General features: G+C 69.4%; 113 protein-coding genes and 1 pseudogene (2 of these 114 cut by a window edge). 74 read left to right on the forward strand and 40 right to left on the reverse strand.

Features of this window, described 5'->3' with window-relative positions; genetic code table 11:
• The 4 genes from ACH46_RS05860 to ACH46_RS05875 form a co-directional block, all read left to right on the forward strand.
• Positions 1-1217: the 3' portion of an ABC transporter family substrate-binding protein gene (locus ACH46_RS05860; RefSeq protein ID WP_120298808.1), read on the forward strand. It extends 673 nt beyond the left edge of the window; the window shows 1217 of its 1890 coding nt (coding positions 674-1890); its start codon lies beyond the left edge, outside the window; its stop codon occupies positions 1215-1217.
• A 26-nt stretch (positions 1218-1243) separates the two neighbouring features.
• A complete protein-coding gene (mshB, locus tag ACH46_RS05865) occupies positions 1244-2116 on the forward strand; it encodes an N-acetyl-1-D-myo-inositol-2-amino-2-deoxy-alpha-D-glucopyranoside deacetylase (RefSeq protein ID WP_062392093.1) in 873 nt (290 codons plus the stop codon).
• Positions 2113-2487 carry a hypothetical protein gene (locus tag ACH46_RS05870; protein WP_062392094.1) on the forward strand — a complete coding sequence of 125 codons (375 nt, stop codon included), beginning with the start codon at positions 2113-2115 and terminating at the stop codon, positions 2485-2487. Before mshB ends, ACH46_RS05870 begins: the two co-directional genes overlap by 4 nt.
• Positions 2488-2556: 69 nt before the next feature.
• Positions 2557-5115, forward strand: a complete 2559-nt coding sequence (locus ACH46_RS05875) for a bifunctional FO biosynthesis protein CofGH (protein WP_062392095.1) — start codon at positions 2557-2559, stop codon at positions 5113-5115.
• Between the two features lie 28 nt (positions 5116-5143).
• On the opposite strand, the gene ACH46_RS21465 is transcribed toward ACH46_RS05875, so the two are convergent.
• Both ACH46_RS21465 and ACH46_RS05880 read right to left on the reverse strand, forming a co-directional pair.
• Positions 5144-5299 carry a hypothetical protein gene (locus ACH46_RS21465; RefSeq protein ID WP_120298700.1) on the reverse strand — a complete coding sequence of 52 codons (156 nt, stop codon included), beginning with the start codon at positions 5297-5299 and terminating at the stop codon, positions 5144-5146.
• Between the two features lie 28 nt (positions 5300-5327).
• Positions 5328-6986 (reverse strand): FAD-dependent oxidoreductase, encoded by a 1659-nt coding sequence (locus tag ACH46_RS05880; protein WP_062392096.1) that lies wholly within the window; start codon positions 6984-6986, stop codon positions 5328-5330.
• A 289-nt stretch (positions 6987-7275) separates the two neighbouring features.
• Here ACH46_RS05880 and fdxA point away from each other — a divergent pair, with 289 nt between their 5' ends.
• From fdxA to ACH46_RS05910, 6 genes are all read left to right on the forward strand, one after another.
• Complete coding sequence (fdxA, locus tag ACH46_RS05885) at positions 7276-7602, forward strand: ferredoxin (RefSeq protein ID WP_062392097.1); 327 nt, start codon at positions 7276-7278, stop codon at positions 7600-7602.
• 46 nt (positions 7603-7648) lie between these two features.
• Positions 7649-8737: a succinyldiaminopimelate transaminase gene (dapC, locus tag ACH46_RS05890; protein ID WP_193392946.1), complete on the forward strand. Its 1089-nt coding sequence runs from the start codon at positions 7649-7651 to the stop codon at positions 8735-8737.
• 122 nt (positions 8738-8859) lie between these two features.
• Positions 8860-9882, forward strand: coding sequence for a J domain-containing protein (locus tag ACH46_RS05895; RefSeq protein WP_082399424.1), 1023 nt, complete (start codon positions 8860-8862; stop codon positions 9880-9882).
• Positions 9883-9919: 37 nt separating this feature from the next.
• Positions 9920-10903, forward strand: a complete 984-nt coding sequence (locus tag ACH46_RS05900; RefSeq protein WP_062395033.1) for a hypothetical protein — start codon at positions 9920-9922, stop codon at positions 10901-10903.
• Positions 10904-10940: 37 nt separating this feature from the next.
• Positions 10941-12299, forward strand: coding sequence for an adenylosuccinate synthetase (locus tag ACH46_RS05905; protein WP_062392099.1), 1359 nt, complete (start codon positions 10941-10943; stop codon positions 12297-12299).
• Positions 12296-12916 (forward strand): NUDIX domain-containing protein, encoded by a 621-nt coding sequence (locus ACH46_RS05910; protein WP_226995779.1) that lies wholly within the window; start codon positions 12296-12298, stop codon positions 12914-12916. The genes ACH46_RS05905 and ACH46_RS05910 overlap by 4 nt, the downstream gene beginning before the upstream one ends.
• A 170-nt stretch (positions 12917-13086) precedes the next feature.
• On the opposite strand, the gene dapD is transcribed toward ACH46_RS05910, so the two are convergent.
• Positions 13087-14052 (reverse strand): 2,3,4,5-tetrahydropyridine-2,6-dicarboxylate N-succinyltransferase, encoded by a 966-nt coding sequence (dapD, locus tag ACH46_RS05915; protein ID WP_062392100.1) that lies wholly within the window; start codon positions 14050-14052, stop codon positions 13087-13089.
• 47 nt (positions 14053-14099) lie between these two features.
• Here dapD and dapE point away from each other — a divergent pair, with 47 nt between their 5' ends.
• Positions 14100-15206, forward strand: coding sequence for a succinyl-diaminopimelate desuccinylase (gene dapE, locus ACH46_RS05920; RefSeq protein WP_062392101.1), 1107 nt, complete (start codon positions 14100-14102; stop codon positions 15204-15206).
• On the opposite strand, the gene ACH46_RS05925 is transcribed toward dapE, so the two are convergent.
• On the reverse strand, positions 15203-15910 hold the full coding sequence (locus ACH46_RS05925; RefSeq protein ID WP_062392102.1) for a TetR/AcrR family transcriptional regulator: 708 nt from the start codon (positions 15908-15910) through the stop codon (positions 15203-15205). The genes dapE and ACH46_RS05925 overlap by 4 nt on opposite strands.
• Before the next feature lie 127 nt (positions 15911-16037).
• On the opposite strand from ACH46_RS05925, the gene ACH46_RS05930 reads away from it, so the two are divergent.
• The 14 genes from ACH46_RS05930 to ACH46_RS05990 all read left to right on the forward strand — a co-directional run bounded on the left by ACH46_RS05930 (position 16038) and on the right by ACH46_RS05990 (position 29293).
• A complete protein-coding gene (locus tag ACH46_RS05930; RefSeq protein ID WP_062392103.1) occupies positions 16038-16409 on the forward strand; it encodes a DUF2568 domain-containing protein in 372 nt (123 codons plus the stop codon).
• Positions 16396-16839 carry a nitroreductase/quinone reductase family protein gene (locus tag ACH46_RS05935; protein ID WP_120298701.1) on the forward strand — a complete coding sequence of 148 codons (444 nt, stop codon included), beginning with the start codon at positions 16396-16398 and terminating at the stop codon, positions 16837-16839. The genes ACH46_RS05930 and ACH46_RS05935 overlap by 14 nt, the downstream gene beginning before the upstream one ends.
• Positions 16840-16896: 57 nt before the next feature.
• Positions 16897-17724 carry an LOG family protein gene (locus ACH46_RS05940; RefSeq protein ID WP_062392105.1) on the forward strand — a complete coding sequence of 276 codons (828 nt, stop codon included), beginning with the start codon at positions 16897-16899 and terminating at the stop codon, positions 17722-17724.
• Positions 17721-18257: an LOG family protein gene (locus ACH46_RS05945; protein ID WP_062392106.1), complete on the forward strand. Its 537-nt coding sequence runs from the start codon at positions 17721-17723 to the stop codon at positions 18255-18257. Before ACH46_RS05940 ends, ACH46_RS05945 begins: the two co-directional genes overlap by 4 nt.
• A 42-nt stretch (positions 18258-18299) precedes the next feature.
• Entirely contained in the window at positions 18300-20072 is a 1773-nt protein-coding gene (locus ACH46_RS05950; protein ID WP_062392107.1) for a long-chain-acyl-CoA synthetase, read from the forward strand.
• Between the two features lie 96 nt (positions 20073-20168).
• Complete coding sequence (gene folP, locus ACH46_RS05955; protein ID WP_226995854.1) at positions 20169-20981, forward strand: dihydropteroate synthase; 813 nt, start codon at positions 20169-20171, stop codon at positions 20979-20981.
• The gene (locus ACH46_RS05960; RefSeq protein ID WP_082399426.1) at positions 20978-21925 is read left to right on the forward strand and encodes a glucosyl-3-phosphoglycerate synthase; all 948 of its coding nucleotides are present in this window, start codon (positions 20978-20980) and stop codon (positions 21923-21925) included. The genes folP and ACH46_RS05960 overlap by 4 nt, the downstream gene beginning before the upstream one ends.
• A 4-nt stretch (positions 21926-21929) precedes the next feature.
• Positions 21930-22289, forward strand: coding sequence for a DivIVA domain-containing protein (locus ACH46_RS05965; protein ID WP_062392109.1), 360 nt, complete (start codon positions 21930-21932; stop codon positions 22287-22289).
• 123 nt (positions 22290-22412) lie between these two features.
• Complete coding sequence (locus ACH46_RS20755) at positions 22413-22580, forward strand: DUF3117 domain-containing protein (RefSeq protein WP_006895853.1); 168 nt, start codon at positions 22413-22415, stop codon at positions 22578-22580.
• A gap of 89 nt (positions 22581-22669) precedes the next feature.
• Positions 22670-23431, forward strand: coding sequence for a methyltransferase domain-containing protein (locus ACH46_RS05970; RefSeq protein WP_062392110.1), 762 nt, complete (start codon positions 22670-22672; stop codon positions 23429-23431).
• 67 nt (positions 23432-23498) lie between these two features.
• Positions 23499-24716, forward strand: coding sequence for a glucose-1-phosphate adenylyltransferase (glgC, locus tag ACH46_RS05975; protein ID WP_062395038.1), 1218 nt, complete (start codon positions 23499-23501; stop codon positions 24714-24716).
• Positions 24717-24873: 157 nt separating this feature from the next.
• Positions 24874-25548: a helix-turn-helix transcriptional regulator gene (locus tag ACH46_RS05980; protein ID WP_062392111.1), complete on the forward strand. Its 675-nt coding sequence runs from the start codon at positions 24874-24876 to the stop codon at positions 25546-25548.
• Positions 25545-26672, forward strand: coding sequence for a hypothetical protein (locus ACH46_RS05985; protein WP_062395040.1), 1128 nt, complete (start codon positions 25545-25547; stop codon positions 26670-26672). Before ACH46_RS05980 ends, ACH46_RS05985 begins: the two co-directional genes overlap by 4 nt.
• Positions 26669-29293: a multicopper oxidase domain-containing protein gene (locus ACH46_RS05990; protein WP_062392112.1), complete on the forward strand. Its 2625-nt coding sequence runs from the start codon at positions 26669-26671 to the stop codon at positions 29291-29293. The genes ACH46_RS05985 and ACH46_RS05990 overlap by 4 nt, the downstream gene beginning before the upstream one ends.
• A gap of 57 nt (positions 29294-29350) precedes the next feature.
• Here ACH46_RS05990 and ACH46_RS05995 read toward each other — a convergent pair whose 3' ends face one another.
• The 3 genes from ACH46_RS05995 to cofD are packed head-to-tail and all read right to left on the reverse strand — an operon-like array spanning position 29351 to position 32288.
• Positions 29351-29935: an NUDIX hydrolase gene (locus ACH46_RS05995; RefSeq protein ID WP_062392113.1), complete on the reverse strand. Its 585-nt coding sequence runs from the start codon at positions 29933-29935 to the stop codon at positions 29351-29353.
• Positions 29932-31287, reverse strand: a complete 1356-nt coding sequence (locus ACH46_RS06000; RefSeq protein WP_062392114.1) for a coenzyme F420-0:L-glutamate ligase — start codon at positions 31285-31287, stop codon at positions 29932-29934. Before ACH46_RS06000 ends, ACH46_RS05995 begins: the two co-directional genes overlap by 4 nt.
• Positions 31284-32288: a 2-phospho-L-lactate transferase gene (cofD, locus tag ACH46_RS06005; RefSeq protein ID WP_062395042.1), complete on the reverse strand. Its 1005-nt coding sequence runs from the start codon at positions 32286-32288 to the stop codon at positions 31284-31286. The genes ACH46_RS06000 and cofD overlap by 4 nt, the downstream gene beginning before the upstream one ends.
• 293 nt (positions 32289-32581) lie before the next feature.
• Between cofD and ACH46_RS06010 the strand changes: the two genes are divergently transcribed.
• Positions 32582-32905 (forward strand): WhiB family transcriptional regulator, encoded by a 324-nt coding sequence (locus tag ACH46_RS06010; protein ID WP_062392115.1) that lies wholly within the window; start codon positions 32582-32584, stop codon positions 32903-32905.
• A gap of 108 nt (positions 32906-33013) precedes the next feature.
• Here the strand turns inward: ACH46_RS06010 and ACH46_RS06015 are convergent, their stop codons facing one another.
• A complete protein-coding gene (locus ACH46_RS06015; protein ID WP_062392116.1) occupies positions 33014-33526 on the reverse strand; it encodes a metallopeptidase family protein in 513 nt (170 codons plus the stop codon).
• 91 nt (positions 33527-33617) lie between these two features.
• Here ACH46_RS06015 and ACH46_RS06020 point away from each other — a divergent pair, with 91 nt between their 5' ends.
• The 3 genes from ACH46_RS06020 to manA all read left to right on the forward strand — a co-directional run bounded on the left by ACH46_RS06020 (position 33618) and on the right by manA (position 36461).
• A complete protein-coding gene (locus tag ACH46_RS06020; protein WP_082399430.1) occupies positions 33618-34046 on the forward strand; it encodes a DUF3499 domain-containing protein in 429 nt (142 codons plus the stop codon).
• A gap of 61 nt (positions 34047-34107) precedes the next feature.
• Positions 34108-35223, forward strand: a complete 1116-nt coding sequence (locus ACH46_RS06025; protein ID WP_062392118.1) for a hypothetical protein — start codon at positions 34108-34110, stop codon at positions 35221-35223.
• The gene (gene manA / locus ACH46_RS06030) at positions 35223-36461 is read left to right on the forward strand and encodes a mannose-6-phosphate isomerase, class I (protein ID WP_062392119.1); all 1239 of its coding nucleotides are present in this window, start codon (positions 35223-35225) and stop codon (positions 36459-36461) included. Before ACH46_RS06025 ends, manA begins: the two co-directional genes overlap by 1 nt.
• 83 nt (positions 36462-36544) lie before the next feature.
• On the opposite strand, the gene glpX is transcribed toward manA, so the two are convergent.
• Positions 36545-37531, reverse strand: coding sequence for a class II fructose-bisphosphatase (glpX, locus tag ACH46_RS06035; RefSeq protein ID WP_062392120.1), 987 nt, complete (start codon positions 37529-37531; stop codon positions 36545-36547).
• A 109-nt stretch (positions 37532-37640) separates the two neighbouring features.
• Here glpX and ACH46_RS06040 point away from each other — a divergent pair, with 109 nt between their 5' ends.
• Positions 37641-38210, forward strand: coding sequence for a DUF4245 domain-containing protein (locus ACH46_RS06040; protein ID WP_062392121.1), 570 nt, complete (start codon positions 37641-37643; stop codon positions 38208-38210).
• Positions 38211-38225: 15 nt separating this feature from the next.
• Here ACH46_RS06040 and ACH46_RS06045 read toward each other — a convergent pair whose 3' ends face one another.
• Genes ACH46_RS06045 through ACH46_RS06055 form a run of 3 tightly spaced genes read right to left on the reverse strand, consistent with a single transcriptional unit; the run spans position 38226 to position 40440 of the window.
• Positions 38226-38459, reverse strand: a complete 234-nt coding sequence (locus ACH46_RS06045; protein ID WP_062392122.1) for an exodeoxyribonuclease VII small subunit — start codon at positions 38457-38459, stop codon at positions 38226-38228.
• A complete protein-coding gene (gene xseA / locus ACH46_RS06050; protein WP_062392123.1) occupies positions 38456-39715 on the reverse strand; it encodes an exodeoxyribonuclease VII large subunit in 1260 nt (419 codons plus the stop codon). Before xseA ends, ACH46_RS06045 begins: the two co-directional genes overlap by 4 nt.
• Positions 39712-40440 (reverse strand): lipid droplet-associated protein, encoded by a 729-nt coding sequence (locus ACH46_RS06055; RefSeq protein WP_062392124.1) that lies wholly within the window; start codon positions 40438-40440, stop codon positions 39712-39714. Before ACH46_RS06055 ends, xseA begins: the two co-directional genes overlap by 4 nt.
• 34 nt (positions 40441-40474) lie before the next feature.
• Here ACH46_RS06055 and ACH46_RS06060 point away from each other — a divergent pair, with 34 nt between their 5' ends.
• Positions 40475-41428, forward strand: a complete 954-nt coding sequence (locus ACH46_RS06060; RefSeq protein WP_082399432.1) for a 4-hydroxy-3-methylbut-2-enyl diphosphate reductase — start codon at positions 40475-40477, stop codon at positions 41426-41428.
• Between the two features lie 76 nt (positions 41429-41504).
• On the opposite strand, the gene mycP is transcribed toward ACH46_RS06060, so the two are convergent.
• Entirely contained in the window at positions 41505-42782 is a 1278-nt protein-coding gene (gene mycP, locus ACH46_RS06065; protein ID WP_062392126.1) for a type VII secretion-associated serine protease mycosin, read from the reverse strand.
• On the reverse strand, positions 42782-44227 hold the full coding sequence (gene eccD, locus ACH46_RS06070; protein ID WP_082399434.1) for a type VII secretion integral membrane protein EccD: 1446 nt from the start codon (positions 44225-44227) through the stop codon (positions 42782-42784). The genes mycP and eccD overlap by 1 nt, the downstream gene beginning before the upstream one ends.
• Before the next feature lie 205 nt (positions 44228-44432).
• On the opposite strand from eccD, the gene eccCa reads away from it, so the two are divergent.
• The 4 genes from eccCa to ACH46_RS06090 all read left to right on the forward strand — a co-directional run bounded on the left by eccCa (position 44433) and on the right by ACH46_RS06090 (position 51449).
• Positions 44433-48365, forward strand: coding sequence for a type VII secretion protein EccCa (gene eccCa / locus ACH46_RS06075; RefSeq protein WP_062392128.1), 3933 nt, complete (start codon positions 44433-44435; stop codon positions 48363-48365).
• Entirely contained in the window at positions 48362-49546 is a 1185-nt protein-coding gene (locus tag ACH46_RS06080) for a type VII secretion-associated protein (protein WP_062392129.1), read from the forward strand. The genes eccCa and ACH46_RS06080 overlap by 4 nt, the downstream gene beginning before the upstream one ends.
• A 120-nt stretch (positions 49547-49666) precedes the next feature.
• Positions 49667-50086 (forward strand): hypothetical protein, encoded by a 420-nt coding sequence (locus ACH46_RS06085; RefSeq protein WP_062392130.1) that lies wholly within the window; start codon positions 49667-49669, stop codon positions 50084-50086.
• Between the two features lie 121 nt (positions 50087-50207).
• The gene (locus ACH46_RS06090; protein WP_062392131.1) at positions 50208-51449 is read left to right on the forward strand and encodes a chloride channel protein; all 1242 of its coding nucleotides are present in this window, start codon (positions 50208-50210) and stop codon (positions 51447-51449) included.
• Here the strand turns inward: ACH46_RS06090 and ACH46_RS06095 are convergent.
• A complete protein-coding gene (locus ACH46_RS06095; RefSeq protein ID WP_226995781.1) occupies positions 51444-52259 on the reverse strand; it encodes an SDR family NAD(P)-dependent oxidoreductase in 816 nt (271 codons plus the stop codon). The two genes, ACH46_RS06090 and ACH46_RS06095, sit on opposite strands and share 6 nt — an antisense overlap.
• On the reverse strand, positions 52256-52786 hold the full coding sequence (locus ACH46_RS06100; RefSeq protein ID WP_062395043.1) for a YceI family protein: 531 nt from the start codon (positions 52784-52786) through the stop codon (positions 52256-52258). The genes ACH46_RS06095 and ACH46_RS06100 overlap by 4 nt, the downstream gene beginning before the upstream one ends.
• Positions 52787-52972: 186 nt before the next feature.
• On the opposite strand from ACH46_RS06100, the gene rplM reads away from it, so the two are divergent.
• The 18 genes from rplM to groES all read left to right on the forward strand — a co-directional run bounded on the left by rplM (position 52973) and on the right by groES (position 67119).
• Complete coding sequence (gene rplM / locus ACH46_RS06105; protein ID WP_062392132.1) at positions 52973-53416, forward strand: 50S ribosomal protein L13; 444 nt, start codon at positions 52973-52975, stop codon at positions 53414-53416.
• Positions 53413-53934 carry a 30S ribosomal protein S9 gene (gene rpsI / locus ACH46_RS06110; RefSeq protein ID WP_082399437.1) on the forward strand — a complete coding sequence of 174 codons (522 nt, stop codon included), beginning with the start codon at positions 53413-53415 and terminating at the stop codon, positions 53932-53934. Before rplM ends, rpsI begins: the two co-directional genes overlap by 4 nt.
• Before the next feature lie 14 nt (positions 53935-53948).
• A complete protein-coding gene (gene glmM / locus ACH46_RS06115; protein WP_062392133.1) occupies positions 53949-55277 on the forward strand; it encodes a phosphoglucosamine mutase in 1329 nt (442 codons plus the stop codon).
• A 121-nt stretch (positions 55278-55398) separates the two neighbouring features.
• On the forward strand, positions 55399-55719 hold the full coding sequence (locus tag ACH46_RS06120) for a hypothetical protein (RefSeq protein ID WP_062392134.1): 321 nt from the start codon (positions 55399-55401) through the stop codon (positions 55717-55719).
• Positions 55707-56339, forward strand: a complete 633-nt coding sequence (locus ACH46_RS06125) for a hypothetical protein (RefSeq protein WP_062392135.1) — start codon at positions 55707-55709, stop codon at positions 56337-56339. The genes ACH46_RS06120 and ACH46_RS06125 overlap by 13 nt, the downstream gene beginning before the upstream one ends.
• Positions 56336-56581 carry a hypothetical protein gene (locus ACH46_RS06130; protein ID WP_062392136.1) on the forward strand — a complete coding sequence of 82 codons (246 nt, stop codon included), beginning with the start codon at positions 56336-56338 and terminating at the stop codon, positions 56579-56581. The genes ACH46_RS06125 and ACH46_RS06130 overlap by 4 nt, the downstream gene beginning before the upstream one ends.
• A complete protein-coding gene (locus ACH46_RS06135) occupies positions 56578-57036 on the forward strand; it encodes a hypothetical protein (protein WP_062392137.1) in 459 nt (152 codons plus the stop codon). The genes ACH46_RS06130 and ACH46_RS06135 overlap by 4 nt, the downstream gene beginning before the upstream one ends.
• Positions 57037-57054: 18 nt before the next feature.
• Complete coding sequence (locus ACH46_RS06140) at positions 57055-57315, forward strand: hypothetical protein (RefSeq protein ID WP_157851015.1); 261 nt, start codon at positions 57055-57057, stop codon at positions 57313-57315.
• A gap of 26 nt (positions 57316-57341) precedes the next feature.
• Entirely contained in the window at positions 57342-58244 is a 903-nt protein-coding gene (locus ACH46_RS06145) for an alpha/beta hydrolase family protein (RefSeq protein WP_062392139.1), read from the forward strand.
• Between the two features lie 17 nt (positions 58245-58261).
• Positions 58262-60124, forward strand: a complete 1863-nt coding sequence (gene glmS / locus ACH46_RS06150; RefSeq protein ID WP_062392140.1) for a glutamine--fructose-6-phosphate transaminase (isomerizing) — start codon at positions 58262-58264, stop codon at positions 60122-60124.
• A 16-nt stretch (positions 60125-60140) separates the two neighbouring features.
• Entirely contained in the window at positions 60141-61568 is a 1428-nt protein-coding gene (locus tag ACH46_RS06155; RefSeq protein ID WP_062392141.1) for a bifunctional ADP-dependent NAD(P)H-hydrate dehydratase/NAD(P)H-hydrate epimerase, read from the forward strand.
• Between the two features lie 5 nt (positions 61569-61573).
• On the forward strand, positions 61574-62734 hold the full coding sequence (alr, locus tag ACH46_RS06160) for an alanine racemase (protein WP_062392142.1): 1161 nt from the start codon (positions 61574-61576) through the stop codon (positions 62732-62734).
• The gene (locus ACH46_RS06165) at positions 62727-63971 is read left to right on the forward strand and encodes an alpha/beta fold hydrolase (RefSeq protein WP_082399439.1); all 1245 of its coding nucleotides are present in this window, start codon (positions 62727-62729) and stop codon (positions 63969-63971) included. Before alr ends, ACH46_RS06165 begins: the two co-directional genes overlap by 8 nt.
• Complete coding sequence (gene tsaE / locus ACH46_RS06170) at positions 63964-64413, forward strand: tRNA (adenosine(37)-N6)-threonylcarbamoyltransferase complex ATPase subunit type 1 TsaE (protein WP_062392144.1); 450 nt, start codon at positions 63964-63966, stop codon at positions 64411-64413. The genes ACH46_RS06165 and tsaE overlap by 8 nt, the downstream gene beginning before the upstream one ends.
• Positions 64410-65132, forward strand: a complete 723-nt coding sequence (gene tsaB / locus ACH46_RS06175; RefSeq protein ID WP_226995782.1) for a tRNA (adenosine(37)-N6)-threonylcarbamoyltransferase complex dimerization subunit type 1 TsaB — start codon at positions 64410-64412, stop codon at positions 65130-65132. Before tsaE ends, tsaB begins: the two co-directional genes overlap by 4 nt.
• Positions 65125-65631, forward strand: a complete 507-nt coding sequence (gene rimI, locus ACH46_RS06180; RefSeq protein ID WP_062392146.1) for a ribosomal protein S18-alanine N-acetyltransferase — start codon at positions 65125-65127, stop codon at positions 65629-65631. Before tsaB ends, rimI begins: the two co-directional genes overlap by 8 nt.
• Positions 65628-66656, forward strand: a complete 1029-nt coding sequence (gene tsaD, locus ACH46_RS06185; RefSeq protein ID WP_062392147.1) for a tRNA (adenosine(37)-N6)-threonylcarbamoyltransferase complex transferase subunit TsaD — start codon at positions 65628-65630, stop codon at positions 66654-66656. The genes rimI and tsaD overlap by 4 nt, the downstream gene beginning before the upstream one ends.
• Before the next feature lie 166 nt (positions 66657-66822).
• The gene (gene groES, locus ACH46_RS06190) at positions 66823-67119 is read left to right on the forward strand and encodes a co-chaperone GroES (RefSeq protein ID WP_062392148.1); all 297 of its coding nucleotides are present in this window, start codon (positions 66823-66825) and stop codon (positions 67117-67119) included.
• Between the two features lie 93 nt (positions 67120-67212).
• On the opposite strand, the gene ACH46_RS06195 is transcribed toward groES, so the two are convergent.
• The gene (locus ACH46_RS06195; RefSeq protein WP_082399441.1) at positions 67213-67509 is read right to left on the reverse strand and encodes a WhiB family transcriptional regulator; all 297 of its coding nucleotides are present in this window, start codon (positions 67507-67509) and stop codon (positions 67213-67215) included.
• A gap of 402 nt (positions 67510-67911) precedes the next feature.
• On the opposite strand from ACH46_RS06195, the gene ACH46_RS06200 reads away from it, so the two are divergent.
• From ACH46_RS06200 to ACH46_RS06210, 3 genes are all read left to right on the forward strand, one after another.
• A complete protein-coding gene (locus ACH46_RS06200) occupies positions 67912-68727 on the forward strand; it encodes a hypothetical protein (RefSeq protein WP_062392149.1) in 816 nt (271 codons plus the stop codon).
• Positions 68728-68810: 83 nt separating this feature from the next.
• Positions 68811-69386 carry a sigma-70 family RNA polymerase sigma factor gene (locus tag ACH46_RS06205; RefSeq protein ID WP_062392150.1) on the forward strand — a complete coding sequence of 192 codons (576 nt, stop codon included), beginning with the start codon at positions 68811-68813 and terminating at the stop codon, positions 69384-69386.
• Positions 69383-70237, forward strand: a complete 855-nt coding sequence (locus tag ACH46_RS06210; protein ID WP_082399444.1) for an anti-sigma-D factor RsdA — start codon at positions 69383-69385, stop codon at positions 70235-70237. The genes ACH46_RS06205 and ACH46_RS06210 overlap by 4 nt, the downstream gene beginning before the upstream one ends.
• Before the next feature lie 116 nt (positions 70238-70353).
• Here ACH46_RS06210 and ACH46_RS06215 read toward each other — a convergent pair whose 3' ends face one another.
• Positions 70354-70740, reverse strand: a complete 387-nt coding sequence (locus tag ACH46_RS06215; protein ID WP_062392152.1) for a DUF5319 domain-containing protein — start codon at positions 70738-70740, stop codon at positions 70354-70356.
• Between the two features lie 66 nt (positions 70741-70806).
• Here ACH46_RS06215 and guaB point away from each other — a divergent pair, with 66 nt between their 5' ends.
• From guaB to ACH46_RS06235, 4 genes are all read left to right on the forward strand, one after another.
• The gene (gene guaB, locus ACH46_RS06220; RefSeq protein ID WP_062392153.1) at positions 70807-72318 is read left to right on the forward strand and encodes an IMP dehydrogenase; all 1512 of its coding nucleotides are present in this window, start codon (positions 70807-70809) and stop codon (positions 72316-72318) included.
• A gap of 64 nt (positions 72319-72382) precedes the next feature.
• Complete coding sequence (locus tag ACH46_RS06225) at positions 72383-73549, forward strand: GuaB3 family IMP dehydrogenase-related protein (RefSeq protein WP_062395050.1); 1167 nt, start codon at positions 72383-72385, stop codon at positions 73547-73549.
• 90 nt (positions 73550-73639) lie between these two features.
• Positions 73640-74860 carry a cytochrome P450 gene (locus ACH46_RS06230; RefSeq protein ID WP_062392154.1) on the forward strand — a complete coding sequence of 407 codons (1221 nt, stop codon included), beginning with the start codon at positions 73640-73642 and terminating at the stop codon, positions 74858-74860.
• Positions 74861-74922: 62 nt separating this feature from the next.
• Positions 74923-76668 carry a GMC family oxidoreductase gene (locus tag ACH46_RS06235; RefSeq protein ID WP_062392155.1) on the forward strand — a complete coding sequence of 582 codons (1746 nt, stop codon included), beginning with the start codon at positions 74923-74925 and terminating at the stop codon, positions 76666-76668.
• Between the two features lie 73 nt (positions 76669-76741).
• On the opposite strand, the gene epsC is transcribed toward ACH46_RS06235, so the two are convergent.
• The 9 genes from epsC to ACH46_RS06280 form a co-directional block, all read right to left on the reverse strand.
• Complete coding sequence (gene epsC, locus ACH46_RS06240; protein WP_062392156.1) at positions 76742-77326, reverse strand: serine O-acetyltransferase EpsC; 585 nt, start codon at positions 77324-77326, stop codon at positions 76742-76744.
• Positions 77326-78264, reverse strand: coding sequence for a cysteine synthase A (cysK, locus tag ACH46_RS06245; RefSeq protein ID WP_062392157.1), 939 nt, complete (start codon positions 78262-78264; stop codon positions 77326-77328). Before cysK ends, epsC begins: the two co-directional genes overlap by 1 nt.
• Before the next feature lie 274 nt (positions 78265-78538).
• Entirely contained in the window at positions 78539-79135 is a 597-nt protein-coding gene (locus ACH46_RS06250; RefSeq protein WP_062392158.1) for an energy-coupling factor transporter transmembrane component T family protein, read from the reverse strand.
• Positions 79132-79827, reverse strand: a complete 696-nt coding sequence (locus ACH46_RS06255) for an energy-coupling factor ABC transporter ATP-binding protein (RefSeq protein ID WP_062392159.1) — start codon at positions 79825-79827, stop codon at positions 79132-79134. The genes ACH46_RS06250 and ACH46_RS06255 overlap by 4 nt, the downstream gene beginning before the upstream one ends.
• On the reverse strand, positions 79820-80377 hold the full coding sequence (locus tag ACH46_RS06260; protein ID WP_062395052.1) for a biotin transporter BioY: 558 nt from the start codon (positions 80375-80377) through the stop codon (positions 79820-79822). Before ACH46_RS06260 ends, ACH46_RS06255 begins: the two co-directional genes overlap by 8 nt.
• Positions 80378-80507: 130 nt before the next feature.
• Positions 80508-81269: a hypothetical protein gene (locus tag ACH46_RS06265; protein ID WP_157851016.1), complete on the reverse strand. Its 762-nt coding sequence runs from the start codon at positions 81267-81269 to the stop codon at positions 80508-80510.
• 98 nt (positions 81270-81367) lie between these two features.
• The gene (locus ACH46_RS06270; RefSeq protein ID WP_062392161.1) at positions 81368-82123 is read right to left on the reverse strand and encodes a hypothetical protein; all 756 of its coding nucleotides are present in this window, start codon (positions 82121-82123) and stop codon (positions 81368-81370) included.
• A 187-nt stretch (positions 82124-82310) separates the two neighbouring features.
• The gene (locus ACH46_RS06275; RefSeq protein ID WP_062392162.1) at positions 82311-82814 is read right to left on the reverse strand and encodes a GNAT family N-acetyltransferase; all 504 of its coding nucleotides are present in this window, start codon (positions 82812-82814) and stop codon (positions 82311-82313) included.
• A gap of 4 nt (positions 82815-82818) precedes the next feature.
• Positions 82819-83091 carry a type II toxin -antitoxin system TacA 1-like antitoxin gene (locus ACH46_RS06280; protein ID WP_226995783.1) on the reverse strand — a complete coding sequence of 91 codons (273 nt, stop codon included), beginning with the start codon at positions 83089-83091 and terminating at the stop codon, positions 82819-82821.
• A 102-nt stretch (positions 83092-83193) separates the two neighbouring features.
• Here ACH46_RS06280 and guaA point away from each other — a divergent pair, with 102 nt between their 5' ends.
• Complete coding sequence (gene guaA / locus ACH46_RS06285) at positions 83194-84777, forward strand: glutamine-hydrolyzing GMP synthase (protein ID WP_062392164.1); 1584 nt, start codon at positions 83194-83196, stop codon at positions 84775-84777.
• 73 nt (positions 84778-84850) lie between these two features.
• Here guaA and ACH46_RS06290 read toward each other — a convergent pair whose 3' ends face one another.
• Together ACH46_RS06290 and ACH46_RS06295 are read right to left on the reverse strand one after the other, a co-directional pair.
• Positions 84851-85078, reverse strand: coding sequence for a hypothetical protein (locus tag ACH46_RS06290; protein ID WP_062392165.1), 228 nt, complete (start codon positions 85076-85078; stop codon positions 84851-84853).
• Positions 85078-86355 carry a PspC domain-containing protein gene (locus ACH46_RS06295; RefSeq protein WP_062392166.1) on the reverse strand — a complete coding sequence of 426 codons (1278 nt, stop codon included), beginning with the start codon at positions 86353-86355 and terminating at the stop codon, positions 85078-85080. The genes ACH46_RS06290 and ACH46_RS06295 overlap by 1 nt, the downstream gene beginning before the upstream one ends.
• 98 nt (positions 86356-86453) lie before the next feature.
• Between ACH46_RS06295 and ACH46_RS06300 the strand changes: the two genes are divergently transcribed.
• Entirely contained in the window at positions 86454-87701 is a 1248-nt protein-coding gene (locus ACH46_RS06300) for a PspC domain-containing protein (RefSeq protein ID WP_062392167.1), read from the forward strand.
• Positions 87698-88354: a LuxR C-terminal-related transcriptional regulator gene (locus ACH46_RS06305; RefSeq protein WP_062392168.1), complete on the forward strand. Its 657-nt coding sequence runs from the start codon at positions 87698-87700 to the stop codon at positions 88352-88354. Before ACH46_RS06300 ends, ACH46_RS06305 begins: the two co-directional genes overlap by 4 nt.
• On the opposite strand, the gene ACH46_RS06310 is transcribed toward ACH46_RS06305, so the two are convergent.
• Complete coding sequence (locus ACH46_RS06310) at positions 88335-88760, reverse strand: DUF6194 family protein (protein WP_062395054.1); 426 nt, start codon at positions 88758-88760, stop codon at positions 88335-88337. The genes ACH46_RS06305 and ACH46_RS06310 overlap by 20 nt on opposite strands.
• A gap of 58 nt (positions 88761-88818) precedes the next feature.
• Between ACH46_RS06310 and ACH46_RS06315 the strand changes: the two genes are divergently transcribed.
• Entirely contained in the window at positions 88819-89535 is a 717-nt protein-coding gene (locus tag ACH46_RS06315; RefSeq protein WP_062395056.1) for a MerR family transcriptional regulator, read from the forward strand.
• Here the strand turns inward: ACH46_RS06315 and ACH46_RS06320 are convergent.
• Entirely contained in the window at positions 89519-90790 is a 1272-nt protein-coding gene (locus ACH46_RS06320; RefSeq protein ID WP_062392169.1) for a serine/threonine-protein kinase, read from the reverse strand. The two genes, ACH46_RS06315 and ACH46_RS06320, sit on opposite strands and share 17 nt — an antisense overlap.
• Positions 90791-90989: 199 nt before the next feature.
• Here ACH46_RS06320 and ACH46_RS06325 point away from each other — a divergent pair, with 199 nt between their 5' ends.
• On the forward strand, positions 90990-91811 hold the full coding sequence (locus tag ACH46_RS06325) for a radical SAM family protein (protein WP_226995784.1): 822 nt from the start codon (positions 90990-90992) through the stop codon (positions 91809-91811).
• Positions 91812-91829: 18 nt separating this feature from the next.
• A complete protein-coding gene (locus ACH46_RS06330) occupies positions 91830-92591 on the forward strand; it encodes an ABC transporter permease (RefSeq protein ID WP_062392171.1) in 762 nt (253 codons plus the stop codon).
• Between the two features lie 12 nt (positions 92592-92603).
• Here the strand turns inward: ACH46_RS06330 and ACH46_RS06335 are convergent, their stop codons facing one another.
• Positions 92604-93125 carry a hypothetical protein gene (locus tag ACH46_RS06335; protein ID WP_062392172.1) on the reverse strand — a complete coding sequence of 174 codons (522 nt, stop codon included), beginning with the start codon at positions 93123-93125 and terminating at the stop codon, positions 92604-92606.
• Positions 93126-93344: 219 nt separating this feature from the next.
• Between ACH46_RS06335 and ACH46_RS06340 the strand changes: the two genes are divergently transcribed.
• Complete coding sequence (locus ACH46_RS06340; RefSeq protein ID WP_062392173.1) at positions 93345-94124, forward strand: hypothetical protein; 780 nt, start codon at positions 93345-93347, stop codon at positions 94122-94124.
• The gene (locus tag ACH46_RS06345; protein WP_062392174.1) at positions 94121-95770 is read left to right on the forward strand and encodes a DNA polymerase Y family protein; all 1650 of its coding nucleotides are present in this window, start codon (positions 94121-94123) and stop codon (positions 95768-95770) included. Before ACH46_RS06340 ends, ACH46_RS06345 begins: the two co-directional genes overlap by 4 nt.
• Here ACH46_RS06345 and ACH46_RS21770 read toward each other — a convergent pair.
• Positions 95761-96522, reverse strand: a complete 762-nt coding sequence (locus ACH46_RS21770; RefSeq protein ID WP_062392175.1) for an MFS transporter — start codon at positions 96520-96522, stop codon at positions 95761-95763. The two genes, ACH46_RS06345 and ACH46_RS21770, sit on opposite strands and share 10 nt — an antisense overlap.
• Before the next feature lie 55 nt (positions 96523-96577).
• Positions 96578-97105: pseudogene (locus tag ACH46_RS21915) on the reverse strand (MFS transporter); the annotation flags it as partial.
• Positions 97106-97170: 65 nt separating this feature from the next.
• Between ACH46_RS21915 and ACH46_RS06355 the strand changes: the two are divergent.
• Complete coding sequence (locus ACH46_RS06355) at positions 97171-97953, forward strand: ArsR/SmtB family transcription factor (RefSeq protein ID WP_062392176.1); 783 nt, start codon at positions 97171-97173, stop codon at positions 97951-97953.
• Between the two features lie 8 nt (positions 97954-97961).
• Here ACH46_RS06355 and ACH46_RS06360 read toward each other — a convergent pair whose 3' ends face one another.
• Both ACH46_RS06360 and ACH46_RS06365 read right to left on the reverse strand, forming a co-directional pair.
• Positions 97962-99026, reverse strand: a complete 1065-nt coding sequence (locus tag ACH46_RS06360) for an alanine racemase (RefSeq protein ID WP_062392177.1) — start codon at positions 99024-99026, stop codon at positions 97962-97964.
• A gap of 382 nt (positions 99027-99408) precedes the next feature.
• The gene (locus tag ACH46_RS06365) at positions 99409-101328 is read right to left on the reverse strand and encodes an SDR family oxidoreductase (RefSeq protein WP_062392178.1); all 1920 of its coding nucleotides are present in this window, start codon (positions 101326-101328) and stop codon (positions 99409-99411) included.
• Positions 101329-101487: 159 nt separating this feature from the next.
• On the opposite strand from ACH46_RS06365, the gene ACH46_RS06370 reads away from it, so the two are divergent.
• From ACH46_RS06370 to nagB, 3 genes are all read left to right on the forward strand, one after another.
• On the forward strand, positions 101488-102372 hold the full coding sequence (locus tag ACH46_RS06370; RefSeq protein WP_062392179.1) for a hypothetical protein: 885 nt from the start codon (positions 101488-101490) through the stop codon (positions 102370-102372).
• Between the two features lie 27 nt (positions 102373-102399).
• Positions 102400-105705 carry an error-prone DNA polymerase gene (locus tag ACH46_RS06375; protein WP_062392180.1) on the forward strand — a complete coding sequence of 1102 codons (3306 nt, stop codon included), beginning with the start codon at positions 102400-102402 and terminating at the stop codon, positions 105703-105705.
• Between the two features lie 83 nt (positions 105706-105788).
• Positions 105789-106541 (forward strand): glucosamine-6-phosphate deaminase, encoded by a 753-nt coding sequence (nagB, locus tag ACH46_RS06380; RefSeq protein WP_062392181.1) that lies wholly within the window; start codon positions 105789-105791, stop codon positions 106539-106541.
• An 88-nt stretch (positions 106542-106629) separates the two neighbouring features.
• Here nagB and ACH46_RS06385 read toward each other — a convergent pair whose 3' ends face one another.
• Complete coding sequence (locus tag ACH46_RS06385; RefSeq protein ID WP_062392182.1) at positions 106630-107760, reverse strand: citrate/2-methylcitrate synthase; 1131 nt, start codon at positions 107758-107760, stop codon at positions 106630-106632.
• A gap of 309 nt (positions 107761-108069) precedes the next feature.
• Here ACH46_RS06385 and ACH46_RS06390 point away from each other — a divergent pair, with 309 nt between their 5' ends.
• Positions 108070-109380: a reverse transcriptase family protein gene (locus ACH46_RS06390; protein WP_062392183.1), complete on the forward strand. Its 1311-nt coding sequence runs from the start codon at positions 108070-108072 to the stop codon at positions 109378-109380.
• A 72-nt stretch (positions 109381-109452) separates the two neighbouring features.
• On the opposite strand, the gene ACH46_RS06395 is transcribed toward ACH46_RS06390, so the two are convergent.
• Positions 109453-109917: a tRNA (cytidine(34)-2'-O)-methyltransferase gene (locus ACH46_RS06395; RefSeq protein WP_062392184.1), complete on the reverse strand. Its 465-nt coding sequence runs from the start codon at positions 109915-109917 to the stop codon at positions 109453-109455.
• Positions 109918-110180: 263 nt separating this feature from the next.
• On the opposite strand from ACH46_RS06395, the gene ACH46_RS21250 reads away from it, so the two are divergent.
• On the forward strand, positions 110181-110345 hold the full coding sequence (locus ACH46_RS21250) for a hypothetical protein (RefSeq protein ID WP_157851017.1): 165 nt from the start codon (positions 110181-110183) through the stop codon (positions 110343-110345).
• Positions 110346-110373: 28 nt separating this feature from the next.
• Here the strand turns inward: ACH46_RS21250 and ACH46_RS06400 are convergent, their stop codons facing one another.
• Both ACH46_RS06400 and ACH46_RS06405 read right to left on the reverse strand, forming a co-directional pair.
• Positions 110374-110805: a PASTA domain-containing protein gene (locus tag ACH46_RS06400; protein ID WP_062392185.1), complete on the reverse strand. Its 432-nt coding sequence runs from the start codon at positions 110803-110805 to the stop codon at positions 110374-110376.
• A gap of 108 nt (positions 110806-110913) precedes the next feature.
• Positions 110914-112580, reverse strand: the 3' portion of a protein-coding gene (locus ACH46_RS06405; RefSeq protein ID WP_062392186.1) for a DUF3556 domain-containing protein. The gene runs 58 nt beyond the window's last position; 1667 of the gene's 1725 nt are visible here — the last part of the coding sequence; the start codon falls outside the window, past its right edge — the gene reads right to left on this strand; it ends in the stop codon at positions 110914-110916.

Raw genomic sequence — 112580 nt, forward strand, 5'->3', positions numbered from 1 at the left:
CGCGCGACGAGGTCCGCTTGATCCGCAACGACCGCTACTGGCGCAAGCCGCCCGAGGTGGATCAGGTGGTGCTCCGCCGCGCGGGTACGCCGCAGCAGATGGCGCAGACCATCCGCAACGGTGACTCCACGCTGGCCGCACTCCCGTCCGGCGCCGCCTCGGCCGCCGAACTCGGCGCCATTCCCGGCGTCGTCGACGGCCGACTGCCGACCACGCGGGCGCTCGCCGTCAACGCGAACGCGCGGTCGGAGACCATGCGTGAGCGCAACGTCCGGGCCGCAATCCTCGGCATGCTCGACGGCCGACTCATCACCGCCGCGGCGGCGGGCGACACCGTCGTGACCCCGTTCGCGAACACCGTCTTCGCCCCGTCCGACCCCGAGTACACCCCGATCGATCGGGCACGGCCGTCGAACGCGGAGATCCTGGACCTGCTGGCGTCCGCCGGGTACCGGCCCGGCACCCCGGCTCCCCGCGAGGAGAAACCGACCGACCCATCGGAGTCGCCCACGTCGACGCCCACCGCGCCCGCCCCCGCAGACGTGCCGGGCCTGCCGACGGGCATCGCCCCCATCCAGAACGGAGGCAAGGACCTCACGATCCGGATCGGCGCCACCAACACCGACGAGCGGACCATGTCGGCGGCCGAGACCATGGCTGATCAACTGCGGTCGCGCGGCGTCCGCGCCAGCGTCGTCGGCATGTCGAACACCGAGCTGTACGGGCAGGCGCTGACCTCCGGGCGGGTGGACTTGGTGGTCGGATGGACCGGAGTGGGCGGCAGTCCGGCCGTCCAGTTCGCCTCCCAGGTGGCCTGTCAGGCGCCGCCGAAGGGCACCGAGGCCGGTGCGCACACCGTGGAGCCGGAGAGCGAGTCGACGCCCGACGGGACCGCTCTGCCGACCACGGCACCGCCGACCGGCACCGCGACGACCAAACCCGAGCGGACCGTCGCCGCGGACGACAGCTACACCGGGAACATCTCCGGACTGTGCGATCCGCAGCTGATGGCCCTGGCCGCGGAGGCGATGCGCGTCGACGGCGCCGACAACGCCCTGCAGCAGGCCGAGCCGCTGCTCGCGCAGCAGGCGGTGTACCTGCCGATCTTCCAGGACACGATGTTCGCGGCCGTCACCGATCGGATCGCCGGAGTCTCCCTCGACGGTCCGCTGCAGGTCGGCGTGTTCGGCGGAGCCGACCGCTGGACGCTGAAGTGACCGATCCTGAAGGGAGTCGAACCGGAATGATTGTCGGGCCCGCACGGATGCTGCTGCTGCACGCGCATCCCGACGACGAGTCGATCATGACCGGCGGCGTCATCGCCGCCTACCTGGCGCGCGGCGTCGACGTCCGCGTCCTGACCTTCACCCTCGGTGAGGAGGGCGAGGTGATCGGCGACCGCTGGGCGCAGCTCGTGGCCGACGGCGGAGCAGACCAGCTCGGCGGCTTCCGCATCGGCGAACTCGACGCCGCACTGTCGGCACTGACCCCGCCCGGCGTCGTCGGACCCCGACCGCGCTTCCTCGGCGGGGCGGGCCGCTGGCGCGACTCCGGGATGGCGGGAACGCCGTCCGCAGAGCACCCGCGAGCGCTGTTCCAGGCGACGCCCGAGGAATTGACCGCGGCCCTGGCCGACGAACTGACGAGCTTCGCGCCGCAGGTCGTCGTCACCTACGACGAGGCGGGCACCTACGGACACCCCGATCACAAGCGCGTCCACGACATCTCCCGACTGGCGATCCCGGTGGCGGAGGAACGACTGGGACGCGCGTTCAAGGTGTACGAGTCGGTGACCCAGGCGTCCGCCCTCGCGAGCGGACTGGCCGCCGTCCGCGAGGTGCCCGACGGCTGGCGGATGCCCGAGGCGGGGGAGCTGCCCAGCTACCCCGACGACCGGATCACGGCGAGCGTCGACATCAGCGCGGTCCTGCACCGCAAGGTCCGGGCGCTCGCGGCGCACGCGACCCAGGTGACGGTCGCGCCGTCGCACACCGAGTACGCCCTGAGCAACGACATCGTGCAGCCGATCATGTCGACCGAGCACTTCATCCGCACCGACCCGGGCCGCGTCGACGGCGTGGTCGAGACCGATCTGTTCGCGGGCGTGCCGCTGTGACCCGCGTCGATCGCCTCGAATTCGCCGTCCTCGTCGTCGGCAGCGTGCTGCTCGGCATCCTCACCGCGGCGTTCCTGATGGTCCGGGTCGGCAGCTTCCCGTTCCCGATCACCGCGGTGATCGCGTGCGCCGTCAATCTGCTGATCTACCGGATCGCCGCGGCGTACACGGAGTCGGCGTGGCAGTTCGCGCCGCTCGGCGCGTGGACGCTGGTGACCGTGCTGGCGATGCTGCCGGTCTTCGGCAACGGATCGCTGATCACCGGGTGGCGCCTGTTGCTGCTGCTGATCCTGGGGGCGGGCGTGCCGGCCTACTACGCGTCCAATGCTCGACTGAAGCGGGTCGTCGCGGGGGCCTCCGACCGACCCTGACTCCGGGGCCGATGTGACGTGGTTACCATCGGAGAAGTGACCACTTCCTCTGATAGTGCTCGTGAGTCGATGTCGGCGCCGTCGGTGCCGGATCCGATCCCCGCGCCGTCCGCGTCCGCCATGCGTCGAGTGCTGCGACGCGCTCGTGACGGCTCGGTCCTCAACGTCGACGAAGCCGCGGTGCTCCTCACCGCGCGCGGTGACGATCTGACGGCGCTGTGCGAGGCCGCCGCCCGCGTCCGCGACGCCGGGCTCGAGGCGGAGGGGCGCGGCGGGCAGATCAGCTACTCGCGGAAGGTCTTCATCCCGATCACCCACCTGTGCCGCGACCGCTGCCACTACTGCACGTTCGTGACCGTGCCGGGGAAGCTGGCCCGCGAGGGCAAGGGCATGTACATGGAGATGGACGAGATCGTCGACGTGGCACGCCGCGGCGCCGAACTCGGCTGCAAGGAGGCGCTCTTCACCCTCGGCGACCGACCCGAGGACCGATGGCCCGAGGCTGCCGCCTGGCTCGACGAGCGCGGCTACGACTCCACCCTCGACTACGTGCGGGCCGCCGCGATCCGGGTCCTCGAGGAGACCGGTCTGCTGCCGCACCTGAATCCCGGCGTGATGAGCTGGGAGGAGATCAACCGACTCAAGCCGGTGGCGCCGTCGATGGGCATGATGCTCGAGACCACCGCGCGGCGGCTGTTCACCGACAAGGGGGAGTGCCACTACGGCAGCCCCGACAAGGACCCCGAGATCCGCCTGCGCGTCCTCACCGACGCCGGGCGCCTGACGGTCCCGTTCACCACGGGCATCCTCGTCGGCATCGGTGAGAACCTGCACGAGCGCGCCGAGTCGATCTTCGCGATCCGCAAGGTGCACAAGGCGTTCGGTCACATCCAAGAAGTGATCATCCAGAACTTCCGGGCCAAGCCCGATACCGCGATGCGGGAGACGCCCGACGCCGACATCGACGAATACCTCGCCGCGATCGCCGTCGCCCGCCTGGTCCTCGGACCCGCCATGCGCATCCAGGCACCGCCGAACTTGGTGTCGGCGCAGGAGTGCCACGCACTGGTCGCGGCGGGTGTCGACGACTGGGGCGGAGTGTCGCCGCTGACCCCCGACCACGTGAACCCGGAGCGTCCGTGGCCGAACCTCGACTCGCTCGCCGAGATCACCGCGGAGGCCGGCTTCACGCTCGTCGAGCGGATCGCCGCACAACCGAAGTACGTCAAGGCGGGCACCCCGTGGATCGACCCGCGGATCCTGCACCACGTGACCGCGCTCGCCGATCCGACCACCGGTCTGGGCGCCGACGTGAAGCCCGTCGGCCTGCCGTGGCAGGAGCCCGACGAGGACTGGTCGTCGTCCGGTCGCATCGACCTCAACACCGAGATCGACGTCGACGGCCGCAACACCGACACGCGCAGCGACATCGCCAACGCCTTCGGCGACTGGGACACCATCCGCGAACAGGTCCTCGAACTCGGGGCCTCCGCTCCGGTCCACTTGGAGTCCGAGGTCGCGGCGGCACTGCGTCGCGCGGAGAAGAACCCCGCCGGGCTGTCCGACGACGACTACCTCGCCCTCGCCGAAGCGGACGGCGCCGGCCTCGACGCCCTCGCAGCCCTGGCCGACTCGATCCGGGCCGACGTGGTCGGCGACGAGGTCAGCTACGTGGTGAACCGGAACATCAACTTCACCAACATCTGCTACACCGGCTGCCGATTCTGCGCGTTCGCGCAGCGCAAGGGCGACGCCGACGCGTTCACCCTCTCCACGTCCGAGGTCGCGGACCGTGCGTGGGAGGCCCACGTCGACGGCGCCACCGAGATCTGCATGCAGGGCGGCATCGACCCGGAACTCCCGGTCAGCGGCTACGCCGACCTGGTGCGCGCGATCAAGGACCGGATCCCGTCGATGCACGTGCACGCGTTCAGCCCGATGGAGATCGTCAACGGTGCCTCCCGCGGCGGCGAATCGATCCGCGACTGGCTGTTCGAGCTCAAGAAAGCCGGACTCGGCTCCATCCCCGGCACCGCTGCCGAGATCCTGGACGACGAGGTCCGCTGGGTGCTCACCAAGGGCAAGCTGCCGACCAAGTCGTGGATCGAGGTCATCACCACGGCGCACGAGTTGGGCATTCCGTCGAGCTCGACGATGATGTACGGCCACGTCGACGCCCCGCATCACTGGGTGGCGCATCTGAACATCCTGCGCGACATCCAGGACCGCACCGGCGGCTTCACCGAGTTCGTGCCGCTGCCGTTCGTGCACCAGTCGTCGCCGCTCTATCTGGCCGGCGCCTCGCGGCCCGGCCCGACGCGGCGGGAGAACCGCGCGGTGCACGCCCTCGCCCGCCTCATGCTGCACGGCCGGATCGACCACGTGCAGACCAGCTGGGTGAAGCTCGGCGTGGAGGGCACGCGGGTCATGCTGCGCGGCGGCGCCGACGATCTCGGCGGCACCCTCATGGAGGAGACCATCTCTCGCATGGCGGGCAGCCAGTACGGGTCGGCCAAGACCGTCGCCGAACTCCACGACATCGTCACCGGCATCGGCCGCATCCCGCGTCAGCGGACGACGGAGTACGGCCGCGTCGAGGCGCCGGTGGTGGGGCTGGGCCTGGTCTGAACCCAGGGCCTCGCCTCAGCGGTGGATCTCAGCGGCGGAACAGGCGGCTGAGGAAGCCCGGCTCCGCGTCGTGGCCTCGGCATCGCTGGGAGGCGGGGACGCCGCGCATCACCTGGTCCACGTGGCGGCCGCAGCCGCGCCATGTGGTCTTGCCGCACTTCTTACAGGTCGCTCGTTGGCACATGGAACTCTCGTTTCTCTCGGGTAGTCGGTCAGACGGTCTGGAGCGGGCGGATGGATTCGGCGGCCCGCAGGGTCAGCAGTCCGCCGGACAGGTTGGCGGCGGGGATCCCGGCCGCACGGAGGATCCGGTAAGCCAGGTACGACCGCATGCCGCTGGCGCACAGGACGCGGACCTCGCGGCCGGCCGCGGCGTCGCGGATCTCGTCGAGCCGATCCCGGACCTGCACGTGCGGAATGCACAGCGCACCCGGCACCGGATCGGCGTCCTGCTCGGCCGGACCGCGGACGTCGAGGATCAGATGGTCGCCCGTGCCGTACTCGTCGGCGTACCAGAGGTTCAAGGATCCGTTGACGACGTTCTCGGCGATCATGCCCGCCAGGTTCACGGGATCCTTCGCGGAGCCGAAGGGCGGCGCGTAGGCGAGGTCGAGGTCGATCAGGTCCGGCCCGGTCATCCGGTTGCGGATGGCGGTCGCGAGGACGTCGATCCGCTTGTCGACGCCGTCGGCGCCCACCGCCTGGGCACCCAGGATCAGGCCGTCGTCGGCGCGGACGTGCATCAGCAGATGGATCTGCTCGGCGCCCGGGAAGTAGCCCGCGTGGCTGCCCGGATGGAGGTGGACGGTCCGGTAGTCGATGCCGGCCTGGTCGAGAGCGGCGCGGTTGGCGCCGGTCAGCGCGGCGGTGAGGCCGCCGACCCGGACGATCGCGGTGCCGACCGGCTGGGGGATGGGCCGCGCGGTGGTCGGATCGGCGATGTGGTCGGCCACCAGACGGCCGGCCCGGTTGGCGGGCCCCGCCAGGGCGACAGGACGACGCAGGCCGGTCACCGAATCGGTGCTGACGGTGGCGTCGCCGACCGCCCACACGTTCTCGAGGCTGGTGCGACCGTGCTCGTCGACGATCATCGCGCCGCGCTCGCATGCGATTCCTGCTGCTTCGAAGACTGCGGTGTCGGGGCGGACGCCGACCGACAGCACGACGATGTCCGCGTCGATCCGCGTGCCGTCGGCCAGGACCACGGTGTCGTGCTCGGGGCCGGATTCGACGGCGGTCGCGGCGACACCGGTGTGCAGGGTGATGCCCATCGCGCGCAGTTCGTCCTGGATCAGTGACGCCTGCTCGTTCTCCAGGGGAGGCAGGACGTGCGGCGCCGACTCGACGACGTCGACCGTCAGTCCGCGCATCCGCAGGCCCTCGGCGGCCTCCAATCCGATGAACCCGGCGCCGAGGACCACGGCGCGGGTGGCGCCGGCCTCGACCTCGTCGCGCATCCTTGCGGCGTCGCCGACGGTGCGCAGGGTCTGGATGCGCGGGGAGTCGATCCCGGGAATCGGCGGTCGGACGGCAGAGGCTCCCGGTGCCAGAACGAGGGCGTCGTAGGTCCAGGTGGTGACCGTGCCGTCGTGGCGGACGTCGACGGTCTGTGCGGCGGCGTCGACGGCGATCACCTCGTGCCGGATGCGGACGTCGATGTCGAGGGCGTCCTTCAGGGAGTCCGGCGTCTGCACCAGCAGCGACGACTCGTCGTCGATCTCGCCGCTGACGTAGTAGGGGAGTCCGCAGTTGGCGAACGACGGGTGGTCGCCGCGTTCGAAGACGATGATCTCGGCGTTCTCGTCTCGGCGGCGGGCTCGGGCCGCAGCGCTCATTCCGCCGGCGACTCCGCCGACGATCAGGATCCTCACGGTTGCATCTCCTTCGTTTAATACCCCCTGGGGTATGTCAGTCACGATACCCCAGGGGGTATGTAGGAAGGGTGTGTGAATGGTCACGACGGATTGGACGGATGGGGATGTCTCGATTTTCATCAGGGTGAGCAAAATTAACCGCTGGTCGTGCGGATGCGCCGTTCGATGAGCGGGGCGACGATCGGGGATCGCGAGGGTGAATGGATACTCTTAGTGACGACACGATTCCTCTGCGCCCATCAGCCCTGAGTGCGGAGTGAGAATCGTGCAGTGAAGGAGAAGCGAAGTGACCTACATCATCGCTGAGCCCTGCGTGGACGTGATGGACCGGGCCTGTGTCGAAGAGTGCCCGGTGGACTGCATCTACGAGGGCGGACGCAGCCTCTACATCCAGCCCGACGAGTGCGTCGACTGCGGTGCCTGTGAGCCGGTCTGTCCGGTGGAGGCGATCTTCTATGAGGATGATGTGCCGGACGAGTGGGAGCCCTACGTGAGCGCCAACGTCGACTTCTTCGTCGAACTCGGTTCGCCCGGCGGTGCCAGCAAGGTCGGCAAGACCGACTTCGACCCGGCCTTCATCAAGGCGCTGCCCCCGATGGGCGAAGAGGACTGAGACGTCCGTGACCGATGTGTGCCGATCGAGCAACCGCCTGCGCCGGGTGAGTTCCGCCCTTCCCGACTTCCCGTGGGACACCATCGCGGACGCCAAAGCCGCGGCGGCGGCGCATCCGGGCGGAATCGTCGACCTGTCGGTCGGCACGCCGGTCGATCCCGTGGATCCGGTGATCCGGAAGGCGCTCGACGAGTCCTCGGAGTTCCCCGGCTATCCGCAGACCGTCGGCACGCGCGACTTGCGCGACGCCGCGGTCGCAGCGCTATTGCGGCGGTTCGGCGTCACCGGTCTCGACGAGTCGTCGATTCTGCCGGTCATCGGCACCAAGGAGGTCATCGCCGGGCTGCCCGCGCAGATCGGTGTGGCGGCAGGCGACCTGGTCGTCATTCCCGAGGTCGCCTACCCGACGTACGAGGTGGGTGCGCTGCTGGCCGGCGCCGATATCCTGCGCGCCGACACCGTCGATGCGATCGGTGATCGCGATCCCGTCTTGATCTACCTGAACAGTCCGTCGAACCCGACGGGCCGCGTCCAGGGCGCCGACGAACTCCGCGCCATCGTCGACTGGGCGCGCTCCCGCGGTGCCGTCGTCGTCTCAGACGAGTGCTACCTCGGCCTCACCTGGGAGGGGAGTGCGTACTCCGTGCTGCACCCCGATGTCTGCGGCGGCGACCACACCGGGCTCATCGCGGTGCACTCGCTGTCGAAGGTCTCCAATCTCGCGTCGTACCGCGCTGGGTTCCTCGCCGGCGACCGCGAGTTGATCGCGGAACTCCTCGCCGTGCGCAAGCACGCCGGGATGATCGTGCCGTTCCCGATCCAGGGCGCCACCGTCGCCGCACTGAACGACGATGCTCACGTCGACGCCCAGCGGGAGCGCTACCGCGCCCGCCGGGACAAGCTCCGCACCGCACTGCTGGCGGCGGGCTTCACCATCGACCACTCCGAAGCGGGCCTGTACCTCTGGGCCACGCGCGGCGAGGGCGCTCGAGTGACCCAGCGCTGGCTGGCCGACCGCGGCATCCTCGTCGCCCCCGGCGACTTCTACGGTCCGGCCGGTGCTCAGCACATCCGCATGGCGCTGACCGGCACCGATGAGCGCGTCGACGCCGCAGTGGAGCGGCTCCGCCCGTAAGCGAGTCGCCCGGGCGAGGGCGACCGGCTGGTAACGCTCGGTTTTCGGGCGATCGCTGATTTCTTTCCGAGATCTCGGGAAGCACTGTTGTGCGACCAATATTAGTCAGTTAGACTAAAACCATGAACACGGAGACGCGCGCAGCAGTCGAGAGGGTGGGGGCGGCCCTGAACGCCACGGACCTCTTCGGTCCGATCGGCGGCTCGGCGCGCACTGGACGGCGGGAGTTCCGTCGACTGGCTGCGCTCCTGCACCCGGACCGTGCGGCGGGGGATGCGACGGTCACGCAGGCCTTCGAGCGGCTCGTCGTGCTGTACGACCAGTGGCGTTCGCCGTCCGCGGTGGTCACCGGGCGCAGCAGTTCCTACACGTTGACGCCCACCGCAATGCAGGGGAGCGTCAGCGTCGTGTACGCGGCGACCTCCGCGGAAGGCGACGCCGTCGCGGTGAAGATTCCGCGCACCGAGGCTGCGAGCCGATTCCTCCGAGGAGAACGATCGGCACTCCGCCGACTCGAGGCGTTCACGGCCGACCCCGCGAACGCCTGGCTCGCGCCCTACTACCCGCGACTGCTCGACACGGCGCGCGCGGAGGTCGACGCCGATGCCGTCCGACCGGTGAACGTCCTGTCCGCACACGGTGCGGCCGAGGGATTCGTCGATCTGGCGACCGTCGCGGCCGCGCTGCCGGGTGGGATGGACGGCCGGGACTGGGCGTGGATCCATCGGCGCCTGCTGCGGGCCGTCGCAGGCGCCCACGCCGCCGGGGTGGTGCACGGGGCGATCGTCCCGGAGAACATCCTCATCCACCCCGAAGGCCACGGCGTGGTCCTCGCGGGCTGGTCGTTCGCCGCGACGCCGGGCGCACGGCTCCCGGGACGGATCGCGTCGCGCCGGGACCTGTACCCGGCCGACCTCGACGAGCCCGCGAGCGCGGCGCTGGACGTGTTCATGCTGCACGCGACGATGCGCGCGCTGCTCGCGCCGAGCGAACGCAGACAACAGGCGTTCGCCGCCGGCTGCGCCCTGACCGCGCCGCGCATGCGGCCCACCGCCGTCGCACTCCTCGGCGAGTACGACGAGCTGCTCGAAGACCTGTACGGACGACGCCGATTCCGGCCGTTTCCGTACACCGTGAGCGCCTGACCGCGCTCCACCACCCGAGAAAGTGAAGGAGAACATCATGGGAAGCGGATACTGGAGCGACGACGCCTACCGCGCCGCCGCCACCTTCCGGGCACGCACCGGATCGGCGGACTTCGCCTACAGCGCCTCCACCAAGGCGCGGCCTGCGAGCGAATGGCGGGCCCACCCCGACCTCGACCCCAAGGGCGTCGGTCTCCGCGAATCGCGAGACAGCGACGAACACCCGCGGTCGACGCCGATCGCCGTGATGTTCGACGTCACCGGCTCGATGGGTCGGGTCCCGGTCGCCATGCAGAAGCAGCTGGCCAAACTGCACGGACTGCTGCTGCGCAAGGGGTACGCCACCGACCCGCAGATCCTGTTCGGAGCGATCGGCGACGCCGAGACCGACTACGTCCCGCTGCAGGTGGGTCAGTTCGAGTCCGACAACCGGATGGACGATCAGCTCCGCAACATCCTCCTGGAGGGGAACGGCGGCGGACAGAAGACGGAGTCGTACGAGCTCGCCGCCTATTTCCTGGCCCGGCACACCGTCACCGACGCCTGGGAGAAGCGGGGCCGCAAGGGGTACGTCTTCCTGATCGGTGACGAGATGAGCAAGCCGCGGCTGCGCGGGCGGCACATCCGGGAGGTGATCGGCGACGACGTCCACGAGGACCTCGACCCGGCCGAGGTGTACCGCGAGCTGGAGGAGCGGTGGGAGGTCTTCTACATCCTGCCGAGGCAGACCAGCTACTTCGACGACCCGCAGGTCCGCGGACACTGGCGAGCGGTCCTGGGTGAACGCGTCCTGCTCCTGGAGGATCCCGACGCGGTGTGCGATCTGATCGCCGTCACGGTCGGAATGCTGGAGGACGTCGTCGACCTCGGCGGTGGTCTGGCCGACCTGGCGGACGTCGGCGCGGCGACCGCGACCGCCGTCGGGAAGGCGCTGGCGCCGCTCGCCGGCTCGGCGGTCGCGGCGGGGGCCGCGTCGCGGCTGCCCGCGGGCATCGTCGACGGGGCCGACGATCTGATGTGATTCGGCCGGGACGGGCGAACGGAGGAAGGGAGCCGTGATGAACGGCAGGCACATCGCCGTGGTGGGGCTGGGCTTCGGCGACGAGACGAAGGGCGCGACGGTCGACTGGCTCAGTGCCCGGCTCCGCCCGTCGGCGGTGGTCCGCTTCAATGGCGGAGCGCAGGCCGCGCACAACGTGGTCGCCGACGGCGTGCACCACACCTTCCGGCTGTTCGGCAGCGGGACGTTCGCCGGGGTGCCGACGCACCTGAGTCGGCACGTCGCCGTGGACCCGTGGCGGTTGGCCGCCGAGGCCCTCGACCTGGAGGGCCTCGGCGTGCCCGACCCGCTTCGACGGATCTCGGTGAGCCCCGACGCGGCCGTCGTGACCCCGATCCACATCGCGGCGAACCGCACGCGGGAGGACCGTCGCGGCGACGGACGGCACGGGTCGTGCGGGCTCGGAATCGGCGAGAGCCGCTGGTACCGGCTCGCGCACGAGGCAGGCCTGCGCCGCGGCGAGAGCCTGTACGGCATCGAGGCGACCGGCGACGCCGACGTTCCGGCGCTGACCGTCGCCGACTGCCTGGACCCGCAGGCGATCCGGCGCAAGCTCATGGCGCTGTCGGAGTTCTACGCGCCGCTGCTCGAGGACGGCGACCACGAACCGCCGTCGGTCCGCGTCATGGCGGCGACCCTCGCCGAGTTCGGGCGGGTCGCGACCGTCGTCGACGATCGCGCCCGACTCGCCGACGCCGCGGACTCGGGGCGACTCCTGTTCGAGGGCGCGCAGGGAGTCCTGCTCGACGAATGGCGGGGGCTGCACCCGCACACCACCTGGAGCACCACGTTGCCGAGCATTCCGCAGCAACTGCTGGCCGAAGCGGGACAGCCGCCCGCGCTGGTGCTCGGAGTGGTCCGGGCCTACGCCACCCGGCACGGGGCCGGGCCGCTGCCGACCGAGGACGCGGCGCTGACGATCCCTGAGCCGCACAACGGGACCGGCGTCTACCAGGGCGCATGGCGGACCGGACACGTGGACCTGCCGCTGCTGAGGTATGCGGCCGACGTCTGCCGACGGCACGGCGGCCTGGATGCGCTCGCGGTCAGTCACCTCGATGCGATCGAGGGGCAGGACGTCCGGGTGGCCCGGCGATACGACGGCGGGGAGACCTACCGGCTCGGCGCCTATCGAGACCTCGCTCACCAGGCGGCGCTGACGGACGTGGCGCGTTCGGTGAGGCCGGTGCTGGATGCGGTGGAGTCCGGTCGGGTCCCGATCGAGTTGGCCCGTGCGGCCGGCGTTCCGGCGGCCGTGCTGGCGGCCGGGCCGAGGCGAGAGGATCGGACGCCGACGTCGGCGGGTGAGACACTGTTCGGCATGGCAGCGTTCGCCGGCGTCGGAGCCGTTCAGTGATCGATATCGAATCGTCGGCGGTGTCGGTCGACGCCGTCGTCCTGCGGACCGGCGGTGGCGGGACGCAGGTGCTGGTCCATCGGCGCGCAGCCGAGCCCTTCGCGGGCGAGTGGGCGCTGCCCGGCGTGCTGCTCGGCGCGGGGGAGCGGATCTCCGATGCCGCGGTCCGTGCCGCGGGGAAGGCTGGAGTGGCGGTCGATCACGTGTCGGGCGTCGGCCAGCTCGTCGTCTTCGACGAGCCGCACCGCGACCCGCGGGGTCCCACGTTGTCGATCAGCGCGTGGATCACCGTCGCCGGATTCGAACCGGCCGACCCCGACGAGGTCCGGTGGGTCTCGTGGGATGCCGTGCCGCCGCTGGCGTTCGACCACGAGCGGATCCTCGCGGACGTGCGGCCCGTCCTCGCCGACAAGCTGTGGCGCGATCTCACCTTCAGTCGAGCGCTCACCGGCCCGGGATTCAGCGTCCGCACCGCCCTGGAGATCACCCAGTCCCTCGCCGGTGCCGCCGTCGACCGCGGGAACCTCAACCGCACGCTGAAGCGGATCGCGGTGCGGTCCGAGGAACCCGTGGCCGACGGCGTCGGCCGACCGGGCGCCTACTGGCGGTGGGAGTGAAGGACGACTCTTCGCTCCGCAACCCATCGGTCACGTCGAACGGTGGCGAGGTCGGATCCGCGTAACTCGCCGTCAGAAGCGGGGTTCAGAACCCAGCTTCTGACGGCGAACTACGCGTTCTCCGCCGGACTACGCGGATACGCCGGAGTGGCGGGGCGGAGTCTGCGTCGTCAATTGTTCGCATGCAGCGAGTCGTTCAACTCGATGCCGTCGCCCTCCTTGGCGGAGACCTCGACGGCGCCGGTGACGCTGTTGCGGCGGAAGAGCAGGTTCGACTGTCCGGCCAGGTCGCGGGCCTTCACCGTCGAGCCGTCCGGGCGGACGACCTTGGTGCCCGCAGTGACGTAGAGGCCGGCCTCGACGACGCAGTCGTCGCCGAGGGGAATGCCGCAGCCGGCGTTGGCGCCGAGCAGGCAGCGCTGGCCGATGGTGATGATCTCCTTGCCGCCGCCGGACAGAGTGCCCATGGTGGACGCGCCGCCGCCGATGTCGGAGCCGTCGCCGACCACGACGCCGGCGGAGATGCGGCCCTCGACCATCGACGTGCCGAGCGTGCCGGCGTTGAAGTTGACGAAGCCCTCGTGCATCACGGTGGTACCGGGGGCCAGGTGGGCGCCGAGGCGGACGCGATCGGCATCGCCGATGCGCACGCCGGACGGCGACACGTAGTCGACCATGCGCGGGAACTTGTCGATCGAGGTCACGGTCACGTGGCCGCGGGCCCGCAGACGCAGGCGAGTCTGCTCGAAGCCGTCGACGGCGCACGGGCCGAAGTTGGTCCACACCACGTTGGCCAGCAGGCCGAACTGGCCGTCGAGGCTGGCACCGTGCGGCTGGACGAGACGGTGGGAGAGCAGGTGAAGTCGCAGGTAGACGTCGTGCGCGTCGACGGGTGCGACGGACAGGTCGGCGATCACGGTCTTGACGGCGATGGTGCGGACCCGGCGTGCTTCGTCGGCGCCGACCAGGGGGCGCAGGTCGGCGGGGACGTCGTCGCCGGTCAATTCCGTCGATCCGGTGGCGCCCGGTGCGTCGGCGAGCTCGGGGTCGGGGAACCACGTGTCGAGGACGACGGCCTGACCGTCGTCCTGCCAGACGGTCGCGATTCCGATGGCAACAGCACCTTGAGTAGTCACTGGACGATTTTAAACGCGTAGCGAACATCCGCCTACGATGAATTCTTGTGACTCTCCCCGCGTTGAACCTGTCCGCCGATCCGATCGACCTGACGGCCGCCCTCGTCGACATCGCGAGCGTCAGTCGTGACGAGACCCTGATCGCCGACGCCGTCGAGGCGGCGATCCGCGACCAGCTGAACGGCTTCGAGGTGCTGCGGCAGGGGAACTGCGTCCTCGCCCGCACCGACCGGGGGCTGCCGACCCGGGTGATCCTGGCGGGGCACCTCGACACGGTTCCGATCGTCGACAACGTGCCCTCGCGGCGCACCGTGACCGACGACGAGGGCGACGTCCTGCACGGCTGCGGCACCGTCGACATGAAGTCCGGTGACGCCGTCTTCCTGCACCTGGCGGCGACTCTCGACGAGCCCGCGCACGACCTGACCCTGATCTTCTACGACTGTGAGGAGATCGCCGCCGAGTTCAACGGCCTCAACGCGATCGAGCGGGAGCTGCCCGACTGGTTGCGGGGCGACGTCGCGATCCTCGGCGAGCCGACCGCCGGTCAGATCGAAGCCGGTTGCCAAGGGACGCTTCGTGTTCGGTTCACCGCCACCGGCACGCGCGCGCACTCGGCGCGGGCGTGGATGGGTGACAACGCGATCCACAAGATGGGCCGCATGCTGACCACGCTCGGCGACTACGAGCCGCGGCGCGTCGACATCGACGGCTGCGAGTACCGCGAGGGGCTGTCGGCGGTGGCGATCCACGGTGGCGTCGCCGGCAACGTGATCCCCGACGAGGTGTACGTCGACGTCAACTTCCGATTCGCGCCCGACCGCAGCCCGGAGCAGGCCTACGACCACGTGCGGGAGGTCTTCGCCGCCGACCTCGCCGACGGCACCCTGACCGCCGCCGTCACCGACTCCGCCGCCGGGGCCCTCCCCGGCCTGGCGAACCCGGCGGCCGCGAAGCTCGTCGAGGCGGCCGACGGGAAGTTCCGCGCCAAGTACGGGTGGACCGATGTGTCGCGGTTCGCCGCACTCGGCATCCCCGCGGTGAACCTCGGTCCCGGCGACCCGAGCCTCGCGCACCGCGTCGACGAGCGGGTTCCGGTGGAGCAGATCACCGAGGTCACTCGGATCCTCCGATCGTACCTCTCGACTCCCTAACCGACGCCCTCACCGAAGAGCAGCGCCGCCCCCAGATCGACGACCCCCGCGTACACCGCCGCCGGATCGTCGGTGATCGGGCCGAGCTGCTCGAAGAGTTCGCTGGAGATGCTGCCGAGCAACAGGTTCCACACGGCGATCGTGCGCGCGAGCACCGCCGGTGAGGTGTCGGCCGGAACCGCCGGGTCGGACGCGAGGAGTCTGAGGGCGTCGGCCGCAGCCGTCTGAACACGGGGATCGGTGCCGTCCGGCGCCGGGGCAGATGCCGCGGCGGCGATGTCGGCCAGCGCCCGCAGCGGGCGTTCGCCCGCGCGACCGGTCTGCTCGGCGGGCGCCCGGTACCCGGGGACCGGCGAACCGTAGATCAGTGCGTACTCGCTCGGATTCGCGACCGCCCAGAGTCTCAGCGCGTCGGCGAAGGCGACGAAGCGTGTTCGCGGTGTGTGCCGGGAGGCGACCGCGGCGTCTAGCGCGTCGGCGAGGTCGTCGTAGGCGTCGACGATCAGGACGGTCAGCAGATCGTCGCGGCTGCGCACGTACCGGTAGAGGGCCGACGGCGCGATCTCCATGTCTCGCGCGATCGCGCGCAACGACAGCGCGGCCGCCCCGTGCTCGGCCAGGTGGCGGCGGCCGATGGCCCGCAGTCGCTGTTCGACGACCGCCCGGTTGCGGGCCCGCGGTCCGGCGTTCTCCGTCTCACTCATGTCGTGGCCATCCTCGCATGCGGCTCCGACGAAATCCAGAATTCAAGAACACTGTTCTTGATTATCGGCGGCGACGCGACTATCTTCAAAAAGAGAGAGCAGTGTTCTCGAATGTGAGGAGAGTGGTATGACCTCGATCTACGTCTGGACGCTGGCGACCGTCGTGTTCCTGTTGGAGCTCGCCATGGTCGGGGTGCTCGCGACGGCCGCCTGGCTGCTCGCCGACCGCGGCTGGACGGGATGGCTCGCCGCGATCGGGACCGCGACGGTCGTCGTCGCTCTGTGGGCGCTCTTCGCGTCGCCGATGCCGGTGGTCGACGTGGCGGTCCTGAAGCTTGTCGTCAAGGTGGTGCTCTTCGTCGCGGCGTCACTTGCGATCTGGTCGGTGATGCATCGCGCCGATCTCGCGGTGTGGTTCGCCGCGGTCGCGGTCGTCGTCAACCTCGCGGCCATCGTGCCGCCCTACAGCAACTATGGAGGATTCGATGTCCCAGCTTGAGAAGCGCGGCGGCAGGCTGCTCGCCGTCTCGAACCGAGCCGTCGGCGGACTCGTCCGCGTCGGGGTGGCACCCCACGACTGCCACGAACTGCTCGTCCCCGGGCGCGTCTCGGGCGACGTCACCGCCCGGCCGGTCAACGTCCTTGACGTCGACGGGCGGCGCTACCTCGTCTCGCCACGCGGCTCCAGCCAGTGGGTGCGCAACGTGCGCGCCGGGGGAGAAGTGCGCCTGCGGCGGCGCCGGAGCACGGCGTCCGTGATCCTCGTGGAACTCGACGACGAGGCGAAGCCGGACCTTCTGCGCGAGTATCTGCGGCGATGGGGATGGCAGGTGTCGGCGTTCGTCGACGGTCTGACCGCCGATTCCCCGCTCGCCGATTTGCAGGCCGCGGCACCGCGATTCCCGGTCTTCGAGATCCGCGACGCGTGAGCGCATGAGCGGCGGTCTTGCCGGGCGTCGCCCCGTGCGGGTTGCTAGTGTCGCCGCATGACTGAAGGACCGTCGCCCGACCCCACCCGACCTGCAGAGCGTCCGGCCTCCTGGCGCTCGGGGGTGCCGGGGCCCGACGACGCCTCGGTGCGCAACCTCGGCGCGGTCCAGGTCCGCGTGGAGGAGGGGGCCGAAGTCATCCCCTCCGACCGCAGGCTCCTGGAATGGATCGACCCCCGCGATCCGCAGCGTGCCGCGCAGCGAATGATCAAGGACTCTTGGCGGGTGCTGCGCATCCAATCGGAGTTCGTCTCCGGATTCGACGCGCTCGAGAACGTCGCGGAGGCGGTCACGGTCTTCGGTTCGGCCCGTATCAAGGAGCGCACCCCCGAGTACGAGACGGCGCGCGACCTCGGCCGACGCCTGGCTCACGAGGGGTTCGCGGTCATCACCGGTGGCGGCCCGGGTGTCATGGAGGCCACCAACCGCGGCGCCTACGAGGCGGGTGCGGAGTCGATCGGGCTCAACATCGAGCTGCCGTTCGAGCAGCACGCGAACCCGTGGGTCACGCTCAACATGAACTTCCGGTACTTCTTCGTCCGCAAGACGATGTTCGTCAAATACGCCCAGGCCTTCGTCTGTCTGCCCGGCGGCTTCGGGACGCTCGACGAGCTGTTCGAGGCGCTCACCCTGGTGCAGACCAAGAAGGTCCTCCAGTTCCCGATCGTCCTCATCGGCACCGAGTTCTGGGGGCCGCTGGTGGACTGGCTGCGGACGACGCTGGAGGGCGAGGGCATGATCTCGCCCGGCGACATCGACCTGCTGCACGTCGTCGACACCACCGAGGAAGCGGTCGCGATCATCGTGAAGGCGGCCCGCCGGTGAGCGCTATCTGCGTCTACTGCGCGTCGGGTCCGGTGGATCAGGACTACCTGGACCTCGCCGCCGCGACCGGCACCGCGATCGCGGACGCCGGACTCACCCTGGTCACCGGCGGCGGCAATGTCTCGATGATGGGCGCCGTCGTGCGCGCCGCCCGCGAGGCCGGCGGCCGGACCATCGGCATCATTCCCGAGCACCTGATGAAGAAGGAGGTCGCCGACCTCGACTCCACCGAGCTGATCGTCACCGACACCATGCGGGAGCGGAAGCGTCTGATGGAGGAGATGGCCGACGGATTCATCACCCTCCCCGGCGGCATCGGCACCTTCGAGGAGCTCTTCGAGACGTGGACCGGCGGCTACCTCGGTGAGCACCGCAAGCCGATCGTCCTGCTGAATCACGGTGGCTTCTACGATCCGCTGCTCGTCTGGCTCGATGATCTTCGGTCGAGAGGCTTCGTCGCGCAGGCGGCGCTCGATAAGCTCGAAGTATGTGACACCGTGGGTGACAGCATCGCCTATCTGACTAACGGGTAAGGTGGCGGCGTTCACCCGGACGACGATGAAGTGAGGCATTCGATGGGTACGCAGGTTCCGAGCAGGGTCGGCATCAAAGACATCGTCCGGGGCGTTGCCAGGATGGTGCCGGATCTGCCCGCCATGGCCACCCACGTGCCGGGCATGATCGTCCGCCCGCCGGCCGCCAAGCGCACCATCGGCCAGATCTTCGCCAAGCACGCCGCCGATCATCCCGACCGGCCGTTCATCCGCTGGAACGGTGAGTCGATGTCGTACGGTGAGGTGAACCGCCAGGTGAACCGCTACGCCGCAGTCCTCGCCGATCGTGGTGTCGGAACCGGAGACGTGGTCGGCATCCTCGCCAAGAACAGTCCCACCGACCTCATGGTGATCCTCGCGGCGCTGAAGCTCGGCGCGGTCGCGGGCATGCTGAACTACAACCAGCGGAACGAGGTCATCGACCACAGCATGAAGCTGCTCGGTGGCAAGGTCCTCGTCTACGACCCCGAGTGCAGCGAGGCCTACGAGTCCATCAGTCCCGACCGCCTGCCCGCCCACGTCCTCGACTTCCCGGCGCTCGACGAGGCCGCCGCGGGCAAGTCGGAGATGGACCCGGCCGTCACCAAGCACCTGCCCGCGTCGACCACCGCCTTCTACATCTTCACCTCCGGCACCACCGGCCTGCCGAAGGCCAGCGTGATGAGCCACAACCGCTGGCTTGCCAATTACGACGGCATCGGCGGCCTCGCCGTCCGGCTGCGCCCGTCGGACACGATGTACGTCGCGCTGCCGCTGTACCACAACAACGCGCTGTCGGTGTCGCTCGGCGCCGTGCTCTCCGCCGGAGCCTGCATCGCAATCAGCAAGCAGTTCTCCGCCTCGCGCTTCTGGGACGACGTCATCACCAACCGGGCCACGGCCTTCTGCTACATCGGCGAACTGTGCCGCTACCTCCTGGCCCAGCCGGAGAAGCCGACCGACCGCAAGCATTCGGTGCGCATCATGGTCGGCAACGGCCTCCGCCCGGAGATCTGGGACGAGTTCACCGAGCGCTTCGGGATCGACCGCGTCGTCGAGTTCTACGGTGCCAGCGAACTGAACCTGGCCTTCGTCAACGCGTTCGACGTCAAGCGCACCGCGGGCTTCTGCCCGCTGCCGTTCCGCGTCGTCGAGTACAACGACGACGGCACCGCCAAGCGCGACGCGAAGGGACGGCTGCGCAAGGTCCGCAAGGGTGAGCCGGGCCTGCTGATCGCGCAGATCAGCGACCGCGTCCCGGTCGACGGATACACGGACAACAGCGATACCGAGAAGAAGATCATCCGCGACGCCTTCAAGGACGGCGATGCGTACTTCAACTCCGGCGACCTGGTCCGCGAACTCGGCTTCGCGCACATCGCGTTCGTCGACCGCCTCGGCGACACCTTCCGCTGGAAGGGCGAGAACGTCGCGACCACCGAGGTGGAGGGCGCCTTCGACGGGATCGACTCGGTGGAGCAGGCCGTCGCCTACGGCGTCGAGGTGCCGGGCTGCGACGGCCGCGCGGGCATGGTGGCCGTGCAGTTGCGTCCCGAGCAGGACATGGACCCGAAGGAGCTGGCCGACCAGCTGTACCGGACGCTGCCCGCGTACGCGCTGCCGCTGTTCGTGCGATTCGTCCCGGAGATCGAGACCACGTCGACCTTCAAGAACCGCAAGGTGGAACTCCGCAACGAGGCGTACGCCGAGGTCGGCGACGACACGGTGTGGGTGCTGTCCGGGCGGAACGACGGCTACGTGCCCTTCTACGACGGCTACGCGGCCGACGTCGCCGCGGCGAAGGCCCCGCGCTGACGCTGCGGGGGAGCATCGTAGGGTGAGAGGGTGAGCAACGCCCGTCCGGCCGCGACCCTCTGCGGTCGGCCAGTCGCCGTCGACCGTGCCCTGGTCATGGCGATCGTCAACCGAACTCCCGACTCGTTCTACGACCACGGCTCCACCTTCACCGACGACGCCGCGAAGGCGCGCATCGACGAGGTGGTGGCGCAGGGGGCGGACATGATCGACGTGGGCGGGGTGAAGGCCGGCCCGGGCGACGAGGTGGACGCCGTCATGGAGGCCCGGCGCGTGGTGCCGATGATCGCGTGGATCCGCCGCACCCATCCGGACATCCTGATCAGCGTCGACACCTGGCGCGCCGAGGTCGCGGCTCAGGCCTGCGAGGCGGGTGCCGACATGATCAACGACACGTGGGCGGGCGTCGACCCGGGCCTGGTCTCGGTTGCAGTGGACGCGGGCGCCGGACTGGTCTGTTCGCACACCGGTGGCGCGCGCGTCCGCACCCGGCCGCATCGCGTGGCCTACGACGACGTGGTCGCCGATGTCGTCACCGAGGTCACGACCGCCGCCGAACGCGCCCGCGCGGCCGGCGTCCGCGAGGACGGCATCCTGATCGACCCGACGCACGACTTCGGGAAGAACACCCATCACGGTCTGGCACTGCTGCGGCATCTGGACCGCCTCGTCGACACCGGCTGGCCGGTGCTGATGGCGCTGTCCAACAAGGACTTCATCGGGGAGACGCTCAACGCCGAGCTCGGCGATCGCGTCGCAGGCACCCTCGCGGCCACCGCACTCGCCGCATCGCAGGGCGCCCGCATGTTCCGGGTCCACGAGGTCGCCGACACCCGCCGCGTGGTCGACATGGTCGCGTCGATTCTCGGCACCAGGCCGCCGGCCTGCACCGTCCGAGGACTCGCATGAGCCCCGGGCACGAGGGCGTGGCGTGGGCCGACCACGGCGAGGCGCGCTGGTCGCACACGCACACCTGGGACCACCCCGAATGGAACGTGGACGACCTCGTCGCCGCCAAGAACGGCCGCACGGTGTCGGTGGTGCTGCCCGCCCTCGACGAGGAGGCGACGGTCGCGGGAGTCATCGCGACCATCGCACCGCTGCTGGGCACGCTGGTCGACGAACTGATCGTCTTGGACTCCGGGAGCACGGATCGGACCGCGGACCGCGCGCGTGCCGCCGGGGCCCGCGTCATCACCCGCGAGGAGGCCATTCCGGACCTGCCGCCCGCCCCCGGCAAGGGGGAGGCGCTGTGGCGCTCCATCGCCGCGACCACCGGCGACGTGATCGCCTTCGTCGACTCCGACCTCATCGACCCCGACCCGATGTTCGTGCCCAAGATGGTCGGACCGCTGCTGGCCGACCCCGACATCCATTTGGTGAAGGGCTACTACCGGCGTCCCCTGCGGACCGGTGACACCCAGGAGCCGGGTGGCGGCGGCCGCGTCACCGAACTCCTCGCGCGGCCTCTCCTGACCGCGCTGAAGCCCGAGCTCGGCGAGGTCTGCCAACCGCTGGGCGGGGAGTACGCCGGGACCCGAGAACTGCTGGCGTCCGTGCGTTTCGCACCCGGTTACGGCGTCGAGATCGGTCTTCTCATCGACACCTACGACCGATACGGCCTCGCAGGCATCGGGCAGGTGAACCTCGGTGTCCGCAGCCACCGCAACCGGCCGCTGCACGAGCTGTCGGTGATGAGCAGGCAGATCGTCGCGACCCTGCTGGACCGCTGCGGCATCGAGGACTCGGGTGCGGGACTCATCCAGTTCGTCCCCGAACCCGACGGCGGCTTCACCCCGCACACCACCGAACTCCTCCGCGGCGAGCGGCCCCCGATCAACTCGCTACCCTGAACACGTGGTGACGATCGGACTATATGTGATCGGCGTGGCCCTCATGGTCGCGCTCCTCTTCGCGCTCGTGTGGTTCGTCTTCGGGCGGGGCGAGGAGCTGCCCCCGATCGAGAAGGGGACCACCCTCACGCGACTGCCCCGCGCAGGCATCGAGGGCGACGACGTCCGTCGCGTCGTCTTCCAACAGACCTTCCGCGGCTACAAGGCGTCCGAGGTGGACTGGACCCTGGAGAAGCTGGCCCGCGAGATCGACGAGCTGCGCGCCGTCGTGCACGACCTCCGGGCGCGCGACGAACTGGCGTCGGGTGTCGCCATCCGTTCGGCCGACCCCGAATCGACGCCGTCGGACCGCCCGGATTTGTGACCTGATTTCGTTTCGGATCGGCGCTCGCGTGCCGTCGACGGTCGTACTGCCCGCAGTGCACACCTGTGCGCGAAGTATCATTGGTCGGAACATCGTGAAATCCATATGAAGGGAGCACGACAGATGGCGGCGATGAAGCCACGCATGGGGGACGGACCGCTCGAGGCGGTCAAGGAAGGACGTGGGATCGTCGTACGGATCCCGATCGACGGCGGCGGACGCCTGGTCGTCGAGTTGAACGACGAAGAGGCCTCGGCTCTGGGCGAGGCGCTGCGCGAGGTCACCGCCTGAGCGACTCCGCAGGCTCGCGGTGGAACGCCGCGGCAGATCTTCTCGCGTGCCCGATCTGTGCGGGCGCGCTCGGCCCGGTCGGTGCGTCCCTGCGATGCGCCACCGGGCACTCGTTCGATGTGGCCCGGCAGGGCTACGTCTCCCTGCTCACGGGCAAGGGCACCAATCACCGGTCCGACACCGCCGACATGGTCGCGGCGCGCGGACGGATCTTCGACGCCGGGCTCTACCTGCCGATCACCGCTGCGGTCGCCGCCGAATGCCGCGATGCGTCGGTGATCCTCGACGCGGGCGGCGGCCCCGGCCAGTATCTGGCGGCCGCACTGGACGCCGCGGGCGACTCGGCCGTCGGCGTCGGCCTCGACCTCTCCCGCTACTGCGCGCGCAGCGCCGCCAAACGACATCCGCGAGGCTTCTCCGTGGTCGCCGACCTGTGGGCGGGCCTCCCGATCCGCGACGGCGTCGCCGACACCGTCCTGTCGGTCTTCGCGCCCCGGAACCCCGCCGAGACCGCACGCGTCCTGGCGCCGGGCGGCCGGTGGGTCGTCGTGACCCCCGAACCCGGTCATCTCGCGGAGATCGTCGAACCCATGCACATGCTGTCGGTGAGGGAGGGCAAGAGCGCACGCCTGGCCCACGACCTCGCCGCCGACTTCGACGACGTCACCGCCACTCGAGTCACCGCGGAGGCGGTGTTCGACGAGGATCGACTCGTCGATGTCGCCGCCATGGGACCCGCCGGGTTCCACCGCAGCCGCGACGAACTCGCGACCGCCGCGGCGGAACTCAGCGCAGGCGATCCGGTGCCCGCCACGCTCGACGTCACGGTCACCGTCGCACGTCGGCGGTGACATCGGCGGCCACTGGGATTTTTCCGTCGAGTGGTCCAGGCAGGTCACGCCGGATATGTTGGACATCGTGAGATCACAACCGCATGTTCTCGGAATCGTCCTCGCCGGCGGTGAGGGAAAGCGGCTCTATCCGCTGACCATGGACCGGGCGAAACCCGCCGTGCCGTTCGGCGGCTCGTACCGCCTCATCGACTTCGTGCTGTCGAATCTGGTGAACGGCGGGTACGAACAGATCTGCGTGCTGACGCAGTACAAGTCGCATTCGCTCGACAAGCACATCTCGCAGACCTGGTGGTCGTCGGGTTTCCACGGCGAGTTCATCACCCCGGTTCCGGCGCAGCAGCGTCTGGGGCCCCGCTGGTACACCGGCAGCGCCGACGCCATTTACCAGTCGATGAACCTGATTTACGACGAGGAACCCGAGTACATCGTCGTGTTCGGCGCCGACCACGTGTACCGGATGGACCCGTCGCAGATGGTGCAGGCGCACATCGAGTCCGGTGCGTCGGTCACCGTCGCGGGCATCCGGGTGCCGCGCAGCGAGGCGTTCGCCTTCGGCTGCATCGATGCGAACGACGAAGGTCGGATCACCGAGTTCCTGGAGAAGCCGGCCGATCCGCCCGGCACGGTCGACGACCCGGACGTCACCTTCGCATCGATGGGCAATTACGTCTTCACCGCCGACGCCCTCGTCGCGATGTTGAAGGACGACGCCGCCGACGCCGACTCCGATCACGACATGGGCGGCGACATCATCCCCGCCTTCGTCGATCGCGGTGAGGCCTACGTCTACGACTTCGACGACAACATCGTTCCCGGCCAGACCGAACGGGACAAGGGCTACTGGCGCGACGTCGGGACGCTCGACTCGTTCTACGAGGCGCACATGGATCTGGTCTCGGAGAACCCGGTCTTCAACCTCTACAACAAGCGCTGGCCGATCCGCGGCGAGACCAGCCACCTGCCGCCCGCGAAGTTCGTCCGCGGCGGCACCGCCAACGACTCGGTGGTCGGTGCGGGCACGGTGGTGTCCGGCGCGATGGTGCACGGGTCGGTGCTCTCCAACAACGTCTTCGTGGACGAGGGCGCGGTGGTGCAGGGCAGCGTCCTGATGCCGGGTGTGCGGATCGGCAAGAACGCGGTCGTGCGCAACGCGATCCTCGACAAGAACGTCCGGATCGCCGACGGCGGCCAGCTGGGCGTCGACCTGGAGCACGACCGCGAGCGATACGTGGTCTCGCCGGGCGGAATCGTGACGGTCGGAAAGAATCAAGTCATCGAGTAGCGGAGCTCGTCTCTGCAATTGTGACGCGGACGCTACCGTTCCGCGAGCCGGACCGCTGGTTGAGCCGGTCCGGAGCGACAGCGCAGGACCGTGTCGAAACCACGGAATGTGACGCGGGCGCTACCGTTCCGCCGCAAATTTAAATACGGTTGTCATCGTGGAAAAGAATTGGGGTCCGTCGCCGGCCGTCGTCGACGCCCCGGCGACGGTGACAGGCCGCCAGGGCGCCGTTCTCCAGATCCTGCGTCAGCAGGACGCGAGTGGGGGAGGCGGACTGAAGGTCGCCGACGTCGCCGAAGCCCTCGACCTGCACGTGAACACCGCACGCGAGCACCTCGACGCCCTCGTCGAAGCGGGATTCGCGACGCGCCAGCGCGCCGAGAGCACCGGCCGCGGCCGTCCCGCGTGGATCTACCGGCTCGCCGAACCCGACACCGACGAGCGCTTCGGCGCCTACCGCAGCATGGCGATGGTGTTGGCCGGACATCTGTCGCAGACCGCAGTCGACGCGCGCGCCGACGCCCGCGAGTTGGGCCGCAAGTGGGGCCGGGAACTGGCGTCCGACGCCGAACCCCACGCGCGCGGGCGAGTCGTCGCCGACCTCCGTCGCGTCGGCTTCGCACCGGTCGCCGAGTCGGAGGATTCGTTCGCGCTGACTCGCTGCCCCCTGCTCGACGCCGCTCGCGAATATCCCGAGGTGACCTGTCAACTGCACCTCGGCCTGATCCGCGGGATCCTCGGCGACGACGACCAGGTGGGGAACCCGGTCCTCGTACCGTTCGCGCGTCGGGGTTCGTGCACGCTGCGACTGCCGTCGGCGCGGCAGTCATGACGGAGAAGTCCCTCTCCGACTCCACCCGCCTGCGACTGCTCCTCCTGATCCCCGGTGGCTTCGCACTCCTCGCCGGCCTCGACGCCGCCCTGCTCCTGCTGGGACTGAGCGCACCCGTTACTGCGAGTCGGCTCGCCGACGTCCACGGCATCCTCATGGTCTACAGCTTCGTCGGCACCGTCGTCGCTCTGGAGCGCTCGGTGGCGCTCGGCCGCCTCTGGGGCTTCCTCGCTCCGGCAGGTCTCGGGTTCGGCGGCGTGCTGCTCATCCTGGTGCCGAACAACGCGGTCGGCGGTGCCGCGGTGGCCGTCGGCTCGGCGGCCCTCGCCGCCCTGTACGTGCCGCTGTGGCGCCGCAACGCGGCGACCGCGGTCCTCGCGCAGGCGTGGGGCGGCGTCATCGCCCTCGGCGGTGCGGTGATGTACGCGGCCGGCGTCCCGATCCCGTGGATCCTGCCGTGGCTTGCGGGTTTCCTGGTCCTGACCATCGCCGGCGAGCGGCTGGAGCTGGCGCGGGTGGCCTTCCTCGTGCAGAACGTGGAGGGCTGGGCGCTGGCCGCGAGCGCCGCGTACTTCGTCGCGATCCCGGCCTCCCTGCTGTGGCCCGACGTCGGGTACCGGGTCATGGGCGTCACCCTGATCCTCCTGACCGCCTGGCTGCTGCGCTACGACGTCGCGGGCAAGACCATCCGGAGCACCGGTCTGCCGCGGTTCAGTGCCGCGTGCCTGCTGTCCGGTTACGTGTGGCTGCTCGTGGCCGGCGGCGTCTGGATCGTCGCAGGCCCGGTCCGCTCCGGCCCCGCCTACGACGCGTCCGCGCACGCGGTCTTTCTGGGTTTCGTGATCTCGATGATCATGGCGCACGCGCCGATCATCCTGCCCGCCGTCCTGCGGCGCCCGCTGCCGTACCGGCCGATCATGTACGCCCCCGCCATCCTGCTGCACGCCTCGCTGCTGCTGCGCATCGTCGTCGGCGACGGTGCCGACCAACTGTGGGCCGTGCAGGCCGGCGGCGTCCTCAACGTGGTCGCCGTCCTCGGCTTCGTGGTGATCGCCGTCGCCTCGGTCGTCATCAGAACTTCTCCCGCCCGCCCGGCGGCCGACCGTGTGAAGGCGGCGTCGTGACTCTCGGAACCTGGAACCTCCGCGTCGGTGCGGTGGTCCTCGCCTGGCTGTCCGCCCTCGTCGGCGTGGCCGTGGCCGGCGACGCCGTCGCCTCATCGCACTGGCTGATGATCCACCTCCTCGGGCTCGGTGCTGCAAGCAACGCGATCCTCATCTGGAGCTGGTACTTCACCGAGGCCGTCCTCCGCCTCTCGCACGCCGAGAACCGGCGGTCCCAGGCGCTGCGCCTGGCCCTGTTCAACGCCGGCGCCATCACCGTGGTCGTCGGGTACGGCGTCGTCGCGACCGCCGACGGCGGGGCACGCGGCGCCGTCTGGTGGGCGATCCTTGCGGGCGCCACCGTCGCCTTCGCCGCCGTCGCCTGGCACTGCGCCGACCTGGTCCGTCGCATCCGCACGGCGCTGCCGTCCCGGTTCGGCGGCATGGTCCGCTTCTACGTGGCGTCGGCGGCCTTCCTGCTCGTCGGCATCGGCTTCGGCGCGACGATGACGCGCGACGACCTGCCCGGCGACTGGCACGAGCGGCTCGCCGTCGCCCACGCGGGCCTCAACGTTTTCGGGTGGATCGGCATCACCGTCATCGGCACCCTGGTGACGCTATGGCCCACCATCCTGCGCACCCGCATGGCCGACGGTGTGGAGCGCGCCGCGGCGCGGGCCCTGCCCGCCCTGTGCGGTGCGGTGTCGCTGATCGTCCTCGGTGCGCTGCTCGGCATCCTGTCCGTGTCCGTCGTCGGTGTTCTGGTCTACGCGGCGACGCTCGGCTACGTCGCGTGGTCGCACGTCGACGAGGTGCGCCGCAAGAAGCCCACCGGATTCGCGAGCCTGTCGGTCCTGGCCGGCGTCGCCTGGCTGATGGGCGGTCTCGTCGTCCTCGCGGTCGCCTATGCCACCGCGCCGGACTGGGCCACCGCGTACGACCGCCTCGACGTCCTCACCACCGCCCTGCTCGGCGGCTTCCTGGCGCAGGTGCTGCTCGGCGCGCTCAGCTATCTGATCCCGGTCGTCCTGGGCCGCAAGCCGTCGGCGACCCAGCAGGCCATGCGCGCCCTCGACTACTGGGGGCCGGCCCGCGTGGGCGCCGCCAACGCCGGACTGCTGGTGTGGGCGCTCCCGGGCGACGGTTGGCCCCACCGACTGTCCGCGTGGGTGGCGGTGATCGCTCTCGCGAGCTTCATCCCGCTCGCGGTCTGGGCGGCCGTCAAGGGACTGCGGCCCGCCGAGACCGACGGCCCGCGTCCCCGGCCCACCGACCGGCCGGGTCCGAACGTCCTCGGCGCGCTCGCCGCGGGCGTCGCCGCAGTGGTCGTGGCGGGTGCGGTCGGCGTCGCGATCGACCCGGCCGCCGTCGGCCTGCCCGGCGGGGAGCAGTCGTCGGTCGTCGCGACCGGCCACACCACCACGGTGAAACTCGGCATCACCGGGATGCGGTTCACCCCCGGCAGCATCGAGGTGCCGCGGGGCGACCGCCTCGTCATCGAGCTGACCAACACCGGCACCCAGACGCACGACCTGGTGATGCCCAACGGCGTCCGCACGCCGCGCCTGACACCGGGCGGGCAGGCCACCCTCGACGTCGGCGTCGTCGGCTCCTCCATGCAGGGCTGGTGCTCGCTCCCCGGACACCGGCAGATGGGCATGGTGCTCGACGTCGTCGTCAAGGGCGCACCCCGCGAGACCGCGCCGCCCACCACCTCACCCGGCGAGCACTCCATGCCGTCGATGGACATGGCCGCCGACCCCGGCCCGGGCTTCGTCGCCCGCGACCCGCGAATCCCCGCGCTGTCCACCGAGCGCGTCCACACGATGACCCTCGACGTCCGCGACGTGCAGCGTCAGGTGGCGCCCGGCGTCACCGTCACCCAGTGGCCGTACGGCACCGTCGGACCAGACGGGAAGTACACCGGCGGGGCGCCGGGACCCACGCTTCGCGGGCGGGTCGGTGACCGCTTCGACATCACCCTGACGAACTCCGCGTCGATGGGGCACTCGATCGACTTCCACGCCGGCGCCCTGGCACCCGACGGGCCCATGCGGACCATCGAACCCGGCCAGTCGCTGAAGTACTCGTTCACCGCCACGCGCAGCGGCATCTGGCTGTACCACTGCTCGACGATGCCGATGTCCACGCACATCGCCAACGGCATGTTCGGCGCCGTCATCATCGACTCGCCGAACCTGCCGCCCGTCGACCAGGAGTACGTCCTGGTGCAGTCGGAGGTCTTCCTCGGCGGACCCGACGGCACCGCGAACGCGGACAAGATCGTCGCCGAACGGCCCGACCTCGTCGTCTTCAACGGCTACGCCGACCAGTACGACCACCGCCCGCTCACCGCGAAGGTCGGCGACCGGGTGCGGATCTGGGTCCTGTCCGCGGGACCGAACCGCGGCTCGGCTTTCCACGTGATCGGCGGCCAGTTCGACACCGTGTGGAAGGAGGGCGCCTACCTTCTCCGGCCCGACAACCCGCAGTCCGGCGGCAGCCAGGTCCTCGACCTCGCGCCCGCGCAGGGCGGTTTCGTGGAGCTGAGCTTCGGCGAGAAGGGCAACTACCCGTTCGTCACGCACTCGATGATCGACGCCGAGCGCGGTGCCCACGGGATCATCCGGGTCACCGACTGACGGGGCGGGTTCCACTGGTTGAGCTGCGCTCGGGCCTTTCCGCTGGTTGAGACATTCCTAGGTGGGGCGGAGCGCGGCCCGGCCCATCTCGATGAGGCTCGGCACCGACTCGGCGTCGATCTTCTCGGGCAGCGCGTCCACGGGCCACCAGGCGAGGTCCGTGGACTCATCGCTGATGACGATCTCCGGCAGGGACCCGTCGGATGTCGGGTCGGCGACGGCCGCGAACCGGACGTCGAGATGTCGTGTGGGGACGCCGAGCGAGCACGTGATCGGGTGGGTGTGCAGCTGCACCGGCCCGGTCGACATGGTGAGCGACGGCAGGCCGGACTCCTCCAAGCCCTCGCGGAGCGCCGCGGCCTGCAGAGTCGTGTCCTCCGGCTCGCAGTGCCCGCCGAGTTGCAGCCACTTGCCGACGCGGGGATGCAGCGTCAGCAGGACGTGGGTCAGCTCGGCGTTGAAGACGATCACCGACGCGGTGAGATGCCCTGCCTCGCAGGCGCGTTCGCAGCCGCTCTCGGCGGCGGCCAGGAATGCGAGGTAGGCGTGGCGGATCGAGTCCTGGTTCGGATTCGGCGCCGACCAGGCGGTGAGGGCCGCGGTGGCCTCCGCGTGCAGGGCTGCGGATCCGGGCGTGCTCACAGTTCCATCACCAATCCGTCGGTGGAGGCGGGGGAGCGCAGTCCGGCGGGCTCCTCGGGGTGTCCGATCGCGACGGCGCCCAGCGGCTGCCAGTCGCCCGGCAGGTCGAGTTCGGTTCGGACGACGTCGGCGGCGAAGATCGTCGACCCGACCCAGCAGCTGCCGACCTCACGTGCCGAGAGTGCGACCAGCAGACCGGCGACGGCGGCACCGCCCGCCACCAGGAACATGGTGTCCTCGCACCGGTTGCGGCGCTCGTCCGGGTACTCGTGCATGCCCTCGCCGGTCATCACCGGGATCACCAGTTCGGGTGCGTCGTACAGGATCTGGCCGCGCTGCACGCGCTTGGCGATGGACTCCGGCGTCTTCTCGTCCGCCGAGAGGTCCGCGCGCCACGCGTCGGCCATCGCATCGAGGAGGCGTCGCCGGCGGTCGCGGTCGCGGACCCAGATGAAGCGGATCGGATGCGTGTGGTGCGGGGCCGGAGCGGTCAGCGCGTCGGCGAACGCGGCGCGCAGGATCTCGGGGTCGACGGGGACGTCGGCGAACCGTCGCACCGAGCGGCGCGTCAGCAGTGCCTCCCGATGTCCCTGCGCCAGAGCCTCTTCCACGCCGAGTCGGAACATGTCGTCGTCGAGGTCGCGCACCAGGTCGCGGGCCGCGGTGCCGTCGTCGTGGAAGGGCATGCCGCGCACCACGGCGACGGGCACGCCGTCGAGTTTGCCCTTCACCAGATCGGCCGCGGCCGCGAGTTCGTCCGCGATCGCGATGTCGGTGACCATCAGCGTGTTGCCGTAGCTGTCGTCCACACCGTCGTACGGGTGGCTGACGGCGATGCCTGCGGCTCCGATCGCGACGTCGGTCTGCCCGGTCCGCCAGGCCCGTCCCATCGTGTCGGTGACGATCACTGCGACGGACCGGCCGAAGTCGTCGGCGAGCCGGGTACGGAGACCCGCGGCGCTCGCATCGGGGTCCAGTGGCAGCAGTGCGATCTGATCGGTGCGGACGTTGGAACCGTCGACTCCCGCGGCCGCCTGGACCAGGCCGTTGCGGTTCGCGGTGATCAGCGTTCGGTTGCGGCGGGCGACGATCCGGACGGTCTCGTCGTCGATCAGCTTGCGGCGGAAGGCATCACGCTCGTCGGGGCCGGTCGGTGCGGCCACCATGCGGCCCTCGGTCTTGGAGAAGACCTTGCTGGTGACGACAAGGATGTCGCCGTCGGCGATCCACGGCGCCGCGGCGACGATCTCGGCGGCCAGATCGCTGTCGGTGCCGAACTCGCCGAGCCCGGTGACGGGCAGTACGCGCAGCCCGTCGGGGGCGCGGTGGTCGGCCGCGGGGGAGTCGGTCACGGCGTGCTCACTCCGACCAGTCGGCAGGCGGCGCGAATCATGTCCGCGGTGGCGGCGGGATCGGTCATCAGCAGGGGAGCGGAGGCGACGGCGATGCCGTCCACCTTCGCCTCGTCGCCCTCGGCGATCAGCCAGCCGTCCAGGATGCCGTTTCCGCTGCGCGCACCGTAATGCTCGGCGATGCCCTGTGCCGAGGTCTCCACGCCGATCACCGAAAGACACGCGTCGGCCATGCCGCGCAGGGGCTTGTCGTGGATCACCGGGCTGATGCCGACGACGGGTGCCTTCGTCTGGCGCAGTGCCCCGCGGATGCCGGGCACCGCCGTGATCGCGCCGATGCTGACGACCGGGTTGCTGGGGGCCAGCAGGACGATGTCCGCGTCTGAGATCGCTTCCAGGACACCGGGCCCCGGCTTCACCTCGTCGCGCCCCACCTGGGCGAAGCTGTACGTCGGGACCTGCGCCTTGTGGCGGACCCACCACTCCTGGAAGTGGATGGCGACCCGTTCGCCGTTCTCGGCGCCCGGCATGTCGATGACGACGTGCGTCTCGTGCCGTTGATCGCTGGCCGGCAGCAGGCGGACGCCGGGCTGCCAGCGTCGACTCAAGGCCGCGGTGACGTCAGAGAGCGGGTAGCCGGCGTCGAGCATCTGGGTGCGGATCAGGTGCGTGGCCAGATCGCGGTCGCCGAGACCGAACCAGTCCGGGTCGGCACCGTACGCCGCGAGTTCCTCCTTGGCGTTCCAGGTCTCGTTCCTGTGTCCCCACCCGCGTTCGGGATCGATGCCGCCGCCGAGCGTGTACATGCAGGTGTCGAGGTCGGGGCAGATCCGCACGCCGTGCATGTAGGCGTCGTCGCCGACGTTGACGACCGCGGTGACCGTATTCGCCGAATCGGGGTCTCCGTCGAGTTGCGGAAAGGGCGTGCGTCCGAAGAGTTCGCGTGCGCCTTGCAGAAAACGGGCGCCGCCGACGCCGCCCACGAGTACCGTCACCTTCACATCGACCACTCTAATGACCGGCTGATCGGTGCCCGCGGGACGGCATGGAAGAGCCGGTGCTGGCGGGGGTCCGCGACACGCCGATGATCGTGCGATTCGTCCGCGTGGCACGGAATTGTCGGACCTCGATGGTAGGAATGAATCTTCTGCTTCCGCTTGACCGCGATGGTGGCGAGCGTGTCTAATCACAACAGTGTCATTCGAGGTTCGAATCGTTGATGACGCATACCAATCAGATGGCCGGTCTGATTGCGGGGACGAAGTAATCAAGTCTGCGAGCAGGGAGGTGCCGGATGACTTTGGAAGCGGGCGATGGTGCTGACCCGGTCAGCTATTCACCTATGAGTCGCCACCTGTCGGTGGTGCCGAACGACTTCGAGGAGTTGTTCGATGCGGTCGAGGAGCAGTGGCAGGATCGTGCCCTGTGCGCTCAGACTGACCCGGAGGCGTTCTTCCCGGAGAAGGGCGGCTCCACGCGCGAAGCCAAGCGCATCTGCCAGGGCTGCGAGGTCAAGGCGGAGTGCCTGGAGTACGCGCTCCACAACGACGAGCGTTTCGGCATCTGGGGTGGACTCTCCGAGCGAGAGCGACGCCGCCTGAAGCGAGGCATCATCTAGAGTTCACGCTCGGGCGCGATGCCAACCCGCACGACCCCTCTCGTATCGGCTACCTCCTGCCGGCTGCGACGAGGGGTCGGGTCGTCTCTGCTGGCCCTTTCGTCTCCGCTAGTCCTTCTCGGGCCCGTCCTCGACGGTCTCCTCGTCGACGCCCAGATACGTCGCCACCTGCTCGATGAGCACCTCCCGCAGGATCTCCGGCAGGTCCTCCGCATCCTGCGCCCGCAATTCGAGCGGGCGACGGAACAGGATGATCTGCGCGCGCGTCGGTCGGCCCGCCACGTCGACGCCCTCCGGAATGAGTCGGGCCAACGGAACCTGTCCGTCGGCGGTCACGTCGTCGGGCCACTGCACCGGCTCGTCGCCGCGCGGAAGCATTCGCGGAATGTCGTCGACCGCCACGTCCAGCCCGACCAGATGGTCATGCCAGAGCGCGTCGATCTCGGTGAAGGCTTCGACGGCCGCGGCGTCGAAGCGGTCCGATCGGGTCTTGTGCGCGGGCATCGCGGCGGGCATCAACGGGCCGCGCAGCCCGCGGCCGCGACGATCCCCGCGCAGTCGACGCGGCGGCGGGGCGAGGAGTTCGCGTCCCGGCCGCACCGGAACGAGTCGATAGGCCATGCGACAACAGTAATCGAACCGTTGCCTCGGGCGACTGCGCCCGAGCGTGTCGATTGTCCGGTCCGGCGCGCTAAGCGATAGGCTGGGCGGCGTGAGTGTCCCTCGTCAGTGCTGCAGGCCCGGCTGTTCTCGTATCGCCGTGGCGACTCTGACGTTCGTCTACGCCGAATCGACCGCTGTGATCGGTCCGCTGTCGGCGTCGGACGAACCGCATTCGTGGGACCTGTGCTCGCCGCACGCCGATCGGATCACGGTGCCGGTCGGCTGGGAGATGTTGCGGAGCGAGAGTCAGTTCCCGCAGCCCGCCGAGGATCAGGAGCTGACAGCTCTGGCCGAAGCCGTGCGGGAGGTCGCCGTCGGTACCCGCAGCCCCCGCGCGGGCTTCATGAGCAACGCCGACCTCGACGAGATCGCGCGCGGACGTCATCGCGCGCAGCCGCGGCCGACGCCGGCTCCTGCCGTCACGCCGCGTCCCGGACGCCGTGGACACCTTCGGGTACTTCCGGATCCGGTCGACTGACTGAGCGACTGGGATTGCGCTCGCGCCTCTTTCGAGGCAGGCGAATACTAGGCTGTGATGCATGTCTGCGCCCATTACTGACCTCGACGACGTCGACGGTCTGCTCGCCGCGGACCGCGACGGGCTGCTGCGTGCCGCCGCTATGGCGGGTGCCGGCGTCCGCGCGGTGTCGCAGGCGCAGGCCGAGGGGGCGCTTCACCGTCTCGCTGACCTTCGCCCGCGCGCGCTGATCGTCGTCACCGGCGCCGACTCCGTGGCGCGCGGAGCGGCTGATCTCATCGTCGCGACCATCGCATCGCGCATCGACGTCCCGGTCGTCGTGTCGCCGCTCCTACCCGGCTGGATCGGCCCGCTGGACGTGGTCGTGATCGTCGGCGATGACGCGGGTGATCCGGCGCTGGGCGACGCCGCGATGCGGGCTCTGCGTCGTCGCGCCGAACTGGTGGCGGTGGTGCCGATCGAGGGGCCGCTGATGGACGCGATCGGCGATCAACCGATCGGTGACCTGTCGCCGCGACTCGTCGTCGACCCGCGGTTCAGCTTCTGTCGGTTCGTCGCCGCCCTGACTGCGGTGTGCACGGCCCTCACCGCGGTGCGGCTGACGCCCGCGCCGCCGGATCTCTCCGACGTCGCCGACCGGCTGGACGACGAGGCGGCGGCCGACCATCCGGACCACGAGAGTTTCCACAACCAGGCCAAGATGCTCGCCCTGCGGATCGCGGGCCGCACGGTGGCGTGGTCCGGTGACACCGCAGGCGCCGTCGTCCTCGCAGCACACGCAGCCTCCGTGTCGTTCACGGTGGCGGGCACCGTCGCGCAGACGGTGTCTGAGCCGGCGCTGGTGGCTCGTCTGCGGAGCGGAGGGCCTGCGACGGCGCCCGCCGCCGACGATCTGTTCTACGACCCGGACTTCGACCCGCCTCGCGAGAACGCGTTCCGGGGGATACTGTTCACGACCGCGGCCCGAGCCTGGTCCGCGGAGCATCGACTCGGCGGTTTCGGCGACGTGGACGTCGTCGCCGAGCAGGTGATCGGGGCGGGGTCGACGCTCATGCCGGGACCCGCAACGGGGGATCCGCCCGCGGATGCACCCGCCGACCTGACGGCGTACCTGGTGTTGGCACTGCGAGCGGAACTCGCCGCGGTGTTCGTTCGATTGATGGGAGAAGCGGCCTGATGAAGCTGCTGGCTGGAGTGGTGCGGCCGTACGCGTGGGGATCGCGTACCGCACTCGCCGAGTTGCGCGGCACACCGAGTCCTTCTGCGCACCCCGAGGCCGAACTCTGGTTCGGCGCGCACCCGGCATCACCGGCGCAGGTGACCGGTGTGCTCGACGGACCGAGCGACCTGCTGAGCGTGATCGAATCCGATCCCGAGGATCAGCTGGGGCGGGCGACGACCGAACGATTCGGGCCCCGTCTGCCGTACCTGCTCAAGATCCTCGCGGCGCAGGAGCCGCTGTCGCTGCAGGCCCATCCGAGCCTGGAGCAGGCTCAGCTCGGCTTCGACCGGGAGAACGCCGCGGGCCTCGCGATGGACGCCGCCGACCGGAACTACCGCGATCCGTCGCACAAGCCCGAGCTGGTGGTCGCCGTGACCGAGTTCGACGCCCTCGCCGGCTTCCGCGACCCGCGCGAGACCGTGGAGCTGCTGCAGTTGCTCGCGGTCCCGGGCCTGAATCCGTATCTGAACATGCTGGTGGAGCAGCCCGACGAGACCGGCCTGCGCGCGGTCTTCACCACCTGGCTCACGCTGCCGGAGTCGGTGATCGGCGCGTTGGTGCCGGAGGTCCTCGACGGGGCCATCCGCGTCCTGGAGAGCGACCCCGATCGGTTCGTCCTGGAACTGCGCTCGGTGCTGGAGCTCGGCGAGGCCTACCCCAGCGACCCCGGCGTCCTGGCGTCCCTGCTCCTCAATCGGATCCGACTGCAGCCGGGCGAGGGCGCGTACCTGTCTGCGGGCAACCTGCACGCGTACCTGCACGGCATGGCCGTCGAGCTGATGGCGAACTCTGACAACGTGCTCCGCGGCGGTCTGACGCCCAAGCACATCGACGTCCCGGAGCTGCTGCGCGTGCTCGACTTCCATCCGATCAGCCTCGAGCAGCTGATGCCCGACGTCCGCAGCCTCGGCGCCGAGCGCATCTACCTGACACCCGCCGACGAGTTCCGGCTCTCCCGGATCGAGCTCGACGGCACCGGCCTGCACGCCGCGCAGTCGATCGGCTTCGACATGCCCGGTCCGCAGGTCCTCGCCGTCATGTCCGGTCGGATCGCGGTCGACGACGGTCGGGGAGAGGCGCTCGTCGCAGGCCCCGGCGACGCCGTCTGGCTCGCCGACAGCGACCCCGACGTGGTGGTCCGCGGAATCACCAGCAACGCGGTCTTCTTCCGCGCGATCGTGCCGCTCCAGTAGACGTCCCCGCAGACCGAAAGATTTCGGCCCCCGAATCCATCTCTCAGAGGGATTCGGGGGCCGAAATTTCAGAGCCGAGTCGATCAGAGATCGAGGCGGGCGTACTCGCGCAGCTTCGAGGTCTGGTGGACGGCCTCGATGGTGCGGATGGTGCCCGACTTGGAACGCATGACCAGCGAACGGGTGGTGGCGCCGTTGGGGCGGTAGGTGACGCCGCGCAGCATGTCGCCGTTGGTGACGCCGGTGGCGCAGAAGAACGAGTTCTCGCCCTTCACCAGGATGTCGTTGGTGAGGACCTGGTCGGGGTCCAGGCCCGCGGCGATGGCCTTCTGGCGCTCGGCGTCGTCCTTCGGGGCCAGCTTGGCCTGGATCTCGCCGCCCATGCACTTCATGGCGACGGCCGTGATGATGCCCTCGGGGGTGCCGCCGATGCCCATCAGCATGTCGACGGTGCTGTACTCGCCCGCTGCGGCGATCGCGCCGGCGACGTCGCCGTCGGAGATGAGACGGATCTTGGCGCCGGCCTCGCGGATCTCCTTGATCAGACCCTCGTGGCGGGGGCGGTCCAGGACGACGACGGTCAGGTCGGCGATGTCGATGCCCTTCGCGGCGGCGACGGAGTTGATGTTCCACTCGACGGACTGCTCGATGTCGATCGATCCCTTGGCGGCTGCGCCGACGGCGATCTTGTTCATGTAGAACACGGCCGAGGGGTCGTACATGGTGCCGCGCTCGGAGACGGCGATGACGGCGATCGAGTTCGGGCGACCCTCGGCCATCAGGGTGGTGCCGTCGATCGGGTCGACGGCGACGTCGACCTCCGGGCCCTCACCGTTGCCGACGACCTCGCCGTTGTACAGCATCGGCGCTTCGTCCTTCTCGCCCTCACCGATCACGACGGTGCCGCGCATCGACACGGTCGACAGCAGCTCGCGCATGGCGTCCACCGCGGCGCCGTCGCCTGCGTTCTTGTTGCCACGGCCGACCCAGCGACCGGCGGCGAGTGCCGCGGCTTCGGTGACTCGGACCAGTTCCATGGCCAGGTTGCGATCGGGGGCTTGCTTCGTCATGCGGACTCCACTTTCGTTGCGAACCTAGAATGAGGTCTAGACCTTGATTCTTTCATGCCGCATACTGGCGATTGGCTGGGGGCGGCGCGAGGCTGCGATACTCGACGGCATGGCCGACAAACCCCGGATCCTTCACGACAGCAAAGATCTCATCTGGTCGCTCATCCCGCTTCTGCTGATCGCATTGGTGGTCGCGGGCATCAGCGGCAGTTGTTCCTTCGGCTTCGGGAACTCGGCGACCGACCACACCATCCCGAGCTTCGACGCGAAGGCGGGACTGCAGGCCGACGCCGACACCATGCCGTTCTCGATCCGGGAGCCGGATCTGCCGAAGGACTGGAAGTCGAACTCCGGCACCACCCAGGAGGTCGGTTCGTCGGTGTCGAGCAACGTCGGCTGGATCACCCCCGACGGCGTGTACGTCCAACTGACGCAGACCGGCGCCACCGAGGACGCCCTCGTCTACAAGCTCCTGTCGGACAAGGCGACCGGTGAGGGCGTCGTCGACATCGACGGCCAGAAGTGGGTCAAGTACGCCGGCGAGGGCGACAAGCGCGCGTGGATCGCCGATTTCGGCGACGTCCGCATCGCCGTCGTCAGTCGTGACGAGCCGTCGATGACGGTGATGGCGAAGGCCGTCGGTCAGGCGCAGCCACTGCCGCACAAGTCCCGGCCCTGATCCCGGCGGTCCGAGTCAATCCTCGTCGTCCGCGTCGGAGTTGAGGGTGGCTTCGATCCGATCGCGCGCGCCGTCGAGGTGCTCCGTGCAGCGTTGGGCGAGCGCTTCCCCGCGTTCCCACAGGGCCAGCGATGCGTCGAGGCCGAGGCCTCCGCGTTCGAGGGCGGCCACCACATCGGCCAATTCATCGCGGGCCTCCTCGTAGCCGAGTTCGGCGACGGGAGTCCGGTCGGCGTCGGGCTGCGTCACTGCGCATTCTCCTTCGTAGCGTCCTGGTGATTCGGGGCGACGACCGCGGCGGCCGAACCGTCGGCCACCCGGATCCGGATCCGGGCCCCCTCGGGGAGATCATCGATCGAGCGCACCGCGTGCAGAGCGTCGACGTCGGTCCGTTGGACGACGGCGTAACCGCGCGCCAGGGTCTGCGCCGGACCCAGTGTCGCCAGCTGGGCGGCGAGGCGGGCGGTGCGATGCTCCTCGACGGTCAGCAGATGCTGCACGCTGCGGCGGACGTCACGGACGGCGCCGTCGACCCGATCCTGGCGGTCGTCGATCATGCGCAGGGGATTGGCGAGGACCGGTCGGGAGCGCAGACTCTCGACGACGCGCTCCTCGCGGTGCACCCAGTTGCGGAGGGCGCCGGCGCTGCGGCGACGCAGTTCGGCGATGCCGCGCAGTTCGGCCGTCACGTCCGGGACCACGCGCTTGGCGGCGTCGGTGGGGGTGGCGGCGCGGACGTCGGCGACGAGGTCGAGGAGCGGGTTGTCGGGCTCGTGGCCGATCGCGCTCACGACGGGGGTGCGGCAGTCGGCGACGGCGCGCAGGAGCGTCTCGTCGGAGAACGGCAGCAGATCCTCCACGCTGCCGCCGCCGCGCGCAATGACGATGACGTCGACGCGGGGGTCGGCGTCGAGGACCTTGAGCTGCTCGATGATCGCGGGCACCGCGGTCGGGCCCTGAACGGGGGCGTCGCGGAGGTCGAAGCGGACGGCCTCCCAGCGGGCGGTCGCGACCGCGACCACGTCGCGCTGGGCGGCGCTCGCCCGGCTGGAGATGAGGCCGACGGTGTGCGGGAGGAATGGGAGTGGGCGCTTGCGGCGCGGGTCGAACAGACCCTCGGCGGCCAGGAGCGCTTTGACCCGTTCGATACGGGCGAGGAGTTCGCCGATGCCGACCGGGCGGATGTCGGTGATGCGCAGCGACAGGGTGCCGCGGCCGGTGTAGAAGTTGGGGCGGCCGTAGACGACGACGCGTGCGCCCTCGGCGAGGGGGACCTCGCTGCGCTGCAGCAGCATCGGATCGCAGGTCACCGACAGCGACATGTCCGCGGCCGGATCACGCAGCGTCAGGAACGCGGTGCGGGTGCCGCGACGGACGTTGATCTGGGTGAGCTGCCCCTCCACCCAGATCGCGCCGAGCCGGTGGATCCAGTCGGCGATCTTGAAGCTGATCGTGCGGACCGGCCACGGATTCTCCGCGCTGTTCGCCTGGTCGGGCGAGGTCATCGCGTGGTTTCGGACTTCTTCTGCTGGCTGGTGATGCGATTGTCGATCATCGTGACGAAGGGGGTGCGGTTGCGGCCGGCCTTCTCGAAGGCGAGGAGTTCGCCGAGCTCGTCGACCCCGAGGCCGCGGACCTTGGCGCGGAGCTGAGCCAGGGTCAGGTGCGGGTAGTCGAGGGCCTCGACGGTCTCCGGCAGCGGGCCGTCGGCGGCGGTGTCGTCAGCCTGCGTGGCGGCGGCGCCGGCCTCGACGTCGACCGGTGCGGAACTGTAGAGCGCGAAGCGTCCGGTGGCGGCCGGAGCGGAGCCGCCCGCGGGTGTGCCTTTGCTCTCACCGGCAGGGGGCTTCGCCGGGGTCGTGGTCTTGGTGGTTGCGGGGGCCGCGGTGCGCTCGGGGGCCTTCGCCGGTGCGTCGTCGTCGGCGACGGAGGGGAGGGTCGCGGGAGCGTCGGCGAGCAGGGGCCGCGAGGTCTCGGCGGGGGTCTCGTCCTCATCGAAACGTGCCCATTCCGGCTGCTCGTCGGCCTTGTCGCAGAAGGGTGCCAGGAACTCGTCGCCCTTGATGGCGAGCTCGGCGATGTTCTGCTGAAAACGCATGCCCGCCTGCAGTCCGCGGCTCACCGCGGTCATCGGCAGAGTGATGACGCGGGTCGGCAGTTTGCGGGTTTCCTCGATGGTGGTGGCGACCAGACCGGCGGCCACGCGGGCGGGATACGGAGGACGGCTCATGTAAATACTGTCTCACAGACGTACGCTGGGGCTCATGGCTGATAGTAAGCGCGTCCTTCTCGCGTCGCCCCGTGGTTATTGTGCAGGCGTCGACCGGGCCGTGGAAACAGTCGAGCGGACACTCGACAAGCACGGTGCCCCGGTTTACGTCCGAAAGGAGATCGTCCACAACCGTCACGTGGTCGAGACCCTGCAGGAGCGGGGTGCGATCTTCGTCGACGAGACCGACCAGGTTCCCGAGGGTGCCATCGTCGTCTTCTCCGCCCACGGCGTCTCGCCCGAGGTCCACAAGACCGCGGAGGAGCGACAGCTCCGCACCATCGACGCCACCTGCCCGCTGGTGACCAAGGTGCACCAGGAGGCCAAGCGTTTCGCACGCGACGACTACGACATCATCCTCATCGGTCACGAGGGCCACGAGGAGGTCGAGGGCACCGCGGGCGAGGCTCCGCGGCACATCCAGGTGGTCGACGGTCCCGACGCGGTGGACGACGTGCAGGTGCGCGACGAGTCGCGCGTCATCTGGCTGTCGCAGACCACCCTGTCGGTCGACGAGACCATGGAGACCGTCCACCGGCTCCGCGAGCGGTTCCCGCTGCTGAACGACCCTCCGTCGGACGACATCTGCTACGCCACCCAGAACCGTCAGGTGGCGGTGAAGGCGCTGGCCCCGGAATGCGATCTGGTGATCGTCGTCGGCTCCCAGAACTCCTCGAACTCGCAGCGACTGGTGGAGGTGGCCCTGCAGAACGGTGCGCAGGCGTCGTACCTGGTCGACTACGCCCGCGATATCGACCTCGCGTGGCTCGACGGCGTCACCACCGTCGGCGTCACGTCCGGTGCGTCGGTGCCCGAGGTGCTGGTCCGCGGCGTCCTGGACCTGTTGGCCGAGCACGGCTACGAGGACGTCCAGTCCGTCACCACCGCGCAGGAGACCCTGACCTTCGCGCTCCCGCGCGAGCTGCGTCCTGCGCGCGTCACGCGCTGACCCGAACTCACGCGAAATTCTCGGCCCCCGAATCCGCCTCACAGGTGGATTCGGGGGCCCAGAATTTTACTCCGGGTCAGTTCGCGGCGCGACGACGTCCGATCAGCCACATCGCGACGAGCGCCGCGGCGGCGAACCCGAAACCGCCGACCACCAGGGGCAGGCCGGTGTCGGGCGGGGTGTCGGGCTCCGGCGGCGTCATGCGGTGATCGCCGGGAACGATCGGATCCGCGACGGGAGGCGGCTCGATCGCGAGTGCGGCCACCGGGTCGATGACGCCGCTTCCGACCGACGCGTCGTGTCCGCCACCGTGGGCGGTCGCCACGATCTGCGCGATCACCTCGGAGGCTGACGCCCGCGGGTAGCGGGATCGGATCAGGGCGGCCAACCCGGAAACATAGGGGGCCGCGTAACTGGTGCCGGCGAGCGGGGCGGTGCCCGCGGTGGTGCGCAGGGCATCGACCAGGTGGGCTCCGCCCGGCCGTGGGGCCACGCTGACCACATCGGTGCCGGGTGCGGCGACGCCCACCCACGGTCCGCGGAGGCTGAAGTCGGCGGGAGATCCGGTGGCGTCGACCGCACCCACGGCCAGGACCAGCGGGGCCAGTCGGGCGGGCGTCACCGAGGTCTTGAGCGAGGTGACGGGTGAGGTGGCCGCACCCGACGGATTCTGCTCGCGGCACGCGGTGGAGTCGGTGAGGTTGCCCGCGGCGACAACGACCACCGCATCACGCTGCCGGGCACGGGAGAGGGCGGCGGTCAGTTCTGCATCGCCGGTGGTGTCGCCCGGGGCGGTGCACGCCACCTCGGAGATGTTGATGACGCGCGCGTCGAGGTCGACGGCTCGGTCGATGGCGGTGGCGAGGGTGGCGAGCGGACCGTAGCCCGCGCCGACCACGGCGTCGTCCCGTCCCCGGCGGACCCTGCTGAACGCGCCGCTCGACTGACGGATGGAGATGACGGTGGCGTCCGGGGCGACGCCGACGAAGTCGTCGCCGGGCGAGCGTTGCGCGGCGATGATCCCGGCGACCAGGGTGCCGTGCGCGTCGCAGTCCGACAGGCCGTCGCCGTCGCCGACGTAGTCTCCGCCGGCCACGAGTCGCGGCAGTCGCGGATGCGGGTTCACGCCGGTGTCGATGACGGCCACCCTGACACTCGATCCGGTGCTGAACCGGTGGGCGGCCGCGAGGTCGAGAAGGCGGTGGCCCGGCGGTGCCGCGGTCGACGTCGCACCCACGGCGACGGCGCATTTCGCCCGTTGTTCGGTCGGCTCGGGAGGTGCGGCTGTCGCGGAGCCGGGCGCATGGCACAGCAGGAGCACGGCCGCGGCGGCGGCCGCGTGCAGTCGTCGCATCACAGCTGCCGGACCGCCCGATACACGTCGAGCACCCACAGCAGGAGCGGAAGCAGTGCGATGAGCACCGAGTACTCGAGAATCTCCGCCGCTCGCACAGCCGGGGGCGAGTAGTCGCCGTCGGCGGCGACAGTCCCGAGCAGCAGGGCTCCACCACCGATGCCGAGCACGACCAGGAAGACGGTGAAGGGACTCGGCCCACCGGCGTTCAGCAGCAGGGCGAGCGTCGCGGCGATCCCCGCCACGGCGGATCCGGCCACGAGGATCGCCGACTGAGTGCGATCCGCGTGGGTCCGGCCCCGGGCGGCGAGTCCGCCGACGACGCACGTGCCGAGGAGCAGGACGGTCGTCGACGGGTCGCCCGTGGCCGCGAGCACCGTCGTCGCGGTCCCCGCAGCGACGACCGCACCGGCGAGAAGGCCGGTGAGGACCGAGGACGCGGTCGCCGCGCGACGGGCCAGCGACTGCATGTCGCCGAGCGCGAGGTCGGCGATCGTGCCGAGCGGGTCGCGGTCGGTGAGGCGGAGCGCATCGACGCCGTCGACGGGGAAGGGTTCGGAGTCCGCGGTCAGATCCGGGGCGATGGTCGGCACGGCCGGCAGCGGAAGCCGTCCGAAGGCGATGGACAAGCGCGGTGCCAGGAGGACCGTGCCGACAGCCAGCACAGCCACGACCGCGGCGATGTCGGCGACCGGACGCGACCACAGGGCGGCGAGGGTCCCGGCGAGCGCAGACAGGGCCGCGAGTGTCGCGATGGCGACGTGGACCGCGAGTGCGCGTCCGGCGGTCCGCAGGCCGATCACGGCCACCGTCCCGGCGGCTGTCGCCGCGACCGCCGATCGGGCGGGACCACCGACGTCCGGCACGACCACCGCGGCGGCCAGCGCCGCCAGGATGCACGCGCCGATCGACGCGGCGCCTGCTGTCCGGGCGTCGATCCGGAGGCGCCGACCGGCGAGTGCGATCGTGAGGAGCAGGACCGATCCGACCGCGGACACCGTCAGCACCGGAACCCGGTCGGTGTCCGCCGCGAGTAGGCCCGCGGGGACCGCGGCGAGGAGGCCGAGCAGCAGGATCGCGTAGCCGATCCAGCGCGACGAGTCCGCCGACCAGCCTTCGCGGTCGCGGCGAAGAGCCGTCGCGACACCGTCCGCGACGTCGTCGACCAGCGGGGAGTGCGAACCTGAGCGGGCGGCGCGGATCAGGAGGAGATCGCCGTCGAGGACGGCGGCCTGTGCGAGGGTCTCGCTCGGTGCGAGTCGGGTTCCGTCGACACGCGAGAGCGCCCACGTCGCGGCGTCGCTGTCATCCGAAATCCGGAGTGCAGCCAGCAGATCGGGCATCAGAGCTGCGATCGGCGCATGAACGGGGAGGCCCGCATCGAGTTGCGCGACGCGGCTCAGAATCGAGACCCGAACCAGATCGGGTTCCATGGAAACAGTCATTCGGTGAACCTTCCCCCAAGGTCGTCAGAAACGCGTTCGCCGCCGTGGTGCAGGGGCGACTGGCGTCGACCTAATCACGCTCGGATCCGACCAGTGGCCAAAACGCTGAAATCAGTCATTCGGAAAAGACGAAACGAAATGTCTGATAGAAACTCAGGCAATCGTCGCGGTCTCGGGCGACTGATGATGACCTGGGGGAGTTCGAATGGGAAGTGCAACTGTCGGTTTCACGCGTCGGCCGCGTGTCGCCGCGCCGGAAGCGACCGAAGGCGAAGTGGAGTTGACGTCGCCGCCCGAACTGTCGCGGGCGGTGCCTGCGAGCATGGTGATCCGACTGCTGCCGGTGGTGATGGTCGTGGCTGTCGTCGGCATGGTCGGAATGATGATCGTGACCGGCGGTGCCGGAGCGCTCGCCAATCCGCTGTTCATGATGTTCCCGCTGATGATGGTGATGTCGATGGTCGGCATGTTCGCGTCGGGCGGTCGCGGCGGTCCCGAGCGTGCGGCCGAACTCAACGAGACTCGCAAGGACTACCTCCGGCACCTCGGCCAGCTGCGTGAGTCGGTCACCGACACGGCGGCCGATCAGCGAGCGGCGGCGTGGTGGACGCATCCCGATCCGGACGCGCTGCTCGGCTTCGTCGGCGGCAGAAGAATGTGGGAGCGACGGATGTCCGACGGCGACTTCGGGCACGTGCGGGTGGGGCTCGGCAGCCACCGCCTGGCGACGGCGCTCGTCCCGCCTGAGACACCGCCGGGCGACGACCTGGAGCCGGTCTCGGCGGTCGCGCTGCGCCGATTCGCCGCCGCGCACGCCGCCGTCGACGACCTCCCGACCGCGGTCGCCCTCCGCGGCTTCCCCGCGGTCGACATCGGCGGACCGCGCACCCCGGTGCACGGACTGCTGCGGGCAGTGCTCTGCCAACTCGCGGTGTTTCACGGCCCCGATCACCTGCGGATCGCGGTGGTGGTCGACGACCCGCTCGACCGTGCCTGGGACTGGATCAAGTGGCTGCCGCACGCCGGACACCCGACTCGCCGTGACGGAGTCGGGGCCGCCCGCATGGTCTATCCGACGCTGTCGGCGCTCGCCGCGGACCTGAACGACGACCTCGCCGACCGAGTCGGATTCAGCCGGACCGCGGACTCGCAGGCGTCGTCGCACCTGGTGGTGGTCGTCGACACCGATGCCGTCGACGTGGAGGACGAACTGATCGGCGGCGCCGGGCTCGACGGTGTCACCGTCATCGGCATCGGTGACGCGCCCAGCCCGCTGGCCGCGCAACGCGGCCTGCAGCTGGTCGTCGTCGGCGATCGGATCGCGGCGCGCACCGCGGCGGGTCTGGAGGAGTTCGCCATCGTCGACCGTCTCGGTCCGGCGGAGGCCACGGCGATCGCCCGTCGCCTCGCGCGGTATCGGGTGGCGTCGTTCGACGCGCTGCTGGACCTGGACACCCCGCTGGTCGCCGGGGACCCGGGCCTGCCCGCCCTCCTCGGCATCCCCGACGCCGGGCGGTTCACCCCGCAGGAGGGCTGGCGCGGCCGCACCGGCCGAGACCGCCTCCGTGTCCCGATCGGCTACACACCCGAGGGGACGCCGGTGCACCTGGACCTGAAGGAGAGCGCCCACGGCGGCATGGGGCCGCACGGACTGTGCATCGGGGCCACCGGGAGTGGGAAGTCCGAACTACTGCGCACCCTGGTCCTCGCCCTCATCGCCACCCATTCGCCGGACGAACTCAACCTCGTCCTGGTCGACTTCAAGGGAGGCGCCACCTTCCTGGGACTTGAACGCAGTCGACACGTCGCGGCGATCATCACCAACCTCGAGCAGGAACTGGCGATGGTCGACCGCATGGCCGACGCCCTGTCCGGTGAACTGAACCGCCGCCAGGAACTGCTGCGGGCCGCGGGCAACTTCGCCAATGTCACCGACTACGAGGCGGCTCGGCTGGCGGGCGCCCCGCTCGATCCGCTGCCCGCGCTGTTCATCGTCGTCGACGAGTTCTCCGAACTGCTCGCACAGAAGCCCGAGTTCGCCGACCTGTTCGTCGCCATCGGACGGCTGGGCCGATCACTGCACGTCCACCTGCTCCTCGCCTCGCAGCGATTGGAGGAGGGACGCCTCCGCGGCCTCGACAGTCACCTCTCGTACCGCATCGGCTTGAAGACGTTCTCCGCCAACGAGTCCCGCACCGTGCTCGGCGTTCCCGACGCCTACCACCTGCCGAGCTCGCCGGGCGCCGCCTACTTGAAGTGCGACTCCGCGACGCCCACCCGGTTCAACACCTGCTTCGTCTCCGGCCGCTACCGGCCGCCGACGACGCTGGACGGCGCCGTCGGGGCGCTGTCGGGGGCCGCTGCCGTTCCGGTTCCGTTCACCACCGCCGACGTTCCCGTCCCCGACATCGAGGAGACCGTCGTCGAGCCGACGGACGAGACGGTGGGCAGCACCGTGCTGGAGACGATGGTCGACGCGATCGCAGGCCACGGACGACACCCGCATCAGGTGTGGTTGCCGCCGCTGGAGGCCGCGGTCACCCTCGACGCGCTGGCCTCCGGACCCGCGGGCGGAGCGCTGCGAATCCCGTACGGCACCGTCGACCGGCCGTACGAACAGCGCCGGGACACCGCCTGGCTCGACGTCGCCGGGGCCGGTGGGCACGTCGCGATCGTCGGCGGCCCGCAGGCGGGGAAGTCGACGACCCTCCGCACCCTGATCAGCAGTGCCGCGCTGACTCACGCACCGGAGCAGGTGCAGTTCTACGGCTTCGATTTCGGCGGCGGCACACTGAGCGCATTGACCGGGCTGCCGCATGTCGGGGCGATTGCGGCGAAGACCGACGTCGACACCATCCGCCGGACCCTCGCCGAGATCGAGGGCGTCGTCGCCGCGCGCGAGAAGGTGTTCGCCGACCACGGCATCGAATCCATGCGCGAGTACCGAGCGGCGCGAGCGGCCGGCCGCTTCGCAGATGACCGGCACGGCGACGTCTTCCTCGTCATCGACGGCATCGGCGTGCTGCGCGCCGACTTCGAGGCCCTTGAGGACCGAGTCAACGCCCTGGTCTCCGGCGGCCTCGCCTACGGCGTCCACGTCGTCGTCACGGCGGCGCGGTGGGGCGAGATCCGCCCGGCGATGAAGGACCTGATGGGAGGTCGGATCGAGCTCCGCCTCGGGGACGCCCTCGACTCCGAGATGGGACGACGCGCCGCCGCGGGTGTTCCCGTCGGCCGTCCCGGGCGGGGCCTCACCGCTGAGGAGAAGCATCTGCTGGTGGCGCTGCCGCGGATCGACGGTGTCGCGGACGCCGGCAGCGTGTCGGCGGGGACCGCGGCCCTCGTCACCGCCGTCGCCGAACGATTCCCCGGTCGAGCGGCGCCGCGCGTGCGGACGCTGCCGCCGACGGTCGACGCCGCCGATCTGGACTCGGTGCCGGTCGCCGGTCGGGTCCCGTTGGGTCTGTCGGAGACCGACCTCGGCCCGTGGCTGCTCGATTTCGACGCCGAGCCGCACCTGTTGATCTTCTCCGACGTGGAGTCGGGCAAGACCGAGACCCTGCGCACGGTGGTCCGCGGGCTGGTCGCCGGCGGTGAATCCGACGCGGTGAAAGTGGTCCTCGTCGACTACCGACGCGGTCTGCTGGGTGAGGTGCCGGAGGAGTACCTCGGCGGCTACGCGAGTTCGGATCGCACAGCCAGACCGATGATGGCGCAGCTCGCCGACGTCCTCTCCGCGCGACTGCCGGGCGAGGACGTGACTGCGCAGCAACTCCGGGATCGGTCGTGGTGGGCGGGACCGACGGTGTATCTGGTGGTCGACGACTACGACCTCGTCTCCACCTCCTCGGGCAATCCGTTGCTGCCGCTGGTCGAGCTGCTCGGACACGGCCGGGACATCGGCTTCCGGATGATCGTGACCCGACGCTCCGGCGGTCTCGGGCGCGCCCTGTTCGATCCGGTGATCGCGACCCTGCGCGACCTCTCGTGCGACGTCCTGCTGATGAACGGCGACCCCGACGAAGGCTACGTGGTCGGTAGACACCGCATGCAACGACTGCCCGCGGGTCGCGGCGAACTCATCTCCCGCAATCACCCGCCGGTCGTCGTGCAGGTGGCGATCGGGGAGCGGGCATGACCGCGCCGCTCCTCGACCTCGGTTACGGCCGCGTCGACTGCGGTGATCAGGTCCTCGACGTGACGCCGATGCTCGAAGAGATCGACTCGGCATCGCGACGCGGCGTCGCACGGAGGACCTTCGGCGCCCTCGTCCGACGATGCGCGGGAGCCGGGACGGTGACGGTGCCGACCGTGTGGGGACCGGTTCGAACCGGATCGATGATGGCCGAACTGCACGGTGCCGGTTTCGTCGGCGCACCGGTGCCGCGGGCCGTGGCGATCGCCGCGTCGCACGCCGATGCCGCGGCCGCGCGAGTGGTGGTCGTGGAGACCGGGCTCCTGCCTGCGACCGGTGGCCATTGGAGTGCGCACCTCGTCGAACGGCGCGGTGACCGGTGGGATCTCGGTCGCGGGGAGGTGACGCTGCCGACCGAGATCCCCACCGATCCGGGGTGGGCGCGGCTCCTCGAGTACGCGGCCGCAGTCTTCGTCGACGGCCCCGATCGGGAGTCCGTCGGGCGCGCGGTGGACGTGCTGTCCGCGTCGTTCGGCGTGCGCGGGGTCGTCGTGGACCGCACCGTCCTTGTGGCGTTCGGCGGCAGGACCCGTGCTGCGACCGGGGCCGATCTGCTGGCGGGGCTCGCGGCGCCGCCCGCCGCGAAACCGAGACGCAGCACACGGGTGCCCGCCGCGGTGGCGGGCGCGCTGCTGCTCGCGACGTCGGGCGCTGCGGCCTGGACCCACTGGCCACGCGAGACATCCCCCGCACAGCAGACCGCGCAGGTGGGACAGGCGGAGCTGACGGTGCCCGGGGCGTGGCTTCGTACCGATCAAGGGAGTGAGGTCCGCGGCGGCGACCGCGCGGTGTTCGCAGCCCCCGACGACGGTCGCCGACTCATCGTCGTGGTCTCCGCGTTGCGGTCAGGTTCCACACCGACGTCGGTGGCGGAGAGCCTGCGGAATCGGATCGCGCAGCGGGGCGACGACGTCGTCGCGGAGTTCTCCGAGAACCTCGACTACGCGGGCCGACGCGTCATCGGCTACCGCGAGAACCCGGCGTCCGGCGCGCCCGTCGCCTGGTACGTCACCGTCGACGGCGGCACCCAGGTCAGCATCGGCTGTCAGGAGGGGACGGGGGAGGAATCGGTGGAGGCCGCGTGCCGCGGGGCGGTCGGATCGGTGCGGGTGACCGTGCTCTGACCGGGTGCCGGCGGCACCGGTGACTCGAATCCGGGCCGGTCCGCAGGCAGCGGTCGCGGGGCAGCCCGAAACGCCCGGAGTGATAGCGTTTCGCATAATCCATCGAGAGAAGAATCGGGCATGAAGTTCTATCGAATCAACGAGTCCGCCACCGCGAATGCCGAGAGCACCGCGCTCAACGACGCCGGCCAGACGATCGCGGCGACCTTCACGTTCGATCGGACCATCAGCCGAGAACTGATGGGTAAGAACGGCATCTTCGGGGTCACGCGCGCGGTCGCCGACGAGTTCACGTCGCACGGCTTCACCGGCTTCGAGATCGGTCAGGCCGAGTGCGCAGTGTCGGAGGAAGCGGAGGACTCACAGTCGGTGTCGCCGCCCGACCTCGTGCTCTTCAACGTCGTCGGCAAGTTCCTGCACGACGACTTCGCGATCGGTCCGTTGAACCTGGTGACGGCGTCCGAGCGGGCCTACGAGCTGATGACGGAGCGAGATCCCGAAACCGCCACCTGGGCGACGGAGATCCGCGTCGACCAGTAGTCGACGCCGAGCGCCGCGACTGTGACACACACCCGAACGTGTTCGCCGCGAACCGCCGCGCCGTAACGTCAAGGTCCGCATGCGAGGAGGACCTCGTTCGAGACGACGCGAAGGGCCATCGATGAGCACCGCAAGCAGACTGGCTGAACTCCGGGCACTCCTCGTCACCGTCGCGGCGGGTGCCGGCGCCGGTCTGGTCGCGGTGCTGACCTACCAGGCGATGCTGGCACTGCAGCGGCTGGTGTGGACCACCGGAGCCGACGGCGAGGACGTCGGACCGTGGCGGATCGCGATCACGATCCTGATCGGCGGCGCGTTGCTGATTCTCCTCGGCAGGTTCGGTCGGTCCGAATCCGTCGACGAACTGCTCGCCGCCGCGGAATCACCGAGATCGGAGGCGTCACGGCAGATCATCGTCACCGCACTCGTGGCGATCGTCGCCATCGCCTTCGGCGGATCGGTCGGTCCCGAGGCGGGGCTCCTGGCGGTGGTCGCACAGTGCGCGGCGATCGTGTCGCGGGTCATCGCTCGCACTGAGGCCCGGGCGCGGGAGATCTCACGTGCCGGCGTGGCCGGTGCACTGTCCGGCTTCTACGGGGCACCGCCCGCGGCCGTCGCGATCGACGGCGACCAACTCCCCGCCAGCAGACTCATGTCGTTCATCGCAGGCATCGCGGGCTTCTTCGTCTTCCTCTCGGTGTCGCGCAGCGTCTTCGGGAACAGCGGCGTACCCGAGCTCCCGCTGCCGGCAGGCACCGACGGTGCGGACTGGATGCTGATCGTCCCGGCGCTGATCGCCTGCGGTTTCGGCCTCGCGTTCCGGGTCCTGCACTATCACGCGGAACGACTCGCCGCCCGCATCGCGACGCCCTGGCAGGTCACGGCCATCGGCACGGTCGCGTTCGCCGCCGTCGCCGTCGCGTTCCCCCTGGTGCGCTTCTCCGGACACCACGAACTGACCCTGCTGCCCGAGATGTTCGGCGACGGCGACGCCTCGGAGATCTGGACCGTCGCGATCGCGAAGGTCGTGGCGCTGGTCCTGTGCTTGACGGCGGGCTGGCGCGGCGGGGAGGCCTTCCCGCTGATCTTCATCGGTGGACTCGTCGGCGCCGGAACCGCCCTCGCGTTACCGGGTCTCGACCCGGCGGCCGCAGTCGTCGCAGCCATGGCCGCCGCACTCGCGGTCGGCTGGAGAAGGCCGCTCGCGTCGCTGCTCGTGCTGGTCCTCGTCCTCGACACCGGCTATGCGCTGGCACTGCTCATCGGCGTGGGCTTGGGCGCCATCGTCGATCGGGCGACGACGATGGACGACCGCCCGGACGATGCCTCCGTCGCCGATTCCCGCACGGGCGCGCCGTCATGATCGATACGCGAACCCGCCGACCTGAAGGTAGGAGACGCGGTCGGCCAGCGGAGCGCTGATCCGACCCAGCGTCCGGTAGACGTGCGCGTCCTTGCCGATGACCGACGACGCGCGCCCCTTCATCGTCACGCGGATCATCTTCTTCGCGGCTTTCCGCGGCGACATGGCGAAGGCCTTGGCGAGCGGAACCGGAATACCCATGCTCTCGGCACTGCCGCGAACGATGTCGGTCCAGATGGTTCCCGGGATCACCGTCGTCGCGGTCACCGTGGGGGACAGGCGGCGAAGGTCCTGGGCCAGACCGAAACCGAAATATGCGACGGCGGCTTTGGACGCGCCGTACACGGCTGCGCCGGGAACCGGGACGATCGCCGACAGACTCGACGTCAACATGACGCGGCCGCCGTCGGGGCGCGCGACGAGATGGGGGAGGAAGGCCTGCGTCATCGCGACCGTGCCCCGGAAGTTGACGGTCATCAACCGGTCGATGCGCTCGGGCGTCACGTCGAGGGTCGTCTCGACGGGCTGGGCGATGCCCGCGATGTTGAACAGGCCGTCGACGGCTCCGTGCGCGTCGATCACCGTCTGCGGGAACGCGGCGACCGCGTCGGCGTCCGCGATATCGAGGACGTGGGTCGTGATTCGACTGCCGGCGACGTCCGCGGTCTCGGTCAGACCCGCGGCATTGATATCGACGGCGGCGACGGTCGCACCCTGCGCCACCAACTCCAGAGCCACCTGCCGACCGATGCCGTTGCCTGCACCGGTCACCACGAACACCTTGCCCTCGGGCAGCATCGTCGCATTCATCGGGAGATCGTAGCCTCCACCGCGACGACCACTTCGTCGGCCACCTTCAGCGCACCCATCATCAGCGAGTACGGCTTGACGCCGAAGTCGGTCTGCCTGACCGGCGATTCGCCGGAGACGGTGGCACCATCGGACGTGACCTCGACGGTGTGGGGGCGGGACATGCCGCAGATCGTAAGCGTGCCGACGAGACGGTAGCCGCCGTCGGCGGCGGTCACGTCGTCCGCAGTGAAGGTGATCTCGCCGAACTTCGACGCCTTCAACGACTTCAACGCGTTCAGGCGGGCGACGCCGCGCTCCGGTGCGGTCATCGGGGTCAGCCCGCCTTCGCCGGAGAGCACCTGGAGGGACTCGACGTCAACGGCTACGCGGACCGCGGACGGCGCGTCGTCGGTGTAGGAGATCGCGGCGGCCCACCGGTCGAAGCCGATGACGAGACGGTGCCCGGTGCGGGCGGCCTTGCCGGTGACTCCGGTGCGGATGGTGAGCGCGCCGTGGTCGGGACCGAGTTCTACCTGTCGACTCATGACGCCCACGATACGGCCCGGGGCGTCGGCCGCGTCGCGCACGTTTTGACCGAGCACCGTTGAGCCGCGTAACCTGGATCGCTGGTGCGCTCGCCATTGCCGAGCCTCCGGGTCCCCACTGGTCGCCGGAGGAGAACTCCGCGGGCGTTCCTGACCAGCAGCAAACGAACACTAGTGAGGACTACTGTGCCTACCTACACCCCGAAGGCGGGTGACGTCACCCGCCAGTGGTACGTCATCGACGCCACTGACGTGGTGCTCGGCCGCCTCGCCGTTGCGAGCGCCAACCTGCTCCGCGGCAAGGGCAAGCCCACCTACGCCCCGCACGTCGACGGCGGCGACTACGTCATCATCATCAACGCGGAGAAGGTCGCCGTCAGCGGCAACAAGCTGACCGACAAGCGTCTCTACCGTCATTCGGGTCACCCGGGTGGCCTGAAGTCCCAGAGCATCGGTGAGCTCCTCGCCACCAAGCCGGAGCGCGTCATCGAGAGCGCCGTCAAGGGCATGCTCCCCAAGAACAAGCTGGGCAACGCCATCGGCGGCAAGCTCAAGGTCTACGCGGGCGCTGACCACCCGCACGCCGCGCAGAAGCCGGTCAACTACGAGATCAAGCAGGTGGCCCAGTGAGCGACAACAACCTGAACGACGTCGACGTCGAGGTCATCGAAGACGAGACGCTGAGCGAAGACGGCAGCTACACCACCGAGTCGGCCGAGGTCGTCGAGACCGAGACCAGCTCGCGCGGTCCCGTCGTCCTCGACGCCCCGGTGCAGACCGTCGGCCGCCGCAAGGAGGCCATCGTCCGCGTCCGCCTGGTGCCCGGCACCGGTGAGTTCACCCTCAACGGCCGCACCCTCGAGGACTACTTCCCGAACAAGGTCCACCAGCAGCTCATCAAGGCTCCGCTGGTGACCGTCGAGCGCACCGACGCCTTCGACATCCACGCACGCCTCACCGGCGGCGGCCCCTCGGGTCAGGCAGGCGCACTGCGTCTGGCCATCGCCCGCGGCCTCATCGAGGTCAGCCCCGAGGATCGCCCGGCCCTGAAGAAGGCAGGCTTCCTGACCCGCGACGCTCGCGCCGTGGAGCGCAAGAAGTACGGCTTGAAGAAGGCCCGCAAGGCTTCGCAGTACAGCAAGCGCTGATCGCTTCGGATACTGTGGCTCGCCTTTTCGGCACCGACGGCGTCCGAGGCCGGGCCAACGACCAGCTCACCCCCGAGCTGGCGTTGGCTCTGGCCTCGGCCGCCGTTTCCGTTCTCGGTGCACATACGCAAACTCGTCCCCGCGTCGTCGTCGGCCGCGATCCGCGCGCTTCCGGTGAACTCCTGGAAGCCGCGCTCTGCGCAGGCCTGGCCGCAGCGGGCGCCGACGCCATCCGCGTCGGCGTGGTGCCCACGCCCGCCGTGGCCTTCCTGACCGCCGATTACCGCGCCGACTTCGGCGTGATGATCTCCGCGTCGCACAATCCCATGCCCGACAACGGCATCAAGTTCTTCGCCGCAGGCGGTCACAAACTGGCCGACGACGTCGAAGATCAGATCGAAGCCGCGATGGAGGCCGAGCAGGTCCGTCCGATCGGTGCGGCCGTCGGCCGGATCGTCGACGCGACCGACGCCGCCGACCGCTACCTGGAGCATCTGGCCCAGGCCGTCCCGTCCTCTCTCGAAGGCCTGACGCTGGTCGTCGACTGCGCGCACGGTGCGGCGTCGGTCGTCGGCCCGCGGGCCTACGAGGCAGCGGGTGCCAAGGTCATCGCCATCCACGCGGATCCCGACGGTCTCAACATCAACGACGACTGCGGGTCCACGCACATGGACAAGCTGCAGGCCGCCGTCCTGCAGCACGGTGCCGACCTGGGCCTGGCCCACGACGGCGACGCCGACCGCTGCCTGGCGGTGGACTCCACCGGCGCGATCGTCGACGGTGACATGATCATGGCCGTCCTCGCCCTCGCGATGCACGAGTCCGGCGACCTCACCGACGACGTCCTCGTGGCGACCGTCATGAGCAACCTGGGTCTGCATCTGGCGATGAAGGCGGCGGGCATCGAGCTCAAGGTGACCGGTGTCGGTGACCGCTATGTCCTCGAAGAGCTGCGCGCGGGCGGCTACGCCCTCGGCGGCGAGCAGTCCGGCCACATCGTGATCCCGGCCGTCGGCACCACCGGTGACGGCGTGCTGACCGGTCTGCTCCTCGCGTCGCGCGTCGCGTCGACCGGCAAGCGGCTCGCCGAGCTCGCCGGCGTGATGACCGTGCTCCCGCAGGAGTTGATCAACGTGCCCGTCTCCGACAAGCACGCGGTCTCCGCCGCGGCGACGGTCCTCGCGGCCGTCGCGGAAGCCGAGACCGAACTCGACGGGCAGGGCCGGATCCTGCTGCGCCCCTCGGGAACCGAGCAGCTCGTCCGCGTGATGGTGGAGGCGCAGACCCCCGAGTCCGCGCGTGGCATCGCCGAGCGCGTGGCCGCGGTGGTCGCGAACGTCTGACCGCCGATCGCTTCATTCATGACGACTTCGCCCTCGCCGGGTCTCCGGCGGGGGCGAAGTCTCTTTCGTCCGGGCTCGGCGTGTCGCGGAACCGAACCGCGTCCCGCTGCGTCCAATCAACATGAGCGAGGAATACGAGAGCGGGGTCTGCGTCGATCTCGACGTCGTCGATCGACTGACCCGCACCCAGCAGGACGTCGTGGCGGTGGTCGACGCCTGCGCCGTCGAACTGGCGTCGGGTGACCTGTGCCGGTGGGCCGACGACGGTCCGGTCCGCCGAGCCGCGGAGCAGACCGCCGATCAGCTGCGCGACCTCGCCGCGCGCTTCCGCAGTTGCGGGATCGCCGTCGATGCGGTCGCGACCGATCTCGCCCGAGCCGGGCGGGCGTTCTCCGACGCGGAGGACGCCGCGGTGGCGGCGGTGACGGCATGGACGAGATGACGTCGTGCGCTGACGGCTTCGTCGCGCTGATCACCGCCTGCCGGGAGCTGGGACTGACGGGCGTGGATGACACGACGGTTCGGGGTCCCCACCGTCGGGTCGACGAGTTCCGTCACGCCGACTTCGCCGCTGATGCCCGTCGACTCACGGCTCTGGTCCGACGGCTGGCCGGCGTCTCCGTGGTCGGCGCCGTCTCGTCGGAGCCGGGGGAGTCGGTCGCGGACTGGACGGGTCGGTCGGGCAGATCGGCGGGCGGAGCCCTGCGCGTGGTCGGCGCCGAACTCGCCGACCTGTTCACGCGCCTCGACGACGGTGCCGCCGCCACCGCCCGCGCCGACGCGGTCCTGGGCGGGGTGCTGCGCCGGCACCGGGCCGTGCTGGCGACGGTCAGCAAGCCGATGCTCGGCGGCTTCGATCTGGAAGCCCTGCCTGCCGCACTCAATTCCGGTGCCCTGCACCCGAATTCGCTCCGGGGCGAGGTTCAGGCACGCCTGGACTACGCGGAGGCCGCAGGTCAGTTGGCCGGGGAGGCGATCGTCGGAGCCGTCGAACAGGTGGCGACGGCCTGGGCCGCCTACGCCGGATCCGACGGTGACCTCGCACTGGCGGACCTGCGATGACCGGGGCCCTGATCCGTTTGGAGGAGATCGCGACGCGCGCCGACGCAGGGTTCGACGACGCCGAGCGTCGCTACCGAGACCGAGTCTCGGCGCTGCGACCGCCACCGAAACGGGAGAGCGCGGCGGTACGAAGGGTGCGTGCCCGCCTGGTCGCCGACGTCGACGCCGCAGACGGTGTGGTCCCGCAGTTGCTGCTGCCCGCCGGGCTCGACGCCGCCCGCCCCGGCGTTCGGCGACGGTGATCGACGATGCCGACTTCAACTTTCGGCGACTGCCCGGTGGAGCTCGTTTGCCGTTCACTTTCGCGGAGATCGCTCCTCTGAACGAGTGGGACTATGCGCACTTTCTGGGAGTTGATGGGACCGGCGGCGGCGGGCACAACCACGGGTCGATGATTCCGAACGCAACTCGATTCGGCGCCGATGTCGATTCGCTGCCACGACTCCAATCCGTCCAGAACTCAGCTTTGCGCCGACACACCATGACTCGATTCGACGAAGATCGCGGAACGTTTTTGATCAGAGGGCTTGCGATCGTCGGCGACATTTTCACTGTGGTGGACGTCGTGGTCGATACGCTCGCGATTCCAGTCAGCATCTATCCGGTCAACGGGGACTTCGTCAGGCGGAATGACTATCGGGGGCTCGATGCTGGGCCTGCTCCACTTGACTTGCGCTCCTCGCGAACTGGGTTCTAGGAGACTAAAATGCACACTATGGATTGCCTGGAAGCCGTTGGTGAATTGCGGAAGGCCGGCGTGTCGTTGCGGCCTGAGCAATCGGTCGGCGACGCAATGCTTGTGCTTTTCAGCGCTCTCGGGGCAGGTGTTCGACAGAGTGTCGTCGTCGCCCCCGAGGTTTTGGACGGTGTCGACGAACTCCTTGGGCGCGTCCAACTGAGGCCTGGCGCGGGCACGCTGACCGTCGCGCTTGCGAATCTCGAATCTCTGCGTGTCCTGAGTCGTCGGGCCGCATGAGTCCACCGATGTCATAGGGTGGACTCGTGTTCGGGAACAAGAAGGTCGTGGCGCCGCCGCCCGACAAGCTGATGACAGAACTCGCCCGTCGTGGACCGAACAAGGTCGACCGCGGCGACCTCGGCATCGTCGGCATGTCCGGGCAGCTCTTCGCGCCCCGCACCGGCCGCGACCTCCCCGCGATCGCGTTCGGACACGGCTGGCTCGTCGGCAGCGCCCGGTACCGCGACCTCCTGTTCCATCTGGCGTCCTGGGGCATCGTCGTCGCCGCACCCGACGGCAGCAGGGGACTGTTCCCCTCCGACATCGAACTCGGCACCGACCTCCGTGCCGCGGCCACCGTCGTCAGCAGTGTCCGCCTCGGCACCGGCGCCATCACCGTCGATCCCGCGAGGATCGGGATCGCCGGACACGGCTTCGGTGCCGCAGCCGCGGTCCGTGCCGCCTCCGACGCCATCCTTCTCGGTCGGCCGCCGATCCGAGTCAAAGCGCTCGCGAGCGTCTTCCCGGCACCGACCACCGCCGACCTGACGGCGGCGGCGTCGACCGTCACGGTCCCGTCACTCGTCCTCGCGGGCTCCGCCCACCTGTCGTCGATGACCGGCAACGCGCTCGACGTGGCCGAGAACCTCGCGGGTGATGTGGCATTCCGCACACTCGCGGGAACCGATGCGCGCGACCTGATCGAGACGCCGTCGGTGAAGTCGCTCATCGGCGTCAACGGTGCGGACAGGTCCGTTCACAAGGCGGTTCGCGCGCAGCTGACCGGCTTCTTCCTGCATCAGCTGACCGGCGACGAGAAGTATGCGGCGTTCTCCGATCCGGACGTGACCATGGGCGACGCCCTGGCAGTGGACCTGCCGAACGAAGAACGGCCCGAATTGGACCACGTGTCGCAGTTGCTCGGCTCTAAACCGCGCTCCGCCTGACGCTATTCTTGGTACCCATGTGTGGAATCGTGGGTTATGTGGGCAAGCGCGACGCGCTCGACATCGTCGTCGACGCCCTGCGCCGAATGGAATACCGCGGTTACGACTCCGCGGGCGTGGCGATCCTCGACGGACAGGGATCCCTCGCGGTCGAGAAGAAGGCCGGACGGCTGGAGAACCTCGACAAGCAGATCGCCGAAGTCGGCCGCGACAGTCTGGCCGGGAGCACCGGCATGGGGCACACGCGCTGGGCCACGCACGGTCAGCCCACCGATCGCAATGCGCACCCGCACGTCAGCACCGACCACAAGATCGCAGTGGTGCACAACGGCATCATCGAGAACTACGCGCCGCTCCGGACCGAATTGGAAGACGCCGGTGTCGAGTTCTCGTCGGACACCGACACCGAGACTGCCGTGCACCTGATGGAGCGCGAGTACACCGTCGGTGAGCACGCGGGCGACTTCGTGGCCGCCGCCTACGCCACACTTCGTCGACTCGAGGGCGCGTTCACCCTGGTCTTCACGCACGCCGATCATCCCGACACGATCGTCGCCGCTCGTCGTTCCACCCCGCTGGTCGTGGGGGTCGGCGACGGCGAGATGTTCGTCGCGTCCGACGTCACCGCATTCATCGAGCACACGCGCGACGCCGTGGAGCTCGGTCAGGACGAGGTCGTCGTCATCACCGCCGACGGCTACACCGTCACCGACTTCGACGGCGTCGTCACCGGCGGCAAGCCCTTCCACATCGACTGGGACCTCGCCGCCGCAGAGAAGGGCGGCTACGACTACTTCATGCTCAAGGAGATCGCCGAGCAGCCGGCCGCGCTCTCCGACACCCTCCTCGGGCACTTGCAGGACGGCCGGATCGTGCTCGACGAGCAGCGACTGTCCGATCAGGATCTGCGCGACGTCGACAAGGTCTTCGTCGTGGCCTGCGGCACCGCGTACCACGCGGGCATGATCGCCAAGTACGCCATCGAGCACTGGACCCGCCTGCCCGTCGAGGTGGAACTGGCCAGCGAGTTCCGGTACCGCGACCCGGTGCTCGACCGGTCGACGCTGGTCGTCGCGATCAGCCAGTCCGGAGAGACCGCCGACACCCTGGAGGCGGTGCGGCACGCCAAGGACCAGAAGGCCCGCGTCCTGGCGATCTGCAACACCAACGGTGCGCAGATCCCGCGCGAGTCGGACGCCGTGCTCTACACGCATGCCGGCCCGGAGATCGGCGTCGCGTCCACCAAGTGCTTCCTGGCGCAGATCGCCGCCGCCTACATGGTCGGTCTGGCCCTGGCACAGGCGGTCGGCACCAAGTACCAGGACGAGGTGGTCCGCGAGTTCGAGGCTTTGGAGCAGATCCCGCAGGCCGTCGAGAAGGTCCTGGAGCAGATGGAGCCGGTGCGCGATCTGGCGCGCCAGTTCGCGTCGTCGGACACCGTCCTGTTCCTGGGGCGCCACGTCGGGTACCCGGTGGCGCTCGAGGGTGCCCTCAAGCTCAAGGAGCTCGCCTACATCCACGCGGAGGGCTTCGCCGCCGGCGAGCTCAAGCACGGACCCATCGCCCTGATCGAGGACGGGCTGCCGGTCATCATCGTGATGCCGTCGCCGACCGGCCGTGCGCTGCTGCACTCCAAGATGGTCAGCAACATCCGCGAGATCCAGGCGCGCGGCGCCACGACCATCGTGATCGCGGAGCCGGACGACGACGCCGCAGCGGCCGTCGCGGATCACCTGATCCCGATCCCGGCGACACCGACCCTCCTGCAGCCGCTGGTCTCGACCGTCCCGTTGCAGGTCTTCGCGGCCACCGTCGCGCAGTCCCGCGGCTACGACGTCGACAAGCCCCGCAACCTCGCCAAGTCCGTCACCGTCGAGTAGCGGATCGGGCCGCACCGTGATCGGGTATTACACCGCCGCGCAGATCCGGGCCGCCGAGGAGGCGACCGGCGACCTGCTGACCGGCGGTGTCCTGATGGCGCGCGCCGCGAGCGCAGTCGCGGGTGCGGTCCTGACCCGGCTGCGGATGCGGACCGGGGGAACGTACGGCCGTCATGTGCTGCTGGTGGTCGGGGCCGGGAACAACGGCGGCGACGCCCTTTACGCCGGAGCGACCCTCGCCAAACGGGGTGTGCGCACGTCCGCACTCCTGCTCAGTCCCGACCGCGCACACACCGGTGGACTCGCCGCGTTCCTGCGAGCGAGCGGTCGGGTGGTGGACGCGGTGCCGTCGACGGTCGACGTCGCGGTGGACGCGGTCGTCGGACTCGGCGGACACGGGCCGCTGCGGCCTGCTGCCGCTCGGGTCTTCGACGAGGTGGCCGAACGCCGCGCGACGGTCGTCGCGGTGGACCTGCCGTCCGGGATCGACCCGGACACCGGCGTGGTGCATCGGCCGTCGGTGACCGCCGACGTCAGCGTCACCTTCGGCGCGCCGCGGATCGCCCACCTCCTCGCCGCACCGCAGTGCGGTGACGTGGTGGTCGCCGACATCGGACTCGACCTGCCCGCACCGGCGCTGTCGTCGCCGACCGACGCGGAGGTCGCCGCCCTGTGGCCGACACCCGGACCGCACGACGACAAGTACACCCAGGGCGTCGTCGGCGTCGTCGCCGGATCCCGTCACTATCCCGGTGCCGCAGTCCTCGCCACCTCCGCCGCCGTGGTCGCCACGTCGGGACTGACCCGCTACATCGGGCCCGCGTCGGACGCGGTCCTCGCGGCCTGCCCCGAGGTGGTCGCCGCGCCGACCGTCGACACCGCGGGGCGGGTGCAGGCCTGGGCGGTGGGCCCCGGATTCGGGACGGGTGACCAGGCCCACGACATCCTCTCGACTGTGTTGTCCGCCGACCTTCCGACCCTCGTCGACGCCGACGGGCTGACCGTCCTGGCCCGGCATCCGGAACTGCTGCGGGGACGGACCGCACCGACGCTGCTGACACCGCACGCCGGCGAGTTCGAACGCCTGGCGGGGCGGCGGCCGGAACCCGACCGGCTGTCGGCGGTCCGCGCGCTCGCCGCCGACCTGAACGCAACGGTCCTGCTCAAAGGCCGGATCACCCTCATCGCCGACCCCGACGGACAGGTCAGCGGTTCTGACGCCGGGTCGTCGTGGGCTGCGACGGCGGGAGCGGGCGACGTCCTCACCGGTGTCGCCGGTGCGCTGCTCGCCGCCGGGCTGCCGGCTCGCTCGGCGGGCGTCGCCGCAGCCCGAGTCCACGCGCGTGCGGCACTCCTCGCCAGTGGCGGAGCCCCGATCGGTGCCTCCGCACTGCGCGATGCGGTCGCTCCCGCGTTACGCGCGCTACTGAGTTTGCGACAATAGAGGCAATGGATTCGTACGCCAACCTCTACGCCACCGTCGACCTCGGGGCCATCGCCCACAACGTCGGCGTCTTGCGCGACTGTTCCGGCGCCGACGTGATCGCCGTCGTGAAGGCCGACGGCTATGCGCACGGTGCGGCACCCGTCGGCCGCGCCGCCCTCGCGGCCGGGGCCATCGCCCTCGGCGTCGCACAGGTCCGGGAGGCACGCCTGCTGCGTCGCGCCGGAATCGACGGGCACCTCATCGCCTGGCTGCACACCGACCACACCGACTTCGCCGGTGCCATCGCCGACGACATCGACATCGCCGTCTCGTCGCCTCGCCAACTGGTGCGGGTGGTCGACGCGGCCCGAACCGTCGGGCGCACGGCGACGGTCTCGGTGAAGATCGACACCGGCCTCGCTCGCAGCGGTGTCAGTCCGAATGAATGGGACGCCACGGCCGACGCCCTGGCCGCGGCCGCCGCGGAAGGCTCGATCCGCCTCTCCACGGCGATGTGCCACCTCGCCTTCGGCGATGAGCCCGACCATCCGCTGAACAGCCTGCAGTCGCAGCGGATCGACGACTGCGTCGCCGACCTGAAACGCAGGGGAGTGACACCGGACCTGGTCCACATCGCCAACTCGCCTGCCGCGCTCACCCGCCCCGACCTGGCGCACGACGCGGTGCGCCCCGGCCTGTCGATCTACGGCTACTCGCCGGTCCCGGATGTCGGCGACTTCGGTCTGATCCCGGCGATGACCCTGGAGACCAGCGTCTCCCTGATCAAGAAGATCCCCGCGGGACAGGGCGTTTCGTACAACCACACGTGGATCGCGCCGCGTGACACCGTGCTCGGCGTCGTCCCCGCGGGCTACGGGGACGGCGTCCCCCGCGTCCTGTCCGGGCGACTCGGCGTCCACGTGAACGGCCGACTGTTCCCGAATGTGGGACGCATCTGCATGGACCAGTTGGTCATCGATCTCGGCCCCGACGGCGGCGGTGTCGCCGAGGGTGACCGAGCGATCCTGTTCGGCCCGGCCACGGCCGCATCCGGCGAAGCGGTGCCGTCCGCGAAGGACTGGGCCGACGGCTGCGGAACCATCGACTACGAGATCATCTCGCGCGTCGGCTCACGAGCAGTGCGCCGCTATGTCAACGATCCGACGGGGGAAACGCATGGCTAGAAGAATCCGAAGACAGTCGAAGGCCGCGAAGGCGGTCGCACCCGACTCGACCGAGCCTACGGCTGCCGATCGGGTGATCCCGAAGCCGGTTCCCCGGTGGCGCTCAGGTCTGTCCGAGGTGGGATCGCTGGGGGCGGTCACCGCGGGACGCCGCAAGCAGCGCAAGTCGCGGCGTCGCGTCGACCCGAACTCCGGTGTCGACTTCACCGCGATCTACGGGGGTGAGGTCGCGACCGTCACCGCGGACGATGGGATCTCGCTGGCCGTCAGGACGGTCCTGACCGGAGGCTCCAAGACCGGCGGCACCGCCAATTGGGGGCGCACCGCGACCCCCGAGTTGACGGTGATCTTCGTGCACGGCTTCACCCTCCGGATGGCGTCGTGGCATTTCCAGCGGTTCGGACTCGCCAAGCGATGGGCCGATCGCAGCATCAAGATGGTGTTCTACGACCAGCGCGGTCACGGCGCCAGCGACGCTGCGCCCGACGAGAGCTGCACCATGGCACAGCTCGGCGACGACCTCGCCGCGGTCATCCGCACCATGGCCCCGACCGGGCCGGTGGTCCTGGTCGGTCACTCGATGGGTGGCATGTCCGTGATGTCCCTCGCGCGACGGCATTCGCGCCTGTTCTCGCACAGTGGCCGGATCGCCGGCGTCGCCCTCGTCTCGACCGCTGCCCGCGGCATCACCGAGGCCGGTCTCGGCGAAGGCCTCAACAACCCGATCGTCGGCGCCCTGCAGGTGTCGGTGAAGTACATTCCGAAGGCCGTCCAGGCCGGTCGCGGCATCACCCGTCGCGCCGTGGAACCAGTCCTGGTGGCGGCCAGTTTCGGCAAGGACTACTACAGTCCGTCCGCAGGCCACGCCGTCGAGAAGATGATTCAGAACACGCCGATCGCGACCATGGTCAGTTTCCTGCGTGTCCTGTCCAGCCACGACGAGGCCACCGCGCTGCCGGTGATCGCACAGGTCCCGTCTGTCGTCCTGTGCGGTGACGAGGACCGTCTCACCCCGATCCACAACTCGCTCAACATGTACGCGCAGCTGGGCGACGACTCGCGACTGGTGATCGCCGAAGGCTGCGGCCATATGCTGCCGATGGAGGATCCCGAGGCCGTCAACGACGCGATCGACGACCTGGTGACTCGTTCGCGGCTGGCGCTGGGGCGGCCGATGATGCCGTGGCGCGGCCGACGCGACACTGCGGCAGACCGACCGGCGGTCCGGCATGGCTGACCGCTCCGGCGGCACGCGCGACCTGCCCGACGTCGCCGACACCGAAGACCTCGGCCGGGAGCTCGCCGCCCAACTCGGGCCCGGCGACCTGGTGATCCTCGACGGTCCGCTCGGTGCGGGCAAGACCGCCATGACCCGCGGCATCGCCGCCGGACTCGGTGTCGGCGGCCGCGTGTCGTCGCCCACCTTCATCATCGCGCGCCAGCACCCGCCCGGCCCCGCGGGCGGCCCCGGCCTGGTGCACGTCGACGCGTACCGACTCGGCGGCCTCGACGACCTCGACGCACTGGACCTCGACACCGACCTCGACGACAGCGTCGTGGTGGTGGAGTGGGGCGAAGGCGTCGTCGAACGACTCGTCGACGAATACCTGATCGTCCGGATGCGTCGCGACGACGACAGCGAGACCCGACACGCGACCTGGGAATGGGTGAACCGATGACCGATCAGAACGAGAAGCCCGCCCGGCGCGTCCTGGTGGTCGACACCGCGACGTCCGCGGTCGTGACCGGCGTCGCGCTGGTGTCCGCGGCGGGGACGGTCACCACGCTCGCCGAACGGATCGTGGCCGATCAGCGGCGACACGCCGAGGTCCTCACCACCCTGATGCGCGACGGCCTCTCCGAGGCGGGCGTCGCCGGAACCGACCTCGACGCGGTGGTTGTGGGCACCGGACCGGGCCCGTTCACGGGGCTGCGCGTCGGCATGGCGACGGGTACCGCGTACGCGGACGCCCTCGGCATCCCGGCGTACGGGGTCTGCACTCTCGACGCGATCGATGCCGCACAGCCCGTCGGCGAGCCCGGACCTCGCCTGGTCCTGACCGACGCCCGTCGACGCGAGGTGTACTGGGCCGTCTATGACGCCGGGCGCCGGATCGCCGGACCCGACGTGAATGCACCCGACGCCCTCGTCGGCGAGCTCGCAGGCACCGAACTCGTCACCGCGGTCGGCGAGACCCGCTTCACCGAACGCTTCGGTTTCGTCGGCGCGGACCTCGTCACGCCGACGGTCGCCTCGCTGGCGTCGATCGCCGCCGAGCAGGTGCTCGCCGCACGGCCGGCCGAACCCCTCGCGCCGCTGTACCTGCGTCGGCCCGACGCCGTCGAACTGAAGGACCAGAAGCGCAAGTCGCTGCTTCCGGCGGCGCCGAATGACTGATCGGGCCGCACCGGTCATCGACGCGCTGGTCCCCGACGATCTGGTGCGCTGCGCCGAGATCGAGGCCGAACTCTTCGCCGGCGACTCGCCGTGGCCGCTGAGCGGCTTCGTCTCCGAGCTGCGCGCTCCGTACAACACCTACTTCGCCGCCCGACTCGCGCTCGGCGGACCGGTCATCGGGTACGCGGGCATCAGCGTCCTGGGGCGACCGGGGGAGCACGAGTGCGAAGTGCACACCATCGCCGTCGAACCCGGACATCAGGGCTCCGGCCACGGGCGGGCGTTGCTGGAGGCGATGCTCGAGGTTGCCGATCGCGTGCACGCGCCGGTATTCCTGGAGGTGCGCACCGACAACGATCCCGCCATCGCGCTGTACGAGCGCAACGGCTTCGAGATCGCCGGAACTCGACGCAACTACTATCAACCGTCCGGCGCGGACGCGTACACCATGGTGCGCGCCGCACGGACCACCGAGCCGGAAGGGCACGCGCACTCATGATCGTGATGGGCATCGAGAGCTCCTGCGACGAGACCGGCGTCGGGATCGTCGACTGGGACGGGGAAGGCGTCACCCTCCTCGCCGACGAAGTCGCGTCGAGCGTCGACGAGCACGCGCGCTACGGCGGCGTGGTGCCGGAGGTCGCCTCCCGCGCGCATCTGCAGGCCATCGTCCCGACGATGACCCGCGCCCGCGAAGCCGCAGGCATCGACCGGCCCGACGCGATCGCAGTCACCATCGGCCCCGGGCTCGCCGGCGCGCTGCTGGTCGGTGTCGCAGCGGCCAAGGCGTACGCCCTCGCGTGGGACGTCCCGCTGTACGCGGTGAACCACCTCGGCGGCCACATCGCCGCCGACACCCTCGAGCACGGGCCGATGCCGCCGGCCGTCGCACTCCTCGTGTCCGGTGGGCACACCCACCTGCTCGGCGTCGAGAACCTGTCGCAGCCGATCGTCGAGATGGGCACCACCGTCGACGACGCGGCCGGCGAGGCCTTCGACAAGGTCGCGCGGCTCCTCGACCTCGGCTATCCGGGTGGTCCCGCGCTCGATGCGATCGCCAGAGACGGCGATCCCGAGGCCATCGCGTTCCCACGCGGCATGACCGGCCCGCGCGACGCCCCGTACGACTTCTCGTTCAGCGGCCTCAAGACCGCCGTCGCCCGCCACGTGGAGAAGCGGGTGCGCGCCGGCCTGCCGGTGTCGGTGCCGAACGTGGCGGCGTCGTTCCAGGAGGCGGTGGCCGACGTGCTGACCGCCAAAGCGCTGCGTGCCTGCGCCGATCGCGGTGTCGACACCCTGGTGCTCGGCGGCGGTGCGACCGCCAACTCGCGGATCCGGTCGCTCGCGATCGAGCGGACCGCGGCGGCGGGCATCGATCTGCGCGTACCGAAACCCCGCTTGTGCACTGACAACGGCGTGATGGTGGCCTCGCTGGGGGCACATGTGATCGCCGGTGGGGCACCGCCCTCGCCGTTGACGGTGGCGACCGATCCCGGGATGAGCGTTCAGATCTCTAAGCTTTGAGCGATCACGGCGAGATTCGCACCCGTACCTGTTGAGTGCTGGCACTCGCATGGGTAGAGTGCTAGTTGGCTCCGAAATGCAGCGCTGCGGCACCCGCGACGACGTGGCAAAGCGATCCGGTGCCATGAACTTTCAATCAGTGACATGAAGGAAAAGGACTGACATCGTGGCGAGCGTGAACATCAAGCCGCTCGAGGACAAGATCCTCGTTCAGGCCGTCGAGGCTGAGACCACCACCGCTTCCGGCCTGGTCATCCCCGACTCGGCCAAGGAGAAGCCCCAGGAGGGCAAGGTTATCGCCGTCGGCGAAGGCCGCGTCACCGACCAGGGCACCCGTATTCCGGTCGACGTCCAGGAAGGCGACGTCGTCATCTACAGCAAGTACGGCGGCACCGAGGTCAAGTACGAGGGCCAGGAGTACCTGATCCTGTCGGCGCGCGACATCCTCGCAGTGGTCGGCTGATACAGCACCCAGACACGAGTCAGCCCCGGTTGAGATTCAACCGGGGCTGATTTGTTGCTTGCGGACGCTGCGCGGTCCGCGGCCGAGGCGATCTCAGCCGGCGAGGCGACGGGGGTTGCGGCGCCGCATGAGGTTCCGCTCGGACTCGGTGAGCCCGCCCCAGATGCCGTAGGGCTCATCGACGCTCAATGCGTGCGAACGGCACTGCATGAGCACCGGGCAGTCGGCGCAGACCTGCTTGGCCTGACGCTCACGCTGCATCCGTGCCCGGCCGCGTTCACCCTCCGGATGAAAGAAGACCGAGGATTCCAGGCCGCGGCACTTGCCATGCATCTGCCAGTCCCAGAAATCCGAGTTCGGGCCGGGCAATCGGTCGATCGTGGTGGTCAATCTGGCTCCTGAGTACGAGGCGCTTTCTCCTGACGTCGCTCACGGTATGTGGGTGGAGAAAAGCGAGTCAAACCCGGAATTCGGCGCCGTCCAGCGTCATTCGACTGGCGTAAATGAACGACAGGTTTCGTGATCGAGACCACCTTCTGCCTGCAATGATGCATCCTGGGCAGACAACGTGCACGGGTTGACCTGCAGGAACTGAGCAGCCCGAAGCCGTCCGCAGCCGGTTGTCGCGGGCGCCGGCCGGGATGCCACCATTGACGAAGATCGCAAGAAGGTTACGAATGCGATAACGCGAGTTGTCCGGTGCGGCAATCCTGGCCCGCATTGCTCACCGTTTGTTAGTCGAAATGAAATGTTCGCACCGCGCGTGAAAAGCGGGGGAGGAGAAGGATTCGAATGACGCAGTGGGGTAGCGCCTTCGGGATCGAGCCCACCGAATCGACCCCGACGGCCGCCGACCGATGGGCCCGTGCAGTCGACCTCGGCGCACGTGGTTACGCGGCGGCGGCTCGGACCATCGTCGACCGCCTCCTTCGGGAGGCGACGGTGCCCGCCGCTGTGCGGTCGGCGGCGCTCGCGACCCGCGCATCGCTGACTCGACAGGCCGGCGGCCACGCCATCGCACGCGCGGACGACGGCGCCGCGATACGAGCGGTGGCGGGGGACCACGGCCCGTGGGCGGTCGCAGCCCGCGTTGACGCGTTGATCGGCCTCGCAGCCGACGACCTGGGCGTCGGTGACTTCACCGCTTCCGGGCTGCTCCTGGATCGGGCGGCCGCCGAGCTCGGGGCGGCGGAGTCGAGCGACTGGATCTGCGTCGGTCGTCCGCGGTTGCGGCTGGGGTGGGTGCGCACCGAGTTGGCGCTCTACACCGGCGATCCGCGCGCTGCGGAGCTTGCTGCGAACGCTCGCGCGTTGTCGGTCGGCGCTCCGTCCGCGCGGCACCGGATCAAGACCGACCTGATCGCAGCCGCGGCGAGTGCGGCCGCAGGTGACATCGGACATGCGGCCGATGAGGCGCAGCGGCTGGCCGCGGCATGTCGGACGGCAGGCCTGCTGCCGTTGGAATGGGCGGCGCAGACCATGGTGGCAGGGCTGCGACCAGCGGCGATCGGTGACCGGCCGCCGGACCGGCTGCAGGAGGACCTTCGGCGACTCGGCATGGCCTTCCGGGCCTTGCCGAGTTCTGACGTTACGGATCGGTACGCTTGATCAATGACTGATGTACGGGAGCTGAGCGACGTTCCGCAGTCTGTCTTTTCTCGATTGAGTAACACTTGGGCACTGAAGCGGCGATGAAACTTACAGGTGAGGCGTTGGGCCAGGCGGTCCGTGCGGCCGCTGACGGCGACCGCGCTGCGCTGACCTCAGTTCTCGAAAGTGTCAGGGAGCCAGTCCTGCGCTACTGCCGAGGACGAATCGGTGCAGGAGAACGGCACTTGTTCTCCGCTGATGACGTGGCTCAGGAGGTGTTGATGGCGGTTATGACGGCGTTGCCCCGGTACGAAGACCAGGGCCGACCCTTCATGGCGTTCGTCTACGGCATCGCCTCACACAAGGTCGCCGACGCTATGCGATCGGCGGCTCGGGTGAAGTCCGACCCAGTGGACGAAGTGCCCGACGCCATGGATTTCGCCAACGGCCCAGAGCAGGCGGCTCTCGAGTCCGACGCTTCGCGCCGGATGAGGGACCTGCTCGGCACCCTGCCGGAGAAGCAGCGCGAGATCCTCGTGCTGAGGCTCGTGGTCGGGTTGTCAGCCGAAGAGACTGCCGAGATCGTCGGCAGCAGCCCGGGCGCGGTGCGCGTAGCGCAGCACCGTGCCCTGACAAAGCTCAAGAAGACAGTGAAAGCAGGAGGTGAACGTCGATGAGTGACGACGGTGTGACATCCGGCCCCATCGACGTTGGCGCGGTGAGCCGCGACGACGCATTCCTCGACAACCTCGCGGCCGGTCGCGCCGCGAACGTCGCCGACAGCGCCGAGTACGAGTTGGCCGGGCTCATCGCCCAGTGGAGAGTGGACTCGATCTCGAGCCCGATCCCGACGACTCCGACGGTCGCCGACATCGAAGCGGCGATCAGCCGTGCCAATGCGAGGGAGCGCCGCGGGGGACTGTCCCGTCGACTGCGGGTCGTCTCCGGCGCCGCTGCGGTGCTTGCTGTCGTCGGTGCGGGTCTGCTGGTGATGTCCGAGGGCTCGCAGCCCGGTGATCCCCTGTGGAGCGTGAAGCAGGTGGTGTTCGCCGAGCAGGCACAGCAGACTCAGGCGAAGGTCAATGCGGAGGCCAACATCCAGGCCGCCAAGGAGGCCCTCAAGGCCGGTGACGTCGTCAAGGCGAAGAAGTACATCGAGGAGGCGGAGAAGGACGTCGGCCCGATCAACGACAAGAGCGAGGTCGCGGATCTGCGCGAGGTGATCGACGACATCCGGGACCGCACCCTGAAGGAGTTGATCCCGAGGCTCTCGTCACTGCCGAAGCTGCCGCCGTCGACGACGACGGTGTCGCCGACCGAGGAGAAGCCGAACCCGACGGTGTTGCTCGAGTCGCCGACGCCGTCGACCAGCACCAGCAAGCCGTCGACCCCGCCCAGCGAGTCCACGACGAAGCCGTCGAAGCCGTCGAAGCCGTCGGAGCCGTCCAAGACCACCGAGCCGTCGAGCACCACGCCGACCGCATCGGGGACCGCTGAGACGATAGCGCCGACGACGGGCGTCAGCTGAGTCCGCCGGACCATCGGAACGCGAGAAGGGGCCGTGATCGAGAGATCACGGCCCCTTCTCGCGTTCGGCTCACGTCCGGTCGGCGCGACGCGGATCCCGCCGACTCGATTCGCGGCTCAGTAGCGTTCGTGATAGCGCAGCGAAGCGTCCGCGTAGCCGCGGCAGTAATCCCACGTCACATAGTCATCGGGCTGCGGATCGACGGCCGGCTCGTGGGGGCGAACCGTCCCGTCGACGAGCAGCTGACGCAGATTCGACCGGAGCATGTCCCAGTCGTGGTAGTGATCTTCATGACAGTCCTCGCACATCACCACAAGGCCCCGAACTCCCCGCGGGGAGAGGAGTCTTTCGTACACGTCGAGGTCGGCCAAATCCTCTTCCACGGCGGTACGTTCTCCCTCGTCAAGAGGGATTCCCGGGTCGAGTGCGTCGAGTGCCGACGCGGGGTCGTTCGGGTCGTCGGCGAACGGGTCCGGCGGGAGTCCTGCGAAAGGGTCATGCACGGTTTCCACCGTAGCCGATAACCCGCCGCGACGGCCTACTCCGCCGGGAGTCGATACGATGGTCAGATGACGCAGGTTCGCACTGGTGGAGATGATCCAAACAAGGTCGCAATGCTCGGCCTCACCTTCGATGACGTTCTGTTGCTCCCCGCGGCTTCAGACGTCGTCCCGAATGCAGTGGACACATCGTCCAAGCTGACTCGGGAGATCACCCTGCGGGTCCCGCTCGTCAGTTCCGCCATGGACACCGTCACCGAGGCGCGCATGGCCATCGCCATGGCCCGCGCCGGCGGCATGGGCGTGCTGCACCGCAACCTCTCCATCGAGGCGCAGGCCGCCGCCGTCGAGACCGTGAAGCGGTCGGAGGCGGGCATGGTCACCAACCCCGTCACCTGCCTGCCGAGCAACACGCTCGCCGAGGTCGACGCGATGTGTGCGCGCTACCGCATCTCGGGCCTGCCCGTCGTGGATGCGAAGGGCGACCTCGTCGGCATCATCACCAACCGCGACATGCGCTTCGAGGCCGACGACTCGCGACCGGTGTCCGAAGTCATGACCCCGGCACCGCTGATCACCGCCTCCGAGGGCGTCTCCGCCGAGGCCGCGCTCGGCCTGCTGCGTCGCCACAAGATCGAGAAGCTCCCGATCGTCGACGGCAACGGCAAGCTCACGGGTCTCATCACCGTCAAGGACTTCGTCAAGACCGAGCAGTTCCCCGACGCCACCAAGGACGCCGACGGCCGCCTGCTGGTCGGTGCCGCGGTCGGAGCCGGCGACGAGGCCTGGACTCGTGCCCTCACCCTCGCCGACGCCGGCGTCGACGTCCTCGTCATCGACAGCGCGCACGGCCACTCCCGCGGCGTGCTCGACATGGTGGGCAAGCTCAAGGCCGAGATCGGCGGCCGCGTCCAGCTGATCGGCGGCAACGTCGCGACCCGCGAAGGCGCTCAGGCCCTGATCGACGCCGGTGTGGACGCCGTGAAGGTCGGTGTCGGCCCCGGTTCCATCTGCACCACCCGCGTCGTCGCCGGCGTCGGTGCACCCCAGATCACCGCGATCCTCGAGGCCGTCGCCGTCGCGAAGGCCGCCGGCGTCCCCGTCGTCGCCGACGGCGGTCTGCAGTACTCGGGCGACGTCGCCAAGGCCCTCGCGGCCGGTGCGTCCACCGCCATGCTCGGCTCACTCCTGGCAGGCACCGCCGAGTCGCCTGGCGAGCTGATCCTCGTCAACGGCAAGCAGTTCAAGAGCTACCGTGGCATGGGGTCGCTCGGTGCCATGCAGGGCCGCGGCCAGGGCAAGTCGTACTCCAAGGACCGCTACTTCCAGGACGACGTCCTCGCCGAGGACAAGCTGGTTCCGGAGGGCATCGAGGGACGCGTTCCGTTCCGCGGCCCGCTGAACCAGGTCATCCACCAGCTGACCGGCGGTCTGCGTGCGGCCATGGGCTACACGGGCTCGGCGACCATCGAGGATCTGCAGAACGCGCAGTTCGTTCAGATCACCGCCGCGGGCCTCAAGGAATCGCACCCGCACGACATCACCCTCACCGCCGAGGCACCCAACTACTATGCTCGCTGAGTGGAGTCGCGGCGTGTGCGTCGCACACCCGCTCCACCGGAGAGTCCACTAGAAAGGCGCAATGGTGCGTGACCTCGTCGAATTCGGCATGGGCCGGACGGCCCGCCGGACGTACGAACTGGAAGACATCTCGATCATCCCGTCCCGTCGGACGCGATCGTCGAAGAACGTGTCGACGGCCTGGCAGATCGATGCCTACCGGTTCGACTCGCCGATCCTGAACCACCCGACCGACGCACTGGGCTCCCCGGACTCCGTGATCGCACTGGGCAAGGCCGGCGCGCTTGGCGTGCTCAACGGGGAAGGCCTGTGGGCCCGCCACGAGCAGGTCGAGGACAAGCTCGCCGAACTCGCGGAGATCGCCGAGAAGAACCCGGACCCGTCGGCCGCGATCCGACGCCTCCAGGAACTGCATCGGGCGCCGATCGACATCGACCTGCTGAGCCAGGCCGTGGCCAAGGTCCGCGCGGCCGGTGTCACCACCGCCGTCCGGGTGAGTCCGCAGCACGCTCCCGAGTTGACGCCCGCGCTCATCAAGGCGGGGGCCGAGATCCTCGTCGTGCACGGCACCATCATCTCGGCCGAGCATGTGGTGCTCGTGGACCGCGGTACCGACGACGGCGTCTCCGAGGAGCCGCTGAATCTGAAGACGTTCATCTCCGACCTCGACATCCCGGTGATCGCGGGCGGCGTGCACGACCACCGCACGGCTCTGCACCTGATGCGGACCGGTGCCGCGGGCGTCATCGTCGGCTACGGATCCACCGAGGGCTCCACCACCACCGGTGAGGTGCTCGGCATCGGCGTCCCGATGGCCACCGCCATCGCCGACGCGGCCGCGGCCCGTCGCGAATACCTCGACGAGACCGGCGGACGCTACGTCCACGTGATCGCCGACGGCGACATCCACACCTCGGGCGACCTCGCTAAGGCGATCGCCTGCGGGGCCGACGCAGCCGTCCTCGGCACGCCGCTCGCGGCCGCCGAGACCGCACCCGGCCACGGCTGGTACTGGCCGTCGGCCGCCGCCCACCCGGACACCCCGCGCGGCGCGCTGATGCAGGTGGCGCTCGACGAGGGACGCCCCTCGCTCGACACCGTCCTCAACGGACCGTCGGACGACCCCGACGGCCTGCTGAACCTGGTCGGCGGACTGCGCCGATCCATGGCGAAGGCCGGCTACTCGGATCTCAAGGAGTTCCAGAAGGTCGGACTCTCCGTCCGCGCCTGACGGCAGACAGACCACAGAGTAGGGCCCGACATTCGTGTCGGGCCCTACTCTGTTGCCGCGCCCGGCGACGATATCCGGCATCATCGGCACATGGTGGTCGAAACGCTTCCGTCGTACACGCTCCGCTCCGGACCCACATGGCGCGATCCGTACCCGATGTATGCGACATTGCGCGACCGCGATCCCGTCCACCACGTCGTTCCGGAGCGTCACCCCGACGACGACTTCTACGTCTTGACCCGACATGCGGACGTGATGGCCGCGGCCCGCGACTGGGAGACCTTCTCCTCGGCGCAGGGTCTCACCGTGAACTACGGCGAACTGGCGAAGATCGGACTGCAGGACAACCCGCCGATGGTGATGCTCGATCCGCCCGCGCACACCGATTTCCGCAAACTCGTCGCCCGCGGCTTCACACCCCGCCAGGTCACCACGCTGGAACCCCGGGTCCGCGAGTTCGTGGCGACGCGACTCGAGGACCTCGCGTCGCGCGGGGGAGGTGACATCGCGGCCGACCTGTTCAAGCCGCTGCCGAGCATGGTCGTCGCGCACTACCTGGGCGTCCCGGACTCCGACCGCGGGCAGTTCGACGCGTGGACCGACGCGATCGTCGCCGCCAACCCGGGCGCCGATCTGGGGTCGGCGGTGACCGGTGCGGCGGACGCGGTCGTCGGGCTGATGGCCTACTTCTCCGATCTCATCGATCATCGGCGGCGGCATCCCGGCGACGACACGGTGTCGCATCTGGTGACGGCGGGCGTCGCCGACGGATCCGATTCGGCGGGTGTGCTGTCCGTGCTCGCGTTCGCGTTCACGATGGTCGCCGGCGGCAACGACACGACCACCGGGATGCTCGGCGGCTCGGCGGCGTTGCTGACCGAGCGCCGCGACCAACGTCGCCTGCTGATCGACGAACCCGAACTCCTCCCGACAGCGGTCAACGAACTGCTCCGTCTGACGTCGCCCGTGCAGGGGCTGTGCCGAACCGCCACGCGCGACGTCGAGATCGAGGGCGTCGTCGTCCCCGCCGGGCGGAAGGTGCTCCTCTGCTACGCGTCCGCCAACCGCGACGAGCGCGTGTACGGACCGGACGCGGACGCCCTCGACGTGCGCCGTGACCCCGCGACCATCCTCACCTTCAGCCATGGCACCCACCACTGCCTCGGTGCGGCGGCCGCGCGGATGCAGGCGCGAGTGACGCTGCAGGAACTCCTCGCTCGATGCCCGGACTTCTCCGTCGACATCGAAGGAATCGAGTGGGCCACCGGGAACTATGTACGGCGTCCGGTGTCGGTGCCGTTCACGGCCTGAGCAGTCGACTTAGCCTGTACTTCCTTTCCCGATTGAGACATTACTCATTAGTATGGTCGGCTATGGCGCACACTGACTTCGACGTCCTGATCATCGGCTCCGGCTTCGGCGGAAGCGTGAGTGCTTTACGCCTGGTCGAGAAGGGATACCGCGTCGGTGTGATCGAAGCCGGACGGCGCTTCGAAGACGACCAGTTCGCCAAGACCAGCTGGCGACTGAACAAGTTCGTCTGGGCCCCGAAGCTCGGCCTGATGGGCATCCAGCGCGTCCACATGCTCAAGGACGTCATGGTCCTGGCCGGTGCCGGTGTCGGCGGCGGATCGCTCAACTACGCGAACACCCTGTACAAGCCGCCGACCCCGTTCTTCACCGACCCCCAGTGGAACCACATCACCGACTGGGAGGCGGAACTGACACCGCACTACGAGCAGGCCCGCCGCATGCTCGGCGTCGTCACCAACCCGTCGTTCACCAACTCCGACCGGATCATGAAGGAGGTGGCCGACGAGATGGGGGCCGGCGACACCTTCACCTCCACTCCGGTCGGCGTCTTCTTCGGTGCCAAGACCGGTGGCACGGGTGCTCCCGGTGAGAAGGTGGCCGATCCCTACTTCGGCGGCGCGGGCCCCGAGCGCACCGCCTGCACCGAATGCGGCGCCTGCATGACCGGTTGCCGCGTCGGCGCCAAGAACACGCTGCTGAAGAACTACCTCGGCCTCGCCGAGCGCAACGGCGCGCAGATCATCGACCGCACCACCGTCGACCGTCTGGAGCAGAAGTCCGACGGCTCGTGGATCGTGTCGACGCACGGCTCGTCGTCGTGGGGACCGTTCGGCGCGCACCGTCGTCAGTTCACCGCCGATCAGGTCATCGTCGCCGCAGGCACGTTCAACACGCAGAAGATCATGCACCGCGCCAAGGGCACCACGCTGCCGAAGGTGTCGGACGCGATGGGCGTCCTGACCCGGACCAACTCGGAGTCGATCCTCGGCGCCCAGGCGCGCTCGTACGACGCGAGCCGCGACTTCTCGGAGGGCGTCGCGATCACATCGTCGTTCCACCCGGCGGCCAACACCCACATCGAGCCGGTCCGCTACGGCAAGGGCAGCAACGCGATGGCCTACCTGCAGACCGTGCTGACCGACGGCGGCAGCGTTCCCAACCGCGTCGGTCAGTTCTTGAAGCAGATCATCAAGAACCCGTTCATGCTGATCCGTCTCCTCTTCGTCCGCAAGTGGAGCCAGCGCACGGTGATCGCCCTGGTGATGCAGAACAACAACAACTCGCTGACCACGTTCGTCCGCAAGCGCGGTCCGTTCAAGTACGTGACCACCAAGCAGGGCATCGGCGAGCCGAACCCCACGTGGATCCCGGAGGGCAACGAGGCCACCCGCCGCATCGCGGACAAGCTGCCGAGCGGCATGGCCGGCGGCACCTGGGGCGACATCCTCAACATGCCGATGACCGCGCACTACCTCGGCGGCTGCGTGATCTCCGACGACCCGGCCAAGGGCGTCATCGACCCGTACCACCGCGTGTGGAACTACCCGACGCTGCACATCACCGACGGCGCCGCGATCACCGCGAACCTGGGTGTGAACCCGTCGCTGTCGATCTCGGCGCAGGCCGAGCGCGCCATCTCGCTGTGGCCGAACAAGGGCGAGGCCGACACCCGTCCGGCGCAGGGGGAGGCCTACAGTCGGCTGGCACCCGTCGCGCCGAACGCGCCCGTCGTTCCGGCCGACGCGCCCGGCGCCCTGCGCCTCTCGATCACTCCGGTGAACACGAAGGCCGACAGCGCGTCCTAACGACGTACAGACACTTCTGCCGTTGATCAGGCCCCGGAGCGGGGCCCGATCAACGGCAGAAGTGTTTCTCGGGTCAGATGAAGAGCGCGGGATCGGCGTACGGGTCGTGCTCCGGGGTGGCGCGCGACGGGCGCGGGGCCGCGGCGGTGCCGATGGCGACGTGGCCGGCGGGGACGTCGTGCACCACCACCGCGTTGGCCCCGACCTTGGCGTCGTCGCCGAGCGTGATCGGGCCGAGCACCTTGGCGCCCGCACCGATCAGCACGCGATCGCCCACGGTCGGGTGCCGCTTGCCCTTCGACATGCTGACGCCGCCCAGCGTGGAGCCGTGGAACATCACGACGTCCTCGCCGATCTCGGTGGTCTCACCGATGACGACGCCCATGCCGTGGTCGATGAACATCCGACGGCCGATCTTCGCACCGGGATGGATCTCGATGCCGGTGACGAACCGCGCGAACTGCGACAACAGGCGCGAGGGCAACCGCAGTACGCCTCCCGTGTTCCACATCCGGTGAGCGACGCGGTGGAACCACAGGGCATGGACGCCGGGGTAGGCGAGCGCCACCTCGATCGCCGAGCGGGCGGCCGGATCGCGCTCCTGCGCGGCACGCACGTCGTCGCGCAGGGTGCGCAGGAGGGGATCCGAGCCGGACATCAGTCGACCAGACCCTCGAACAGCGGCGTCGACAGGTAGCGCTCGCCGAAGTCGGGGAGCACGACGACGATGGTCTTGCCCGCCAGTTCCGGACGCTTGGCGATCTGGACGGCGGCGGCGAGGGCGGCGCCGGACGAGATGCCGACCAACAGGCCCTCCTCGGTCGCGGCGCGACGGGCCCACTTCAGGGCGGTCTCGGCGTTGATGTCGACGACCTCGTCGTACACGGTGGTGTCGAGCACCTCGGGGACGAAGTTGGCGCCGAGACCCTGGATCTTGTGGGGGCCGGGTGCGCCGCCGTTGAGGATGGCGGACTCCTCGGGCTCCACGGCGTAGACCTTCACCTCGGGCTTGCGCTCCTTGAGGACCTGGCCGATACCGGTGATGGTGCCGCCGGTGCCGATGCCCGCGACCACGGCGTCCACGCCGCCGTCGGTGTCGGCCCAGATCTCCTCGGCGGTGGTGCGGCGGTGCACCTCGGCGTTCGCCTCGTTGGCGAACTGGCGGGCCAGGACGGCACCGCGACGCTCGGCGGCGATCTTCTCGGCGGCGTTCACCGCTCCGGACATGCCTTCGCCCGCCGGAGTCAGGACCAGTTCGGCGCCGAATGCACGCAGCAGGGCGCGGCGCTCCTTGGACATGGACTCGGGCATGGTCAGGACGACGTTGTAGCCGCGGGCTGCGCCGACCATGGCGAGCGCGATGCCGGTGTTGCCGCTGGTGGCTTCGATGATGGTGCCGCCTGCGGGCAGGTCGCCCGAGGCCTCGGCGGCGTCGACGATGGCGACGCCGATGCGGTCCTTCACCGAGTTGGTGGGGTTGTAGTACTCGAGCTTGGCCAGGACGGTGGCCTCGGCGCCATCGGTGATCCGGTTCAGGCGAACCAGCGGCGTGCGGCCCATGAGGGCGGTGGCGTCGTCGAAGATGGTGGGGGACATGGGGTTCCTTTGCGTATCAGATGCTCGGGGTCACGGACAGACCCGTCGCAGGGGTTACGTGATGGCCGGGCGTCGGGTGGCTGCCGTCCGCGGGTGCAGAGAGCAGGGCGACGACGTCCGTCGAGTCTTACTGACAGTGATCGGTGAGGAAGTACACCGAGTGAGCGAACAGCGCGCGCGACAGGTGCGGGAAGGGGTCCACCGCAGCCTCCTAGATGTCGTCACAGCGTCCGTCATGAAGGCTAACAGACCTGGCGGATGCGGTATTCCCGGTTCAGTCCATGCCGCGCGCGGCGAGGGTCTCGGCGAAGCCGTCGGCGGTCTGGAGTGCCGCGAGGACCGTGGGCGCCAGCAGCACGCGCGGCCCGGCGCGGAGCCCGCGGGCGCGGCGTGCCTGGTCGACCTGCGTGAGGACGTCGGCGATCAGCGGGATGCTGCGGATGGTCAGTGCGAAGGTCATGGCGATCAGATCGGTGCGGACCCCGAACCGCTTGAGCGGGCGCAGGGCCCCGATGATCGCGTCGAGCATGTCGGTGGTCCGGGTGGTGAGCGTGACGACGGCCGCGAGTCCCGCCGAGGCCAGGAGGATCGCCGTGACGACGAACGCCCGACTCAGGTCGGTGATGATCCACTGGAACGCGAACAGGACGCCGAGCAGCCACAGCAGCCCGCGGATCTGCGCCCACGCGGCGCGGAAGGGAATCCAGGCGACCACGAACGTCGCGGCGGTGGCGGCCAGCGCGATGCCTGCGGCCGTCGGCGTGCGGACCACCACGGCGACGGTGATGATCGATGCCATCAGCAGCAGGATCTTGAGGCCCGCGGGCAGCCGATGCAGCAGGGAGTTCCCGGGAACGTAGACGCCGATCATCGACTCATCAGGCTCCGGTAGAAGGCGATCGCGGGCCCGGGCTCGTCGTCGGCCACCACGCGGCCGTCGTCGAGGACGACGACGCGGTCGAAGTCGTCGAGCATGGGGAGGTCGTGGGTCAGGACCACCAGCTGCTCGGTCAACTCCGCGAAGGTTCGGCGGAGCATCAGGGAGTTCCGGAGATCGAGCATCGTGGTCGGCTCGTCGGCCACCAGAATGGTCGGCCCCACCACCATCACCGCGGCCAGGGCGAGCAGCTGCTTCTGCCCGCCCGACAGCTGGTGCGACGGCTGGTCGGCATGGCCGTCGAGCCCGAACTCCGCGAGGACTTCGCGGGCCCGCGCCTTGCGTTCGGCCTTGTCGGAGAGGATGCGTGAGAGCGACAGTTCGATGTCCTCGACGACGGTCGGCATGATGATCTGCCGATCCGGGTCGGAGAAGATGAAGCCGACATCGCGCCGCACCTTCCGCTTGTTCTTGCGGACGTCGAGACCGTTCACGGTGACGGTGCCCCGGTCGGGGAGGATCAGGCCGTTGATCATCCGCGCGAGGGTCGACTTGCCGCTGCCGTTGGCGCCGACGATGCCCACGCGGTGTTCGCGGAGGTCGAGGTCGACGCCGCGCAGGACGACGCGGTCGCCGAAGGCGTGCTCGACGCCGTCGAAGACGATGGAGCGGTCTGCGTCAGGCACTCTTCGACCGCAGCAGGGGAGCGATCAGCCCGGGACGACCGCGGTGGACCGGCCCCGCGACCAGCGCGGCAATAACGGCCTTCGCGGTGTCGCCCCACAGGAACGGGGCGTTGGCGGTGATGAGGGCCCAGAGGCCGGCGTCGGTGCGGATCATCTGGAGGGCGATGCCGAAGACGTAGATGACGATGGCGCCGCCGACGAGGTTGATGATGATGCCGAGAACGATGTTGTAGCGCGGCATCATCCACGCCGTCAGCAGGCCGATGAGGAGCACGCCGGGCAGGAACCCGATGAAGTAGCCGCCGGTCGGGGAGTTCAGGGAGACCCACCCGGTACGACCGCCGGACAGGATCGGGAGGCCCGCGATCGCGAGGATCATGAAGATCGCGACCGCGAGGGTGCCCTTCTTGGGACCAAGGACCGCGCCCGCGAGCATCACGCCGAGCGTCTGCAGGGTGATCGGCACGGGACCCGCGATGCCGATCGCCGGGGTGAGGCCGAGCACTGCGATCAGCGCGGCGAAGACCGCGGCCTGAGCCAGGTCGACCATGGACAACGACCACCAGCGCGGAGCCGTCGTGGTGTCGGGGAAGGAGTCAGTCACGTGAACAGGGTATTTCGTCGGTGGGCGGCGAGTGAAGTCGCCGCCCACCAACGCCGGATGTGACTCCGGAGACGGGCTACGCCTCGACGGGATCGTCGAGCAGCGAATGCGCCGACAGTCGGCCCGTGATCATCTCGATCGGCTGGACGTACGTGATGGTCGCGTCGTACGGATCGACGCCCCAGGAGCGGAGGGCGTCGGTGGTGCGCATGGCGGTGTGCAGCGCGAGCATCGGATTGAACTTCGCGAGCGTCGTGACGCGGTCTCGCTCATCGGGGCGGGGCACCGGCCAGAGCTCGGCGAACGGGGCCGGCGCCGCCGAGATTGCCCAGATCCGCCGGGAACTCCGGTACATCTGACCGATCGTCACCGACGGACCGTCCGGATCGGGACCGCCGATCACCAGGGTCTCGCCGCGGTCGAAGGCGTGCGAGGTCGCGGTGACCAGGAAGTCTTCGAAGGCCTCCCACCGCTGTTTCCTGGCGTTCTTCGTCAGTTTGGTCGACGGTGCGGGTTTCAACGCGAAGTGCTCGTGCCCCTCGATCAACCCGCCGAACTTGCTGATGGGTGTCGTCGTCGTGACGCACAGGATGTGATTCGCGGTGTCGAGGACACCGACGTCGCGGTGGTGGCCCGCCTGCTGGAGCGACGCGGTCCCGATCGCGCCGGTCGCCCACAACCTCTCGAGATGTTCGACATCCTCGACGATCCATGTCTGTGCGACGTCGTCGTTCCACGTTCGGATCCGCCCTCCGAGCGGTGAGCCGAGTGTGACGACGACGGAGGTCTCCGGGTCGAGGTCGTCGATCGTCGGGTCGAGCTGGTTGTCCGTGGTCATGTGTTCCCCCTGCTGGTCAGTCATGTCGATCGGATTCGTGTGATCCATGGAGTGAAGGTGAAGCTGTGGCGGTCAGTGACTGCGTTTCGTGCGGGATGTCACGTGTCGGTGCTGCATCCGGACGCCCACGCGGGGTGCTTCTCGAACGGCACCATGGATCCGGTGGCCTGCTCGATCGGCGAGACGACGGTCAGCACGACGTCCCACGGCGTGATTCCCCACGCCTCGAGTGCACTGCGCGCGAGTTCGCCGATCTCGCCGCGACTGTGCGGGTCGATCCGGGCGACCAACTTGACCGGATCCGGCCCGGTGGTTCCCAGCCACCGCTCCGTCCCGGGCGCGGGTTTGGCGAACATGATCGATAGGTGGTCGCCCTCGCGGTACGCCCTGCCCAGGGTCACCGCCGGCCCGTCGACGTCGTGCCCGCTGACGATGAGATACGCGCCTCGCTCGGCTGCGTAGTCGGAGGCGGCGTCGACGGCGATCTCGACCGTGTGGCGGATCGCCTGCGTCCAGGTCACCTGGTCGGCGATGTCGGCGTCGGGCTCCGACAGCTGCACGAAATGACCGACGCCGTACGTGCCGCCTTCGCCGAGTGACCTGCGAATGTGAAAGCAGCCGACCATCGAGGTCGTGTCGAGGTCGACGGTCGTGCGGTAGTAGCCGTCGCGGAAGGCCACGGCCCCGATGTCGCCCGCGGTGTAAGCGTTCAGGAGCTCGTCGTACTCCTGACGGTCACGGATCGCCCAGATCGACGGTTCGCCGTCGCGCCAGAGACAGATGTGTCCGTTCATGAGCATGCCGACGAAAGTCGTCTCCGCGCGGCTCATGTCGAACTTGTCGAAGGTTCTCAAGACTGTTCTCCCCCATGTCGGTGATTGTCTGGACCATGCTGACCCAGACCGAGGGAAATTTCAGTGGAATGTCCAAATAAAGTGAATTATGTGGATTGATTCGCATCGACACAGTAGGGGGTGCGTGGCACTCGACAAGTCTGGGGCAACTCCGGCTGCCGTCGATTTCGCAACAGGTACTTGGGGCCTATGTGTGCAGTGCGGCGGCTGCCGTCGCGACCTTCATGACGAGCCGTCTCGGCCGGTGCGTGACCCGGATGAACCCGAAGCGTTCGTAGAACCGTGCTGCTTCGTCGTCTATCGCGTCGACGACGATGAGTCGTCCGCCGCTGATCGCTGATGCTGCGACGATGCGTTCGATCGCGTCGAGGAGCAGCTGCCCGCCGTAGCCTGCGCCGTGGATCGATCGGTCGAGCGCGAGGCGAGCGAGGAGGAACCCTGGAATGCGTGAGTGTCCGCCGGACATGCTGCGGCTGATGCCGTCCTGCTCACGCACGACCTCCGTCGGGCAGATCGCGAAGTAGGCGTGGACGGTGGCGCTGGGCGGGGCGGTCCAGACATAGACCTTTGCGGTGCCGCTGGTGTTCGCGCGGTGTGCGGATGTCGTAAGCCAGTCGTTCAGGGACCTCTGGGTGCAGTCGAACTCCGTGAGGACATGGCTGCTCTGCAGCTCGCCCGATTCGAAGCGCATTCGATCAGCGTCGACTGAACACGCGAGGGCGACGGGACTCCTCGGCCAGCCGGACCGCCTCGTCCGCGGTGTCGAGCGACGCCGCCATGTCGTCGAACTGTTCCGCCGACATCACGGTGATCAGGTCTTCCCGCAAGACGATGTCCGCGCGAGCCAGCGCGGCTTTTCGTACGAACTCGGAGGCGGGCTCGTGAACGGCGTTGGCGGCCCGGCGGATGAGGGCGATCAATTCATCCTCGGCACGGACTTCGATCCGGCTCGTCATTTTCGATGCCACGGGTCCTCCTCTGCGTACGGTAATAAACCGTACATCGAGAGGGTGATTCGTGCCAGGTATCTCCTTCCTCGTGGAGGAAGGGAGGCAAGTACACTGCTCACCGTGACGGAAACATCCCCCGACCACCCGCGTCCTGTACTCGTCGTCGACTTCGGAGCCCAGTACGCGCAGCTGATCGCTCGCCGCGTCCGCGAGGCCCGGATCTACTCGGAAGTGATCGCGCACGACGCGAGTCTCGAGGAGATCAAAGCCAAGAATCCGGCAGCGCTCATCCTGTCCGGTGGACCGGCCTCGGTCTACGCCGACGATGCGCCGGCCGTGGACGAGGGCATGTTCCACCTGGGGATCCCGGTCTTCGGCATCTGCTATGGCTTCCAGAAGATGACGACGGCGCTCGGTGGAGAGGTCGCCAACACCGGCGGCCGCGAGTTCGGTCGCGCCACGCTGACGCCGAACGGCGAGGGCACGCTGCACCGCGGACTGCCCGACACCCAGCCGGTCTGGATGAGTCACAACGACGCCGTGCAGGTGGCGCCCGACGGCTTCACCGTCACCGCGTCGACCCCGGGCGCACCGGTGGCGGCGTTCGAGTGCGTCGAGAAGCAGATGGCCGGCGTCCAGTACCACCCCGAGGTCCTGCACAGCCCGCACGGCCAGGAGGTGCTGACCCGCTTCCTGTACGAGATCGCCGGACTGAAGCCGACGTGGACCGCGGCCAATATCGCCGAGTCGCTGATCGCCGACGTCCGCGCCCAGGTGGGCGACGAGGGCCTCGCGATCTGCGGCCTGTCCGGCGGTGTGGACTCCGCCGTCGCTGCCGCGCTCGTTCAGCGCGCCATCGGCGACCGACTGACCTGTGTCTTCGTCGACCACGGACTGCTGCGCGCCGGTGAGCGCGAGCAGGTCCAGACCGACTTCGTCGCCGCGACCGGCGCACGCCTGGTGACGGTCGACGCCGAGGACATCTTCCTCGGCCACCTCGCCGGCGAGACCGACCCGGAGACCAAGCGCAAGATCATCGGCCGCGAGTTCATCCGGTCGTTCGAGGGGGCGGTGTCGGAGGTGCTGGGCGACCAGGCCGCGAGCGGCAAGAAGGTCGACTTCCTGGTTCAGGGCACCCTGTACCCGGACGTCGTCGAATCCGGCGGCGGCAGCGGCACCGCCAACATCAAGAGCCACCACAACGTCGGCGGCCTCCCCGAAGACCTCGAGTTCAAACTCGTCGAACCGCTGCGACTCCTGTTCAAGGACGAGGTCCGCGCGGTGGGCCGCGAGCTCGGCCTGCCTGAGGAGATCGTCGCGCGCCAGCCCTTCCCGGGCCCGGGTCTCGGCATCCGCATCATCGGCGAGGTCACCAAGGACCGCCTCGACCTGCTCCGCAAGGCCGACCTCATCGCCCGTGAAGAACTGACCGCCGCGGGCCTCGACGGCCAGATCTGGCAGTGCCCGGTGGTGCTGCTGGCCGACGTCCGCAGCGTCGGCGTCCAGGGCGACGGCCGCACCTACGGTCACCCGATCGTGCTGCGCCCCGTCTCCAGTGAGGACGCCATGACGGCGGACTGGACGCGCCTGCCGTACGAGGTCCTCGAGACCATCTCCACTCGCATCACCAACGAGGTGCCGGACGTGAACCGCGTCGTGCTCGACGTGACGAGCAAGCCGCCGGGCACCATCGAATGGGAGTGAGTGCTCCCTGAAGCGTGCGACAGCGCAGAGATCCGATGCCGGATCTCTGCGCTGTCTCTTTGGGCCGGGGTCGCTACTGGTTACGCCGGAAGCCACTGGCCACGAGCCCCACGCCGACGACGACGCCGACTGCGAGGAGCGCCCACGGCACCGTGTCCGAGCGGAACAGGAGCGGACCGCCGGCCAGGCACCACGCGGCGACGACGATGGTGATGAGCGCGGTCAGCGCCATCATCACCGATCGGTGCCGCGCGTGCGCGTCAGCGTCGGAGTCCGCGGGGTCGGTGTACTGATCTTTCATCACTTCATCTCCACGTTGCCGAGCGAGAGATCGGCCTTGATGGTCAGGGTCGGAGTCTTCGCATCCGGGTTGACGACGCCCTCGGGACAGACCTGATTGCCGACCGTCGTGGTGCACTCGGTCTTGACGCGGACGTCGTCGGGCAGCAGGACGGTGATCTGACCGACGCCCTGCCGGAGGACCACCGTGCGGTCGTGATCGAGGGGACCGAGATCGCGCAGGTTCAGCGTGCTGTTGCCGACCGTCAACTCGTATGTCCCGGCGAGCTGTTCGACGCCCTGCGGGTGCCACGAGCGTTCGCCGATGCCGCCCGACGGGAGCCCCGGCCGACCCGAGGCGAAGAGCGTCGCGACGACGGCGACCACCCCGACGATCATCGCGAGCGGCACCAGACCGGATGCCCGACCGCCCGCGGGCCGTCGCTGCAGCGCGTCGACCAGGATGCCGACGCCCAGGACCGCCAGTGCGAGTGCTGCGATGCGTCCGACGGTGAACCATTCGACGCCGCCGACCACGTGAATGGCCGTGCCGACGGTCGCGACGATCAGCGCCAGGCCCGCGAAGACCGGCGTCAACGGGGAACGCGGCGGCTTGTAGACCGGTGGTGCCGGGGGCGGTATCGGTTCCGGCAGATCCCACGCGAACGGCGCGGCGCCCAGCGGATCCCAGGCGGGCGGGGAGTCGTCGCGCGGCGGAGCGACGGGCGGTTCACCCGCCGTGAACGGGACAGTGGCCGACTCAGCGACCGGGACGGCCACCGGCGGGTACTCGGACACGGGTGGCGTCACGACGGTCTGGTCCACGACCTCCGCCGCGTGGGCGGGCCGGAGCTGGTCGGCGCTGGTGCCCGCTGGTGCCTGCGGCGTGCGCTGATACAGGAGCCACCACCCGCCGAGCATCAGGAGCAGCCCCAGCAATCCGCTGCCTCCCCAGAACGGCGACGAGGAGCCCATGTTGCCGAGGGTGACCACCGCGATCACGGCCAGGACGATCCAGTACCAGGGGATGTCGTGGATGCCCTTGAAGTGGCGGTGGGTACGGGCGTGGAGACGGCGGGGCGCGGTCTCGTCCTCGGCGGGGAGGGCGATCAGGCAGGCGATGTAGAGGAAGATGCCGCTGCCGCCGAAGAGCGCGGCGACCACGAAGGCCACTTTCACCAGCGTCGGATCGATGCGGTAGCGCATGCCGATGCCGGTGCAGACGCCGCCGACGGATTTCCCGTGGCGACGGCGGACCGGTCTGGTGTTCCAGAGGTCGAGCAGGGTGTCGGTGTCCATGCCATCGATCTTGTCGCTCTGTGGGCGGAAACAAATCGGGTACAACCCTGAGATGCTCCCTGATGTGTGATGCGCGGGTCCGTGCCAGTATCGAATCAATGACCCGCACGACAGACATCCAACGGCCCGACCGCATGCGACGACGCAGCGGCGGCAAGGTCGTCGCCGGGGTGTGCGGCGGCATCGCCGATCACCTCGGCGTCGACGTCTTCCGGGTGCGCGTGGTCTTCGTCGTCCTCGCCGCGCTCGCCGGTGCCGGTGTCGCGGCGTACGGGTTGCTGTGGTTCCTCTGCCCGACGGGCGACGACGTCGGACCGGGCTCGCCACGCGAACGCAGGCAGGCGCAGGGACTCGTCGTTCTGGGCGTGATCGTGTTGCTGGCCAACGGATTCGTCGCATCCAGTGCGCCGGCGTCGACGTTGCTCGCGCTCATCGTGGTGCTCGGCGGCGCGGCGCTGGTGTGGCGCGAGGTCGATGTCACCGGGGCGTCGAGCCGGAGCGGGTTCATCACGTGGCTGCGACTCGCGGCCGGCGCGGTCCTGGTGGTCGGCGGCCTGATCGTGCTGGTGGCCGCCCCGGACACGGCCCTGGCAGGGATGAACCCGACGCTGCTCGCGGTGCTGGGCACGCTGTTCGGCGTCGTCCTGCTCACAGTCCCGCTGTGGATGCGGATGTGGCGGTCGTTGAACGCCGAACGCGCGGCGCGCATCCGCAATCAGGAGCGGGAGGAGATCGCGTCGCACCTGCACGACTCGGTGCTGCAGACCCTCGCGCTGATCCAGAAGCGCGCCGCGCAGCCGGACGTCGTCGCCCAGTTGGCGCGGCGTCAGGAGCGGGAGCTGCGGCAGTGGCTGTTCGGCGACCAGGCGCGGCGCAACGAGTCCCTCGCCGCCGCGATCGCCGCGGTCTCGGCCGAGGTGGAGGACGCGTACGGGCTGGAGATCGAGACCGTCACCGTCGGCGACGTGACACCCGACGAGCTGCGTGACGAGAAGATCGCGCACAGCCTGCAGGCCCTCGTGGCCTCCGCCAGGGAGGCGGTCGTCAACGCGGCCAAGCATTCCGGCGCCGACAAGGTGGACGTCTACTGCGAGGTGGACGACGAGCAGATCGAGGTCTTCGTCCGCGACCGCGGTGTCGGCTTCGACCCCGATGCGGTCGACAGCGACCGCCAGGGCATCGCGAAGTCGATCCGCGCGCGGATGGAACGCGCGGGCGGCACCGCGCGCATCACGTCGACCCCGGGGCGCGGAACCAACGTCGCGTTGAAGCTGCCGCGCACCCGCCGCGGCGGATCATCGCCGATACTGGACGACGACCACCCCGAAAAGTTGGAGCAGCAATGACCTATCGAGTCTTCCTCGTCGACGACCACGGCGTCTTCCGATCCGGGGTGCGCACCGAACTCGCCGGTGAGGACGGGCTGGAGGTGATCGGCGACGCGGGGACCGTACCCGAGTCGATCGCGGGCATCGTGGAGACGAAGCCCGACGTGGTCCTGCTCGACGTGCACATGCCCGGAGGCGGCGGGGTCGCGGTGCTCCGCGGCGTGACCGACGCCCTCGGCTCCGACGCGCCGGTCTTCCTGGCGCTCAGCGTGTCCGACGCCGCGACCGACGTCATCGCCACCATCCGCGCCGGAGCTCGGGGATACGTCACCAAGACCATCGACGGCGCGGAACTGGCCGACGCGGTCCGCCGGGTCGCGGAGGGCGACGCCGTCTTCAGCCCGCGGCTGGCCGGATTCGTGCTCGACTCCTTCACCGGACGATCGCCGGTTCCGGAACCGCAACTCGATCCCGAGCTGGACTCGCTGACCCGTCGTGAGATGGAGGTTCTCCGACTCCTGGCCCGCGGGTACACCTACCGCGAGATCGCGGAAGAACTGTTCATCTCGGTGAAGACCGTCGAGACGCACGCCTCCAACGTGCTGCGCAAGACGCAGCAGTCCAACCGGAACGCGCTGACCCGGTGGGCGGTCAATCGGCAGATCGGGTGACGCGCCGACGGTCGTCGGCGTGCGCGAGGCGAAGGAGTTCGACGACGACGGCCGCGGTCCGCGGTCCGGGATTGACGATCGAGACCCATCCCTGACGTGCGTACACCGGGTGCGGGAGGATGACGTCGGCTTCGGCGTGATCGATGGTGTCGCTGTCGGGGACGTTCTCGCGACCGACGTGGATGTTGAGCCGATACCGACCGGGTCGATCGAGGTCGGAAGCGGAGTCGTCGGGGTAGTTCTTCGTGACGATCGTCGCGTACGGCTGTCGTCGCGGCATTGTGCCGTCGGGCGCGTAGTAGAAGAAGTGGTCACCCCACGCGATCTCCGGCGTGCCGTCGCCCTCGGTCGGCGCCACCTCGAGGACTCCCTCGAACCCGCGCATCGTCGTCAGTAGTTGTTCCATCATGGTTCGAGTATGTAGTTGAAGTGCTGATGGAGGGTTTGTGGAGCAGGCGGATTGGATGAGCACCTCGCAGGTCGCCGAATCGGTGGGCTGCTCGGTGCAGCAGGTCCGCGACCTCGAAGCGCTCGGAGTCATCGCCCCAGCCATGCGCAGAGACAATGGTTATCGCGGTTTCGACGCTGTCCACGTCCGTGACCTCGTCGCGTATCGAGCACTCGCGAAGGCCGTGGGACCGGTCGAGTCACGTGCGGTGATGCGACGGATCAGGGTGTCGTCGACCGAGGAGGCGGTGGTCTTGATCGCCGATCTGCACCTGACTCTGCGTCGGGAGATTGACCGTGTGGAGGCCGCCCGGTGTGCACTGCGGGCGATCGAGTCCGAGCCCGACGACGGTGCGGCCGGCGGTGCCGCCGACGAGCTCACGATCACCGACCTCGCGACCGCTCTCGGTGTGCGAGCCTCCACTCTGCGGTTCTGGGAGCAGGAGGGGCTGGTTGCTCCGGTGCGGGTTCGGACTGCGGCGGGGTCGGCGCGTCGCTACCCGACTGCGGCGATCCGCCAGGCGCGGATCACCGCAGTCCTGCGGGCGGCCGGCCACCGGATCCCGGACATCCGCGCGGCGTTGCGGGCGTTGGACGATCTCGGTGAGGCCTCGGCGTCGCACGCGGCGCTCGACGCGCGGCGAGCCGACCTCACCGCGCGCTTGCTGTCGCTGATGCGCGCGGCGGGAGTTCTGGCCGACATCGTCGCCGAATGCGCTACATCGCCAGGATGATGATTCCCGCAGCGATCGCGGTCAGGAGCACGAAGACGGCGAAGACCGCGGCGGCGAGGCTCATGTTGCCGTTCGACCCCTGCTGCTGCCGCTGCTGGTAGGCGGTCGGCGGGGGGGTGTAGTTGCCGGGCAGTGACGTGGGGGCGGGGTACGACGGCGTCGAGCCCAGGGACGAGACGGAAGGGTGATAAACGCCCGAGGCCACTCGCGTGGACGGGTGCTCGCCGGAACCGGAGGTCGGATACCGGGGTCCGGAAGGCGTCGACACCGCGGTGCGTTCGACTGCCGGACGGCTCGGATACGAGGTGCCCGCGTCGGGCGGCGGCAGCGTCTCGCTCGCACGCTGCGCCGACATCGGGGCGGTCGGAACCAGGCCGGTCAGCACGGTGTCCGTGCTGCCCAGGGTGCTCGCGGCGAACTCGGCGAGCAGGTCGCGCGCCTGCGCCATCGTCGGACGGTTCGCGGGATTCGGCTCCAGCAACTGCAGCAGGATCGACGAGAGCGCGCCCGCACGCACGATCGGATTGATCTGTCCCAGCGACGCGCGATGCAGCGTCGCCATGTAGTTCTCCTCGTTGCCGAACGGCGGCGTGCCCTCGACCATCGTGTACAGCGTCGACCCCAACGAGTAGACGTCGGACGCCTCGCCCGGCTCCTCGCCGCGTGCCACCTCGGGCGAGAAATAGGCGGGGGTGCCCGTCACCACGCCGGTCTGGGTGATGGTCGCGTCGCCCTTCGCACGGGAGATGCCGAAGTCGGTGATCTTCACCAGCCCGACGTTGCGGCCGGTGGTGGCGATCAGGATGTTCGCGGGCTTGATGTCGCGATGGATGATCCCCGCCGCATGCGCGTCGGAGATCGCGTCGGCCACCTGTGCGCAGATCTGCGCCGCCTCGATCGGACTGATGGTGCCGTTGTCGCGCAGGATGTCGGCCACGCTGTTGCTCGGCACGTACTCCATCACCAGCCACGGCTCGTCACGGTCGAGGGCGACGTCGTGCATCGAGACGGCGTTGCGATGTGACAGCCGTGCGGCCAGGCGTCCCTCGCGGAGAGCGCGTGCACGAGAGGTCTCGGCCTGCGAGTGGTCCATCCCGCTGGTGGTCAGGACCTGTTTCACTGCGACCTCGCGGTCCAGCAGTTGATCGTGCGCCAACCACACCGCGCCCATGCCGCCGTGGCCGATCCTCCTGATCAGGCGGTAGCGCCCGGCGACCAGATACGACGGTCCTGGCGCAGGGGTGGGGGAAGTCATGGCCCGATGATATCTGTCCGCTCCGACGGGTTCGCGTCTCCACCGTCCCCCTTGACGCGGACATCGCACATGTGTTCGGATTGATCGCATGACGGCGCTACCCGAACTGGTGTGCGGCGACTTGGTGAGGTCCACGATTCTTCCCGAGGCGCCGGGCGTTCGAGTGCACGAGGTGTTGGCGCGCACCATGCTCCAATCCGTGACCAGTGATCGGAAGCACCGACACTCCTTCGCGGCGTCGACGATCGAACGGTCGGCCGACGTGCTGCAGGTCAAGATGAATGCCGCCGCGGTCCTGCGCCGCGAGGTCCGACGACGGTCATGGCGGCACGAGACCGTCGCCCTCGGCGTCGTCGACGATCCGTACCAGCCCGTCGAGGAGCACTACCGGCTGATGCCGCAGGTGCTGTCGGTGCTGTCGGAGGCGGAGACGCCGATCGCGCTCTACACGTCGTCGCCGCTGGTGCTGCGCGATCTGACACTGCTGCGACTGGTGGGCAGATCGGTGCCGGTGACCGTGTCGATTCCGCTCGCGACGCTCGATCCCGGGCTCGCGGCGCGGATCGACCCGGCGGCGGCGACACCCGCGGCGCGGCTGGGGATGGTCGAGTCCCTGGCCGCGGCCGGGTTGGCTCCGCATATCCGGATCGCGCCGCTGCCGCCGCTCCTGGCCGACGGGTCGGCGCAGCTCGACGAGCTGCTCGAGGCGCTCGCGCAGGCCGGTGCCGCACGGGTCTCGGTGTCGCCGATGCAACTCGACAACGAATCGGGCGCCGACTTCCTGGAATGGCTCGGCGACGAGCATCCGGCGCTGGTGCGCCGCTACCGGTCGCTGTACGGCCGACGCGGATTCGTGTCCGCCGACTACGCGCTGTCGCTGCGGAACCGGATGTCGCCGTTGGTGGACCGCCACGGACTGGGGAGTGGGACGGGTGCCGACGATGCGGATCGCGAGGCGACGGCCACGGTGCCGCCCGCTGTGCGCGCGGAGACGCAGGTGTCCGAACTGACCCTGTTCTGAAGTGCTTTCATGAGTGGCATGTCTTCCTTGCATGCGCCGCTCAACACCCTGGTGTGCGTGGTGCTGCTGGCGGTGCTGACGACCTCCGCACTGTGGTGGTACGGCGTTCCGCAGCGATGGGCACCGGTCTGGGCCGTCGCCCGGGGACTCCTGCAGCTGACGGTTCTGAGCCTGGTCCTCAACGGTGTGATCACACACGGAGCGCTGGTGGCGCTGGGAATCGCCGCGATGTTCGGCGTCGCCGTGGTCACCGCGGCACGTCGACTGACGGCGAACGGCGGACCGCTGCTGCCTGCCGTCGGCACCGTCGCGCTCGGCATGGGTGCGGGTGTCGGCGCGGTGCTGTTGATCGTCTTCGGGACCGGTGCGCTGGAGCTGACGGCCCGGTACACGTTGGCTCTGGCCGGCATCGTCGTCGGCAATGCGATGACGACCGCGACGCTGACCGGACGTCGGCTCAACGAGGCGATTGTCGATCGGTGGAGCGAGGTGGAGGGGTGGCTGGCACTCGGCGCGACGCCGCGGCAGGCCACCGCGTCGATGGCGCGACAAGCGGTTCATCACGCGATGATTCCGGCGACGGATCAGGCCAAGACCACGGGGCTGGTGACGCTGCCCGGCGCTTTCGTCGGTGCGATCTTCGGCGGTCTGTCACCGCTCGAGGCCGGGCGGTTTCAGATCATCGTGCTCGCGTCGATCCTCGCCGCGGGCGCAGTGTGCTCCATCGTCGTCTCCCACGTGATGTCGCCGGTGCGGGTCAAGCCTCTTCCCGTGGAGTGAGTCGGCGCCGGGTCAGCGTCGCGAGGAGGTGCGCCGGTCCTGCTGTCGAGCGACCAGCCCTTCGCTGCGTTCGATGAACAGTCCCGCACAGAGTCCGGTGAGAAGGATCAGGGTCAGGATCAGGAAGCCGAGGATCAGTTTGTTGACGCCGATCGGGGCGTCGTCGGGGAGTTCGAGGTGATCCTGGAAGGAGCCGAAGTACCACGACGGCCAGATCCAGATGACGATCGGCACCAGGGTGGCGAGGGCGGAGGCGCCGGTCGAGACTCCGGCCATCATTCGGGCGAGGGGCTTGGCCGACGGTGACGGCATCAGTGCCACGAGGCCGGTGAGTCCGGTGATGACGCAGGCGGCGACGATCAGCCAGCCGCGGCCGTTCGGGGCGAGATCGAGGACTTGATCGCTGGCGATGCCGAGACCGTTCCAGGAGATCTCGATGCCGATCCGGTTGAGGTTGAACCAGGGGAGCGCGGTGACGGCGATCGCGGTGACGGAGGCGATGATCACGGCGAACGGAAGCGCGCGGTTCTGCATGGCACCGAATGGTAGAGCATGAGGCTTTCGCGGCTTCTCCGGGCTGTGACTGGAGAGGCGAAAAAGTATCTCTGAGGTGGGGGTTTCCTGCTCCATTGACGATTGTCAGAGGGGGGTCTTACCATCGAACAAAAGTTCGAGAAAGCGGCTTCTTCCCAGTCGTGACGATCGAGGTCAGAAGGCGTCGGACGCGGGTCCGACACGACGAGGGGAAGCTCCATGGGTGCAGCGGAGAAGGCCGGTGAGATCGAGGATCTGCGGCAGCGGTTGAGTCGACTGTCGGGTGAGACGGGAGCCCTCGCCGGGACGGCGTCGGGTGTGCTGTCGTCGGGGGTGGTGGCGGTACCGGAGGTGTTGATGCCGCTGTTTCCGAAGCGGGGGCTGCCGCGCGGTGCGGTGGCGTCGGTCTCCGGAGCGTCGGTGATTCCGATGTCGATCATCGCCGAGGCCAGTCGTGCGGGAGCGACGGTGGCACTGGTGGGGCTGCCGCGACTCAATCTGGCCGCGGCGATGGAGATGGGCGCCGACCTGAATCGGATCGCGGTCGTGAACGAGCCCGGGGTGGATCGACTGGAGGTGGCTGCGGTGCTGCTCGACGGGATCGACCTGGTGGTGCTGGGATTCGAGGACCGGCTCGGTGCGACGGGGATGTCGGTGACGCCGGCGCGAGCGCGGGTGCTGAGCGGACGGGCCCGCAAGCAGTCGTCGACGTTGATGGTGCTCGGTGCGTGGCCCGGGACCGCCACGCGCGTGCGCGGCGAGGTCCGGGAGTACCGGCACCTGCCGCTGCGACGGAGCGGATACGGACGGATCGGCGGTTTCCGCGTGGAGGTTCAGGTGACGGCGCCGGGAGCCAGGCCGGTGGGCGAGGAGTTCGATCTCGTGGTGCCGGGCCTGGGCGAGGACGGGGTGATGCACCTGGCCAGGCCCGAAGCGGTCGCCGCGGCCGGCGGTGCCGGGGCGGAGGCGCCGCGTCCATCGTTGGCGGTGGCGAATTGACCGGCGGATCGGCCTCGGATCCCCGGGGACGACCATCCGACGGACGACGGGTCCTGGCACTGTGGTGCCCGGACTGGCCGACGACGGCGGCGGCTGCGGCGGCGGGACGGTCGCCCGGGGAACCGGTGGCGGTTCTGCGGGCGGGTCGGGTCCAGGCGTGCTCGCACGCCGCGCGGGTCGACGGTGTGCGGCGGGGGATGAAGAAGCGGCAGGCGCAGTCGCTCTGTCCTCGGCTGGCGGTGTACGACGACGATCCCGCACGGGACGGACGGCTGTTCGACCCGGTGGTCGCCGCGGTGACCGACGTGGTGCCGATGACCGAGGTGCTGCGGCCGGGACTGCTGGTGGTGGCGGCCGACCGTGCGGCGCGGTTCTTCGGCAGCGAGGAGGACCTGGCCGAACGGCTCTCGGACGTGGTGGCGGAAGTGGGACGGAGTCGGGAGGGGGACGGGCTCGGCGTCGTGGTGCCGGGCGGGGTCACCGCCCGCGCGGGCGTGGCGGACGAGTTGTACACCGCGGTGCTCGCGGCACGGTCGGGACAGACGGTGCCGCGAGGTGCCGACGCCGACTATCTGGCCGGCAGGCCGGTGTCGGATCTGGTGATCGAATCGTCGTTGACGGGCCCGGGCCGCGACGATCTCGTGAACCTGCTGTGGCGATTGGGGATCCGGACCCTCGGAGCGTTCGCGGCACTCGACGCGGCGGACGTCGCCTCACGGTTCAGCAGCGATGCGATCACCGCGCACCGGCTGGCTCGGGGACTTCCGGGACGACGTCCCAGTCGTGCGCCGATCCCGGCGGACCTGCAGGTGGAGCATGTCTGTGATCCACCGATCGAACGGGTCGACGCCGCGGCCTTCCTCGGGAGGCGCATGGCCCAGGAACTTCACGAGCGCCTGTCGTCGGCGGCGCTGGCCTGCACCCGGCTGACGGTTCACGCGTTCACCGAACGCGGACAGCGACACTCGAGGACCTGGCGCTGCGCGGAGCCGCTGACGCCGGAGGCGACGGTCGATCGCATCCGGTGGCAGTTGGAGGGATGGTTGACCGGCCGCGGCAGAAGCAGCGGCAGAGGAGTGGATGAGGGGCCGGACTCGCCGATCGCGCGATTGGTGCTGGAACCGGTGGAAGTGGTGGATCCCGGCGCGCTGCAGCACGTGCTGGCGGGGGCGGGACTGCCGGACGACGTCGCGGGCGGTCTCGGCGACGGCGCTCGCAGGGCGCTGGTGCGCGTGCAGGGACTGCTCGGCGGCGAGTCCGTTCGGATCCCGGTGCGCAGTGGCGGCCGCGGGCCCGCCGAGCAGGTGGCGTTGGTGGCGTTCGGAGACGCCCCGCAACCGCCGCGGGACCCGGCGGCGGCCTGGCCCGACCGGCTGGCCAGGCCGTCGCCGTCGTTGTTGACGCAGACCGACGCGGAGATGACGGATGCGGAGGGGAATCCGGTCGTGGTGACCGCACGAGGAGCCTTCAGCGCTCCGCCGAGCATGGTGCGCGTGGGCGCACGACGGTATCGAGTGCACTGGTGGGCAGGACCCTGGCCCTTCGGCGGCGGAGCGGCTCGCGCGCAGGTCCTGGTGGAGGACGCTCGCGCCCTGCTCCTCTGCTACCGGGAGACGGCCTGGATCGTCGAAGGCGTTTACGAGTGAACTCGCACCATCGTGAGACACGCGACGGCTGCGACGACGAACGCGACGGCCGAGCCCACGAACAGATTCGCGGCGTTCGATGGGAACGACGCCGCTCCGGACGGTCCGGCCAGCGCGGCGAAGAGCGCGATGCCGAGGGCCCCACCCGTCTGGCGGCTCGTATTGCTCGCTCCGGCCGCGAGACCCGGAAGGTCGGGGACCGCGCGCAGAGCAGCGGCGACGATGGCGGGCGTGAGGACACCGAGACCGATGCCCCACACCACCAAGGCGATCGCGAGCGTGAACGGGCCGGCGCCGTCGATCGTCATCGCCATCCCGACCAGACCGACCGCGGCCACGATCAGGCCGAGGACACTGATCCGCCACACCCCGATGCGGGTGGCCAGACGCCCAGCGGGAGCGCCGAGCAGCGGCAGCGGAAGCATGGCGGGGAGGACGAGCAGTCCCGCAGCCAGTGGATCGCGGCCCTGAACGTCCTGAAGGACCAGCGTCAGCAGGAACAGACTGCCGAGGGCGCAGAGATTCATCACGCCGGCGACCAGGCACGCTGCTGCGAGCGGTCTGCGGGCACCCGGTGGAATCGGCAGCAGCGGGTGCGGTGAGCGGCGTTCGACCGCTCGGAGCGCAGTCAGTGCACCACCGGCGGCGAGAGCGAGCAGCGTCGCCGCCGGAGCGCTCGCAGCGACCGTCATGATCGCGGAGACCGCACAGGTCAGACCGATGACGAGCAGGGCCGCCGCAGACCAGTTCACGCTCCGCTCCGAGTCCGATGCCCGGCGGTCGGCGGACAGTCGCAACACGGCCTAGGGCCGGCATGATGACGGGGACGCTGAGCCAGAACACCGCACGCCACCCCGCGACCTGAACCAGCAGTCCGCCGATCACCGGCCCGGCGGGCAGGGCCGCCCCGCCGATCGCCGCCCACACGCCGACGAGACGCGACCGGGCGCGTTCGTTCAGCGCACCCTGCACCAGGAGCGCGAGGGTTCCGGGGAGGGCCGTGGCCGCGCCGACGCCCTGGACGGCGCGCGCGGCGATGAGCACCTGGATGGTCGGCGCGAGGGCGCAGACGAGGGAGGCCGCGCCGAAGGTGCCGAATCCGAGTAGGACGACCCGCCGATGACCGATGCGATCGCCGACCGTTCCGGCGGGCAGCAGCAGCGCCGCCAACGGAATCGCATAGGCGTCGACGACCCAGGCCAGCCCCGTGCTGCCCGCGTCCAAAACGGCGTCGATCCGCGGCAGGGCGACGTTGACCACCGTCACGTCGAGGAGAACCAGGAAGTAGCCGCCGCACAGTGCGAGGGTGAGCGAGCGGGATCGATCGGAAGTCATGCGTTCAATCGTGAGGCGAGAACGCTTCAGCGCTCGTCGAAGCGAATCGGGCCTACAGTCGAGTCATGACCGGACAGAATGCTTCGACCGAGGCGGAAGCGCAGTCGGGGGAGCCAGACATCGCCTCGGTCGCCTCTGCCTTCGCCGACCCCCGCCGCGCACGCGTGTTGATGGCACTCGCGGACGGCCGTGCGCTGCCCGCGGGCCGGTTGGCCGAAGAAGCGGGGGTTTCGGCGTCCACCGTCAGCAATCACCTCGCGGTCCTGCTCGGCCGCGGATTGGTGACCGTCCAGCAGCAGGGGCGCCATCGCTACTATCGGCTCGCCGGTGACGAGGTGGAAGGTGTCCTCGAGGCTCTAGCCGCCCTCGCGCCACGCACCCCCATCACCTCCCTGCGTCAGCACACCCGAGCCCACGCGGTGCGGACGGCGCGAACCTGCTACCGCCATCTCGCCGGCCAGGCCGGGGTGGACTTCTTTCAGCGGATCCTCGTGGCCGAGTGGGTGGTGGGAGGCGACGGTCGGCACCACCCGGAGACGGGCGACGACGAACTGTCGTCAGCGGGCAAGGGCAGGCAGTACCGCCTCACCGCGGTCGGCGCGGAAGCACTCCGACGATGGGGAGTCGCACCGGCCGTGCTGTCCACCGAGAGACCGTTGCGCTACTGCGTCGACTGGACCGAGCAGGCGCACCACCTCGCCGGACCGCTGGGGACGGCGATCACCGATCGCCTCTTCGAGCTCGGCTGGATCGTCCGCGGCACTGTCCCGCGCAGCGTCACGGTGACACCGTCCGGGGTCCGCGGGATCGCAGCCCTGGTGGAGGGCGGCGGCCCGGTGGACGAGTAGGCCGTCGGTCAGGCGTTCGCGCCGCGACCGATCACCGGCCACGGTTCGACGTCGTCGCCGGGCGTCGCTCCCGCGTACAGCACGTCGACGAGGTTCACCGCACTGCACACGTGATTGGGGATCACCCGGACCTCGTCGCCGAGGCACGGAACTGTGCTGCCGGCGGGGAAGTCGACCACCGCGTGATGCTCCGACAGCGAGACGATCCGGGCGTCGAGGTGATCGAGGAGCCGCCCGTATCCGGTGGCCCACGCCGGGCGGTCCGCGCCGAGGATCTTGCTGCCCGCGTCGAGCACGATGCGGTCGCCGGACCGGCTGACGACGGTCGAGACCGCGGTCAGCGCGATGTCGTCGACGGTCGCGCTGCCCAACTCCAACTGCTGGGCGTCGTCGAACGCGTAGACGCCGGGCCGCAGTTCGGTGACGACGCCTGCGTCGGCGAGACGGACCGTCGGGGTGGAACCGCCGCTGACGACGGTCACGTCGAAACCGCTGTTGCGCAACGATTCTGCCGCGGCCGAGAGGGCGGCCGCCTCCTGCTTCGCGGCGTCGTCGCGTGCTGCACCGGGACCGTACCCGTGGCCGGGGAAGGTGAAGACGCCGACCACGTCGAGCCCCGCGTCGCGGGCGGCCGTCGCCACCTCCACCACGCCATCGGGGGACACACCACTGCGATGCATGCCGGAGTCCACCTCCACCAGGACGCGGACGTCCGTGTCGGTCAGGCCCGCGGCGAGCCGCCGTGCGCCGTCGGCCGAGTCGATGCCGACCGACACGCGCACGCGGCCGGCGAGGGTGCGCAGTCGATGGGCCCTGCTCCCGGACAGCCACAGGGGATAGGCTATGAACAGGTCCACGACGCCCGCTTCGGCGAAGGTCTCCGCCTCTCCGATCGTCGCGACCGTCAGCCCGACGGCACCCGCCTCCAGTTGCCGCTGCGCGATCTCCGCGCACTTGTGGGTCTTGGCGTGCGGACGCAGGACCACGTCGTGGTCGGCGGCCCAGGACGCCATGGACTGCACATTCCGCTCCAGGCGGTCGACGTCGACGAACAGGTACGGGGTGTCGGGCATATCTGATCGTTGCACGCCGGGACTTCACGGTCGATGAGGTCGACGACCTCTGTCGGCGCGGTGCGGATCGGCAGGGAACGTCGTACCGGCGTGCGACGGTGTCATTCGAGGTCGGAGATGCCGACGACGACGGCAGATGTGGACACGATCCAATGAATTCGAACTATTGTTCTTTTATTAAGTGAGATATATCATAGTTGTCAGAACCTATCGAGGCGTCCCTCAGTGGTCGTCGTCAAGTTCTTTGAAAAGTTGATAGCGCGTCGCGGTGAAGGCGACACCGCAAGGTGGCACCGCGACGGCAAACGTGTTCGGCGCGTCAGGCCTCGGGGTAGGGGCGCTGACGCGCGAGTGCGGATCGTGGTGCGGCGTGGGGTGTCGGTCAGCCCACTCGGCCGAGGGCGGCGTCCGACTCCTCGTGCATCAGGAAGTCCTGATGGAGCAGTCGGTTGGTGAGCCGCGGCGCGGCGTGGTGCCCGAAGTCGATGAGGTCGCCGATCAGGGTGTTGACGCGCTTGGGTCGGTCGATCATCGCCCGCAGGACGCGGTTGGCGGCTTTGTCGACACTCCAGATGCCGCGGACGGCGTCGTAGGCGTTGGTCGGCACGATCATCCGAGTGCGTGTCAAGGGGATGCGCACATTGCTGAACGTCACATGATCCGAGAGTGTCTCGGCGCTCGTCGCGTCACTGAAGGCCTCCAGCGCGGCCTTCGACGCGGCGTACGCGCCGAACCGCGGTGCGCGGCTCTGCACCTCGATCGACGAGACGTTGACGATGTGCCCGGACTGCCGCTCCGTCATGTGGGGCAGCAGGGCCAGGGTCAGGTAGACGGCGCCGAAGTAGTTCACGGCCATCGTGCGGTGGTAGTCGTGCGAGCGATCGATCGCGTTGGCGGTGGCGCGTCGGATGGAGCGGCCCGCGTTGTTGATGAGGACGTCGACGTGATCGTGCTCGCACAACACCGACTTCACGAGGGTCTGGACGGCGGCCTCGTCGCTGATGTCCGCCGGATAGGCGTAGGCGCGACCCAGCGGCAGCCCGGGTTTCGGCACCTCCGCGTCGAGTTCGGCGGCCGTGCCGACGAGTCGGTCCGCATCGCGCGCGACGAGGAAGACGTTCGCTCCGCGTCGTACGCACATGCGGGCGGTCGCGCGGCCGATGCCGGCCGAGGCGCCGGTGATGAGAATGTTCTTGCCGACCAGGGGGCCGCGCGGATCGTCGCGACGATGGCGAGCGGGATCCAGGTGGTCGAACCAGTAGCGCCACAGCCGTGGGGCGTAGTCGACGAGGTTCGGCAACCGGATGCCCAGTGCGTCGAGCGTCGCGATCGTGTACTCGCTGCGCACCACGACGGGCACGGCCGCGGCGTCGAGTGCGGCGGGCGGGATGCCCGCCTGCTCGGCCACCAGGTCGCGGCCCGAGCGGAACGGCCCGCGACCGCTCAGAACCAGTGCCGGTCGTAGCACGGAGGACGGGACGGCGGTGAAACCGCGCGGACCGTCGAAGGCCGGGGAGATCGCGTTGAACAGGTCGGTGCTGGTCCACGCCTGAGGGTCGGCCAGATGGAAGACAAGGCTGCTCCGACCCGGCTGCGACTCGACGAGCGCGACCAGGGCGTCCGCGGCGAAATCGACGGGGACCAGGTTGATCCGACCGAAATCGGGCATCGGCACGGGGAGGAACGACGGCAACTGCCGCAACTGAGTGAGATGGCTGAAGAAGTAGTAGGGGCCGTCGGCCTTCGGTGTCTCGCCGGTCACAGAGTCTCCGACCACCGCCGCCGGCCGATAGACGCGCCAGGAGAGACCGGGGGTCTCGCGGACCACTCGCTCGCCGTCGAACTTGGAGCGATGGCATCCGGTGGGGAAGCCCTGGCCCAGGTCGAAGTCGTTCTCGGTGAAGTCCCCGTCATGGTTGCCCGCGACGGCGAGCGATGACACGTGATGCAGCATCGCGCCGCGGGAGACCGCGAACTCCGCGACGCGGCGCGTGCCGTTCACATTGACCTCGTGCTGCTGCTTCTCGTCGCCCGTCACATCGTGGAGGGCGGCCAGATGAATCACGTGGTCGATGGGGCCGAGGTCGTCACCGCGCAGCCCGAGGCCGTCCTGGGTCACGTCGCCGACGACGGTGATCACCCGGTCGCCCCCGGTGATCTTCTCCATCGCAGTGTCGAACCGAGGCAGGGTTCCTGGACGCACCAGGACGAGGACCCGCGCCGAATCGTCGCGGGCCAGAAGGCGTTCGACAACGCGGCGGCCGATGAAACCACTGCCGCCGGTCACGAAGTAACACGTCACCGAGTCAGAATTGCACAGATACGTACGACGCTGAATGATTTCGCGGTGGATTTCAGGTCTCCGGACGACGGAAGTGGCGCGATTTGACGCTTTCGTGGGCACTTGCTCACCCATCCTCTGATGGGGTGGTCAAATCGACGTGGAGCGAGGTGAAGGCGAGTGGCGAACCGGATTGTGACGGTGCTGGTGGATCCGCATGCGATCGGCGACGGCGAGATGTCGCCGCCCGTCGTCGGTCAGGTCGTCACCTACGCGGTGACCTTCGAAGAATCCGACCGATTCCCGGACGCGCACTCGGTGCGAGGCGTCATCGAACCGTCGCCCGAACCCCCACGGCCCGGGCGAGGCGGTGTCGGCGGTGAGGGGTTCACGTGGTCGGGAGTCTTCCGCGGGGAAGGATGGGCCGCGGACTGGGCCGGGCCGCGACCTCGACTGGGTCCCGTCGACTTGCGCGGGCACTTCTTCGCAAGCTTCAGTGCACTCTGCCGGAACGAGATCCGCGGTCGGGTGACGCGGGTACGGATCGTCGGGGAGAGGTGGACGTACGATCGCGGCATCCCGACGGCGCGAGCGCTGCAGGCGATGCGCGATGTCGAAGCGGCACCGCAGCGGCTGATCGACGAACGGTCGGACCGGAGTGCGGGTAGGGACGAGTGTCTGGTGGAGTCGGTGCTGGTCGACCTCGACCTCGACGACGTCCCCGAACTTCAACCGCGACCCGCGTTTCTGCCGTTGAAGGTCAGCGCGGCCGACGACGACCTGTGGCTGCTCGATCGGCAGTTGCCTCGCGTCGTTCGACGGCGAGGCGAGTCGATCTCCATTCATGACTATCCGGCGCCGGTCGTCGATCACTGGATGGAGAACGATCGACTGCGCGCGGTCCACGCCGCCGCAGCGGGCTGCTGGGTCAGCGGCCGCAGCGGCCTGTGCTGGATCGGCGTCGACGGGTCGACCTCACGGTTGTCGGACCGGCCGATCGCAGCCTGCGCGGTCCACGACGACACGCTCCTGGCCTGCACGGCCCGCATCACAACCATTCCGTGAATCGAACGTGTGTTCTAGAATCGAGGGATGGGTTGGCACAACGGGCCTCCGACCTGGTCGGAGATGGAACGCGTCCTGTCCGGTCGCGCGCCCGCTCGCGGCGACCGCCCGGGGGAGACCTTCCCGCCGACGTTCAACGGCGCCGGCTACGGCGGTGCGCCGGGCGACGGGGGCGACTCGCCGGCGTGGTCCCGCAAGCGGGGCGCCTATGAGGCCGCCGACATCGAGTTCGGTGCGTCGACCGTTCCGTATGCGGAGCTGCATGCGCACAGCGCGTACAGCTTCCTCGACGGGGCGTCGATGCCCGAGGCGATGGTCGAGGAGGCGCAACGGCTGGGGCTGCGCGGGCTGGCGCTGACCGACCACGACGGCTTCTACGGCGTCGTACGGTTCGCCGAGGCCGCGAAGGAGTTCGGCATGCCGACGATCTTCGGCGCGGAACTGTCGCTGCAGCGCGACGCCGCGCGCGCCGGGGCGGTGGATCCGCCGGGGGAGCATCTGCTGGTCCTCGCGCGCCGCGACGAGGGCTACCGCAGGCTCTCGCGGGTCATCGCCGACGCCCACATGAGCGGTGGCGAGAAGGGGCTGCTGCGGTACGACGCCGATGCCATCGCCGAGCACGCCTCGGCCGGTCACTGGCTGGTGCTCACCGGCTGCCGGAAGGGCGCGGTGCGTCGCGCCCTCGATCGTGGAGGTCGGCGGGCCGCCGACGCCGCGCTCGGGGAGATGATCGAACGTTTCGGCGCGGAGAACGTCGCTGTCGAACTGAGCCCCGGATCGGGGTCGGACGACGACGAGCGCAACGCACTCCTGGCGGCGCTTGCGGCATCGCATCGGGTGCCGACGGTCGCGACCACCGGGGCGCACTTCGCGGCACCCGAGAACGGGCGGCTCGCGACGGCGATGGCCGCCATCCGAGCCCGAACCGACATGGCGACCATCGACGGCTGGCTGCCCGGCGTCGGCGGCGCGCACCTGCGGACCGGCGACGAGATGCTGCGGCTGATGCCCGCGCACCGCGACGCCATCGACAACGCGGTCGCATTCGCGCAGGAGTGCGCGTTCTCGCTGGGGCTGATCGCGCCGAACCTGCCGCCCTACGACGTCCCCGACGGTCACACCGAGGCCACCTGGCTGCGGGAGCTGACCGAACGCGGGGCCCGCGGCCGCTACGGCACGCGCGAACAGCGACCGGACGCGTACCGGCAGATCGACCACGAGCTCGCGATCATCGAGACGCTGACCTTTCCCGGCTACTTTCTCGTCGTCCACGACATCGTCACCTTCTGCAAAACCAACGACATCCTGTGCCAGGGGCGGGGCAGTGCCGCCAACTCCGCGGTCTGTTACGCCCTCGGGATCACCAACGTCGACCCCGTCGCCAACCACCTGCTGTTCGAACGGTTCCTCTCACCCGAACGCGACGGGCCGCCCGACATCGATGTCGACATCGAGTCCGACCGCCGGGAAGAGGCCATCCAGCACGTCTACGCCAAGCACGGGCGCAGCCGCAGCGCGCAGGTAGCCAACGTGATCACCTACCGCGGGCGCTCGGCGATCCGCGACACCGCCCGCGCTCTGGGCTATGCCCCCGGGCAGCAGGACGCGTGGAGCAAGGTCCCCGACTCCGCGCCCGACGACGTCCGCGCGCTGGCCGCCGAGATCTCCTCCCTCCCGCGGCATCTCGGCATCCACTCGGGCGGCATGGTGATCTGCGACCGACCGATCGCCGATGTCTGCCCCACCGAGTGGGCACGCATGCCGGGCCGCAGCGTCCTGCAGTGGGACAAGGACGACTGCGCCGCCGTCGGCCTGGTGAAGTTCGACCTCCTGGGTCTCGGCATGCTGTCGGCGCTGCACTACATGATCGACCTGGTCGCCGAGCACGAGGACGTCCACGTCGATCTCGCCAAGCTCGACCTCACCGAGGAGGGCGTCTACGAGATGCTCTGCCGCGCCGACTCGGTCGGCGTCTTCCAGGTGGAGTCGCGGGCGCAGATGGCGACCCTCCCGCGATTGAAGCCGCGCAACTTCTACGACCTCGTCGTCGAGGTCGCACTGATCCGTCCCGGACCCATCCAGGGCGGCTCGGTGCACCCCTACATCCGCCGCCGCAACGGTCTGGAGTCGCCGGCCTGCGAGCATCCCGCGATGGAGGCCGCCCTCGGCCGCACCCTCGGCATCCCGCTGTTCCAGGAACAGCTGATGCACTTGGCGCGCGACGTCGCGGGCTTCAACGGCGGCGAGGCCGACCAGTTGCGGCGCGCCATGGGATCCAAACGGTCGCCGGAGAAGATGGAACGGCTCAAGAAACGGTTCTACGACGGCATGCGCGAGACCCACGACATCACCGGCCCGCTCGCCGACCGCATCTACGAGAAGATGGCGGCGTTCGCCAACTTCGGCTTCCCGGAGAGTCATTCGCAGAGCTTCGCGTCGCTCGTCTTCTATTCGGCGTGGTTCAAACTGCATCATCCCGCGGCCTTCTGCGCGGGCCTTCTGCGCGCTCAGCCGATGGGCTTCTACTCGCCGCAGTCACTGGTCGCCGACGCCCGCCGCCACGGCGTGCAGGTCCGTCGACCGGACGTGAACTCCTCTCTCGCCCACGCGGGTCTGGAGCGGGGCGACGACGGCCCCGAGGTGCGGATCGGGCTCGGCGCGGTCCGCGGACTGTCGTCGGAGAGCGCGGAGAAGATCGTGCAGGCACGGGAGTCCGGCGGACCGTTCACCTCCGTCGCAGACCTGTCGCGCCGCGTCGAAGCGACCACCGCCCAGCTCGAGGCGCTGGCCACCGCGGGCGCTTTCGAGAGTCTGGGACTGGACCGTCGGTCCGCGCTGTGGGAGACGGGGATCGCCGCCGGACTGCGCGAGGAGCACCTGAAGATCACCTCGCCGCGCGCCGCTCCCATGCTGCCCGGGATGTCGGAGGTGGAGCTCACGACCGTCGACGCGCTGTCGACCGGCATCTCGCCGCGCGCGTACCCGACCGAGTACCTGCGTCCCCGCCTCGACGCGATGGGCGTCGTCCCCGCCGACCGACTGCTGTCGGTGGCCGACGGCACCCGCGTGCTGGTCGGGGGAGCGGTGACCCACCGGCAGCGTCCCGCGACGGCGTCGGGTGTCACCTTCGTCAACCTCGAAGACGAGACCGGCATGGTGAACGTCGTCTGCTCGGTGGGGCTGTGGGCGCGCTACCGAAAGCTCGCGCAGACCGCGCCTGCCTTGCTGATCCGCGGCAAGGTGCAGAACGCGGAGGGAGCCGTGACCGTCGTCGCCGACCGACTGCAGAAGCTCGACCTCAAGGTCGGCACCCGGTCGCGGGACTGGTGCTGAGGAGTCGCCGGAAGTGCACCGAATTTCGCGATAAGGTCGCGGGGACAGAATTTCCCGCGGGCACAGAAAGAGCAGGGGAGCGCATGGAGGTCGTGATCGTTGATCACCCCGAACAGGTGATGGCGGACATCATCGCGAACGCGGTGAAGGGCGGTGCCACGACCATCGGACTGGCGACCGGCTCGTCGCCGCTCGCCACCTACACCGAGCTGATCAGACGGCACAACGAGGAGGGCCTCTCGTTCAAGGGCGTCAACGCGGTGCTCCTCGACGAGTACGTGGGCCTGCCGACGACGCACCCGGAGTCGTATGCGCGCTTCATCCGCGACAACTTCACCGACCACATCGACATCGGCGACGTCCACTCACCCGACGGCATGGCCCCCGACAGCAAGGCCGCCGCACAGGCCTACGACGCGCTCATCGGGCAGGTCGGCCCCGTCGACGTGCAGATCCTCGGCATCGGCAGCAACGGCCACATCGGCTTCAACGAGCCGTCGTCGTCGCTGACCTCCCGCACCCGCATCAAGACGCTCACCGAGAAGACGCGCCGCGACAACGCCCGTTTCTTCGACGACGACCTCGATCAGGTCCCCATGCACGTCATCACCCAGGGCCTCGGAACCATCAGCGACGCACGGCATCTCGCGCTCGTCGCGACCGGCGAGGGCAAGGCCGACGCGGTCGCCGCCGCCGTGGAGGGGCCGCTCTCCGCGTCGTGCCCCGCCTCGATCCTGCAGTGGCATCCGACCGCGACGATCGTCGTCGACCCCGCTGCCGCCGGCAAACTCAAGGACGCCGAGTACTACAAGTACGTCTACGCGAACAAGCCGTAGCCGAGCAGCACGACGGTCCCGAGTCCAGAACGCCTGGACTCGGGACCGTCTGCATCGGGCTCACGCCTGCTGCGTCACGCCTGCTGCGTCACGCCTTTTGGGGCTCCGGGCCCACGTAGCGTGCCACCGGGCGGATGATCTTCCGTTCCGCGGCCTGCTCCAGGATGTTGGCGGTCCAGCCGACGATGCGCGCCACGCCGAAGGTCGGCGTGAACATCTCCGGCGGCAGACCCACCTCGCTCATCAGGACGCCCGCGTAGTACTCGACGTTCGCGTACAGCTTGCGGCCCGGCTTCAACTCGTTGATCGCGGTCTCGATCTCGGTCTCCACCGCCCGCGCGTGCTGCACCAGCTCGGAGTCGTACCGAGCGGTGACGACCTCCTTCAGCAGTTCGGCGCGCGGATCGTGCGTGCGATAGACGGCGTGACCGAAGCCCATGATGACGTCGCCGTTCGCGATCTTGGTGCGCACCCACTCGCGGGTGTTGGACGGGTCACCGATCTCGTCGAGCGAGGCCAGTGCGCGACCCGGTGCTCCGCCGTGCAGCGGTCCCAGGAACGCGCCGAGCGCGCCGAGGATCGACGACGTCATGTCCGAGCCGGACGACGCCACCACGCGGCCGGCGAAGGTCGACGCGTTGAAACCGTGATCGATCGTGGTGATCAGGTAGGTCTGCAGTGCCTCGACGGCGGTCTGATCGGTGTTGCCGGTCGACATCCGCAGGTAGTCCGCGGTGTGGCCGAGCGACGGGTCGGCGTCGACCACGTCGAGCCCCCGCGCCAGGCGATACGCGGCCGCGACGACCGTCGGCGCCAGCGCGGTGTACTTCAGAGCCGCCTCGGTCTGCTCCTCCTCGGAGAGGTCGAACAGCGGCTTCTCCAGGATTCCGGACGAAGCCAGGGCCAATCGCAGTGCTGCGAGCGGCTCCACCTCCGGTGTCACGAATTTGCGGAGCAGGTCGACGGTCGCGCCGTCGAGGACCCGGAGCTCGCCGACGCGACGGGCGAAGGCCTCCGACTGAGCGGCGTCCGGCAGTGCACCCTGATACATCAGGTGCCAGACGTCCTCGAACGTCTGGGTCCGCGCCAGCTGCGTCGCGTCGTACTGGCGGTAATGGTAGAAACCCTCATTGCCGCGGACGTCGCCGATCTTCGTATCGGTGACGATCACGTTCTTGAGACCCCGAGGAACGGTGATCAACCCGTTTGCTTCAGTCATGCCGGTGAGTCTGCGCGCAAAGCGCCCAGTCCGCAACGAGACGCGGTGAGATGTCGTTTCGGTGCGGTCGAACGGTCGACGTCATGCCGCGTGCGGGCCCGAACAGATGACAGACATCCTGCGCATCCGGCACAATCGACCGCGGAAGGGCGGTGCGAGAGGGGTCGATCGACCCGTCTCGGGGGCTACCCCCGGGTGCATCCACGGTGAGTTCTCGCGTCGCGCGCAGGACGGCACACTCCGTGTGCGCCACTGCGCGCCGATGACGACAGGTCTGGTCGCACCGCCCGACCACGGAAGAGGAGTCGCATGGGGGACCTGTTCGGCGGACCGCAGGGGGTGAGTCACCCGCGGCGGTACGACTCCGCTCAGGTTCGCCTCGCGGTCCACGCGATCGACCGGCTGCGCAGGCCGGTCACTCCCGACCGGTCCGCCGAGGTCTGGACGTCCCGGGAGATCAACGGCGCCCTCGTCACCGTGCTCGATCCGGTCGTCGCCGACGACGTGACCCGCCTGCTCGTCACCGCCTTCGCCGCACCGCCGCATCGCGACGACCTCGCCGCATTCCTGGCTGCGATCCCCGCCGATCGGACGGTTCGGGTCGCGGAGCCGGTGGTGTCCCACCCGGTCTTCGCGGTCCGCCCGATCGACGACGTCACCGCGCTGGCCCACTGGCTGGCCATGAGCGTCACCGAACTTGACTGGTTCGCCGCACGCGGCCGCTGGTCACGGCGTGCGAAGCCGCAGCTGCGCCACTACCGAGTGCAGCGACTTCCGAAGCGCGACGGCGGATTCCGCATCATCGAAGCGCCCAAGGAACGGCTCGCCACCGCGCAGCGCCGGATCCTCGACGAGATCTTGAGCGCGGTCCCGCCGCATCCGGCGGCCCACGGCTTCGTTCGCGGTCGCTCGGTCCAGAGCTACGCGTCGACGCACGCGCTCCATGACACGGTGGTCCGGGTGGACCTGCGGCGCTGCTTCGAGCACGTCACGTACCCGCGGGTGCGGGCGGTGTTCGCGGCCATCGGCTACGCGCCGGCAGTCGCCGCCTACCTGGCGAGCCTGTGCACAACGACCATCGCGATCGACGACGAGAAGCTCGTCGATCCGATCCACGCGGCACTGCTGCGGGAGCGTCACCTGCCGCAAGGGGCGCCGACCTCACCCGCGTTGCTGAACCTCGTCCTCCGCAGGATCGACTTCCGGATCGCGGGATACGCGGCCAAGCATCGGATCGCTTACACCCGCTACGGCGACGACCTCGCCTTCTCCGGCGACGACCTCGACGCGGGGAAGCTGGTCTGGTTCGTCACTCGCGTGGCCGCCGCCGAGGGTTTCGTCGTCCACCCGAGCAAGACCCGCATCATGCACGACCACCAGCGGCAACAGCTCGGCGGCCTCGTCGTCAACCGCGGCGTGCGGAGTTCGCGCGCGGACTTCGACGCGCTGAAAGCGCTGCTGCACAACGCGATCCGGCACGGTGCGCAGTCGCAGAACCGCGACGGGCACCCCGACTTCCGTGCTCATGTCTACGGCCGGATCGGCTGGGTGTCGACCGGATCACCGGCCCGTCGGAAACGACTCCGGGACATGGCGGCCCGCGTCGACTGGGAGAGCTGACGCGCCGCCTTGCAGACGAGGCGGGAAAGTGTGACCGAATCGAGCTCCACGCCCGATTCGACTACAAAATTCTCACACGGCGCCGTCGAAGCCGTGCTGACGCCACGCTTCATACAGCGCGACAGAGGTGGCGTTGGCCAGATTCATCGAGCGTCGCCCCGCCAGCATGGGGATGCGGAGCTGGTCGGTGACGTGCGGGTCGTTCAGGACCTCGTCGGGCAGCCCCGTCGGCTCGGGTCCGAACAGCAGGATGTCGTCGGGTTCGTAGGCGACGTCGGTGTAGAAGCGGGTGGCGTGCGCGGTGAAGGCGAACACCCGCTTGGGCTGCAGCTTCTCCCACGCAGTCTCCAGATCGGGGTGCACGGTCACGTGCGCCATCTCGTGGTAGTCCAGGCCTGCGCGCTTCACCTGTTTGTCGGTCATTGTGAACCCCAGTGGCTCGATCAGGTGGAGTTCGCACCCGGTGTTGGCGGCGATGCGGATCGCGTTTCCCGTGTTGGGAGGGATTCGGGGGCTGAAGAACACGATGCGGAACACGATCTCGCAGAATACCCCTTGACTCGCGTCGAACGGTCGTGCGATAGTGATTCGTCCGCAGCAAATCGCGTTGATCCTCTCACGATCCGCCCACACCGTCTGCGTAACTCATGAGGACCTCAGGGTCTGGGCCCGCGCGCCGAACAGCGCAGCGAGCCACGAGAACCTCTTGCAGTACCCGTCCCCGGGCCGACACCGGCGCCCGAGACCCACGACATTCCGCAGCGGCGCGAGCCGCTGCCACACCATGCCTGGAGGCACCAATGATGAACACGACCATGAAGAACACCACGAACACCCAGAACAAGCTCGACCAGTTGGATCCCAAGCAGACCGTCTGGTTCCAGATCGACGACGCGACCGGCTTCTACGTCACCGTCGAAGAGTTCCTCGCCGTCGCCCGCTCGCAGGTCGCTGCCGCGGCCTGATTGACACTGCCTGATCGGCACCGCCTGATCAGCAGGGATTCGGTTCTCCGATCTTGACCGCGGACAGGACCGCCTCGCCTTCGCCGACCGGGCTGCCCGCATCGGGAGTCTGGGCGACGACGATCCAGTTCCGATCGAGGACCTGACGACGGCCCTGCCCGCTGGCGTCCTTGCTGCGAGAGAAGAACACGCCGGCCTTCTGGATCGCGTTCTGCGCGTCCTGGAGATTCATGCACACGACGTTCGGCATGACCGCGTCCGCCGCAGTCGCGGCGGGCGCGGTCTTCGTCGTCTCGGGTGCGGTCGTGTCCGTCGCCCGCTCGGCCTGCGCGGGAGCGGCGACCGTCGTGCCGCGCTCCGGGGTCGTCGCCGTCGTGCTCGTGTCGGTCGACCCTCCGCAACCGGCCACCAGAACAGTTGCAGAGACGGCGAGGAGCGAGGTGATGACGTGGCGACGCATGTTTCGTCCTTCGTGCGGCTTCAGGGGAGACGACTCAGACTAATTGCGGCGGTCGTGGATGAACCCCGGGTCTACGGCTTTTCGTCCACGCGGCCGACATGACCCGAGTCACTCGGCTCGCCACTGCACCGTGACCGGCACGTCGTCGTCCCACGGTTGCCGGTCGACCAGATCGGCGACCCGGACGAAGCCCCGCTCGAACTCGCCGATCGCGGGGTCGACGAGGCGGTACTGCTGGGTCTGATGGTGGATGGGCTGCGCGTCGAGGAGCACGATCCGCACCTCGCCCGGCTCGAACCGACAGCGCTTCTGCATGGAGGCGATCAACTGCTCGTTGGAGAGGTGGCCGTCACCGAAGTTCCAGCCCATGGTGGTGGTGCAGATCCGCTCACCGTCGGTCAGCATGTACTGTGCTTCGTCGGTGCCCGCCATCGCGCGATGGGCTAGGGTGAACAGCGCACGACCGTGGCTGTTGAACGCGCGGAACGCGTATCCCATGTACAGGGCGACCTGCGCGGCCTCGGGACTGCCGTAGAACCGCTGCAACTGCGCCGCGGGCATCGAGGCGATGGCGACGATGTTCTTCTCCACCTTCGCCGACGCCGACGGCTTCATGCACCACAGCGTGGTGTCCCAGTTGCCCGCGTAGTAGCGCATGCCGGGCAGGAACGACACCTTGCGCGGCATCAGGTTGCCGATCACGACGACGCCGGCGGACACGGCGAACAACAGGAGCGGCCATGGTGAGACGAGGTCGCCGAGGCCGATGTCGGAGTGGCCGAGGAACAGCGTCACGACGCCGACCATCATGAAGACGTTCCACTCCAGCGGCACGCCCATCGGGATCGCGGACAGGATGCCGAAGTGGAAGCACAGCATGACGATCGCGGCGATCAACGTCGGCCACCCGCCGTGCGTGAAGAACAGCACCAGCGGCACCAGCCCCTCGACGGCGGTGGACACATGCGCGATGCCGCGGGCGGGTAGACCGGGCCGCAGGTCGTCGGGGAACTTCCGGAAGAACAGGCGCTTGAGCTTCGGCGATCGAACAATCGGATTGTTCGACATCATCGTCGCGATCACGAACGGGAAGTGGCGATTCAGCTTCGACGTCGCCGCGCCGAGCCAGATGCACAGGAAGATCAGCTTGGCGCCGAGGATCATGTCGGCGCCGACGAACAGGAAGGTGACGGTCAGCGCGCCGTACACCTCGCCGCGGGAGGCCAGGAAGATGGTCTTGTCGCGCAGCCCGATCGCGGCGAGCAGCACCAGGATCGTGACGACCGACCACGTCGGAAGGCCGCCGACCGTGCTGCCGAGTTCGTCGACGGGTCCCGTCCCGCCGAGGAAGAGCGCGACCACCGTCATCACCAGCAGTGCTGCGTACAGCGCGACGTCGACCGGGGTGCGGGTGTCGCCACCGGTCAGCGGGATCCGCGACCAGGGCGGCTGCCGGATGGTGCCCGGCCGCAGCCAGTACAGAATCGAGCCCATCGGCGGGAAGTAGCGGTTGTTGAGCGGACCGAAGCCGCAGCCCAGACCGACCACCTCGATCAGCATCGTGTACAGCACGATCTTCTGGAAGACGATCGGTTCGGCGAACCAGGAGCTGGGGTCGAAGAAGCCGTCGATCCCCGGCGTCGCGACCACGACGGCCCAGCCGATCAGGATGTAGAGCGCCACCTTCAGCACATAGAAGAGGTGCAGTGCCACGGGGGTCCCGAAGCCGACCTCGGCCCAGTGGCGTGCCATCGGTTTGATCTTCTCGGCGCGGG

Origin of the sequence: Gordonia phthalatica (assembly GCF_001305675.1) — a bacterium.
GTDB lineage: Bacteria > Actinomycetota > Actinomycetes > Mycobacteriales > Mycobacteriaceae > Gordonia > Gordonia phthalatica.

What these genes read in the sequence shown, in the direction of transcription:
- mshB (WP_062392093.1), top strand. Translation starts at nt 1,244, where the DNA reads ATGATTGTCGGGCCCGCACGGATGCTGCTGCTGCACGCGCATCCCGAC.
- ACH46_RS05875 (WP_062392095.1), top strand. Translation starts at nt 2,557, where the DNA reads ATGTCGGCGCCGTCGGTGCCGGATCCGATCCCCGCGCCGTCCGCGTCC.
- ACH46_RS21465 (WP_120298700.1), bottom strand. Translation starts at nt 5,299, where the DNA reads ATGTGCCAACGAGCGACCTGTAAGAAGTGCGGCAAGACCACATGGCGC.
- ACH46_RS05895 (WP_082399424.1), top strand. Translation starts at nt 8,860, where the DNA reads ATGAACACGGAGACGCGCGCAGCAGTCGAGAGGGTGGGGGCGGCCCTG.
- ACH46_RS05900 (WP_062395033.1), top strand. Translation starts at nt 9,920, where the DNA reads ATGGGAAGCGGATACTGGAGCGACGACGCCTACCGCGCCGCCGCCACC.
- ACH46_RS05905 (WP_062392099.1), top strand. Translation starts at nt 10,941, where the DNA reads ATGAACGGCAGGCACATCGCCGTGGTGGGGCTGGGCTTCGGCGACGAG.
- ACH46_RS05925 (WP_062392102.1), bottom strand. Translation starts at nt 15,910, where the DNA reads ATGAGTGAGACGGAGAACGCCGGACCGCGGGCCCGCAACCGGGCGGTC.
- ACH46_RS05930 (WP_062392103.1), top strand. Translation starts at nt 16,038, where the DNA reads ATGACCTCGATCTACGTCTGGACGCTGGCGACCGTCGTGTTCCTGTTG.
- ACH46_RS05935 (WP_120298701.1), top strand. Translation starts at nt 16,396, where the DNA reads ATGTCCCAGCTTGAGAAGCGCGGCGGCAGGCTGCTCGCCGTCTCGAAC.
- ACH46_RS05940 (WP_062392105.1), top strand. Translation starts at nt 16,897, where the DNA reads ATGACTGAAGGACCGTCGCCCGACCCCACCCGACCTGCAGAGCGTCCG.
- ACH46_RS05950 (WP_062392107.1), top strand. Translation starts at nt 18,300, where the DNA reads ATGGGTACGCAGGTTCCGAGCAGGGTCGGCATCAAAGACATCGTCCGG.
- folP (WP_226995854.1), top strand. Translation starts at nt 20,169, where the DNA reads ATGGCGATCGTCAACCGAACTCCCGACTCGTTCTACGACCACGGCTCC.
- ACH46_RS05960 (WP_082399426.1), top strand. Translation starts at nt 20,978, where the DNA reads ATGAGCCCCGGGCACGAGGGCGTGGCGTGGGCCGACCACGGCGAGGCG.
- ACH46_RS20755 (WP_006895853.1), top strand. Translation starts at nt 22,413, where the DNA reads ATGGCGGCGATGAAGCCACGCATGGGGGACGGACCGCTCGAGGCGGTC.
- ACH46_RS05985 (WP_062395040.1), top strand. Translation starts at nt 25,545, where the DNA reads ATGACGGAGAAGTCCCTCTCCGACTCCACCCGCCTGCGACTGCTCCTC.
- ACH46_RS06010 (WP_062392115.1), top strand. Translation starts at nt 32,582, where the DNA reads ATGACTTTGGAAGCGGGCGATGGTGCTGACCCGGTCAGCTATTCACCT.
- ACH46_RS06015 (WP_062392116.1), bottom strand. Translation starts at nt 33,526, where the DNA reads ATGGCCTATCGACTCGTTCCGGTGCGGCCGGGACGCGAACTCCTCGCC.
- ACH46_RS06025 (WP_062392118.1), top strand. Translation starts at nt 34,108, where the DNA reads ATGTCTGCGCCCATTACTGACCTCGACGACGTCGACGGTCTGCTCGCC.
- manA (WP_062392119.1), top strand. Translation starts at nt 35,223, where the DNA reads ATGAAGCTGCTGGCTGGAGTGGTGCGGCCGTACGCGTGGGGATCGCGT.
- glpX (WP_062392120.1), bottom strand. Translation starts at nt 37,531, where the DNA reads ATGACGAAGCAAGCCCCCGATCGCAACCTGGCCATGGAACTGGTCCGA.
- ACH46_RS06040 (WP_062392121.1), top strand. Translation starts at nt 37,641, where the DNA reads ATGGCCGACAAACCCCGGATCCTTCACGACAGCAAAGATCTCATCTGG.
- xseA (WP_062392123.1), bottom strand. Translation starts at nt 39,715, where the DNA reads ATGACCTCGCCCGACCAGGCGAACAGCGCGGAGAATCCGTGGCCGGTC.
- ACH46_RS06055 (WP_062392124.1), bottom strand. Translation starts at nt 40,440, where the DNA reads ATGAGCCGTCCTCCGTATCCCGCCCGCGTGGCCGCCGGTCTGGTCGCC.
- ACH46_RS06060 (WP_082399432.1), top strand. Translation starts at nt 40,475, where the DNA reads ATGGCTGATAGTAAGCGCGTCCTTCTCGCGTCGCCCCGTGGTTATTGT.
- mycP (WP_062392126.1), bottom strand. Translation starts at nt 42,782, where the DNA reads ATGCGACGACTGCACGCGGCCGCCGCCGCGGCCGTGCTCCTGCTGTGC.
- eccD (WP_082399434.1), bottom strand. Translation starts at nt 44,227, where the DNA reads ATGACTGTTTCCATGGAACCCGATCTGGTTCGGGTCTCGATTCTGAGC.
- eccCa (WP_062392128.1), top strand. Translation starts at nt 44,433, where the DNA reads ATGGGAAGTGCAACTGTCGGTTTCACGCGTCGGCCGCGTGTCGCCGCG.
- ACH46_RS06080 (WP_062392129.1), top strand. Translation starts at nt 48,362, where the DNA reads ATGACCGCGCCGCTCCTCGACCTCGGTTACGGCCGCGTCGACTGCGGT.
- ACH46_RS06085 (WP_062392130.1), top strand. Translation starts at nt 49,667, where the DNA reads ATGAAGTTCTATCGAATCAACGAGTCCGCCACCGCGAATGCCGAGAGC.
- ACH46_RS06090 (WP_062392131.1), top strand. Translation starts at nt 50,208, where the DNA reads ATGAGCACCGCAAGCAGACTGGCTGAACTCCGGGCACTCCTCGTCACC.
- ACH46_RS06095 (WP_226995781.1), bottom strand. Translation starts at nt 52,259, where the DNA reads ATGAATGCGACGATGCTGCCCGAGGGCAAGGTGTTCGTGGTGACCGGT.
- ACH46_RS06100 (WP_062395043.1), bottom strand. Translation starts at nt 52,786, where the DNA reads ATGAGTCGACAGGTAGAACTCGGTCCCGACCACGGCGCGCTCACCATC.
- ACH46_RS06120 (WP_062392134.1), top strand. Translation starts at nt 55,399, where the DNA reads ATGAGCGAGGAATACGAGAGCGGGGTCTGCGTCGATCTCGACGTCGTC.
- ACH46_RS06125 (WP_062392135.1), top strand. Translation starts at nt 55,707, where the DNA reads ATGGACGAGATGACGTCGTGCGCTGACGGCTTCGTCGCGCTGATCACC.
- ACH46_RS06130 (WP_062392136.1), top strand. Translation starts at nt 56,336, where the DNA reads ATGACCGGGGCCCTGATCCGTTTGGAGGAGATCGCGACGCGCGCCGAC.
- ACH46_RS06140 (WP_157851015.1), top strand. Translation starts at nt 57,055, where the DNA reads ATGGATTGCCTGGAAGCCGTTGGTGAATTGCGGAAGGCCGGCGTGTCG.
- glmS (WP_062392140.1), top strand. Translation starts at nt 58,262, where the DNA reads ATGTGTGGAATCGTGGGTTATGTGGGCAAGCGCGACGCGCTCGACATC.
- alr (WP_062392142.1), top strand. Translation starts at nt 61,574, where the DNA reads ATGGATTCGTACGCCAACCTCTACGCCACCGTCGACCTCGGGGCCATC.
- ACH46_RS06165 (WP_082399439.1), top strand. Translation starts at nt 62,727, where the DNA reads ATGGCTAGAAGAATCCGAAGACAGTCGAAGGCCGCGAAGGCGGTCGCA.
- tsaE (WP_062392144.1), top strand. Translation starts at nt 63,964, where the DNA reads ATGGCTGACCGCTCCGGCGGCACGCGCGACCTGCCCGACGTCGCCGAC.
- tsaB (WP_226995782.1), top strand. Translation starts at nt 64,410, where the DNA reads ATGACCGATCAGAACGAGAAGCCCGCCCGGCGCGTCCTGGTGGTCGAC.
- rimI (WP_062392146.1), top strand. Translation starts at nt 65,125, where the DNA reads ATGACTGATCGGGCCGCACCGGTCATCGACGCGCTGGTCCCCGACGAT.
- tsaD (WP_062392147.1), top strand. Translation starts at nt 65,628, where the DNA reads ATGATCGTGATGGGCATCGAGAGCTCCTGCGACGAGACCGGCGTCGGG.
- ACH46_RS06200 (WP_062392149.1), top strand. Translation starts at nt 67,912, where the DNA reads ATGACGCAGTGGGGTAGCGCCTTCGGGATCGAGCCCACCGAATCGACC.
- ACH46_RS06205 (WP_062392150.1), top strand. Translation starts at nt 68,811, where the DNA reads ATGAAACTTACAGGTGAGGCGTTGGGCCAGGCGGTCCGTGCGGCCGCT.
- ACH46_RS06210 (WP_082399444.1), top strand. Translation starts at nt 69,383, where the DNA reads ATGAGTGACGACGGTGTGACATCCGGCCCCATCGACGTTGGCGCGGTG.
- guaB (WP_062392153.1), top strand. Translation starts at nt 70,807, where the DNA reads ATGACGCAGGTTCGCACTGGTGGAGATGATCCAAACAAGGTCGCAATG.
- ACH46_RS06230 (WP_062392154.1), top strand. Translation starts at nt 73,640, where the DNA reads ATGGTGGTCGAAACGCTTCCGTCGTACACGCTCCGCTCCGGACCCACA.
- ACH46_RS06235 (WP_062392155.1), top strand. Translation starts at nt 74,923, where the DNA reads ATGGCGCACACTGACTTCGACGTCCTGATCATCGGCTCCGGCTTCGGC.
- epsC (WP_062392156.1), bottom strand. Translation starts at nt 77,326, where the DNA reads ATGTCCGGCTCGGATCCCCTCCTGCGCACCCTGCGCGACGACGTGCGT.
- cysK (WP_062392157.1), bottom strand. Translation starts at nt 78,264, where the DNA reads ATGTCCCCCACCATCTTCGACGACGCCACCGCCCTCATGGGCCGCACG.
- ACH46_RS06250 (WP_062392158.1), bottom strand. Translation starts at nt 79,135, where the DNA reads ATGATCGGCGTCTACGTTCCCGGGAACTCCCTGCTGCATCGGCTGCCC.
- ACH46_RS06260 (WP_062395052.1), bottom strand. Translation starts at nt 80,377, where the DNA reads ATGGTCGACCTGGCTCAGGCCGCGGTCTTCGCCGCGCTGATCGCAGTG.
- ACH46_RS06265 (WP_157851016.1), bottom strand. Translation starts at nt 81,269, where the DNA reads ATGACCACGGACAACCAGCTCGACCCGACGATCGACGACCTCGACCCG.
- ACH46_RS06275 (WP_062392162.1), bottom strand. Translation starts at nt 82,814, where the DNA reads ATGCGCTTCGAATCGGGCGAGCTGCAGAGCAGCCATGTCCTCACGGAG.
- ACH46_RS06290 (WP_062392165.1), bottom strand. Translation starts at nt 85,078, where the DNA reads ATGAAAGATCAGTACACCGACCCCGCGGACTCCGACGCTGACGCGCAC.
- ACH46_RS06295 (WP_062392166.1), bottom strand. Translation starts at nt 86,355, where the DNA reads ATGGACACCGACACCCTGCTCGACCTCTGGAACACCAGACCGGTCCGC.
- ACH46_RS06300 (WP_062392167.1), top strand. Translation starts at nt 86,454, where the DNA reads ATGACCCGCACGACAGACATCCAACGGCCCGACCGCATGCGACGACGC.
- ACH46_RS06305 (WP_062392168.1), top strand. Translation starts at nt 87,698, where the DNA reads ATGACCTATCGAGTCTTCCTCGTCGACGACCACGGCGTCTTCCGATCC.
- ACH46_RS06310 (WP_062395054.1), bottom strand. Translation starts at nt 88,760, where the DNA reads ATGGAACAACTACTGACGACGATGCGCGGGTTCGAGGGAGTCCTCGAG.
- ACH46_RS06315 (WP_062395056.1), top strand. Translation starts at nt 88,819, where the DNA reads ATGAGCACCTCGCAGGTCGCCGAATCGGTGGGCTGCTCGGTGCAGCAG.
- ACH46_RS06320 (WP_062392169.1), bottom strand. Translation starts at nt 90,790, where the DNA reads ATGACTTCCCCCACCCCTGCGCCAGGACCGTCGTATCTGGTCGCCGGG.
- ACH46_RS06330 (WP_062392171.1), top strand. Translation starts at nt 91,830, where the DNA reads ATGTCTTCCTTGCATGCGCCGCTCAACACCCTGGTGTGCGTGGTGCTG.
- ACH46_RS06335 (WP_062392172.1), bottom strand. Translation starts at nt 93,125, where the DNA reads ATGCAGAACCGCGCGCTTCCGTTCGCCGTGATCATCGCCTCCGTCACC.
- ACH46_RS06340 (WP_062392173.1), top strand. Translation starts at nt 93,345, where the DNA reads ATGGGTGCAGCGGAGAAGGCCGGTGAGATCGAGGATCTGCGGCAGCGG.
- ACH46_RS06355 (WP_062392176.1), top strand. Translation starts at nt 97,171, where the DNA reads ATGACCGGACAGAATGCTTCGACCGAGGCGGAAGCGCAGTCGGGGGAG.
- ACH46_RS06360 (WP_062392177.1), bottom strand. Translation starts at nt 99,026, where the DNA reads ATGCCCGACACCCCGTACCTGTTCGTCGACGTCGACCGCCTGGAGCGG.
- ACH46_RS06375 (WP_062392180.1), top strand. Translation starts at nt 102,400, where the DNA reads ATGGGTTGGCACAACGGGCCTCCGACCTGGTCGGAGATGGAACGCGTC.
- nagB (WP_062392181.1), top strand. Translation starts at nt 105,789, where the DNA reads ATGGAGGTCGTGATCGTTGATCACCCCGAACAGGTGATGGCGGACATC.
- ACH46_RS06385 (WP_062392182.1), bottom strand. Translation starts at nt 107,760, where the DNA reads ATGACTGAAGCAAACGGGTTGATCACCGTTCCTCGGGGTCTCAAGAAC.
- ACH46_RS06390 (WP_062392183.1), top strand. Translation starts at nt 108,070, where the DNA reads ATGGGGGACCTGTTCGGCGGACCGCAGGGGGTGAGTCACCCGCGGCGG.
- ACH46_RS21250 (WP_157851017.1), top strand. Translation starts at nt 110,181, where the DNA reads ATGATGAACACGACCATGAAGAACACCACGAACACCCAGAACAAGCTC.
- ACH46_RS06400 (WP_062392185.1), bottom strand. Translation starts at nt 110,805, where the DNA reads ATGCGTCGCCACGTCATCACCTCGCTCCTCGCCGTCTCTGCAACTGTT.